Source organism: Polaromonas sp. P1_E12 (assembly GCF_056405975.1).
This window is the reverse complement of sequence record NZ_JBFUBB010000003.1, coordinates 449,123-563,224: the sequence shown is the minus strand read 5'-3', so window position 1 is coordinate 563,224 and position 114,102 is coordinate 449,123. Positions and strand designations below refer to the sequence as shown.

The 114,102-nt window shown below is 61.0% G+C and carries 107 protein-coding genes (2 of these 107 only partly in view); 70 read left to right on the top strand and 37 right to left on the bottom strand.

Features of this window, described 5'->3' with window-relative positions; all coding sequences use genetic code 11:
- A protein-coding gene (locus AC1D13_RS12505) for a heavy metal translocating P-type ATPase (protein WP_477689646.1) crosses the window boundary here: on the top strand, positions 1-844 show its 3' end. 1,403 nt of this gene lie to the left of the window's left edge; only the last 844 of its 2,247 coding nucleotides appear in the window; the start codon falls outside the window, past its left edge; its stop codon occupies positions 842-844.
- A gap of 134 nt (positions 845-978) precedes the next feature.
- Here AC1D13_RS12505 and AC1D13_RS12500 read toward each other — a convergent pair whose 3' ends face one another.
- The 7 genes from AC1D13_RS12500 to AC1D13_RS12470 form a co-directional block, all read right to left on the bottom strand.
- On the bottom strand, positions 979-2,046 hold the full coding sequence (locus tag AC1D13_RS12500; protein WP_457281158.1) for an ABC transporter substrate-binding protein: 1,068 nt from the start codon (positions 2,044-2,046) through the stop codon (positions 979-981).
- Between the two features lie 66 nt (positions 2,047-2,112).
- A complete protein-coding gene (locus AC1D13_RS12495) occupies positions 2,113-3,267 on the bottom strand; it encodes an NAD(P)/FAD-dependent oxidoreductase (protein WP_457281159.1) in 1,155 nt (384 codons plus the stop codon).
- Complete coding sequence (locus tag AC1D13_RS12490) at positions 3,267-4,649, bottom strand: FAD/NAD(P)-dependent oxidoreductase (protein ID WP_477689645.1); 1,383 nt, start codon at positions 4,647-4,649, stop codon at positions 3,267-3,269. Before AC1D13_RS12490 ends, AC1D13_RS12495 begins: the two co-directional genes overlap by 1 nt.
- Positions 4,646-4,978 (bottom strand): (2Fe-2S)-binding protein, encoded by a 333-nt coding sequence (locus tag AC1D13_RS12485; protein ID WP_457281161.1) that lies wholly within the window; start codon positions 4,976-4,978, stop codon positions 4,646-4,648. Before AC1D13_RS12485 ends, AC1D13_RS12490 begins: the two co-directional genes overlap by 4 nt.
- Positions 4,975-5,769 (bottom strand): ABC transporter permease, encoded by a 795-nt coding sequence (locus tag AC1D13_RS12480; protein ID WP_457281162.1) that lies wholly within the window; start codon positions 5,767-5,769, stop codon positions 4,975-4,977. Before AC1D13_RS12480 ends, AC1D13_RS12485 begins: the two co-directional genes overlap by 4 nt.
- Before the next feature lie 10 nt (positions 5,770-5,779).
- Entirely contained in the window at positions 5,780-6,670 is an 891-nt protein-coding gene (locus AC1D13_RS12475) for an ABC transporter permease (protein ID WP_477689644.1), read from the bottom strand.
- Positions 6,667-7,737, bottom strand: coding sequence for an ABC transporter ATP-binding protein (locus AC1D13_RS12470; RefSeq protein WP_477689643.1), 1,071 nt, complete (start codon positions 7,735-7,737; stop codon positions 6,667-6,669). The genes AC1D13_RS12475 and AC1D13_RS12470 overlap by 4 nt, the downstream gene beginning before the upstream one ends.
- A 208-nt stretch (positions 7,738-7,945) precedes the next feature.
- Here AC1D13_RS12470 and AC1D13_RS12465 point away from each other — a divergent pair, with 208 nt between their 5' ends.
- Positions 7,946-8,767 carry an IclR family transcriptional regulator gene (locus tag AC1D13_RS12465; protein WP_457281164.1) on the top strand — a complete coding sequence of 274 codons (822 nt, stop codon included), beginning with the start codon at positions 7,946-7,948 and terminating at the stop codon, positions 8,765-8,767.
- 50 nt (positions 8,768-8,817) lie between these two features.
- On the top strand, positions 8,818-9,096 hold the full coding sequence (locus AC1D13_RS12460) for a hypothetical protein (protein WP_477689642.1): 279 nt from the start codon (positions 8,818-8,820) through the stop codon (positions 9,094-9,096).
- An 11-nt stretch (positions 9,097-9,107) separates the two neighbouring features.
- On the opposite strand, the gene AC1D13_RS12455 is transcribed toward AC1D13_RS12460, so the two are convergent.
- Positions 9,108-10,022, bottom strand: a complete 915-nt coding sequence (locus tag AC1D13_RS12455) for a LysR family transcriptional regulator (RefSeq protein WP_457281166.1) — start codon at positions 10,020-10,022, stop codon at positions 9,108-9,110.
- An 81-nt stretch (positions 10,023-10,103) separates the two neighbouring features.
- On the opposite strand from AC1D13_RS12455, the gene AC1D13_RS12450 reads away from it, so the two are divergent.
- Genes AC1D13_RS12450 through amaB form a run of 3 tightly spaced genes read left to right on the top strand, consistent with a single transcriptional unit; the run spans position 10,104 to position 13,881 of the window.
- Positions 10,104-11,132, top strand: a complete 1,029-nt coding sequence (locus tag AC1D13_RS12450; RefSeq protein WP_477689641.1) for a 2-oxoadipate dioxygenase/decarboxylase family protein — start codon at positions 10,104-10,106, stop codon at positions 11,130-11,132.
- A complete protein-coding gene (locus AC1D13_RS12445; RefSeq protein WP_477689640.1) occupies positions 11,129-12,373 on the top strand; it encodes an aminotransferase-like domain-containing protein in 1,245 nt (414 codons plus the stop codon). The genes AC1D13_RS12450 and AC1D13_RS12445 overlap by 4 nt, the downstream gene beginning before the upstream one ends.
- On the top strand, positions 12,370-13,881 hold the full coding sequence (gene amaB, locus AC1D13_RS12440) for an L-piperidine-6-carboxylate dehydrogenase (RefSeq protein ID WP_477689639.1): 1,512 nt from the start codon (positions 12,370-12,372) through the stop codon (positions 13,879-13,881). The genes AC1D13_RS12445 and amaB overlap by 4 nt, the downstream gene beginning before the upstream one ends.
- A 49-nt stretch (positions 13,882-13,930) precedes the next feature.
- On the opposite strand, the gene AC1D13_RS12435 is transcribed toward amaB, so the two are convergent.
- From AC1D13_RS12435 to AC1D13_RS12370, 14 genes are all read right to left on the bottom strand, one after another.
- Positions 13,931-14,728 carry an enoyl-CoA hydratase gene (locus AC1D13_RS12435; RefSeq protein ID WP_477689638.1) on the bottom strand — a complete coding sequence of 266 codons (798 nt, stop codon included), beginning with the start codon at positions 14,726-14,728 and terminating at the stop codon, positions 13,931-13,933.
- A gap of 57 nt (positions 14,729-14,785) precedes the next feature.
- On the bottom strand, positions 14,786-15,610 hold the full coding sequence (locus AC1D13_RS12430; RefSeq protein ID WP_477689637.1) for an acyl-CoA thioesterase: 825 nt from the start codon (positions 15,608-15,610) through the stop codon (positions 14,786-14,788).
- Positions 15,611-15,638: 28 nt separating this feature from the next.
- A complete protein-coding gene (locus AC1D13_RS12425) occupies positions 15,639-16,517 on the bottom strand; it encodes an alpha/beta hydrolase family protein (protein WP_477689636.1) in 879 nt (292 codons plus the stop codon).
- A 43-nt stretch (positions 16,518-16,560) separates the two neighbouring features.
- Positions 16,561-17,418, bottom strand: coding sequence for an alpha/beta hydrolase family protein (locus tag AC1D13_RS12420; RefSeq protein WP_477689635.1), 858 nt, complete (start codon positions 17,416-17,418; stop codon positions 16,561-16,563).
- Between the two features lie 90 nt (positions 17,419-17,508).
- Entirely contained in the window at positions 17,509-18,708 is a 1,200-nt protein-coding gene (locus AC1D13_RS12415; protein WP_457281174.1) for an acetyl-CoA C-acyltransferase, read from the bottom strand.
- Between the two features lie 23 nt (positions 18,709-18,731).
- The gene (locus AC1D13_RS12410; protein WP_477689634.1) at positions 18,732-19,256 is read right to left on the bottom strand and encodes a DUF4442 domain-containing protein; all 525 of its coding nucleotides are present in this window, start codon (positions 19,254-19,256) and stop codon (positions 18,732-18,734) included.
- Positions 19,256-21,670 (bottom strand): 3-hydroxyacyl-CoA dehydrogenase/enoyl-CoA hydratase family protein, encoded by a 2,415-nt coding sequence (locus AC1D13_RS12405; protein ID WP_477689633.1) that lies wholly within the window; start codon positions 21,668-21,670, stop codon positions 19,256-19,258. The genes AC1D13_RS12410 and AC1D13_RS12405 overlap by 1 nt, the downstream gene beginning before the upstream one ends.
- A gap of 2 nt (positions 21,671-21,672) precedes the next feature.
- Positions 21,673-22,557 carry an alpha/beta hydrolase family protein gene (locus tag AC1D13_RS12400; RefSeq protein ID WP_477689632.1) on the bottom strand — a complete coding sequence of 295 codons (885 nt, stop codon included), beginning with the start codon at positions 22,555-22,557 and terminating at the stop codon, positions 21,673-21,675.
- A 24-nt stretch (positions 22,558-22,581) separates the two neighbouring features.
- Positions 22,582-23,016 carry a DUF2147 domain-containing protein gene (locus AC1D13_RS12395; protein ID WP_457281177.1) on the bottom strand — a complete coding sequence of 145 codons (435 nt, stop codon included), beginning with the start codon at positions 23,014-23,016 and terminating at the stop codon, positions 22,582-22,584.
- 31 nt (positions 23,017-23,047) lie between these two features.
- Positions 23,048-24,844 carry an acyl-CoA dehydrogenase C-terminal domain-containing protein gene (locus AC1D13_RS12390; RefSeq protein WP_457281178.1) on the bottom strand — a complete coding sequence of 599 codons (1,797 nt, stop codon included), beginning with the start codon at positions 24,842-24,844 and terminating at the stop codon, positions 23,048-23,050.
- A 16-nt stretch (positions 24,845-24,860) separates the two neighbouring features.
- Complete coding sequence (locus AC1D13_RS12385) at positions 24,861-25,580, bottom strand: TetR/AcrR family transcriptional regulator (RefSeq protein WP_457281179.1); 720 nt, start codon at positions 25,578-25,580, stop codon at positions 24,861-24,863.
- A gap of 260 nt (positions 25,581-25,840) precedes the next feature.
- Positions 25,841-26,689: a fumarylacetoacetate hydrolase family protein gene (locus tag AC1D13_RS12380; protein ID WP_457281180.1), complete on the bottom strand. Its 849-nt coding sequence runs from the start codon at positions 26,687-26,689 to the stop codon at positions 25,841-25,843.
- A 31-nt stretch (positions 26,690-26,720) separates the two neighbouring features.
- On the bottom strand, positions 26,721-27,467 hold the full coding sequence (locus AC1D13_RS12375) for an SDR family NAD(P)-dependent oxidoreductase (protein ID WP_477689631.1): 747 nt from the start codon (positions 27,465-27,467) through the stop codon (positions 26,721-26,723).
- Positions 27,464-28,198: an SDR family oxidoreductase gene (locus AC1D13_RS12370; protein WP_477689630.1), complete on the bottom strand. Its 735-nt coding sequence runs from the start codon at positions 28,196-28,198 to the stop codon at positions 27,464-27,466. The genes AC1D13_RS12375 and AC1D13_RS12370 overlap by 4 nt, the downstream gene beginning before the upstream one ends.
- 124 nt (positions 28,199-28,322) lie before the next feature.
- Here AC1D13_RS12370 and AC1D13_RS12365 point away from each other — a divergent pair, with 124 nt between their 5' ends.
- From AC1D13_RS12365 to manD, 10 genes are all read left to right on the top strand, one after another.
- Positions 28,323-29,072 (top strand): FadR/GntR family transcriptional regulator, encoded by a 750-nt coding sequence (locus tag AC1D13_RS12365; RefSeq protein WP_457281183.1) that lies wholly within the window; start codon positions 28,323-28,325, stop codon positions 29,070-29,072.
- Between the two features lie 73 nt (positions 29,073-29,145).
- Positions 29,146-30,111, top strand: a complete 966-nt coding sequence (locus AC1D13_RS12360) for a Bug family tripartite tricarboxylate transporter substrate binding protein (protein ID WP_477689629.1) — start codon at positions 29,146-29,148, stop codon at positions 30,109-30,111.
- Between the two features lie 139 nt (positions 30,112-30,250).
- The gene (locus AC1D13_RS12355) at positions 30,251-31,249 is read left to right on the top strand and encodes a sialic acid TRAP transporter substrate-binding protein SiaP (RefSeq protein WP_477666581.1); all 999 of its coding nucleotides are present in this window, start codon (positions 30,251-30,253) and stop codon (positions 31,247-31,249) included.
- A gap of 78 nt (positions 31,250-31,327) precedes the next feature.
- The gene (locus AC1D13_RS12350; RefSeq protein ID WP_477666580.1) at positions 31,328-31,903 is read left to right on the top strand and encodes a TRAP transporter small permease; all 576 of its coding nucleotides are present in this window, start codon (positions 31,328-31,330) and stop codon (positions 31,901-31,903) included.
- Positions 31,904-33,298: a TRAP transporter large permease gene (locus AC1D13_RS12345; protein WP_457281187.1), complete on the top strand. Its 1,395-nt coding sequence runs from the start codon at positions 31,904-31,906 to the stop codon at positions 33,296-33,298.
- 116 nt (positions 33,299-33,414) lie between these two features.
- Entirely contained in the window at positions 33,415-34,941 is a 1,527-nt protein-coding gene (locus AC1D13_RS12340) for a UxaA family hydrolase (protein ID WP_477666579.1), read from the top strand.
- A gap of 11 nt (positions 34,942-34,952) precedes the next feature.
- Positions 34,953-36,014: a malate/lactate/ureidoglycolate dehydrogenase gene (locus tag AC1D13_RS12335; protein ID WP_457281189.1), complete on the top strand. Its 1,062-nt coding sequence runs from the start codon at positions 34,953-34,955 to the stop codon at positions 36,012-36,014.
- A gap of 87 nt (positions 36,015-36,101) precedes the next feature.
- Positions 36,102-36,848 carry an SDR family NAD(P)-dependent oxidoreductase gene (locus AC1D13_RS12330; protein ID WP_457281190.1) on the top strand — a complete coding sequence of 249 codons (747 nt, stop codon included), beginning with the start codon at positions 36,102-36,104 and terminating at the stop codon, positions 36,846-36,848.
- A gap of 7 nt (positions 36,849-36,855) precedes the next feature.
- Positions 36,856-38,256 (top strand): mannitol dehydrogenase family protein, encoded by a 1,401-nt coding sequence (locus tag AC1D13_RS12325; RefSeq protein WP_477689628.1) that lies wholly within the window; start codon positions 36,856-36,858, stop codon positions 38,254-38,256.
- A 5-nt stretch (positions 38,257-38,261) separates the two neighbouring features.
- Complete coding sequence (gene manD, locus AC1D13_RS12320; RefSeq protein ID WP_457281192.1) at positions 38,262-39,473, top strand: D-mannonate dehydratase ManD; 1,212 nt, start codon at positions 38,262-38,264, stop codon at positions 39,471-39,473.
- A gap of 231 nt (positions 39,474-39,704) precedes the next feature.
- Here the strand turns inward: manD and slmA are convergent, their stop codons facing one another.
- From slmA to AC1D13_RS12295, 5 genes are all read right to left on the bottom strand, one after another.
- The gene (gene slmA, locus AC1D13_RS12315) at positions 39,705-40,349 is read right to left on the bottom strand and encodes a nucleoid occlusion factor SlmA (RefSeq protein WP_477666576.1); all 645 of its coding nucleotides are present in this window, start codon (positions 40,347-40,349) and stop codon (positions 39,705-39,707) included.
- Positions 40,350-40,511: 162 nt separating this feature from the next.
- Complete coding sequence (locus tag AC1D13_RS12310; protein WP_457281646.1) at positions 40,512-41,969, bottom strand: sensor histidine kinase; 1,458 nt, start codon at positions 41,967-41,969, stop codon at positions 40,512-40,514.
- Between the two features lie 107 nt (positions 41,970-42,076).
- On the bottom strand, positions 42,077-42,781 hold the full coding sequence (locus AC1D13_RS12305; RefSeq protein ID WP_457281194.1) for a response regulator: 705 nt from the start codon (positions 42,779-42,781) through the stop codon (positions 42,077-42,079).
- Between the two features lie 290 nt (positions 42,782-43,071).
- Positions 43,072-43,983, bottom strand: coding sequence for an acetylglutamate kinase (gene argB / locus AC1D13_RS12300; RefSeq protein WP_477689627.1), 912 nt, complete (start codon positions 43,981-43,983; stop codon positions 43,072-43,074).
- 107 nt (positions 43,984-44,090) lie between these two features.
- On the bottom strand, positions 44,091-45,194 hold the full coding sequence (locus AC1D13_RS12295) for an MraY family glycosyltransferase (protein ID WP_457281196.1): 1,104 nt from the start codon (positions 45,192-45,194) through the stop codon (positions 44,091-44,093).
- Positions 45,195-45,375: 181 nt separating this feature from the next.
- Here AC1D13_RS12295 and AC1D13_RS12290 point away from each other — a divergent pair, with 181 nt between their 5' ends.
- The 47 genes from AC1D13_RS12290 to wecB all read left to right on the top strand — a co-directional run bounded on the left by AC1D13_RS12290 (position 45,376) and on the right by wecB (position 93,979).
- On the top strand, positions 45,376-45,738 hold the full coding sequence (locus AC1D13_RS12290) for a MarR family EPS-associated transcriptional regulator (RefSeq protein WP_457281197.1): 363 nt from the start codon (positions 45,376-45,378) through the stop codon (positions 45,736-45,738).
- The gene (locus AC1D13_RS12285; protein ID WP_477666574.1) at positions 45,731-47,155 is read left to right on the top strand and encodes a mannose-1-phosphate guanylyltransferase/mannose-6-phosphate isomerase; all 1,425 of its coding nucleotides are present in this window, start codon (positions 45,731-45,733) and stop codon (positions 47,153-47,155) included. The genes AC1D13_RS12290 and AC1D13_RS12285 overlap by 8 nt, the downstream gene beginning before the upstream one ends.
- 3 nt (positions 47,156-47,158) lie before the next feature.
- Positions 47,159-48,244: a GDP-mannose 4,6-dehydratase gene (gene gmd, locus AC1D13_RS12280; protein ID WP_457281199.1), complete on the top strand. Its 1,086-nt coding sequence runs from the start codon at positions 47,159-47,161 to the stop codon at positions 48,242-48,244.
- A gap of 2 nt (positions 48,245-48,246) precedes the next feature.
- A complete protein-coding gene (locus AC1D13_RS12275) occupies positions 48,247-49,179 on the top strand; it encodes a GDP-L-fucose synthase family protein (protein ID WP_477689626.1) in 933 nt (310 codons plus the stop codon).
- Positions 49,176-50,342, top strand: a complete 1,167-nt coding sequence (locus AC1D13_RS12270; RefSeq protein WP_477689625.1) for a DegT/DnrJ/EryC1/StrS family aminotransferase — start codon at positions 49,176-49,178, stop codon at positions 50,340-50,342. Before AC1D13_RS12275 ends, AC1D13_RS12270 begins: the two co-directional genes overlap by 4 nt.
- Positions 50,343-50,357: 15 nt before the next feature.
- On the top strand, positions 50,358-51,032 hold the full coding sequence (locus tag AC1D13_RS12265; RefSeq protein ID WP_477689624.1) for an FkbM family methyltransferase: 675 nt from the start codon (positions 50,358-50,360) through the stop codon (positions 51,030-51,032).
- A gap of 152 nt (positions 51,033-51,184) precedes the next feature.
- The gene (rfbF, locus tag AC1D13_RS12260) at positions 51,185-51,958 is read left to right on the top strand and encodes a glucose-1-phosphate cytidylyltransferase (protein ID WP_457281204.1); all 774 of its coding nucleotides are present in this window, start codon (positions 51,185-51,187) and stop codon (positions 51,956-51,958) included.
- A complete protein-coding gene (gene rfbG / locus AC1D13_RS12255; protein ID WP_477689623.1) occupies positions 51,955-53,031 on the top strand; it encodes a CDP-glucose 4,6-dehydratase in 1,077 nt (358 codons plus the stop codon). The genes rfbF and rfbG overlap by 4 nt, the downstream gene beginning before the upstream one ends.
- A 54-nt stretch (positions 53,032-53,085) precedes the next feature.
- A complete protein-coding gene (locus tag AC1D13_RS12250) occupies positions 53,086-53,919 on the top strand; it encodes an NAD-dependent epimerase/dehydratase family protein (RefSeq protein WP_477689622.1) in 834 nt (277 codons plus the stop codon).
- A 73-nt stretch (positions 53,920-53,992) separates the two neighbouring features.
- Positions 53,993-55,315, top strand: coding sequence for a lipopolysaccharide biosynthesis protein RfbH (gene rfbH / locus AC1D13_RS12245; protein ID WP_477689621.1), 1,323 nt, complete (start codon positions 53,993-53,995; stop codon positions 55,313-55,315).
- A gap of 8 nt (positions 55,316-55,323) precedes the next feature.
- Positions 55,324-56,370 (top strand): NAD-dependent epimerase/dehydratase family protein, encoded by a 1,047-nt coding sequence (locus AC1D13_RS12240; protein WP_477689620.1) that lies wholly within the window; start codon positions 55,324-55,326, stop codon positions 56,368-56,370.
- Complete coding sequence (locus AC1D13_RS12235; protein WP_477689619.1) at positions 56,367-57,173, top strand: transketolase; 807 nt, start codon at positions 56,367-56,369, stop codon at positions 57,171-57,173. Before AC1D13_RS12240 ends, AC1D13_RS12235 begins: the two co-directional genes overlap by 4 nt.
- The gene (locus AC1D13_RS12230; protein ID WP_477689618.1) at positions 57,170-58,093 is read left to right on the top strand and encodes a transketolase family protein; all 924 of its coding nucleotides are present in this window, start codon (positions 57,170-57,172) and stop codon (positions 58,091-58,093) included. Before AC1D13_RS12235 ends, AC1D13_RS12230 begins: the two co-directional genes overlap by 4 nt.
- A 9-nt stretch (positions 58,094-58,102) precedes the next feature.
- Positions 58,103-59,905, top strand: coding sequence for an ABC transporter ATP-binding protein (locus AC1D13_RS12225; RefSeq protein ID WP_477689617.1), 1,803 nt, complete (start codon positions 58,103-58,105; stop codon positions 59,903-59,905).
- On the top strand, positions 59,902-60,462 hold the full coding sequence (rfbC, locus tag AC1D13_RS12220; protein ID WP_477689616.1) for a dTDP-4-dehydrorhamnose 3,5-epimerase: 561 nt from the start codon (positions 59,902-59,904) through the stop codon (positions 60,460-60,462). The genes AC1D13_RS12225 and rfbC (AC1D13_RS12220) overlap by 4 nt, the downstream gene beginning before the upstream one ends.
- Positions 60,459-61,685 carry a methyltransferase domain-containing protein gene (locus AC1D13_RS12215; protein WP_477689615.1) on the top strand — a complete coding sequence of 409 codons (1,227 nt, stop codon included), beginning with the start codon at positions 60,459-60,461 and terminating at the stop codon, positions 61,683-61,685. Before rfbC (AC1D13_RS12220) ends, AC1D13_RS12215 begins: the two co-directional genes overlap by 4 nt.
- 125 nt (positions 61,686-61,810) lie before the next feature.
- On the top strand, positions 61,811-62,890 hold the full coding sequence (locus tag AC1D13_RS12210) for an FkbM family methyltransferase (protein WP_457281213.1): 1,080 nt from the start codon (positions 61,811-61,813) through the stop codon (positions 62,888-62,890).
- The gene (locus AC1D13_RS12205) at positions 62,887-63,714 is read left to right on the top strand and encodes an NAD-dependent epimerase/dehydratase family protein (RefSeq protein WP_457281214.1); all 828 of its coding nucleotides are present in this window, start codon (positions 62,887-62,889) and stop codon (positions 63,712-63,714) included. The genes AC1D13_RS12210 and AC1D13_RS12205 overlap by 4 nt, the downstream gene beginning before the upstream one ends.
- Positions 63,711-64,538, top strand: coding sequence for a cephalosporin hydroxylase family protein (locus AC1D13_RS12200; RefSeq protein ID WP_457281215.1), 828 nt, complete (start codon positions 63,711-63,713; stop codon positions 64,536-64,538). The genes AC1D13_RS12205 and AC1D13_RS12200 overlap by 4 nt, the downstream gene beginning before the upstream one ends.
- A gap of 42 nt (positions 64,539-64,580) precedes the next feature.
- Positions 64,581-65,798: a TIGR00180 family glycosyltransferase gene (locus AC1D13_RS12195; RefSeq protein ID WP_477689614.1), complete on the top strand. Its 1,218-nt coding sequence runs from the start codon at positions 64,581-64,583 to the stop codon at positions 65,796-65,798.
- Positions 65,795-66,748, top strand: coding sequence for a Gfo/Idh/MocA family oxidoreductase (locus AC1D13_RS12190; protein ID WP_477689613.1), 954 nt, complete (start codon positions 65,795-65,797; stop codon positions 66,746-66,748). The genes AC1D13_RS12195 and AC1D13_RS12190 overlap by 4 nt, the downstream gene beginning before the upstream one ends.
- Positions 66,749-66,765: 17 nt before the next feature.
- Positions 66,766-67,734 (top strand): Gfo/Idh/MocA family oxidoreductase, encoded by a 969-nt coding sequence (locus tag AC1D13_RS12185; RefSeq protein WP_477689612.1) that lies wholly within the window; start codon positions 66,766-66,768, stop codon positions 67,732-67,734.
- Positions 67,735-67,738: 4 nt separating this feature from the next.
- Positions 67,739-68,302 carry a D-glycero-alpha-D-manno-heptose-1,7-bisphosphate 7-phosphatase gene (locus AC1D13_RS12180; RefSeq protein WP_457281219.1) on the top strand — a complete coding sequence of 188 codons (564 nt, stop codon included), beginning with the start codon at positions 67,739-67,741 and terminating at the stop codon, positions 68,300-68,302.
- Entirely contained in the window at positions 68,295-69,011 is a 717-nt protein-coding gene (locus AC1D13_RS12175) for a sugar phosphate nucleotidyltransferase (RefSeq protein WP_477689611.1), read from the top strand. The genes AC1D13_RS12180 and AC1D13_RS12175 overlap by 8 nt, the downstream gene beginning before the upstream one ends.
- Positions 68,978-70,396 carry a GHMP family kinase ATP-binding protein gene (locus tag AC1D13_RS12170; protein WP_477689657.1) on the top strand — a complete coding sequence of 473 codons (1,419 nt, stop codon included), beginning with the start codon at positions 68,978-68,980 and terminating at the stop codon, positions 70,394-70,396. Before AC1D13_RS12175 ends, AC1D13_RS12170 begins: the two co-directional genes overlap by 34 nt.
- Positions 70,393-72,285: an N-acetylneuraminate synthase family protein gene (locus tag AC1D13_RS12165; protein WP_477689610.1), complete on the top strand. Its 1,893-nt coding sequence runs from the start codon at positions 70,393-70,395 to the stop codon at positions 72,283-72,285. The genes AC1D13_RS12170 and AC1D13_RS12165 overlap by 4 nt, the downstream gene beginning before the upstream one ends.
- Positions 72,282-72,875, top strand: coding sequence for a D-sedoheptulose-7-phosphate isomerase (locus AC1D13_RS12160; RefSeq protein ID WP_477689609.1), 594 nt, complete (start codon positions 72,282-72,284; stop codon positions 72,873-72,875). Before AC1D13_RS12165 ends, AC1D13_RS12160 begins: the two co-directional genes overlap by 4 nt.
- On the top strand, positions 72,872-73,597 hold the full coding sequence (locus AC1D13_RS12155; RefSeq protein WP_477689608.1) for an acylneuraminate cytidylyltransferase family protein: 726 nt from the start codon (positions 72,872-72,874) through the stop codon (positions 73,595-73,597). Before AC1D13_RS12160 ends, AC1D13_RS12155 begins: the two co-directional genes overlap by 4 nt.
- Before the next feature lie 8 nt (positions 73,598-73,605).
- A complete protein-coding gene (locus tag AC1D13_RS12150) occupies positions 73,606-74,982 on the top strand; it encodes an aspartate aminotransferase family protein (protein ID WP_477666558.1) in 1,377 nt (458 codons plus the stop codon).
- Positions 74,979-75,416 carry a VOC family protein gene (locus AC1D13_RS12145; RefSeq protein WP_477689607.1) on the top strand — a complete coding sequence of 146 codons (438 nt, stop codon included), beginning with the start codon at positions 74,979-74,981 and terminating at the stop codon, positions 75,414-75,416. The genes AC1D13_RS12150 and AC1D13_RS12145 overlap by 4 nt, the downstream gene beginning before the upstream one ends.
- A gap of 7 nt (positions 75,417-75,423) precedes the next feature.
- Positions 75,424-76,392 (top strand): class I SAM-dependent methyltransferase, encoded by a 969-nt coding sequence (locus AC1D13_RS12140; RefSeq protein WP_477689606.1) that lies wholly within the window; start codon positions 75,424-75,426, stop codon positions 76,390-76,392.
- Positions 76,385-77,224 carry a sugar phosphate isomerase/epimerase family protein gene (locus AC1D13_RS12135; RefSeq protein ID WP_477689605.1) on the top strand — a complete coding sequence of 280 codons (840 nt, stop codon included), beginning with the start codon at positions 76,385-76,387 and terminating at the stop codon, positions 77,222-77,224. The genes AC1D13_RS12140 and AC1D13_RS12135 overlap by 8 nt, the downstream gene beginning before the upstream one ends.
- The gene (locus AC1D13_RS12130) at positions 77,214-77,969 is read left to right on the top strand and encodes an SDR family NAD(P)-dependent oxidoreductase (protein ID WP_477689604.1); all 756 of its coding nucleotides are present in this window, start codon (positions 77,214-77,216) and stop codon (positions 77,967-77,969) included. The genes AC1D13_RS12135 and AC1D13_RS12130 overlap by 11 nt, the downstream gene beginning before the upstream one ends.
- Positions 77,970-77,990: 21 nt before the next feature.
- Positions 77,991-78,830, top strand: a complete 840-nt coding sequence (locus AC1D13_RS12125) for an SDR family oxidoreductase (RefSeq protein WP_477689603.1) — start codon at positions 77,991-77,993, stop codon at positions 78,828-78,830.
- A gap of 120 nt (positions 78,831-78,950) precedes the next feature.
- Positions 78,951-80,063, top strand: a complete 1,113-nt coding sequence (locus AC1D13_RS12120; RefSeq protein ID WP_477689602.1) for a polysialyltransferase family glycosyltransferase — start codon at positions 78,951-78,953, stop codon at positions 80,061-80,063.
- A 17-nt stretch (positions 80,064-80,080) separates the two neighbouring features.
- A complete protein-coding gene (locus AC1D13_RS12115; protein WP_477689601.1) occupies positions 80,081-80,974 on the top strand; it encodes a methyltransferase, TIGR04325 family in 894 nt (297 codons plus the stop codon).
- 13 nt (positions 80,975-80,987) lie between these two features.
- A complete protein-coding gene (locus tag AC1D13_RS12110; protein WP_477689600.1) occupies positions 80,988-82,415 on the top strand; it encodes a lipopolysaccharide biosynthesis protein in 1,428 nt (475 codons plus the stop codon).
- On the top strand, positions 82,412-83,410 hold the full coding sequence (locus AC1D13_RS12105; protein WP_477689599.1) for a CgeB family protein: 999 nt from the start codon (positions 82,412-82,414) through the stop codon (positions 83,408-83,410). Before AC1D13_RS12110 ends, AC1D13_RS12105 begins: the two co-directional genes overlap by 4 nt.
- Entirely contained in the window at positions 83,403-84,434 is a 1,032-nt protein-coding gene (locus AC1D13_RS12100) for a glycosyltransferase family 2 protein (protein ID WP_477689598.1), read from the top strand. Before AC1D13_RS12105 ends, AC1D13_RS12100 begins: the two co-directional genes overlap by 8 nt.
- Positions 84,431-85,471, top strand: coding sequence for a glycosyltransferase family 10 domain-containing protein (locus AC1D13_RS12095; protein ID WP_477689597.1), 1,041 nt, complete (start codon positions 84,431-84,433; stop codon positions 85,469-85,471). Before AC1D13_RS12100 ends, AC1D13_RS12095 begins: the two co-directional genes overlap by 4 nt.
- A gap of 52 nt (positions 85,472-85,523) precedes the next feature.
- The gene (locus AC1D13_RS12090) at positions 85,524-86,918 is read left to right on the top strand and encodes a hypothetical protein (RefSeq protein ID WP_477689596.1); all 1,395 of its coding nucleotides are present in this window, start codon (positions 85,524-85,526) and stop codon (positions 86,916-86,918) included.
- A 66-nt stretch (positions 86,919-86,984) separates the two neighbouring features.
- Positions 86,985-88,691 (top strand): hypothetical protein, encoded by a 1,707-nt coding sequence (locus tag AC1D13_RS12085; RefSeq protein ID WP_477689595.1) that lies wholly within the window; start codon positions 86,985-86,987, stop codon positions 88,689-88,691.
- A complete protein-coding gene (locus tag AC1D13_RS12080; RefSeq protein WP_477689594.1) occupies positions 88,681-89,739 on the top strand; it encodes a glycosyltransferase in 1,059 nt (352 codons plus the stop codon). The genes AC1D13_RS12085 and AC1D13_RS12080 overlap by 11 nt, the downstream gene beginning before the upstream one ends.
- Positions 89,736-90,968, top strand: a complete 1,233-nt coding sequence (locus AC1D13_RS12075) for a glycosyltransferase family 4 protein (protein WP_477689593.1) — start codon at positions 89,736-89,738, stop codon at positions 90,966-90,968. Before AC1D13_RS12080 ends, AC1D13_RS12075 begins: the two co-directional genes overlap by 4 nt.
- A 10-nt stretch (positions 90,969-90,978) precedes the next feature.
- Positions 90,979-91,836 carry a dTDP-4-dehydrorhamnose reductase family protein gene (locus tag AC1D13_RS12070; RefSeq protein ID WP_477689592.1) on the top strand — a complete coding sequence of 286 codons (858 nt, stop codon included), beginning with the start codon at positions 90,979-90,981 and terminating at the stop codon, positions 91,834-91,836.
- A gap of 9 nt (positions 91,837-91,845) precedes the next feature.
- Positions 91,846-92,859: a polysaccharide biosynthesis protein gene (locus AC1D13_RS12065; protein ID WP_457281241.1), complete on the top strand. Its 1,014-nt coding sequence runs from the start codon at positions 91,846-91,848 to the stop codon at positions 92,857-92,859.
- The gene (gene wecB, locus AC1D13_RS12060; RefSeq protein WP_477689591.1) at positions 92,852-93,979 is read left to right on the top strand and encodes a non-hydrolyzing UDP-N-acetylglucosamine 2-epimerase; all 1,128 of its coding nucleotides are present in this window, start codon (positions 92,852-92,854) and stop codon (positions 93,977-93,979) included. Before AC1D13_RS12065 ends, wecB begins: the two co-directional genes overlap by 8 nt.
- Before the next feature lie 12 nt (positions 93,980-93,991).
- On the opposite strand, the gene rfbC (AC1D13_RS12055) is transcribed toward wecB, so the two are convergent.
- From rfbC (AC1D13_RS12055) to AC1D13_RS12040, 4 genes are all read right to left on the bottom strand, one after another.
- Positions 93,992-94,540 (bottom strand): dTDP-4-dehydrorhamnose 3,5-epimerase, encoded by a 549-nt coding sequence (gene rfbC, locus AC1D13_RS12055; RefSeq protein ID WP_477689590.1) that lies wholly within the window; start codon positions 94,538-94,540, stop codon positions 93,992-93,994.
- Positions 94,537-95,427: a dTDP-4-dehydrorhamnose reductase gene (gene rfbD, locus AC1D13_RS12050; protein ID WP_477689589.1), complete on the bottom strand. Its 891-nt coding sequence runs from the start codon at positions 95,425-95,427 to the stop codon at positions 94,537-94,539. Before rfbD ends, rfbC (AC1D13_RS12055) begins: the two co-directional genes overlap by 4 nt.
- Positions 95,428-95,431: 4 nt before the next feature.
- Positions 95,432-96,460 (bottom strand): dTDP-glucose 4,6-dehydratase, encoded by a 1,029-nt coding sequence (gene rfbB / locus AC1D13_RS12045; protein ID WP_477689588.1) that lies wholly within the window; start codon positions 96,458-96,460, stop codon positions 95,432-95,434.
- 131 nt (positions 96,461-96,591) lie between these two features.
- Positions 96,592-98,577, bottom strand: a complete 1,986-nt coding sequence (locus AC1D13_RS12040) for an SDR family oxidoreductase (RefSeq protein ID WP_457281246.1) — start codon at positions 98,575-98,577, stop codon at positions 96,592-96,594.
- 249 nt (positions 98,578-98,826) lie between these two features.
- On the opposite strand from AC1D13_RS12040, the gene AC1D13_RS12035 reads away from it, so the two are divergent.
- From AC1D13_RS12035 to AC1D13_RS12020, 4 genes are all read left to right on the top strand, one after another.
- Complete coding sequence (locus AC1D13_RS12035) at positions 98,827-99,330, top strand: phasin family protein (RefSeq protein ID WP_431098472.1); 504 nt, start codon at positions 98,827-98,829, stop codon at positions 99,328-99,330.
- Between the two features lie 238 nt (positions 99,331-99,568).
- Positions 99,569-100,840 (top strand): patatin-like phospholipase family protein, encoded by a 1,272-nt coding sequence (locus tag AC1D13_RS12030; protein ID WP_477689587.1) that lies wholly within the window; start codon positions 99,569-99,571, stop codon positions 100,838-100,840.
- 133 nt (positions 100,841-100,973) lie between these two features.
- Positions 100,974-101,633 carry a TetR/AcrR family transcriptional regulator gene (locus AC1D13_RS12025; protein ID WP_477666536.1) on the top strand — a complete coding sequence of 220 codons (660 nt, stop codon included), beginning with the start codon at positions 100,974-100,976 and terminating at the stop codon, positions 101,631-101,633.
- A gap of 59 nt (positions 101,634-101,692) precedes the next feature.
- On the top strand, positions 101,693-102,466 hold the full coding sequence (locus tag AC1D13_RS12020; protein WP_477666535.1) for a tetratricopeptide repeat protein: 774 nt from the start codon (positions 101,693-101,695) through the stop codon (positions 102,464-102,466).
- A 339-nt stretch (positions 102,467-102,805) separates the two neighbouring features.
- On the opposite strand, the gene AC1D13_RS12015 is transcribed toward AC1D13_RS12020, so the two are convergent.
- From AC1D13_RS12015 to AC1D13_RS12000, 4 genes are all read right to left on the bottom strand, one after another.
- Entirely contained in the window at positions 102,806-103,492 is a 687-nt protein-coding gene (locus AC1D13_RS12015; RefSeq protein ID WP_477689586.1) for an HAD-IB family hydrolase, read from the bottom strand.
- Positions 103,480-105,018: an ArnT family glycosyltransferase gene (locus tag AC1D13_RS12010; RefSeq protein ID WP_457281251.1), complete on the bottom strand. Its 1,539-nt coding sequence runs from the start codon at positions 105,016-105,018 to the stop codon at positions 103,480-103,482. Before AC1D13_RS12010 ends, AC1D13_RS12015 begins: the two co-directional genes overlap by 13 nt.
- Positions 105,019-105,092: 74 nt before the next feature.
- Positions 105,093-106,043 carry a lysylphosphatidylglycerol synthase transmembrane domain-containing protein gene (locus AC1D13_RS12005; RefSeq protein ID WP_477689585.1) on the bottom strand — a complete coding sequence of 317 codons (951 nt, stop codon included), beginning with the start codon at positions 106,041-106,043 and terminating at the stop codon, positions 105,093-105,095.
- Positions 106,040-106,918 carry a decaprenyl-phosphate phosphoribosyltransferase gene (locus tag AC1D13_RS12000; protein ID WP_477689584.1) on the bottom strand — a complete coding sequence of 293 codons (879 nt, stop codon included), beginning with the start codon at positions 106,916-106,918 and terminating at the stop codon, positions 106,040-106,042. The genes AC1D13_RS12005 and AC1D13_RS12000 overlap by 4 nt, the downstream gene beginning before the upstream one ends.
- Positions 106,919-107,080: 162 nt before the next feature.
- Here AC1D13_RS12000 and argE point away from each other — a divergent pair, with 162 nt between their 5' ends.
- Positions 107,081-108,235, top strand: a complete 1,155-nt coding sequence (gene argE / locus AC1D13_RS11995; protein ID WP_477689583.1) for an acetylornithine deacetylase — start codon at positions 107,081-107,083, stop codon at positions 108,233-108,235.
- A gap of 94 nt (positions 108,236-108,329) precedes the next feature.
- Here the strand turns inward: argE and AC1D13_RS11990 are convergent, their stop codons facing one another.
- Together AC1D13_RS11990 and AC1D13_RS11985 are read right to left on the bottom strand one after the other, a co-directional pair.
- Positions 108,330-109,460, bottom strand: coding sequence for an ABC transporter substrate-binding protein (locus tag AC1D13_RS11990; protein WP_457281255.1), 1,131 nt, complete (start codon positions 109,458-109,460; stop codon positions 108,330-108,332).
- Positions 109,461-109,634: 174 nt separating this feature from the next.
- Positions 109,635-110,786 (bottom strand): ABC transporter substrate-binding protein, encoded by a 1,152-nt coding sequence (locus AC1D13_RS11985; protein ID WP_457281256.1) that lies wholly within the window; start codon positions 110,784-110,786, stop codon positions 109,635-109,637.
- Positions 110,787-110,838: 52 nt separating this feature from the next.
- Between AC1D13_RS11985 and AC1D13_RS11980 the strand changes: the two genes are divergently transcribed.
- Together AC1D13_RS11980 and AC1D13_RS11975 are read left to right on the top strand one after the other, a co-directional pair.
- Complete coding sequence (locus tag AC1D13_RS11980) at positions 110,839-112,968, top strand: molybdopterin-containing oxidoreductase family protein (RefSeq protein ID WP_457281257.1); 2,130 nt, start codon at positions 110,839-110,841, stop codon at positions 112,966-112,968.
- Positions 112,969-112,974: 6 nt separating this feature from the next.
- A protein-coding gene (locus AC1D13_RS11975; RefSeq protein WP_477689582.1) for an aminopeptidase crosses the window boundary here: on the top strand, positions 112,975-114,102 show its 5' portion. Its footprint extends 12 nt past the window's final position; the window shows 1,128 of its 1,140 coding nt (coding positions 1-1,128); its start codon is at positions 112,975-112,977; the stop codon falls past the right edge of the window.

Below are 114,102 nucleotides of genomic sequence, written 5' to 3'. Positions count from 1 at the left end.
AGCGGTGGCCGCACAGCTGGCCGCCGGCATGGCCTCACGATCTGATCATCCGGTGTCCAAAGCGATTGCAGCGGGCCTGAACACCGAAGCCGCCGACGTGCAAGCCTTCAAGGCCCTGCCGGGCCGGGGCGTTGAGGGAACGGCCCAGGGCCAGCGCCTCGTGTTGGGCAATCACCGCCTTATCCATGAGCTGGGCTTGTGCGGCGTGGAGCTGGAAACTGAACTCGCCCGGCATGAACAGCAAGGCCGCACGGTGACACTGCTGGCCGACGGCACGCGCGTGCTGGCCCTGTTCGCAGTGGCCGACACCATCAAGCCAACGTCCCGGCAGGCGATTGCCGACCTGAAGGCGCTGAGCGTCACGCCCGTGATGCTGACCGGTGACAACGCCGCCACGGCGCGCGCCATCGCAAGCCAGGCCGGCATCGACGACGCCCGCGGCGACCTGCTGCCCGAGGCCAAGCTCGACGCCATTCGCGAAATGCAGCGGCACTACGGCGCCACCGGCATGACGGGCGATGGCATCAACGACGCACCGGCGCTGGCGCAGGCCGACATCGGCTTCGCCATGGGCGGCGCCGGCGCCGACACGGCCATGGAAGCGGCCGACGTGGTGATCATGAACGACAACCTGGAGCGGGTGGCCGAAACGGTGCGGCTGTCAAAACGCACGCACGCCATCCTGTGGCAGAACATCAGCCTGGCACTGGGCATCAAAGGCATCTTCCTGCTCCTGGCCGTTTTCGGCACGGCGACGATGTGGATGGCGGTGTTTGCCGACATGGGCGCCAGCCTGCTGGTGGTGGGCAATGGCTTGCGTTTGCTGCGCGGCCGGCACAATTAAATTGCTATAGATTTAGTAGCTTCTCGCGCACATCCCTATTGACCCGAGGACCTAAAAGTACAAAACCCGAAGTGACTCAGGAAGCCTGCTTCGGGTTTTTGCATGCGCCTGCGAAAGGCGCTGGCAATGGATGATCAGCGCTCGACTGTCTTGTTCCAGCGCGCATTCCAGGCTGGGCGGTTCTCGTTGATGGCATCCCAGTCCACCGTAGTCGCCGTCTTCATGTAGGTGTTCATCTGGGTCACAAGCGCGGCAGCCTTGCCACTGGCCTTGGTTTTGGGGTTGGACGGGATCTGGTCGCCAAACTCCAGCGCCGCAGCCTGCGCCTCAGGCGACAGCAGGTACTGGGCAAGCTTGTGGGCCAGCGCGGGTTCACTGTTCTTCGCAATCACGCATTCACCGACCGTCAGCACGGCCGAGCCTTCCTTGGGCTGCACATATTCCACCGGCAGGCCTTTTTCCTTGAGCACGCCGACGGCGGTGGGCGTGAGGGGGAACATCGCGGCCTCGCCGGTCTGCACCATTTCAGCCAGCTTGGCCGAGCTCGGGATGTACTCGAGCACATTGGGTCCTATGGTCGTGGGCCAGGCCTTGAAGCCGGGCTCCACGTTCTTGTCGTTGCCGCCCTGGATGCGGTTGAACAGCAGGAAGCCGTGCAGGCCGAAGGTCGACGACGACAGCGACTGGAACACCACCTTGCCCTTGTACTTCGGGTTGGCCATGTCCATCCACGAGGTGGGCGGAGCCCAGCCTTTTTCGGTGAACATCTTCTTGTTGTAGGCAATGCCGGTCATGCCGATGTTGACGCCGGCGGCCATGTCGCCCTTGAAGCGTGCCGTGGGAAACAGGTCATTAAGCGCAGGGGTGGCCTGCATCTTCTCGCACAGGCCCATGCCGATGGCGCGGTACATGATGCCGTCGTCCAGGAACATCACGTGCATCTGCGGGTTGTCCTTGTTGGCCTGCGCCTTGGCCAGGATGTCCGAGGAAGTGCCGGGCACGACCACGACCTTGACGTTGTTGGCCTTCTCGAATGCACCGAAGACGTTCTCGGTGTAGGTTTTTTCCATGGTGCCGCCGTTCATGCCGATGTACAGCGTCTTGGTCTGGGCCATGGCGTTTCCGCCGGCCAGGCCGGCGGCTGCAACGGCAAGCGACACCGCTGTAGCGCGGGCGGTCAGGAATCGTAGGGAGATGTTCATGGAAAACTCCTGGTGGCGTTGGTGAAGTGAAGGCAGTGAAATCGAGGAGGACTATGGAGAAGAGGACTAGACAACGGTGGAAGAAACAAGCCCGGCGGTTGTCGCACGCGGGTTTGCGGAAAAGCGTTCAATCGAAAAAGCGTCGATAGGCGTGGCACTCTCGCCGCTTTGCACCAGGTCGGCCAGCACCGCACCCACGCCCGGGCCCAGCTGGAAGCCGCCGCCGGCGAATCCGAATGCATGAATCAGGCCCGGTGTGGTGGCGCTCGGTCCTATGACCGGCTGGCGGTCGGGCAGGTAACCTTCGGTGCCGCTCCAGGTGCGGATGATGTGCGCGTGTTTCAGCGCCGGCAGCAGCTCGACGGTTTGCTGCATCAGGCCGGCCAGGCCGCTGCGCTGTGCGCGGGCACGCTGGTCGTCCAGCGCGTAACCCCGGCCGCCACCGATGACGCAGTTGCCGCGCGCTACCTGGCGGGCATAGACGCCGCCGCCCTCCACGCCGAGGCTGAGGTTCATGAATGCGGGTAGAGGCTCGGTCACCACCATCTCGGGATGACCGGCCTCCATGGGCACCGGCTCACCGAACTGCGCCGCGAGGGCGCCTGCCCATGCGCCCGCGCAATTGAGCAGGTGCTTGGCGCGAACCTCCAGCGCATCGCCCGAACGCAGTACAAACACCGCTCCGTCGCGCGCCACTTCATCCACGCGGGTCTGTTCGCGCACGTCGGCGCCGAGCTTGCGCGCGGCCAGTGCAAAGGCCGGCGACACGAGACGCGGGTTGGCCTGTCCGTCACCGGGGCACAGCGACGCACCTATGGCAGCTCTTCCCAGCCACGGGCAGCGTTCGCGCAAGGCACGCATGGAGAGCATTTGCAAATCCATGTCGAAGCCCAACGTGCGCTCGCGGTAGCTTTCGAGCGAGACCATGTCGGCTTCGCTGCGCGCGATCTTGAGGTGCCCCGAAGGGAGGTATTCGCCGTCGATGCCGATCAGTTCGGGCAATTGCGCCCACAAGCCCTGCGCGCGCTGCGACAGCGGCAGCTGGCTGATCGGCCGGCCCTGGCGGCGCACGCCGCCGTAGTTGACACCGCTGGAACGCGAACCGCACAGATCACGCTCGAGCAGCACGACCGACAAACCCATGCGGCGCAGGAACAGGGCCGCCGACGAGCCCATGATGCCGCCGCCCACAATCGCAACGTCGGCCGTGACGCATTCCATTACACGCCCTCCTGCTTCATCGCCTGGACGGCCATGGCCGAAAATGGCAGCGGCTTGATGGGCGACTGCCCGCGCAGCCGGCCGACACCATCTGGCTGTACAGCGCAGGCCTGCGCAAGGATTTCCGCCGCCGCCACGCCGCAGGTACGCCCCTGGCAGCGCCCCATGCCCACCCGCGTCAGCGCCTTGAGGCGGTTCATCTCGCGTGCGCCGGTGTCGGCCACGCACTGGCGCAACTCGCCCGCGGTGATTTCTTCACAGCGGCAGACCACCAGTTCATCAGGGGCGGCTGCAGCCCAACCAGCGGGAAATGGAAAGGCCCGCTCCAGTCCTTCCCGGAAGGCCGCCGTACGCGAAAGCTGGTTTTCGAGCGAGGCCGCGCGTGCCACATCGATCCTGTGTCCGGTGTCCGCGAGCAGCGCCAGCGCGGCACGCTCGCCAGCCCATTCCGCGGCATCAGCGCCCATGATGCCGGCACCATCGCCGGCCAGGTAAACACCTGCCACGCTGGAGCGGCCCATGGCGTCGCGCTCGGGCAATGCGCCGCGCTGCAGGCTGTCATAGCGAAAACGGCAGCCCAGCAAATCGGCCAGTTGCGTCTCGGGCCGCAGCGCGTAGCCAAAACCCACGCCGTCGCAGGCGATCTCGTGCGTTCGGCCGGCCTTGCGCCAGTGCATAGCCTGCACGCATTCGTCGCCTGTGGCGCGTACCAGCTCCACGCCCTGGTGCACCGCGATGCCATGCATGCGCAACCAGCCCAGGTAATAAAGGCCCTTGGCCAACAGCGCCGGCTGGCGCAGCATGGCGGGCACGGCGGCAGCCTTGCCTGCAAAACTGGCCGTATCAAGTACCGCCGCAACTTTGGCGCCGGCCCTGGCATACTGGTAAGCAATCAAATACAGCAGCGGCCCCGTGCCGGCAAACACCACGCGCGAACCAATCGCGCAGCCCTGGAATTTCAGGGCCACCTGCGCGGCGCCCAGCGTGTAGACGCCGGGCAAAGTCCAGCCTGGAAAAGGCAGGACACGGTCCGCCGCGCCGGTGGCAACAATGAGGTGGCTGTAGCGCAGCGTGCTCATCAGCCCGTGATGAAGCAAGTCGAGCTTGCCGCCTTCAGCGCTCCAGACCAGGGTGTCGGGGCGGTAATCGACCTTGTCCAGGATGCCGGCCATGGCCTCATGTACCGCGTCGGCGCGCCCGGCTTCAAAACCATAAAGAGCCTCTTTGGGCCGCGAGAAACCCGCGGGCGGCTGGCGGTAGATCTGCCCGCCCCAGCGCGGCGCTTCGTCCACCACCACGGGACGCAGGCCGTGCGCCACCAGCGCCTCGGCAGCGCGCACGCCTGCCGGGCCGGCACCCACAATCACCGCCTGCGTGCTCATACCGGTCCCTCCGCGCCAGTCACCAGCCGCATGCCTTCTTCGATGAAGGTGCTGCAGGCACGCAGGCGCCGGCCCGATTCGGTGGCAACCCAGCAGTCCTGGCAGGCGCCCATCATGCAAAAACCGGCACGCGGCTCGCCGCTGAATTCGCTGAAGCGCAACTGCGCGCTCTGCGTCAGCACCGCCGTCATCACGGTGTCGCCGGCCAGGGCCTTCAGGGCCTGCCCATTGAGCACAAAGTTCACCGGTTTGCGGTTGCCTTCGGCCAGGCGGTGAAGCAGGGCTGCAGGCTTGTGGCTCACCCCGGCAATTTCAATGGTTGATTTCATTTGTGTCCGACCAGGATCTTGTCGAGGCCGTAGATGCGGTCCAGCACCAGCATGGCCACAGCCGTGAGCGCCACCATGAGGGCCGAGACGGCCGCCATCAAGGGGTCTATCGACTCGGTCGCATACATGTACATCCGCACCGGCAAGGTCACGGTGGAGGGCGCAGTGACAAAGATCGACATGGTGACCTCATCAAAGCTGTTGATGAAAGCCAGCAGCCAGCCGCCGGTGACGCCGGGCAAGATCATCGGCAGCGTGACGCGCACAAACACCGTCGCCTGGCTTGCACCCAGCGAGAGGGCCGCCTGCTCAGCGCTGCGGTCGCTGCCTTCAACCGAAGCCAGCACCAGCCGCAGCACATAGGGCGTGATGATGACCACGTGCGCCAGCGCCAGCCAGAAGAAGCTGCCGGTCGCGCCGATCAGCGAGAAGGTGCGCAGCAAGGCCACACCCAACACCAGATGTGGAATGATCAGCGGCGAAAGAAACAGGCCATTGAGAAAATCACGGCCTGGGAAGGTATGGCGGGCAATCGCCAGCCCGGCCGGTACAGCCAGCAGCGTAGCCAGCGTCGCAGATATCGACGCCAGCCAGAGGCTGTTCTTGAAGGACTGCACAAAGTCCGAATGCGCGAACACCGCACGAAACCAGCGCAATGAAAACTCCGTGGTCGGAATGGCCAGCGTGTTGCCGGGCGTGAAGGCCACCACGCACACGATGACCAGAGGCGCCAGCATGAAGGTGATGACGAGTGCGTTGAAGAGCAGAGCGAGAGGACCGTTCCTGGACATGGCGCGCTCCTTATCCCAGCGATTTCTTGTACGAACGCTCGAGCACGCGGTTGTAGCTCAGCATGATGGCCAGGTTGGCCAGCAGCAGCGTGAGCGCAATGGCCGCGCCCAGCGGCCAGTTGAGTTCGTGCAGGTATTCGTCATACACCACCGTCGCCACCATCTTCAAACGCCGCCCGCCCAGCAGGCCGGGAATCGCGAAGGCGCTGGCGGAAAGGCCAAACACAATCAGGCTGCCAGACAGGATGCCCGGCAGCACCTGCGGAAAGATGATGCGGCGCAAGGTGGTGAAGTGCGAAGCCTGCAGCGACAGCGCCGCGTCTTCCACACCCGGGTCCAGCTTTTGCAGCGAAGTCCACACCGGGATCACCATGAAGGGCAGCATCACGTGCACCAGCGCGATGACCACGGCAGCTTCGGTATAGAGAATGCGCATCGACGGCAGGCCCACGGCGCGCATGGCCTGGTTGACCACGCCTTCGGGGCCGAGCAGCATGCTCCACCCAAACGCCCGCACCACCACCGACACCAGCAGCGGCGCCAACACCACCAGCAGCAAAATCGAACGCCAGGGGCTGCGCATGCGGCTGAGCACATAGGCTTCGGGCGCGCCGACAACGATGCAGATCAGCGTGGTGAGTGCCGAAATCCATAGCGTGCGCCAGAAGATGCCGTGGTAGTAGTCGTCCGTCAGCACGGCGGCGTAATGCGCCAGGGTGAAACTGTTCTTCACGCCGATGGCGTGGTCAAACACCTGGAAGGACAGCACCGCGGTGAGCGCCAGCGGCACCAGCAACAGGCAGGCAAACAGCGTGAAGGCCGGCGCCGACAGCAGCCACGGCGTGCGCGATGCACTGGCCCGGGCCGACGTCATCGGTGCGGCCACGGCCGTGCTGTTCATGCCGGCACCCCTTGCGCGCCTGGCAGCAGGCGCACCTGCTGGGCGGTCCAGTCCAGGCCCACGTTGGCGCCTTCTTCGGCGGGCGCCGTGCCGTCATTGGGGCAGACCACTGCGAGGCGGCCGGCTGCCGTCGACACCTGGTAGAGCCACTGGCTGCCAAGGAAGAAGCGCTCGTGCACCGTGCCGCCTATGCGGCCCTGGGCTTCAGGCACCAGGCGGATTTTTTCGGGGCGCAGGCTTAGCACCACGGCATCACCCTCTGAAACACCAGGAGCCTGGACTTCCAGCGGCACATTGCCGCCCACATGCACGGTGGCCCAGGGGCCGGTGGCCATTACGCGGCCTTCGAGCAAATTGGCCTTGCCGACAAAGCTGGAGATAAAGCGTGTCTGCGGGTGTTCATACAGGCGGTGCGGTTCGTCGATCTGCGTGACACGGCCGGCTTCCATCACCACCACGCGGTCGCTGATGGACATGGCCTCGGTCTGGTCGTGTGTGACCATCACGGTGGTGGTGCCGACCTTGCGCTGGATTTGCCGCAGCTCAAACTGCATTTCCTCGCGTAGTTTGGCGTCCAGGTTGGAGAGTGGCTCATCCAGCAGCAGCACGGGCGGCGAGATGACCAACGCACGCGCCAGGGCCACACGCTGGCGCTGGCCGCCCGACAGTTCACGCGGGTAGCGGGTTGCGTGCGCCTCCAGGTGCACCAGCGCCAGCGCGGCCTTCACGCGCTCAGCGCGCTCTTCCTTGGGCACGCGGCGCATCTCCAGGCCGAAACTGACGTTGTCGTGCACGCTCATGTGGGGGAAGAGCGCATAGCTCTGGAACACGATGCCCAGGCCGCGCGAATTGGGCTTGGCGTGGGTGATGTCGCGGCCGTCCAGCGTGACCTGACCCGACGTCACCTCACAAAAGCCCGCAATCATCTGCAAGGTGGTGGTCTTGCCGCAGCCCGAAGGACCGAGCAGCGAGACGAATTCGCCCTTTTCCACCGACAGGTTCATGTCGGCCACGGCGCGGGTAGCGCCGTAAGACTTGTTCACATTCGCCAGGGTCAAAAAAGACATGGGGAGCACCTCTGCAACAAAGGGAATGACCAGCGCCGCACAGACAAACGACGTGCAAAACGATGACACCCTGATGACTTCATGCTATGGCATCCTATAAAAAATCGTCAATAGGTTATTCCGTATAGAGATATCTTTATTTGATTTATTCCGTTTAATGGAATTTATATACACTTAATGCCATACTGATTCCGCCAAAGGAGACGCCATGAAAGATGAAGACAATAGCTCCAGCAGCGTGCAGCGCGCCTTTTCCATCATCCGGGCACTGGCGGCCACGCAGGCCAAGGGTGGGCGCATCACACACATCGCCAAAGCCACGGGTCTCACGCAGGCCACCACGCACCGCATCCTGCAAAGCCTGGTGGCCGAGCGTGTGGTGGAGCAGGAAACAGGCTCAAAGCTGTATCGCCTGAGCATTGATTTTTTTGCACTGGCCGCGCAGGCAGGTAACACCATGGACCTGCGCAGCCTGTGCCGGCCTTCAATGCTGCGGCTGTGCGCCAGCCTGGGTGACACCATCTTTTTGCTGGTGCGCAGCGGCTTTGACGCCGTCTGCCTGGACCGCAGCGAAGGCCCGTTTCCCATCCGCTCTTTCACCGGCGACATCGGCGGTCGCGTGGCGCTGGGCATGGGCCAGGGCGGTCTGGCCATCCTGGCTTTCTTGCCCGAGACAGAGCGTGAAGAAGTGATCCGCTACAACCTGCCGCGTGTGCGCGAGTTCGGTGTGTACGACGAGGTGTATCTGCGCACCGAGATTGAGCGCGTGCGCGAGCTTGGCTACGCCGGGCGCAACACCAACCTGCTCGACGGCATGGCCGGCGTCGGTGTGCCGGTGCTGGACCGCGAAGGCCGCGCCGTCGCCGCGCTCAGCGTGGGCACGATCTCGTCACGCCTGAGCCCCGATCGCCTGCCCACGGTGGTGGAGCTGCTCAAGCGCGAAGCCACGGCCATCAGCGCGCAAATCAATCCGTTTGACAGCACGCTGCGGCGGCCGGCGCAGAGCCTGGCTCCAGCGGACAGCACCTGAGACACTCACACAACGACAATTTTTCTGCCAGGCTTAAAAGAAGGAGCCCCATGGACAACGAACTCGCCAAGAAGCAACGCGCGGGCTTTTCGGTCAAAGAGCGCGCCATTGCAAAACTGGGAATCGCAGCGATTTCGTTTTGCCTGGCCTGGGTGGAATGGCTCACGCCTTCCGTTCCGCCCTTTACCGGCAAGTGGGCCTGGACAAAGATCTGGGCCTTCGAAGTGATGGGGCCGCGCGGAATTATCGGCATCTGGATGGCACTGGGGACGCTCATGCTGGCTCTGGGCCTTGTACAGCTATGGAACTCAGGAAAAAGCGTCGACTGAGGCACGCGGGATCAAGGCAAAGAAATCGCCTGCTCGCGCAACCAGCCGCGCAGCTGCACCAACGGCCGCCAACTGGTTTTCTGTGAAGGCCAGACCAGGTAGTAGGCAAAGTCAGAGCTCAGCGAAAGATCAAAGGGCACAGCCAGCGTGCCGTCGGCGATGTCGTCGGCCACCAGAAAGCGCGGCAGCACCGCCAGCCCCAGCCCGGCCTTCACTGCCTGCGCGATCATGGAAAAGAGTTCGTATTTGGGGCCCGTGCCTGCGCCTTGCGCGTCGTCAATGCCGGCCAGCTGGAACCAGTCGCGCCAGGCATGCGGGCGCGTGCTCTGGTGGATGAGGGTGAACTTCAGAACATCGGCGGGGCGGCGCAGTTGCCGCTTTTTCATGAGCGCCGGGCTGCACACCACCACGCTGTCTTCACCCATCAGGTATTCAGACTCGGTACCGGGCCAGTCGGGCCGGCCGTAATGGATGGCAGCGTCCAGCCCCGTCAGTGAAAAATCAAAAGGCTGCAGGCGCGTGGCCAGGTTCAGCGTCACATGCGGGTGCGCTTTCAAAAAAGACGGCATGCGCGGGATCAGCCACTTGGTGGCAAAGGTGGGCACCACGCCCAGCTCCAGCGTGCCGCCCTCGCCTTTGGAGGACACCAGGTCCAGCATGGCGGCCTCGAGTGAATCCAGCGCGGGGCTGACACGCGCCAGCAACGAGCGGCCGGCGTCCGTCAGTTCCAGCTGGCGAGGCAGGCGCAGGAAAAGGCTCACGTCCAGATCCTGCTCGAGGCCCAGAATCTGGTGGCTGACCGCGCTCTGGCTCACCGAGAGGTCTTGCGCCGCCAGCGTAAAGCTGCCGCGATGGGCCGCCGCTTCAAAGGCCAGCAGGGCCTGGGTGGATGGGATTTTTCGGCGCATCGCATGAATATATCTCATGGCTCCATCGAAATACATCCTTTGTGTGTGGCGCTGAAACTGCCGAAAATCCGGCTTTCACCTGCCAATTACAAGACTGATATGACCCATCTTAAGAAGCTCCTCGCCTGCTGCCTGCCAGCCGAAGCCGTCAAAAATATCCATGAACAGATGTACGTTCACCCGTCGCTACAGCAAGCCGCTTCGGGCATCGTCACCCGGGCCGAGTTGGCCCAGGCGCTGAACATGGCGCTGTTTCACGGCCTGGTGCAGCGTGTGCCGGCCGGGCAGGACTATATCGCCAGCGACGTGGTGGCGCAAAAGCGCCAGGTGGTGTTTGACCACGGCGCGCTGCGTACCGTGCGCTGGGCCAGCGGCGCCCTGCCCGCGGGCGAAGCGGCCTTCACCCGCGTGCTGCGCCCGCTGGGTTTTGAACTGCAGGGCACCTACCCGCTGCCGCGCCTGAAGATGACCGGCCGCGCCTACAGCCACCGCGATTTTCCTGAAGACATCGCGCAGTTTTTTGTGTCTGAACTGCACCCCGAGCAGTTCTCCACGCCCTTCCAGTCGGCCGTGACACGCGTGCTGTCGACCTCGCGCGATCCACTGGGCCCGCAGGACGTGGCCGACCTGGAGCAGCTCACACGCGATGGCATGCTGCCCCTGGCACAGGCACTGCGCTTGCTGCCACAGCTGCTGCAATGCTTTGACCGCCAGCACGGCGTGTTTGGCATGGACGACTATGAATTGCTGCTGGCCGAATCCGCCGAGATGGCGTGGATTGCCACCGAAGGCAATGCCTTCAACCATGCCACCGACCGTGTGAGTGACGTGGACGCGGTGGCCGAACGCCAGCGCGCGCTGGGCCGGCCCATCAAGGACAAGGTCGAGGTGTCGGCCAGCGGGCGTGTGCGGCAGACGGCCTTCCGTGCGGCCACGGTGCAGCGCGAGTTCATCACCGCGCAGGGCCGCGTCACGCGCGACGTGCCGGGATCCTTCTATGAATTCATCACACGTGATGCACTGATACCCATCGCCGCAAACGACCCCGTGCAGGCGCCGCGGCTGGACCTGGCCTTTGACGCCGGCAACGCCACCGGCATTTTCGGCATGACGGCTGCACGCGCATGAACGCTGTGCGTGCGCTGTACGCGCAGGCCAGCGGCTCAACGATACGCGCCATGCTGGCACTGGCCGGCCAGGAGGGCATGATTTCGCTGGCCGGCGGGCATCCCGATCCGGCCCTGCTGCCTGCCGACTGGCTGCGTGAATCGCTGCAGGACGTGACCGGCAAACTGCAAGGCCGCAACCTGCAGTACGGCGCTACCGAAGGCCTGCCCGAGCTGCGTGAAGCCAGCGCGGCCCTGCTCACACACCGCGGACTGGCGGCCAAGGCGAGCGAGTTGCTCATTACCACCGGTTCGCAGCAGGCCATCGATTTGCTGGCCCGCGTACTCATCGAACCGGGCGAAGGCATCGCGGTCGAGTCGTTTAACTATCCTGCGGCACTGCAGGCTTTTCGTTTTGCGGGCGCGCGGCTGATTGAAGTCCCAACCGACGCACGGGGCATGGATATCGACCGGCTCGAATCCATTCTGCAGGCCGAACGCCCGCGCGTGCTGTATGTGGTGCCCAACTTTGCCAACCCGACCGGCGCCGTGATGCCGCTGGCGCGGCGCGTGCGCCTGCTCGAACTGGCCGCGCAATACGGCGTGACCTTGATGGAAGACGACCCGTATGGTGAGTTGTGGTTTGGCGAGGCGCCGCCACCTCCGCTCGCACAACTCAACCAGCAGGCCGGCTCGCCCGCGCAGGTCGCCTACATGACCAGCTACTCCAAAGTGGTGGCCCCTGCCCTTCGCCTGGGTGTGCTGCTCGCACCGGCGGACATTCTGCGCGCGGTGGTACTGGCCAAGCAGGCGGCCGACGTGCACAGCGGTTCGCTGGAGCAACTCACGCTGGCGACCATGCTGGGCTCCTACCGCCTCGCGTCGCACCTGGCCTCGCTGCGCACAGCCTACGCGGCCAAAGGCGCCACGCTGGCCAACGCCTTGCGCGCGCATGCCGGCGGGTTGCTCGAATTCGATGCGCCGCAAGGCGGCATGTTTGTCTGGGCACGACTGCGCAGGGACTTGCCCCTGTTGCCGACAAAAGATTGGGTGGACTTCGGGCTTCGGCATCGAGTGCTGGTAGTACCAGGCGCCGCCTTCAGCATCAGCAACGCCGCACAACCCTGGTTGCGTTTGAGTTTTGCCAACCCATCACAGGCCGCGCTGCAGCAAGGCGCCGAGCGCCTGGGCCGCGGGCTGCAAAGCCTCGCCACCCACACCGCTTCCGATTTCAGGACAACCCACGAAAGGACTTCCGCATGAGTCACTCCAGCGACGTTTCATCCCTCTTTAAAACCCTAGGCGTCAACGCCGACCTCGGCAGCAAGGCGTCCGCGGCCATCGAAGTGGTCACTCCCATCGATGGCAGCCTCCTGGCGCGCGTAGCCATCCACAGCGCCAACGAAGTCGACAGCGCACTGAACGGCGCACACCAGCGTTTCATAGCCTGGCGCAATGTGCCCGCACCCAAACGCGGTGAACTGGTGCGCGCTTTTGGCGAAACCGTGCGCCGCCACAAGGCAGAGCTGGGCCGGCTGATCTCGCTGGAGACCGGCAAGATTTTGCAGGAAGGCCTGGGCGAGGTGCAGGAAGTCATCGACATCTGCGAGTTCGCCGTGGGCCTTTCGCGCCAGCTCTACGGCCTCACGATTGCCAGCGAGCGGCCCGACCACAAGCTGCTGGAAACCTGGCACCCCGTGGGCGTGGTCGGCATCATCTCGGCCTTCAACTTCCCGATGGCGGTGTTTGCCTGGAACGCCGCGCTCGCGCTGGTATGCGGCAACACGCTGGCCTGGAAGCCGTCAGAGAAAACACCGCTGTCGGCCATCGCCCTCAACGGCCTGCTGCTGCAAACGGCGAAAGACCTCGGCCTGGCCACCGAAGGACTGAGCGAGCTGCTGATCGGCGAGCGCGCCACCGGCGAGGTGCTGGTCAAGCACCCGCATGTGAAGCTGGTGAGCGCCACTGGCTCCACCGCCATGGGCAAGAACGTGGCGATTGCCTGCGCCGGCCTTTTCAAACGCTCACTGCTGGAGCTGGGCGGCAACAACGCGGCCATCGTCTGCCCGTCGGCAAATCTGGAGCTGGTGGTGCGCGGCGCAGCCTTTGCTGCCGCCGGCACTGCGGGCCAACGCTGCACAAGCCTGCGCCGCCTGATCGTTCACCGCTCGATCTACCCGGAGCTGGTCAAACGCCTGATGGCCGTCTTTGAACGCCTTCCCATCGGCAACCCGCTCAAAGACGGCACGCTGGTCGGCCCCTTGATCGATGGCCGCGCATTTGACGTCATGCAGTTGGCCCTGGGCGAAGCGAAGAAGCTGGGCGCCACGGTGCATTTCGGCGAGCGCCAACCGGGCGACGGATCAGCCCACTATGTGCGCCCCGCCATCGTGGAACTGAAGGAGCAGGCCGGCCCCATGCTGCACGAGACCTTCGCGCCGATTTTGTATGTGGTTCCCTACGACAATTTTGACGAAGCCATCGCACTGAACAACGCCGTGGCGCACGGCCTGTCGTCGGCCGTCTTCACGCAGGACTTGCGGGAAGCCGAACAGTTCACCTCAGCGCGCGGTTCCGACTGCGGCATTGCCAATGTCAATATCGGCACCAGCGGTGCGGAAATCGGTGGTGCCTTTGGTGGTGAGAAAGAAACCGGCGGTGGACGCGAATCGGGCTCCGATTCGTGGAAGGCCTATATGCGCCGCGCGACCAACACGGTCAACTACGGCAGCAGCCTGCCTTTGGCACAAGGGATCCGGTTCGATATCTAAAAGTCGCGAGTCCCCTCTCTTTCCCCCAGCGGGGGAAGGAGCGAGAAACTCAGACGGCGCTGAAATCCGGCTTGCGCTTCTCCATGAAGGCAGAGAAGGCTTCGCGCGCCGCGGGCTCACCCAGCATGCGGCCGAAACTCACGCCTTCTTCGGCCATACGCTCTGCCACGAGGGTGGCGTTGCCTTTTTTCATGAGGCGCTTGGTTTCCATCAGCGCGCTGAGCGGTTTGACGACCAGCTTTTGCGCCTGCCGCTGAGCCAGTGCATTGGCTTCGGCGGGCGGCACGATGCGGTTGATCAGGCCGATCTCCAGTGCGGTCTCGGCCATGAAAGGTTCGCCCAGCAGCAGTGCTTCGGCGGCACGTGGGTAACCCATGAGCTGCGGCACCAGAAAGCTCGACGCGGCTTCAGGGCACAGGCCCAGGTTGACGAAGGGCATGGAAAACGCAGCGTTGTCTCCGGCGTAGACCAGATCGCAGTGCAGCAGCAGCGTGGTGCCTATGCCGACCGCGGGGCCGCACACAGCGGCTATCAGCGGTTTGGGAAAGCTGCTGATGCCGCGCAGGAAACGGAAGACCGGCGAATCGGGCGTTGAAGGCGGCTTGTTCAGGAAATCGCCGATATCGTTACCGGCGGAAAAGATGGTTTCATGTCCCTGGATCACCACCACACGCACGGCTGCATCGTGGTGGGCCGACTCCAGTGCGTCGGCCATGGCGCCATACATGGCGGAGGTGATGGAATTTTTTTTGTCCACACGGTTGAGCGTGATGGTCATCACGCCCGCGTCGACGTGGCTCAGGATTTCGGGAATGCTGCCGGTGGAAATAGGGGTGGGAGTGTTCATGTGTTTTCCGTTAAGACGCAAGTGTAGGGGCCAGCCATGCATGCTGCCCCCGCGGGCCTATTCTTTGTAATAAACAACCTGCGTACTGGTAGCCAGCAGTACTCCCGCTTCGCTCCACAGCTGCGCGGTCTGGTCAAAAAAACCGTTGCGAAAGGCCTGGGCCCTGGCTTGCCCCAGCAAATAGCCTTCACCGCATTCAGCCAGTTGCCGGCCGTCGGCGTGGAAGTACGTGGTGATCGACACCGTACCGGCGGGTACACGTGTGGCACGGCGCAGCCAGACCCGCGGATAGAACACGTCGGACATGGCCGCCAGCGCCGGGAAGTCGAGCGCCCGCGGTGGATCGTCGCGCACCCACAGCTGCGTGAGGCTGCCCGTGCCGCTGCCGTCCCAAACCTGCGGAATCGCGCCGCGCACCGGCCGCATGTCGTAGCGATTCGTCCATGCGGAGGTCGAAAACCGCAGCCTGCCTGAAGCGTCGGCAAGCGTGACCGCGGGCATGGGTGTGTCGTTGGCACTCCAGGTCTCGCGGCGCGCAGCCGTAACGGCTGTGGCGGTCATCACAGCGCCTCCGGCATCGCCGTCCTGCGACAACTCCACCACCCAGTGCTGGGTGGATCGGTTGGTGCGGGCCGGCCTGGCCGTGACAGTGAATGGACCTTCGGACATGGCCGCCGCGTAGTTCACCGTCAACGCCACCGGCTCGCCCAGCAGGGCCGGGTGCAACAGGATGGCACGCAAGGCTGTGGCCGCTGTGGTTCCGCCGAAGGGCCCCACCATATTCCAGTATGCGGGGCTGCTGTGACCCAGCCAGGTGTGGGGCCTGTCGCTACCGACGGCTTCCAGCCTGAGCGCGTCGTCAAAAGAATGCGTGCTTGTCATGTCGGCAGGTGTGATGGAGCTTTCCGGTTCAAACCGGGACTTTGGCGGCACCGGTCATGCCGTCGATGATCTGCTGGGCACGGGGCCACAAGGTCTGGTTGAACTGTTCCCGGAAGAAGCCAAAATGCCCGATGCGCCTGACCTTGAGATCTGCCGGCGCGATGCGTTCAAAGCTGCGCGGTGCATTGCTGTACAGGTTGATGAGGTTTTGCGTGCCGCGCCAGGTCATCAGCTCGTCGTCGGTCATGGACAGCGCGGTCACCGGAAAACTGACCCGCCCATAACTGAGCCGTGCGCTTTCTCCCTCGGCCCCCACGCTGTAGTGCGGATCCAGGCACCACTTGCGCCACTGCAGCATCACGCCGGCTGGCAGGTCGCCAACTTTCTTTAACCTGCGCCCGGGGAAATAACCACAAAGACGCGTGGCCAAAGGCACCAGCACATACCAGAAGTACAAAATCAGGCGCCTGAGCTGCGGTGCGTTGTCGCGCCAGTACCCGCTTCCTGCCGCGATGCTGACGAGGCCATCGATCTTGTCCTGATTCTTCAGGAAACCCGGCAGCTGCGCCCCCAGGCTGTGACCCAGCAGGTAAAGCGGTGCATCCGGCAAGGCTGCCTTGGCGGCATCCACCACAGCCTCGTAATCGGCGGCCCAGTCGAGCAGGTCGGCCTTGAAACCGCGCAGGCTGCCGCTGGCGGTGTTGGGCAAGGATTCGCCCGAACCCCGGTAATCAAAAGTCATGACGCAAAAGCCCTGGGCAGAAAGCCATTGCGCAAACGGTGCGTAATAGTCTTGCCGCACCCCCATGGCGCCACCGATGACCACGCTGGCACGCGCAGGCGAAGAAGGCGCATAAACGCGAGTGGACAGTTGCGCTGTCCCTGAACTGAGGATCTGCATCTGCATCACATGCTCCTGTAAATGGATGAACTGAACTCGGGCACGCGCATCAGGCGTGAAGGTGTTGCACCAGTTGGGGCCAGAAGCTGGCACGCAGCTTGTCGCGAAAGTAGCCGAAGTGGCCTATATGCCTGACACCCAGATTTTCCGGCTCAAGGGTCATGCATTGCACCGGTTCACGTCGCGCACCGAACAAGGCCACAAACCGGTCTGACGACCACTGTGAAAAAACCTCGTCGTCGCTTGAGTTGAAGTAGGTGATGGGTGTCTGCACGCGTTCAAAACGTTCACGCTGATGGGCATCACGCGCCAGGTAGTCCGGATGGCGGCACCAGCGCGTCCATTGCCGCATCACACCTGCGGGAATGTTGCCAACCTTGCGCAGTTTTCTGCCCGGGAAATAACCGAACAACGGTACCAGCAAGGGCGCCCAGATCTGGGTGGCGGCAAACAGGCCCCAACGCGGCACGGCGTTGCGCAGGCGCGGCCAGTAACCGCTGCCGCTGGCAACCAGGACGGCACGCTGAAAGAGGTGAGTGGTTTCGGAGCTGGCAAACAATTGCCCGCCCAGGCTGTGCCCCAGGTAGTAAAGCGGGAGGTCCGGCACGCGTTGCCGCAAGAACCGGGCAGCGGCGCTCACGTCCTGCTGGCCCCAGGTATCGAAGGTGGCATCAGTGGACGCCACGCGCTCACCGCCGGAGGCAAAAGTGCCGCGGTAGTCGAGCGTCAGCACGGTAAAGCCTTGCGCGGCCAGCCAGCGGGCGAAGGGCTCGTAATGTTGCTGGGGAGTGGCCATGGCACCGGCCAGCAGTACGCCGCCGCGGGCCTCGCCTCCCGCGGGATCCGCTGCAAATACCGTCGCTGCCAGCGCCCAGGAGTCCTGGGTCAGAACCGTGATTCGCTCCATCTTCTGTCTCCAGTCAGGAAAAGCCCAGTCTGCCCCGCAGCTGCCATAACCGCTGCCGCAAGCGCGACAGCGGGGCCGCCGCCGACGGCCTTACACGCGCTCGAAAATACCCGCAGCGCCCTGACCCATGCCCACGCACATGGTCACCATGCCGTATTTGAGCTGGTGGCGATGCAGCGCATGGATCACGGTCGCGGCGCGGATCGCACCGGTCGCGCCCAACGGATGGCCGAGGGCTATCGCGCCGCCCATGCGGTTGACCTTACTGGCATCGAGCTTGAGCGTGTTGATGACGGCCAGTGATTGCGCGGCAAAGGCTTCGTTCAATTCAAACCAGTCGATGTCTTCCTGCTTGAGGCCGGCATAACGCAAGGCTGCGGGGATGGCTTCGATCGGGCCAATGCCCATGATCTCGGGCGGCACGCCTTTGGCGGCATAACTGACAAAGCGGGCGAGCGGCTTCAAGCCAAAGTCCTTGACCGCTTTTTCGCTGGCCAGCACCAGCGCACCTGCGCCGTCAGAGGTCTGCGAGCTGTTGCCGGCGGTGACTGAGCCGCGCGCGGCAAACACCGTCTTGAGTTTGGCCAGGCCTTCGAGCGAGGTGTCGGGGCGAGGGCCTTCATCCAGGCTCACCGTGCGGGTCTTGCTGATGACTTCACCGGTTTCCAGGTTGGCCGTGCGGTCGGTCACTTCAACCGGCGTGATCTCGTTGCTGAACTCGCCGGCCTGCTGCGCCTTGATGGCCTTGAGGTGCGACTCGAGCGCGAACTGGTCCTGCGCCTCGCGCGAAACTTTCCATTGCTGCGCCACCTTTTCGGCCGTGAGGCCCATGCCGTAGGCGATGCCGACGTTCTCGTCGTTCATGAACATATTGGGTGACAGCGAAGGAGAATTGCCGGACATGGGCACCATGCTCATACTCTCGGTGCCGGCGGCGATCATCACGTCGGCCTCGCCCACGCGGATGCGGTCGGCCGCCATCTGGATCGCCGAGAGGCCGGAGGCACAAAAGCGGTTGACGGTGATGCCGCCCACGCTGGTGGGCAGGCCGGCCAGCACCGCGCCTATGCGCGCCACGTTCAGGCCTTGCGGGCCTTCGGGGATGGCGCAGCCGCAGATGATGTCTTCAATTGCCTTCGGATCGAGCGAAGGCACTTGCGCCAGCGCGGCCTGCAGCGCCTTGACCAGCAGGTCGTCGGGCCGCATATTGCGGAAATAGCCGCGGCCCGAGCGCCCGATGGGCGTGCGGGTGGCGGCGACGATATAGGCTTCCTGGACTTGTTTGGCCATGATGGTTTCCTTCAATTTCTCGGTTAACTTTTCCGCGGGCCGGAGGGAATCCAGGCCCAGACAAATTCGCATTCGACCGGGTTGACGCCGGCTTCATCGGTCACGATGACCGGCACATTGACTTCACCCTTGTCGCTGGCCTGCATGGCGGCGCGCTGTTCATCGCTCAGCGTGGCCACGGCGCGCAAGGCGCCGGTGGCGCGCTTTTTAAACGCCATCTTCAGTTCCTTGGCCAGCGGGATGCAGTCGTCGCGCACATTCATGCCGACCACCATGCCGGTGGCGGTTTCCGCCAGCAGGTTCATCGCAGAGGCGTGCACGCCGCCAATGTGGTTCTGTACCTTCTTCTCATTCCTGATGCCGATCTCGACCCGGCCTGTGCCCATCTCGAGGAAGTCCAGACCGGCGGTTCCGGTAAAAGGCACAGCGCGGCGCAGCACCACGCTGCGAAACCAGCCGCGCGCAAAGGCCGGCACTTCCTCGAGCCGCTGCAGTTGCCGTGCCAGGCGGTTGGGCTTGTGGTCGCTCATGGCGGTTTGGCCGGTCATCAGTTACGAACAGGTTTGCCAGTGCTCATCATTCCCATGATTCGCTCCTGGGTTTTTGGATGCTCAAGAAGAGAGCAGAAAGCTTTGCGCTCCAGGGTCATCAAATACTCTTCCGTCACCAGCGTGCCGGCATCGACGTCCCCGCCGCAGACCACATTCGCGATCAGGCTCGCAATATGGAAGTCGTGCGCGCTGATGAAGCCGCCGTCGCGCATATTGACCAGCTGGCCCTTGATGGTGGCCAGGCCGCTGCGGCCCACCACCGGGAACTGGCGCCTGTGCGGTGCGCGGTAACCGGAGTTGAACAGTGCACGTGCTTCATTGAGTGCCACGAACAGCAGCTCGTCCTTGTTCGGCACGATCACGTCGCTGTCGAGCAAATAGCCGATCTTGCGGCTTTCAATCGCGCTGGTGCCGACCTTGGCCATCGCCGCGGCGGTGAAGCCTTCGGTCAGGAAGGGCAGGATGTCCTTGTTGGTGGAGGTGCTGGCGTTCTCCGCCGCACGGCGGGCGATGTAGGCCAGGCCACCGGCGCCAGGCACCAGGCCCACACCGACTTCGACCAGGCCGATGTAGCTTTCCATCGCGGCCACACGCTTGGCCGAATACACTGCCATTTCGCAGCCACCACCCAGCGCCAGGCCGCGAATGGCCGACACCACGGGCACGGCCGCGTAACGCAGCTTGAGCATCACGTTCTGCAGTTCGGCCTCTGCCCCTTCAATCGCCTTGGCGCCGCCCATCATGAAGGCGGGCAGCATGGCTTGCAGGTCGGCGCCGGCAGAGAACATCTCGTCATTCGACCAGATGACCATGCCCTTGTAGCTTTTCTCGGCCAGGTCCACACCCATCGCCAGACCTTCGGCCACGTCCGGGCTGATGGCGTGCATCTTGGTCTTGATGCTGGCGATCAGCACGTCGCCATCCGCACCGTCCAGCGTCCAGAGGCGGATCGCGTCGTCTTCATGCAGCGTGGTGCCTGCCGTCTCAAAAGCAGGTGCCTTGGCACCGAGCACGTCTTCGGGGAAGAACTGGCGCTCATACACCGGCAGCTTGCGGCGAGGGATGAATTTTTTGGCCGAGGCGCTCCACGAGCCTTCGGCCGTGTGCACGCCACCGGCGTCGGCCACCGGGCCCTTGAACACCCACTCGGGCAGCGGCGCCTTGGACAGCGCCTTGCCTGCATCAATGTCTTCCTGGATCCAGGTAGCGACCTGCTTCCAGCCGGCTTGCTGCCACAACTCGAAGGGGCCTTGCTTGGCGCCAAAGCCCCAGCGCATGGCGAAGTCGATGTCGCGTGCGGTTTCGGCGATGCTTTCCAGGTGCACCGCAGCATAGTGAAACTGGTCGCGCAGGATGGCCCAGAGAAAACGCGCTTCAGCGCCTTCGGCCTCGCGCAAGAGCTTGAGGCGTTCGCCCGCGGGCTTCTTCAGCATGCGGCCGACGACTTCATTGGCCTTGGCGCCGGCGGGCACGTATTCCATGCTCTCCGGGTCCAGGCGCAGGATGTCGCGGCCTTGCTTCTTGTAGAAACCGGCGCCGGTCTTCTGGCCCAGGCTTTTGGATTCGAGCAGCTTGGCCAGCACGGGCGGCGTGCCGTAGACATCGGAGAACGGGTCTTCGACCTTGCCGGGGCCCAGGTTGTCTTGCAGCGTCTTGATGACGTGGGCCATGGTGTCCAGGCCCACCACGTCGGCGGTGCGGAAGGTGCCCGAGCTCGCGCGGCCCAGCTTCTTGCCGGTGAGGTCGTCGACCACGTCATAGGTCAGACCGAAAGTTTCGGCTTCCTTGATGGTAGCCAGCATGCTGGCGATGCCCACGCGGTTGGCGATGAAGTTGGGTGTGTCGTGGGCACGGATCACGCCCTTGCCCAGCGCGCTGGTGACAAAGGCCTCCAGGTCGTCCAGCACCTTGGGTTCGGTGGTCGGCGTGTTGATCAGCTCCACCAGCGTCATGTAGCGCGGCGGGTTGAAGAAGTGAATGCCGCAAAAGCGCGGCTTGATGGACTCGGGCAGCGCCTCGCTGAGCTTGGTGATGGACAGGCCCGAGGTATTGCTGGCCACGATGGCGCCCTCGGCAATGAAGGGCGCGATCTTGTGGTACAGGTCGGTCTTCCAGTCCATGCGCTCGGCAATCGCCTCGATGATGAGGTCGCACTCCCTGAGCAGCTCCATGTTCTCTTCGTAGTTGGCTTGCTGGATCAGCGCCGCGTCTTCGGGCACACCCAGCGGCGCTGGCTTGAGCTTCTTGAGGCCTTCGACCGCCTTGATGACGATGCCGTTCTTCGGGCCGTCCTTGGCCGCGAGGTCAAACAGCACCACCGGCACCTTGACGTTGACCAGATGGGCGGCGATCTGCGCGCCCATGACACCGGCGCCGAGGACGGCGACTTTTTTGACTTGGAATCGGGACATGGTTAAGACCTGGTTGAGGGAATCTGGTTGAAAAATTCGAGCACAGCGCTCCAGTAGCGTTGTGGCTCGTCGCGCATGCCGTGGGTGTGGTCGGCGCGTTCGAGGATCAGGCGCTGGATGCGTTCAGGCCGTGGCGCAGCCTGCTGCAAGGCATCGCCGAAATGCACCGGCGTCCAGCGGTCGCCCTGGCTGTGGATCAGCAGCACGTCCACGTCGCGCATGTTGGCAAGGTGGTGTACGGGCCGCAGGCGCAGCTCGCCTTGCGGATTGATGCGCCGGCTTATGTTGAGCACTGCATGGGCAACAGGGTAGGCTTTCCAGAAATCGGGCAAGGTGGGCGCGCAAGCTTCAGCCACCACCTTGTCGTAAGGAAAATCCGCTTCGTCAATCGCACTCAGCGTGTTGATCGCGCCGAAAGACGCCGTCAGCGCATGCACCGGCAGCCCGGCAAAAGCGCCACGTGCCCAGGAGCCCACCGATATCACGTCACCGGGGTAATCGAAGTTGGTCGACGGGCTTTCACCGAAACCGTTGAAGTCGAAAGCCACCACATGAAAGCCCGCATCGAGTAGCGCCTGGGCATGGCCGTGGCGCAGCCAAAAACCCTTGCAGGCAAAACCCATGGGATGGGCGCACACCACCACACCGCGCGGTGCCAGCGGTGTACGCGCCACGATGGCCTCAAGCTGGCTGGTACTTCGGCTGGCTATCTGCACCCGTTCCCAGCCTTCTTGCGGCACGTCCGCCGGCCAACGCCAGGGTTTCATGAAGCGGCCGAAAAACGGCTTTTTGAGAAGATGGTGGCCATACCAGCGGCGCGCGGCCGGCACAGTGCTGCCACCGGCGCCGAAAGGCAGTGACCGCAAACGGGAAATGGCTTCACCCATGGCGAGTCCTCACTTTCAGCATGCTCATTGCACACGCACCCAGGTTTGGGTGCGGCCAAAAGGCCCGATGGAGCCGCGGACTTCCATCTTCTTGCCACCCTCAACGGGTGTCATCTTGAGGGAATAGCTTTTGCCGTTCTCGGGGTCGAGTATCTTGCCGCCTTCCCAAACGTCGCCATCGGGTGACTTCTTGGCGCCCCGAATGATCTCAAGGCCCAGCCGAGGCTTGTCCTTGCGGTCATCCGTGCATTCGGTGCAGATGTCGTCGGGTTTGACGCCCGGGGACAGGCGCTTTTCGACTTTTCCGCTCAACACGCCACCTGTGTCGACAATACGCACCTCGACTTTGGGGTCGCCGGTTTTTTCATCGAAACCGCGCCACAAGCCTACGGGCGTGTTCTGGGCAAGCGCGGGGATAGCGAAAAGACTGAATGCCAGGAACAACAAATTGCGTTTCATGGTGGTGTCTCCCTTGATCTGTTCAGATGGTTCAGGCCAGTGCTTCGTCTGTTTCCATGAGCGCCTTGCTGCCCGAGCGTGCGGTGCGCATCAGCGTTGCGGTTTCGGGGAACAGCTTGGCGAAGTAAAAGCGTGCGGTTTGCAGTTTGGCGACATAGAACTTGTCGGTGTTGCCGGCAGCAATTTCACGCAGCGCGGTTTGCGCCATCAATGCCCAGAAGTAGCCAAACACCAGGTGGCCGGCCACGCGCAGGTAGTCCACTGCGGCGGCGCCCACTTCGTCGGGGTTCTGGAAGCCCTTGAAGCCCAGCTCGGTGGTGAACTTGGTCATCTGGTCGGCCAGGTAAGCCAGCGGGTTGATGAACTCGGCCATCTTCTCGTTGACGCCTTCTTCGGCGATCAGCGCACCGATCACCTTGCCGAATTTCTTCAGCGTGGCGCCATTGTTGCCCAGCACCTTGCGGCCCAGCAGGTCCAGCGACTGGACGGTGTTGGTGCCTTCGTAAATCATGTTGATGCGGTTGTCGCGCACAAACTGCTCCATGCCCCACTCTTTGATGAAGCCGTGGCCGCCGAAAACCTGCATGCAGGCGTTGGTGGAGATGTGGCCGTTGTCGGTCAGGAAGGCTTTGACGATGGGCGTGAGCAGTGCAACGATTTCGCCGGAGTCCTTGCGCACTTTTTCATCGGGGTGATGCAGTTCCTTGTCGAGTAGCAGCGTGCAGTAAATCGCCAGCGCCCGGCCGCCTTCGGCATAGGCCTTGGCCGTCAACAGCATCTTGCGCACGTCGGGGTGCACGATGATCGGGTCGGCCGGTTTGTCTTTGGCTTTGACGCCGGACAGTGAACGCATCTGGATACGGTCCTTGGCGTAGGCCAGCGCATTTTGAAAGGCTACTTCGGTCAGGCCCAGCGACTGGTTGCCCACGCCCAGGCGTGCGGCATTCATCATCACGAACATCGCGGCCAGACCCTTGTTGGGCGCGCCCACCATGGTGCCGACAGCGTCTTCGAGCACCATCTGCGCGGTGGCGTTGCCGTGGATGCCCATCTTGTGCTCCAGGCCGCCACAGTAAATGCCGTTGCGCGAGCCGATGGCGCCGTCTTTGCCGATGTTGAACTTGGGCACCGCGAACAGGCTGATGCCCTTGCTGCCCTGGGGCGCATCAGGGAGGCGGGCCAGCACCAGGTGCACGATGTTGGCGGCCATGTCGTGTTCACCGGCGCTGATGAAGATCTTGTTGCCGGTCAGGCGGTAGGTGCCGTCGGGTTGCGGTTCGGCCTTGGTGCGCAACAGGCCCAGGTCGGTGCCGCAGTGCGGCTCGGTCAGGCACATGGTGCCGGTCCATTCGCCGCTGGTGAGCTTGGGCAGGTAGAGCTTTTTCTGTTCGTCGGTGCCGTGGGCATGCAGGGCTTCGTAAGCGCCGTGCGACAGGCCCGGGTACATGGTCCAGGCCTGGTTGGCCGAGTTCAGCATTTCATAGAGGCACTGGTTCAGCACAAAAGGCAGGCCCTGGCCGCCATATTCCGGGTCGCAGCTGAGCGCGGCCCAGCCACCTTCGACGTACTGCGCGTAAGCTTCCTTGAAGCCTTTGGGCGGCGTGACTTCGTGTGTCGTTTTGTCGAGCTTGCAACCCTCTTCGTCGCCGCTGATGTTCAGCGGAAAAGTCACTTCAGCGGCAAACTTTCCGGCCTCCTCGAGTACAGCGTTGATGGTCTCGACATCGACGTCCGCATGCTTTGGGATGGCCTTGAATTCATCGGTGACCTTGAGCACTTCGTGCATGACGAATTGCATGTCGCGCAGGGGCGGGCTGTACTGAGGCATGGTGGATTCCTTTTGCTTAAACTGGTTTGGAAGGGGATGCCTTGCCGGAAGCTTTCTTCGGCAAGGTGGAAAGGGGGGCGTCGCTGCCATAGCGCGCCAGGATGTTGGCAAAGCCGGTATTGGCGCGGTCCATGGAGCCCGGCGTCTTGAGGAAGCGGGCTTCGTAGTGCAGCGCCAGGATCAGGCCGTGGATCTCAAAGGCCATCTGGTGCTCGTCAGCGTCAGCATGCAGGTGACCAGCCTCTTTGGCCTGCACCACAGCGCGGTACATGGCGGCCAGCCAGGTTCGTACCGAACCCGCCAGCGCATCGCGCACCGGGCCGGGCCTGTCGTCAAATTCGACGGCGCCGCTGATGTAAAGGCAGCCCGAGTCGATTTCAAGCGAGGTGCGTTTCATCCAGTTATGAAACAGTGCCGCCAGACGAGGCAGGCCGCGCGGCTGCTGCAGCGCCGGAAAGAAGACCTCTTCTTCAAAGCGCACGTGGTATTCGCGGATAACGGAGATCTGCAGCTCTTCGCGCGAGCCGAAATGGGCGAACACGCCCGACTTGCTCATGCGCATGACCTCGGCCAGCGCGCCTATGCTCAGGCCTTCCAGCCCGATCTGCGTGGCCAGGCCCAGGGCGGCGTCCACAATGGCGGCCTTGGTCTGCTGGCCTTTTTGCTGGCTTTTGGCCACAGCGCTGCCCGTTGCCGGGGCGCGGGAGGCTTTAGCGGGAAGTTCTGTGATGGCCATGAGGTGCTACAAAATAAAACGAACGGTCGTTCTATTTTGCAACACTTTGATGACCATGCAAAGGCCATAGGCTTTTCTAGGGCATTCGGCCTAGGACCAACACGGGTAAACCCTCGGATGTTGGCTCACCCCCGTCCAAGCTCACTGCGTGTGGCTTGTTCCCCCCTCCAGGGGGTGGCGCCTGGGGCCGGCGAAGCCGGACCCTCGGCACCCACTGGTGGAATACCCCACCCTGGATACGCGGCTAGAGAGCGTGGGGGCTACTTCTTGTAGGGAACGACAGTCTGGTGCTGCTCGCCCAGGCCTTCGATGCCCAGGGAGATTTTGTCGCCCTTCTTCAGGTACACAGGCGGCTTCATGCCCAGGCCCACGCCGGGCGGGGTGCCGGTGGTGATAACGTCACCGGGCTCCAGCGTCATGAACTGGCTGACGTAGCTGACGATTTTGGCGACGCTGAAGATCATGGTCTTGGTGTTGCCCTTTTGCACGCGCTTGCCGTTCACCTCGAGCCACAGGCCCAGCTTTTGCGGGTTGGGTACTTCGTCGCGCGTGACCAGCCAGGGGCCGAGCGGGCCGAAGGTGTCGCAACCTTTGCCCTTGTCCCAGGTGCCGCCGCGCTCAATCTGGAATTCGCGCTCGCTCACGTCGTTGATGGTGCAGTAGCCGGCCACGTAGTCCAGCGCTTCCTTTTGCGACACGTAGCGGGCCGTCTTGCCGATGATCACGCCGAGCTCGACCTCCCAGTCGGTCTTGACCGAGCCTTTGGGCAGCATGATGGGGTCGTTCGGGCCCTGGATGCAGCTGGTGGCTTTCATGAACACGACCGGCTCGGCGGGAATCGGCAAGCCCGATTCGGCCGCGTGGTCGGCGTAGTTCAGGCCGATGGCGATGAACTTGGGCACGCCGGTGACGGGGCTGCCATAACGCGGCGAGCCTTTGACCAGCGGCAGCTTGTCGGCTTTGAGCTTGCGCAGTTTGGCAATCGCAGCATCGCCAAGCTGATCCGGGCCGATGTCCTTGATGACAGCGCTCAGATCGCGCAGCTTGCCGTTGGCATCAATAAGGCCGGGCTTTTCCTTGCCGGGGTTGCCATAGCGAACGAGTTTCATGGTTTTTCCTTTTGATAAATCGGATGAAAGATTAATAAGTGGAACGGCCGCCCGAGAGATCGAAAACGGCACCGGTTGAGAACGAGCAATCTTCGGTGCACAGCCAGCCGACCATGGCGGCTACCTCATCGGGCGTGCCGAAGCGGCCCATGGGGATTTTAGAAAGCATGAACTGTATGAACTCGGGCGTCATTTGCTCAAAAATCGGCGTTTTCACCGCGGCCGGTGTGATGCAGTTGACGCGCACACCTGTATCGGCGAGTTCCTTGCCCAGGGATTTTGTCAGGGCGATCACCGCGGCCTTGCTCGCGCTGTAGGCGCTGGCATTCGGGTTGCCGTCTTTGCCGGCCACCGAGGCAACATTGACGATGCGACCATAGTTGCGTGCACGCATGTGCGGCACGAGTTCACGGCAGCAGAAGAACAGGCCGTTGAGGTTGACCTGCTGCACCTGCATCCATTGCTCGGGTGGGTAGTCCCACAGCTTGACGTTGGGACCGGTGATGCCGGCCGAGTTGACAAGCGCGTCAATAGCAAGGTTGTGGGCCACAGTTTGTTTGACCGCCTCCACCACGCTGGCATGGCTGGCCACATCGACGGCTACCGTATGCACCCCGGCGCCCAGCGCGCCCCTGGCCGTGGCCAGTGCCTCGGGGTTGATGTCCCAAAGCGTCACCGTGCCGCCCGACGCCAGCACGCGCTGAGCCACCGCAAAACCCAAGCCGACCGCACCACCGGTGATGACCGCATGGCGCCCCTTCAGGTCCAGCTGGTTCATATGGTGATGCCACCGTCCACGTTGTAGGCCTGGCCGGTCACAAAAGCAGCCTCGTCGCTGGCCAGAAAGACCACCAGCGGGGCAATCTCATGCGCCTGCGCCAGGCGCCCGAGCGGCTGGCGTGCGATGAAGGCTTTGCGGGCCGCCACGGGATCTTCGTTGGCATTGATACGGTCCTGTAGCGAAGGCGTGTCTACCGTACCAGGGCAAATCGCATTGCAACGCACGCCGTCACCCACAAAGTCGGCCGCGACGCTTTTGGTGAGGCCAATCACTGCCGCCTTGGTGGTGCCATACACAAATCGGTTGGGCAGGCCTTTGATGCTGCTGCAGACGCTGGCCATGTTGACAATGCTGCCGCCCTTTTTGGCCTGCATGCCGGGCAGCACGGCCTGGATCATCCAGAACTGGGCGCGCACGTTGAGGTTGAAGGCGAACTCAAGATCGGCATCGGTGGCCTGCAGGGCTGTGCCCCCGTGGACAAAACCGGCGCAGTTAAAAAGAATGTCCATGGGCGGCAGGCCGCCTATCAGTTTCTGGATCGCCGCCTTGTCCAGCACGTCCAGGGGCAGCGCCGTGATGTTGGCCGCCCCTTTGTAGCTTTCCAGCAGCTCGGGTTTCAGGTCGGTGGCCCAGACCTGCGCGCCTTCGGCCGCCAGCGCCAGTGCGGTGGCATGGCCGATTCCCTGGCCGGCTGCGGTCACCAGCGCTTTTTTTCCTTCAAGTCTCATCTTCACTCCTACAGGGTTTTGCCGGATGTTGTCCCGGGGGTTTCATGGGATTATCAATTGGTCTTACCACTTGTCCAATTCTGGCTAACCCTTAAAGCTCCCACCTTTTCATCCTTTTCCGCCCATGCCCCTGCAAACTGTCGAACCGCAACGCCTTTACCGCCAGATCGCCGAGCAGCTGCGCACGCTGATCTCGGCCGGCGAATGGGCCGTGGGCGCACGGCTGCCCGCCGAGCGCGACCTGGCGCGACAGCTGGGCGTGAGCCGGCCCTCGGTGCGCGAAGCTCTGATCGCGATGGAGGTTGAAGGCTGGGTCGAAGTACGCACCGGCTCGGGTGTCTATGTTCTGGACCGAAGCAAGCCCGCCAGCCACGACGGTAATGGAAGTGGCCGGGCCGAGCAGATATCGCCGGACGAATGGGGACCCCTGGAATTGATACGCGCCCGCCGCGTGGTGGAAGGCGAAGTCGCCGCCATGGCCGCCACCCAGGCCAAGCGCAAACACATAGACGCGATGGACAAGGCCATCGCCAGCATGCAGTTTGACGCCGACCGCGGCGTGCTGCCGCTGGAAGGCGACCGCGCTTTTCATACCGCCGTTGTCGAGTCCTGCGGCAACGTAGTGCTGATTGAAACCATACAGCGCTTCTGGGACTCGCGTCGCGGCCCGTTGTTCGAGCGGTTGGGCGGGCATTTTGAAACCGTTGAATCGTGGCGCTCGGCGATTGCCGAGCACCAGGCCATTTTTGATGCGGTGCGCAACCGAGACGCCGATGCCGCGCGTGCGGCCATGCATGCGCACATGGACCAGTCGCACAAGCGTTTCAGCGTGAGCTGGAGTCGGACCAAAAGCCAGGAGGTACAAAAGAAATGACCCGTCACGATTTCTTTCAGCGCTCACCTCACCCCGGATTTCCCTTCCAACAAAAAGCGAAAGCGAGACAAGCATGAAGTTTCTGACACCGCGCAAATTGCTGGCAACAGCCCTTATGGCGCTCACCAGCCTCTGCGGCAACGCCTGGGCGCAGGCCTACCCGAACAAGCCTATTGAAGTGATGGTGGCCTTCCAGCCTGGCGGCGGCACCGACTCGCTGGCGCGCGCCTATGCCGAAGCCGCCAAAAAATACACCACGCAATCGCTGGTGGTCTACAACAAACCCGGCGCCAGCGGCGCCATCGGCCTGGCCGACGTGGTCAATGCCAGGCCCGACGGCTACAAGATTGCCATGCTGTTTGTGGAGGTGACCATCCTGCCGCACATGGGCATCACCAGGATCACGCAGGACGACTTCATCCCGATTGCCCGCCTGAATGCCGACCCGGCTGCCATCACCGTGAAAGCGGACTCGCCCTACAACACGATTGAAGAGTTCCTCGCCGCCGCCAAAAAGACCGGCAGCGACGTGAAGGTCGGCAACGCCGGCAACGGCTCGATCTGGCACCTGGCCGCCGCTTCGCTGGAAGAAAAAACCGGCGCGAAGTTCAACCACATCCCCTACCAGGGCGCAGGCCCCGCCGTGCTGGCCCTGCTGGGCGGTCATGTGGACGCAGTAGGCGTGAGCCCGGCTGAGGTTGCCGTGCATGTGGCGGCCGGCAAGCTGAAGATTTTGGGTGTGATGGCCGACCAGCGCGTCAAGGGTTTTGAGAGCGTGCCCACCCTCAAGGAACGCAACATCGACCTGTCCATCGGCACCTGGCGCGGCCTGGGCGTGGCCAAAGGCACACCGCCTGAAGTCGTGGAAACCATTCGGACCTTCAGCAAAAAGGCGGCCGAAGAGCCCATCATGCGCGAAGTGATGGACAAACTGAACCTTGGCTACGCCTATGCCGACGGCCCTGCCTTCAAGGCGCAAATGGTGCGCGACAACGACAACTTCAAACAACTCGTGACCAAGCTCAACCTGAAGAACTGAGCAATGAGCCTGTTCAATGTCTAAACGAGGCCTCGTTTAGACATTGAACAGGCTCTTAGACCCCAGGCTTCACGACGGTGCGCGCTGGCGCGCATCGTCGATTTCCTTTCTGCCAGCAACCACCCTTCGAGGAGACAACATGAACGCATTCAACAAAAAGAGATTCGCTATCAAAACAATAGCTGCCTGCGCTTTACTGGCGGGCACTATGGGATTTTCCGGCATCGCATCGGCGCAGACCAAGCTGAAATGGGCGCACGTCTACGAGACTTCCGAGGCCTACCACAAGTGGTCGGTCTGGGCGGCTGACGAAATCAAGAAGCGCACCAGCGGCCGCTACGAGATTCAGGTGTTCCCGGCTTCCACGCTGGGCAAGGAAAGCGACATCAACCAGGGCCTGCAGCTGGGCACCGTCGACATCATCATCTCGGGCGCATCGTTTGCGGCCCGGAGCTTTCCGCGTATCGGCGTGGCCTACTACCCCTACACCTTCCGCGACCCGGAGCACCTGCTGAAATACGCGAAGAGCGATGTCTTCAAGGAACTGACCGAAGGCTACAAACAGAAGACCGGCGTGCAAACTGTCGCGGTCACCTACTACGGCGCGCGCCACTCCACCAGCAACAAACCCTTCAAGACCTGCGAAGAGATGAAGGGCCTGAAAATGCGGGTGCCCGACGTGCCGGCCTACATGGCCCTGCCTCGCGCCTGCGGCGCCAACCCGACGCCGATCGCTTTTGCCGAGGTTTACCTGGCGCTGCAAAACGGCACGGTCGATGCACAGGAGAACCCGCTGCCCACCATCGAAGCCAAGAAGTTCTATGAGGTCCAGAAGAACATCATCCTGACCGGCCACATCCTCGATTCGCTGGTCACGCAGATCGGCCCTCACGTCTGGACCAAGCTCAGCGATGCCGACAAGAAAGTCTTCACGGATGTGATGCAGGAAGCGGCCGCCAAAGCCACGGCCGACATCCAGAAGCGGGAAGGCGAGCTGGTGGACGAGTTCAAGAAAAAAGGCATCAACCTGATCACGGTCAACAAGGACGAGTTCCGCGATCACATCGTCAAGGCCGTGGACATGGCGTCAATGGGCTACGACAAGAAGGATTGGGACCGCATCCAGGCCATCAAGTAAGTCTTGCCCATCCGGCCAAGGCTTCCCGCCCTTTCCTCCATCGGAGGGAAGGGCCTCATTACCCATTACCCCACCATCATGACTTCCATTCCCGACATTGACGCCTTGCCCAAGGTCATGGGCGACGACGGCGAGTTCCACGCCACGGATGAAGCAGTTGACCTGTCCGGCACGCCCGTTGAAGCCTGGGCGGCGCTGTTTTTCTTCTGGGCGTTGGGCCTGACGGTTTTCTACCAGTTCTTCACGCGTTATGTAATGAACGATTCCGCCGCCTGGACGGAAGAAATCGCACGCTACCTGCTGATCGCCACCGTCTTCGTCGGCGCCGCCATTGGCGTGGCCAAGAACAACCACATCCAGGTCGACTTCTTCTATCGCTTCATGCCCGCGTGGCTGGCCCGGGGCATGGCCCTGTTGACCGACGTGCTGCGCATCGCCTTCCTGGGCGCCATGGTCGTGCTGACCTGGCAAATGATGGACAAGATGGGCAACTACAAGATGACCATCATCGACCTGCCGATGAACCTGGTGTACGGCGTCTGCCTGGTGGGGTTTGCGGCCATGGCCGTGCGCTCGGTCTGGGTCATGCGCATTCACCTGCAGCGCGGCTACAGCGTGCTGGAACGCCCTGAATCCACGATGGAGGACCGCTGAATGTTGAAGGTTATTTTTCTCTTCCTGATGAGCGGCGGCCTGCCGGTGGCCATGGCCATGGCCGGGGCGTCGCTGGTCTACATCCTGTTCACCAACAGCTCGCCGCCCTTTGTGGTGGTTCACCGCATGGTCAGCGGCATCGACAGTTTTCCGCTGCTGGCCGTGCCGTTCTTCATCCTGGCCGGCAACCTGATGAACAACGCCGGCATCACCAACCGCATCTACAACTACGCGCTGGCGCTGGTCGGCTGGATGAAGGGCGGACTGGGCCACGTCAACGTCGTCGGCTCGGTGGTGTTTGCCGGCATGAGCGGCACCGCCATTGCCGATGCCGCCGGCCTCGGCACCATCGAGATCAAGGCCATGAAGGACCACGGCTACAGCACCGAGTTTGCCGTGGGCGTGACGGCGGCCTCGGCCACGCTGGGCCCCATCATTCCGCCCAGCCTGCCCTTTGTGATCTACGGCATGATGGCCAATGTCAGCGTCGGTGCGCTGTTTCTGGCGGGCATCCTCCCGGGCCTGCTGATGGCCATCCTGATGATGCTGACAGTGGCCTATTTCGCGCACAAGAACAACTGGGGCGCCGATGTCCCCTTCGCGTGGAGCCGCCTGAACAAGGCGCTGGTGGAGACCGCCGTGGTCATCGGCTGGCCGCTGCTGCTGTGGCTGCTGATCGGCAAACTGAACTTTCCGCCGCAGATCACTGTGGCCGTCGCACTGGTAGCGCTGTTTGCGGCCGACAAAGCCTTCAATTTCCAGGCCGTGTTGCCCATCATGACGCCCGTGCTGCTGATAGGCGGCATGACCACCGGCATCTTCACCCCCACGGAAGGCGCGATTGCCGCCTGCGTCTGGGCGCTGATCCTCGGGTTTGCCTGGTACCGCACGCTGACCTTCAAGAGCTTTGTGAAGGTCTGCCTTGATACGGTCGAGACCACCTCCACCGTGCTGTTCATTGTGGCCGCGGCATCGATCTTCGGCTGGATGCTCACCGCCACCGGCGTGACCACCGACATTGCCAAATGGGTGCTGGACTTCACCAAGGAGGCCTGGGTCTTCCTGCTGCTGGCCAATTTGCTGATGCTGTTTGTGGGCTGCTTCCTGGAGCCGACCGCTGCCATCACGATTCTGGTGCCTATCCTGGTGCCGATTGCCACGCAGCTGGGCGTGGACCCGATCCACTTCGGGCTGGTGATGGTGCTCAATTTGATGATCGGCCTGCTGCATCCGCCCATGGGCATGGTGTTGTTTGTGCTGGCCCGCGTGGCCAAACTTTCCGTGGAACGGACCACCATCGCCATCCTGCCCTGGCTGTTCCCGCTGCTGGGCAGCCTGATCATCATCACCTATTTCCCCAAATTGGTACTCTGGTTGCCGAAGATGTTTTATTGAAAGTGAAACAATCACCCTGAGACGCCTTCGGCGCCTCCCCCTCGAGGGGGGCTACCTGCGGCCCGGCGAAGCCGGTTCCGCGATGGCCCCCCGATAAAAGCACAGAAACTCAGACCATGACCCCGTTTATTCGCCTTCACCCCGCCGATGATGTCCTGATTGCCCGAGCCCAGCTGGTGGGCGGCACCGAGGTCGAAAACATCACCGTACGCGGCCTGATCCCGGCCGGCCACAAGATCGCCACGCGCGCGCTGGCCGTGGGCGAGCCCGTGCGGCGCTACAACCAGATCATCGGTTTTGCCAGCAAACCCATCGCGCCCGGCGAGCACGTGCATACGCACAACCTCAACATGGGCCCCGACAAGGGCGACTTTACGCGCGACTACGCATTCGGCGCCGATGTGAAACCGGCACCGGCCAGGCGCGAGGCGACTTTCATGGGTATCAAGCGGCCTGACGGACGCGTGGCCACGCGCAACTACATCGGGATTCTCTCGAGCGTCAACTGCTCGGCCACCGCCGCGCGGGCGATTTCCGACCATTTCTCGCGGCAGAACAACCCTGCAGCGCTGAAAGATTTTCCCAACGTCGACGGCGTGGTGGCGTTGACGCATGGCACCGGCTGCGGCATGGACAGCGACGGCCTGGGCCTGCAGATCCTGCAGCGTACGCTGACCGGCTACGCCACGCACCCCAACTTCGCGGGCGTGTTGGTGGTGGGCCTGGGCTGCGAGTCCAACCAGATCAATGCCTGGCTGGCCCACGGCAGCCTGCGCGAAGGTGAAACCCTGCGCGTCTTCAGCATCCAGGACACGGGTGGCACGGCCAAGACGGTGGCCAAGGGCATCGCCATGATCAAGGAGATGCTGCCGCAGGCCAATGCCGTCAAGCGCGAACCCTGCAGCGCCGCGCACATCACCATCGGCCTGCAGTGCGGCGGCTCCGACGGTTACTCGGGCATCAGCGCCAACCCGGCGCTGGGCGCGGCGGTGGACTTGCTGGTGGCCCATGGCGGCACCGCCATCCTCAGCGAAACCCCCGAGATTTACGGCGCCGAGCATTTGCTCACGCGGCGCGCCGTGCGCCCCGACATCGCCGAAAAGCTGATCTCGCGCATCAAGTGGTGGGAGCACTACACCCAGATCAACGAAGGCGAAATGAACAACAACCCGTCGCCCGGCAACAAGGCCGGCGGCCTCACGACCATCCTGGAAAAGTCGCTGGGTGCGGTGGCCAAGGGCGGCACCTCCAACCTGGAGGCTGTCTATGAATACGCCGAACCCGTGAAGGACCACGGCTTCGTCTACATGGACACGCCGGGCTACGACCCGGTCAGCGCCACGGGCCAGGTGGCCGGCGGCGCCAACATCATCTGCTTTACCACCGGCCGCGGTTCGGCTTACGGCTGCGCGCCCTCGCCTTCGCTCAAGCTCGCCACCAATTCGGCACTGTGGCAGCGGCAGGAAGAGGACATGGACATCAATTGCGGCGAGATCATCGACAGCGGCGTGACGGTGCAGGAGATGGGACAGCGCATTTTCGAGATGGTGCTGGCCACCGCATCGGGTGAACCGAGCAAGAGCGAAAAGCACGGCTACGGACAAAACGAATTTGTGCCCTGGCAAGTCGGCGCGGTGATGTAAAGGCTTTTCACATGCAAAAAGTGCTTCAAGCCCAATATCTACGGGCGCAAGCAGCTACTATTTTTATAGCGGCCGGCAGCACGGCCGCTGAAGCGGAAAAAATCGCCGCCAACCTGGTGATGGCCAACCTGAGCGGCCATGACTCGCACGGCATCGGCATGCTTCCGCGCTACGTCGATGCGGTGCTCGAAGGTGGCCTGACGCCCAACGCCCAGGTCAAAACCCTGCTCGATACCGGCTCGCTGCTCAGCCTGAACGGCCAGCGCGGTTACGGTCAGGCGATCGGCGAGCAGGCGATGGCGCTCGGCATGGCACGTGCCAAAACCCATGGCAGCTGCATCATGGCGCTGGCCGAGTCGCACCATCTGGGGCGCATCGGCCATTTCGCCGAGATGGCCGTGGCCCAGGGACTGGTGTCGCTGCACTTCGTCAACGTCATGACGCGGCCCGTGGTGGCCCCCTGGGGCGGCGCGGATGGCCGCTACGGCACCAACCCCTGCTGCATAGGCATACCACTCAAGGACAGCCCGCCCTTTGTGCTGGACTTCGCCACCAGCCGCGTGGCCCAGGGAAAAATGCGCGTGGCGCACAACCAGGGCAAATCCGTCCAGCCGGGCCTGCTGATCGACGAACACGGCCAGCCCACCACCAACCCCGGCGTGGTGGTGGTGCCGCAGCCGAACGGTTTTTTTGGCGCGCTCATGCCATTCGGCGAGCACAAGGGCTACGGCCTGGCGGTGGCATGCGAGCTGCTGGGCGGCGCGCTCACCGGCGGCGGCACCTGGCACCACCCCACAGTGAGCGTGCGTGCGGTCTACAACAGCATGCTCACGATCCTGATTGACCCGGGCAAGCTGGGCACCCAGTCGGCCCTGGAAATGGAAGCGCTGGCATTCGTCGAGTGGCTGCGCAAAAGCCCGCCGGCCGACGGTGTGGACGCTGTGCAGATTGCCGGTGAACCGGAACGCCGTGCGCGGCTTGAACGCGAACAGGGCGGCATTGAAATGGACGGCGAAACCTGGCGCGAAATCGTCGCAGCCGGCCAGAAGGTCGGTGTAAGTGTGCCGGGCTGAGCACCGAACGCTATCAAATCAGTAGCTGCTCGCGCAGTCTCTATAAGGTCTAGCGGCCAAAATGATCCTCAATTTCACCGAAAAACCATGACTCCACCGATTCAAGACCAGGTTGCGCTTGTCACTGGCGCCAACGCCGGCATGGGCCTGGCCACGGTGCGTGCCCTGCTGGCCGCCGGCTACAAAGTGGCGGCCACCGACCTCGGCACCGAACGTGTGGCCGCCGAGCTTGCCGCGTATGGTGACCGTTTGGCCTGCTTCACCATGGACGTGAGCGAGCAGGCCCAGGTGCACGCCGCTTGCGACGCCATTGAAACGCATTTTGGCCGCATCGACGTCTGCGTCAACAACGCCGGCTTCCTGCAATACGCCAACTGCGAACAGACCACGCCGGAGCTCTGGCACAAGACCCTGCGCATCAACCTCGACGGTGTCTTCTACGTCAGCCAGCGCGTGGCGCCAGGCATGAAGGCGCGTGGTTTCGGCCGCATCGTGAACGTATCGTCCTACGGTGCCAAAACCGGGGGGCTGTCGCCGCTGCCAGCCTATGCGGCCAGCAAGGGCGGCGTGATCTCGCTGACCTTCAGCTTTGCCCGCGAATATGCCGCGTTTGGTGTGACCTGCAACGCGCTGGCCCCGACATTCGTGAAGACCCAGATGCTGACCGAGCAGGTCAGTGCCGAGCGGCAAGCCGAGCTGCGCCAGAAGATACCGGTGGGCCGTTTCTGCGAGCTCGAAGAGTTCGCTCACTGCGTGCTGTTCCTGGCCCACCCGATGAGCGGCTTCATCACCGGCGAGGTGCTGGACCTCAATGGCGGCCTGCAGTTTGACTGAGCGCGCGATGCTGAACACCCGCGCTTTGCCGGAAATCGCCACGCGCGGCATCGGCGTCCCCACTTACTCACGCCGCGGCACTGTGGGCGTGGTGCACCTGGGCCTGGGTGCCTTCCACCGTGCGCACCAGGCACTGGTGTTCGATACCCTGCTGCAGCGCGGTGATGCGCGCTGGGGTGTGCTGGGTGTCGCCATGCGCAGCACTGAGCTGGCCGACGCCATGGCCGCGCAAGATGGCCTGCATGCCGTGCAGGTTGCCAGCAGCACCGGTGTGCAGTGGCAGGTCGGTGGCGCCATCTGGCAAACCTGCGTGGCCGCCCGCGAGCCGGCGCAGGTGGTGCAGGCACTGGCCGCGCCATCCACGCGCTGGGTCACGCTGACAGTCACTGAAAAAGGCTACGCCCCGGAACTGGCCCGACTGCTGCTGCAGGGCCTGACGGCGCGCCGCACAGCGGGCCTGCCCGGGTTGACGCTGGCTTCCTGCGACAACCTGGCACACAACGGCCGCAAGTTGCAGGCTTTGTGCATCGATGCCGCACAAAAGGAAAATCCGGCGCTGGCGCAATGGATCGGCACCGCCTGCGCCTTCCCGAACAGCATGGTGGACCGCATCGTGCCGGCCGCAACCGGCGAGCGCCTGGCGGCTGCCGGGCAGGCGCTCGGCGTGACCGACCAGGCTGCACTGGGCACCGAAGCATTCTGGGAATGGGTGATTGAACGCCGCTTTGCCGATCCTGCGGACGGCGACGTGCTGGCCGCTGCGGGCGTCACGGTGGTGGACGACGTGGCGCCGTTTGAAGAAGCCAAATTGCGCATGCTCAACGGCAGCCACACGGCCATGGCCTGCATGGGCGCGGTAGCGGGCTGGCCCGTCGTCAGCGACTGCATCGCCCAGCCGGCGGTGCATCGCTTCATCCACGGCCTGATGACGCAGGAGATCGGCCCGCAGCTCAGCCGCCCGGACTGGCCCGCCTACCGCGACGCGCTGCTGGCACGTTTTGCCAACCCCGAGTTGCAGCACAGGGTGCACCAGATCGCCACTGACAGCTCGCAGAAAATTCCATATCGCTGGGTACCTTCGGTGATTGATGCCCTGCGTGCGAACCAGCCCGTGGAACGGCTGGCCTTTGCGGCAGCGGCCTGGATGCGTTATCTGCGCGGCATCGACGAGCAGGGGCAGCCCTACGCCATAAACGACCCGATGGCCGAAACGCTGAAAGCTCTCGCGCTTGACCGTTCCGGTGACGCTGCAGCGACAGTGCAAGCCCTGGGTACGCTGCCGGCCATCTGGGGTGAGGCCCTGCCGCAGCAAGCGCGCTGGCTGGCCCGCATGACCCACTGGCTGGCCCAGATCAACCAGCGCGGCATGCTGGCCGCCCTGGACCAACTTCACTCCCACCCCATCTGAACACCATGAAAATCACCAACGCCCGCGTCATCGTCTGCAGCCCCGGCCGCAATTTCGTTACCCTGAAAATAGAAACCGACGAAGGCCTGACCGGCATCGGCGACGCAACGCTCAACGGGCGCGAGCTGTCTGTCGTGAGCTACCTGACCGAGCATGTCATCCCCTGCCTGATCGGACGCGATGCACACCAGATCGAGGACATCTGGCAGTACCTGTACAAGGGCGCTTACTGGCGGCGCGGCCCGGTCACCATGAGCGCGATCGCCGCAGTCGACACCGCCCTCTGGGACATCAAGGCCAAGGCCGCCAACATGCCGCTGTACCAGCTGCTGGGCGGAAAGAGCCGCACCGGTGTGATGGTCTATGGGCATGCCAATGGGAAAGACATTGCGCAGACCGTGGAAGAGGTGTTGCGCTACAAGGAGATGGGCTATCAGGCCATACGCGCGCAGAGCGGCGTGCCGGGCCTGGACAAGGTTTATGGCGTCGGCAAGGGCACGCTGTTTTACGAACCGGCTGACGCTGACCTGCCCAGCGAACACGACTGGAGCAGCGAAAAATACCTGCTGCACACCCCGAAGTTGTTCGACGCAGTGCGTACCGCCGTCGGGCCGGACATTCATTTGCTGCACGACGTGCATCACCGCCTGACGCCGATCGAGGCGGGCCGGCTGGGAAAATCACTGGAGCCCTATCACCTGTTCTGGATCGAAGACGCGACGCCGGCCGAAAACCAGGAGGCTTTTCGCCTGATCCGCCAGCACACGACCACACCGCTGGCCGTGGGCGAGATTTTCAACACCATCTGGGACTGCAAGGACCTGATTCAGAACCAGCTGATCGACTACATCCGCGCGACGGTGGTGCATGCCGGCGGCATCACCCACCTGCGGCGCATTGCCGACTTTGCGGCGATGTACCAGGTACGCACGGGCTGCCACGGCGCGACCGATTTGTCACCGGTCTGCATGGGCGCAGCGCTGCACTTCGATACATGGGTGCCCAATTTCGGCGTGCAGGAATACATGCGCCACACCGAGCAGACCGATGAGGTGTTTCCGCACAGCTATCGTTTTGACAAAGGCTTTATGCACTGCGGCGAAACGCCGGGCCATGGCGTGGAAATCGACGAGAAGCTCGCCGCGAAATACCCGTACCAGCGCGCCTACCTGCCGGTGAACCGGTTGCAGCACGACGGCACCCTCTGGAATTGGTGAACTGGCTCACCCCTGCTGGCGCTCACTTCGTGTAGCGCCCCCTCCCCTTGCAGGGGACGGCGCCTGCGGCCGGGCAAAGCCCGTTCCGCGGCCCCAACTGACATGCCCCCGGGGAGGCCAGCTAAGGACTGTTCTTTTCCAGTGGGGGCCGGGGTCCGGCTTTGCCGGCGCCAAGGCGCCCGTCCCCTGAAAGGGGAAAAGGCGCGACACGAAGTGCGCGTCCGATAGGGGTTAGCCCAATATAGTCGCGAGGCTGGCTTCGAGGTGCTCGGACGGCAGGCGCTTGAAGCCGGAGCGGGCAAAGCGCTGCAGGCGGCCGACCATGAAGGCAACGATGACCGAGGCGCGCACCTGGGCGTCGACCGTGGGAGTCGCCGCGCCGCTGGCGGCCGCAGCGTCGCGCAGGCTTTGCTTGAGGCTGGACTCGAGCTTGTCGAAGAACTGGTTCATGCGCTCTTGCAGGCGGTCGTTTTCAAACACCAGCGCATCGCCCACCATGACACGCGTCATGCCGGGGTTCTTTTCGGCAAACTGCAGGATCATGACCACCAGCTTGCGGGTACGGGCTGAATGGTCAGGTTCACGTTCACCAATCTGATTGATCAGTGTGAAGACGCTTTGCTCGATGAATTCGATCAGGCCCTCGAACATCTGCGCCTTGCTGGCGAAATGGCGGTAAAGGGCGGCTTCGCTCACATCCAGCTTGGCTGCCAGGGCCGATGTGGTGATGCGCTCGGCGCCCGGCTGCTCCAGCATGGTGGCCAGCGCCTGCAGAATCTGGACCCGGCGCTCACCCGGTTTGGGGCGCTTGCGCACCGCAGGCTCGGCTGGCGTGGCGTGCGGGCTCAGTTCGGATTCAGACGCTAAGTCGGACATAGGCGATGAAGTAGGAAATGTTTCAAAAAACCGGGAATCGTTGCAATTGATTCTCGCACAGCCAAGTGACAGTTCGTCTCTCACCATGCCCGGGTTTTCGCCCATGAGGCGAAGGCGCAACGTTCTGTTCCGTAACAGCAAGCGCTTACTGTGGTGGGCGAGCTACAAACTCAATCGAACCCGTAATCCGTACGGTCCGGCTGGGCCAGTCCCGGTGTGATCCAGCTCCAGCTGCGAATGGTGAACCCGCGCGATTTCGCTGGCAATGGCCAGGCCCAGGCCATTGCCCTCGCCCGCCGTCCCCTGCACCCGGTAAAAGCGCTGCAACGCCATGCTGCGCTCGTCCGGGGCTATGCCGGGGCCGTCGTCTTCGACTTCCAGGAAAACGCCCCAGCGCCGGTGTTCGGCGGCAGCGCCACCAGGACCCGGCTGTTTTGGCGTGTCCGGCGCTTCGAAGCCTGCCGTCGGGCCACAGCGGATCGTGACCGTGCCGCCGGGCGGTGTGTATTTGACGGCGTTGTCCACCAGATTACCCAGCAGCTCGCGCAGCAGCCACTCGTAACCACTGACCTGTGCAGGCTGGGTTTCCAGCCCCAGGTCAATGCCCTTGCGCATGGCGGCATCCAGATGCAGGGGCAGGATGGATTCGCAGAGGTCTTTCAGGTCTACCCGTTGCATGGGCTGGGCGCCGGCGGCTGACGCGTCGGCGCGCGAGAGCGCCAGCAGCTGGTTGGCCAGCTGCGACGTCCGGCGTGTGGCATTGCGCAGCTTGATGATTTTTTCGGCCGACAAGGTCACCGCCCCGTCCGAGCCTGCCGCCTGGGCCACCTTGGCCGCTTGCGCCCAGGCCTCGACCTGGGCCTGCAGCCCGGCCAGAGGCGTGCGCAGTTGGTGCGCGGCATCAGCCACAAACCGCCGCTGCCCCTCCGCCTGGTCGTTCACCAGGCCAAAAAGGCGGTTCAAGGCACTCACCAGCGGCTGCACCTCGGCCGGCGTAGCCATCGGGTCGATGGCACTCAAGTCGCGCGGGTTGCGGCGCTCCACCGCGTCCTTGAGCTCAATCAACGGCTTGAGTGCCCGCGTGACGGCCCAGTTGACGGCAAAACCAGCCGCCACAACCAGGATCAGATTGGGCAGCAGCACCTTGAACAGCACGGAGCGTACCCATTGCTGGCGCGGGTCGGATCCATCCGCCAGCTGGACGATCAGCTCACCCACCGCAGTCTTCATGCGCTGCGCGGCAATCCGGTAGGTCACGCCGTTGTATTCGATGCTGTGGAATTCCGGCTCGTGCGTGGCCGGCAGCAGTTCGGGAATCCAGGGCTCACCGGCCAGAAAGTCGCCTTCGGCATCGGCGAGGCGAAAGCCGGCAAAGCCAGGCCGGCCCTTGAGGAAATCATCCACGGCGGGGGCCATCAGCAGCACCGGCGCACTTTCCGGGGTGGCGCCCGGCGCCACAACCGAATCGGCCAGCAGGGGAATCAGCCGGAGCAGCTGCTGATCTTTTTGCAGGGCGACATCGCCGGCCGTCTGGTAGTCAAAATAAATACTCACCAGCGCAAAAGTCCCCAGCGGGAAAAGCAGCAGCAGGAGCAGCCGGCGCTGCAGGCCGGACTTCATGGCGGCAGGCACGAACGCGTTGCCGCCCGTGCGCGCAGCCAGCGTACGCAGGCGGTTTTTCAGGCGGACGGCCCAGGACTGGCCGAAAGGGTTCATGCCTGCGCTGCCTATTCAGCGCCAGCGCTGGACGGCATCCCCGGGGAAACTTCCACCAGCTCCAGCCGGTAGCCAAAGCCGCGAATGGAGCGTACGGCTATGCCGTGCGGCTCCAGCTTGCCGCGCAAACGCGAGATGTACACCTCAATGGCATTGGGCGTGATTTCCTTGTCCCACCCCGTCATGGCCTGCAGCAGCTTGTCTTTGCTGGCCGGCTTGGGCGCGTGGATCAGCAAATACTCCATCACCGTCCATTCGCGCGGTCCGAGCTCTATCAGCTGGCCGTTGGCGCGCGCCTCGCGGTTGGCCGTGTCCAGTTCCAGCGCTCCAAAACTCAGTGTGGCGCTGGTGGCGGCCTGGGAGCGGCGCAGCAGTGCGCGCAGGCGCGCCAGCAACTCGGGCAGCTCAAACGGCTTGACCATGTAGTCATCCGCCCCCAGATCCAGCCCCTGGACACGGTCCTGCAGCGCGTCGCGGGCCGTCAGGATGAGCACTGGCATGGCCATTCCGCCGCGGCGCAGGCGGCGCGTCAGTTCCAGCCCGTCAATGCGCGGCAGCCCGATGTCGATGATCGCCGCATCGAAGGTCTCACCCTGTAACACTTCCTCCGCGCGTTCGGCACTGCCGACCCAGTCGACGGCGTAGCCGGCGTCACTGAGCCCCAGCTTGATGCCGCTGGCCACCATCACGTCGTCTTCAACCAACAGGAGTCGCATAACGAATTGTCCGTTTCGTCGCCAATGCCAATTGACCCCGCCTGAGGAGTGTCAATTCAGGAAAAAACCGGTGCCGCTGCCTGTTTTGGTTTTTGGTCTTGTTTTTGGCCCGGTATCGGCTGCCAGTCTGCCAGACCGGCACTGTCGCCACCCTGACGGCAAAGGAAATGCCCATATTTGCTATATTTTTTATAGCAGCTTGCGCACACCCCTTATACCCTGGCGACCAATTTCATCAAAATAAGGGCGCCGCCCATCCGGACAGCCTTGGGCCGCCAGGAACGCCTGGATCAGTGCGAGCGGATCATGGTCCCGTAGGCCTGGTCGGTCAGGATTTCCAGCAGCATGGCATGCGGCACCCGGCCGTCGATGATGTGGACAGAATTCACGCCGCTTTTGGCCGCGTCCAGCGCGCCTTCGATTTTGGGCAGCATGCCGCCGGAAATCGTTCCGTCGGCAAACAGCTCGTCGATTTCGCGGGCGCTCAGGTCAGTCAGCAGCTCCCCGGCCTTGTTCAGCACGCCGGGGGTGTTGGTGAGCAGCACCAGTTTCTCGGCCTTCAGCACAGTGGCCAGCTTGCCCGCCACCACGTCGGCATTGATGTTGTAGCTCTCGTTTTCCTCGCCAAACCCGATCGGGCTGATCACCGGAATGAAGGCATCGTCCTGCAGCGCCTTGACCACGCTCGGGTCAATGCTGACGATGTCACCCACAAAGCCGATGTCGTGCTCCTTCGTCGGGTCATCCTTGTCGACCATCTTGAGCTTTTGCGCACGGATCAATCCGCCATCGCGGCCCGTCAGGCCCACGGCCTTGCCACCGGCCTGGTTGATCAGGCCGACGATGTCCTGCTGCACCTGGCCGGCCAGCACCCACTCCACGACTTCCATGGTCTCTTCGTCGGTGACGCGCATACCCTGGATGAAATGCCCCTTTTTGCCCAGGCGGTTCAGCGCCGCCTCGATTTGCGGGCCCCCGCCGTGCACCACCACCGGATTCATGCCGACCAGCTTGAGCAGAACCACGTCCTCCGCAAAATCTGCCTGCAGGGCCGGGTCCGTCATGGCATTGCCGCCATATTTGATGACCAGGGTCTTGCCGTGAAACTTGCGGATGTAAGGCAGCGCCTGGGCCAGGATCTCGGCCTTGTCGCGCGGGCCTACATGGGAGAGGTCTGGGTCGTTGGCGGTATTGGTGGTCATTCGCGGGGCCTTGTCAGGATGAAACAGGGAACAGGAACACAGGGAGCAGGTATTGCCGGGAAATATTGCCCGAATTGTGCCGCATCACTGCGGCCAGCGTGCCGGCCTCAGCGACGCAGCCAGCGCGGAACCTTGAAACGGATGATCGCGATATAAAAACCGACATACGTCAACACAAACAGCGCGCAAAACATCATGAGGATCGAGGTCTCACGCCAGAACAGCACTGCCGGCACCACCGTCAGCAAGGTAAAGCTCCAGAGATAAGGTGACGTCCGGTTGTTGCGCATCAACATGCGCCGCGACTCGTCATCGTGGAACACACCACGCACCAGGCGGCGGTAGATCAGCTGATGGAAATGCAGCGCATCAGCCACCCCGGGCGATCCGCCGCGCGCCAGCTTTCGGTAGATCGAAAAAACAGTCTCCCAGACCGGATAAATGATCAACAGCATCGGAAACCACGGCGAAACCATCTGGTGGCGCTGCACCAACAATATGCAGGCGAGCGCGATCACAACACCCCAGAGATAGGCGCCCCCATCCCCCGCAAAAATCAGGCCACGGGGGTAGTTCCACATGAGAAAACCCATGGTCGCACCTGCCAGGCATACAACGATGGCAGCCAGCTGACGGTCACCAAGCTGAAGCGCGACATAGGCGATTGCCAGGCAGATGAGCGACGCGACGGTACCCGCCAGGCCGTTGTAGCCATCAATGATATTGAACGCGTGCGGCAAGCCGCAGAACGCGAAAAAAGCCAAGGCAACGCCGACCCAGGGAAAAGACAGCAGCAGCATGTCGATCCCAGGCACGCCGAGCCGCGGTAACGCCAGCCCGAACAGGCTGCACGCCAGCGCTGCGGACAGCCCCGTCAGCAACAGGCGGTAACGCACCGTCAGCCGCTGCGTGAGATCTTCATAAACGCCGCCCAGCACGGCTGGCAGCAGGACCACCACCAATTGCAAGGCGGTATGCCAGGTCATGGGCACATTTACCCGGCTGGCGGTCGTTTCGGCTATCACGCCGGCAAGCAAGCCAGCCAATAAGCCCAGCAGTATCCCGATGCCGCCGACGCGCGGTATGTTTCCCGCATGGAACCGCTGCGGTTTGCTCACATCGTATCGGCTGGCATGCTCACGCGCCATGCGGATAACCAGCATGGAGGCGATTAGCGACACAGTGAAACTCAGACAAACCAGAAATACCATGGGGCCCCCGCTTTATTTGCCGCAATTATCAGCGCATACCCCCGGCCCGCCCCTTGCACTTTCCTCACAGCCCTGACAGGACCTGCCGCAACGGGTGTAAATAATCCCTCACACCGGTGTTCTACCCATGCGGCAGCAGTGGTAATATCCTGTTCACTCATTGAACAGCTGAATCATCCATTTGCTGAATTCTTCACTTCAGGAAGAAAACCACCTGCGGGTACTGCGCCTGCTGGAGGCCAATCCTCATATGAACCAGCGCGATCTCGCCAATGCGCTGGGCGTTAGCCTGGGCAAAACCAACTATTGCCTGAAAGCGCTGCTCGACAAGGGCTTCATCAAGATGCAAAGCTTCAGCCGCAGCGAAAAGAAGCTGGCTTACGCCTATTTGTTGACGCCGAACGGCATTTCCGAGAAGGCCGGCCTGACCTTGCGCTTTCTCGAACGCAAGTTGGCGGAGTACGAAAACCTCAAGGTTGAAATCGAAAACCTCAAAGTCGAAGTCACCCAGGCAAAAACCAGCACTGATCACAACCATGACTGAAACCGTCACCATCACGCCTGTCATCCTCTGCGGCGGCGCAGGCACACGGCTTTGGCCGCTGTCGCGGAAAAGCTTCCCGAAACAGTTCGTCCCGCTGATCGGCGGTAAAAGCCTGCTGCAGCTGACCCTGGAGCGGGTGGCACACGTCAACGGAGACAGCGCAACCACGCCCGATGTGATCTGCGTCGCCTCGGAAGAACACCGATTCCTCGTCAGTGAAGCCATGCAGGCAGCACGCGTCAAGGGCCGGATTGTGCTGGAACCCACCGGGCGCAACACTGCGCCTGCGATGGCGCTCGCGGCGCTGCTCGCCAAACCCGGTCAAGTCCTGCTGTTTTGCCCTTCGGATCACCATATCCCCGATGTTGGGGCCTTTTCAGCCATGGTGGGCCAGGGCCTGGCGGCGGCGCTGAGCGGTGAGATCGTGACTTTTGGCGTGGTGCCGGCTTTTCCGGCAACAGCCTACGGTTATATCCAGCAAGGCGCGGCGCGCGGCGACGGTAGCGCCAAAGTCGCGCGTTTTATTGAAAAACCCGACGCAGAAAAAGCCCAGGCACTGATATTGCAGGGTGACACGCTCTGGAACGCCGGTATCTTCCTGACGCGCGCCGACACACTGATCGCGGCCCTGGAACAACACGCGCCCGACATTCTGCAAGGCTGCCGGCTGGCTGTGTCAGCGGTCGGAGAGGACCAGCAGTTCGTGCGGCCCGACGCAGCGGCATTCGGTGCTGTGCGCGCCGAAAGTATCGACTACGCAGTGCTCGAGCGCCACGGCGCTGTCGCTGTCGTGCCATTTGCGGGAGCCTGGAGTGACGTCGGCAGCTGGAATGCCGTCGCCGGGCTCACGGCGCCGGACGACGACGGCAATCGCATCGACGGCAACGGCATGGCGCTGCACAGCAAACGCACCTATATTCACGCGCCGCATCGCACCGTGGTGACACTTGGCACCGAGGACCTTCTGGTGATTGACACGCCCGACGCGTTGCTTGTCGCCGCGAGCAGCCACGTGGAGCAGGTCAAGAGCGTGGTTTCCCAGCTCGAAACGCGCCAAAGCCCGGAAGCGAGTCTGCACCGCAAGGTAGCGAGGCCCTGGGGCTGGTATGACAGCATTGACCGCGGCGCCCGATTCCAGGTCAAACGCATCATGGTCAAGCCCGGCGCGTCGTTGAGTCTGCAAAAACACCATCACCGGGCCGAACACTGGATCGTGGTTTCCGGCACCGCACTGGTCACCAAAGGCGAGGCCACCTTTCTCCTCACCGAAAACCAGTCCACTTACATTCCGATCGGCGAAACTCACCGCCTGGAAAATCCAGGAAAAACCGATCTGGAAATGATCGAAGTCCAGTCCGGCAGCTACCTGGGCGAGGACGATATCGTGCGATTTACCGACAACTATGGCAGGGCATAAACAATGAAAACAGCACTCATCACCGGCATCACCGGCCAGGACGGTTCCTACCTGGCGGAGTTTCTGCTGAACAAGGGCTATATCGTGCACGGCATCAAACGCCGCACGTCGCTCTTCAATACGGATCGAATCGACCATTTGTTCCAGGACCCGCACGAAGCCAACCAGCGCTTTGTGCTGCACCACGGCGACATGACCGACTCGTCGAGCCTGACCCGCATCATCCAGCAAACCCAGCCGGACGAAATCTACAACCTGGCCGCGCAAAGCCATGTCGCCGTGAGTTTTGAAGAGCCGGAGTACACAGCCAACAGCGATGGCCTGGGCGCCTTGCGCGTCCTCGAAGCAATGCGCATTCTCGGACTTGAGAAGACCACCCGCTTCTACCAGGCTTCGACTTCCGAACTCTATGGCTTGGTGCAGGAAATCCCGCAAAAAGAAACTACGCCGTTCTACCCCCGCAGCCCCTATGCGGTTGCCAAGCTCTACGCCTACTGGATCACAATCAACTACCGGGAAGCCTACGGCATCTATGCCTGCAACGGCATCCTGTTCAACCACGAAAGCCCGGTCCGCGGCGAAACCTTTGTGACGCGCAAGATCACGCGCGCACTCGCCCGCATCAAGCTGGGCATCCAGGACTGCCTCTATCTGGGCAACATGGATGCCAAACGGGACTGGGGCCACGCCAAGGACTATGTCGAAATGCAATGGCTCATGCTTCAGCAGGACAAACCCGAAGACTTCGTGATTGCCACCGGTGTGCAATACAGCGTGCGTGATTTCGTCGAGGCGACTGCCCGGGAATACGGCATGCAGATCCGCTGGGAAGGCCACGACGAGAACGAGAAAGGCTATGACGCTGCCACCGGCAAATGCATCGTGTCGGTCGATCCGCGTTACTTCCGTCCGACCGAGGTTGAAACGCTGCTCGGTGATGCGACCAAGGCACGCGAAAAACTCGGCTGGGTTCCGAAAATCAGCTTCGCAGAACTGGTCGCCGAAATGGCCAAAGTCGACATGACACAGGCCGAGTTCGATTTGCAGGTCAAGGCGCACGGCCACAAGGCCTTGCGCAACCAGGGCTAAACGTGGCCAAACCCCGTGTTTTCCTGACCGGCGGCGGCGGCATGGTCGGCCGCAATATCCTCGAGCACCCGCTCGCGGGCAACTGGGATTTTGTCGCGCCTGGCAGTCGGGAACTGAACCTGGCCGACTTCGAGGCGACGCGCCGCTTCGTCGCAGATGTCCGGCCCGATGCTGTAATTCACTGCGCCGGACTGGTCGGCGGCATTCAGGCGAATATCGCGCACCCTGTCGATTTTCTCGTGGTGAACGTAGACCTCGGTCGCAATGTGATCATGGCGGCGCGCGAGGCCGGCGTTACCAGGCTGCTGAACCTCGCGAGCTCCTGCATGTACCCACGCGAAGCGCAGAACCCGCTCGGCGAGGAATTGATTCTGCGCGGCGAACTAGAGCCGACCAACGAGGGCTATGCGATCGCCAAGATCTTCGCGACCCGGCTGTGCGAATACATCACCCGCGAAACACCGGTCAACCAGTACAAGACGCTGATTCCGTGCAACCTGTACGGCCGGCACGACAAATTCGACCCGAAGCACTCCCACCTGATCCCTGCGATCATCCACAAGGTCCATCAGGCCAAGGCTGGCGGCCTGCCGAGCGTCGAGATATGGGGTGACGGCACGGCACGCCGCGAGTTCATGTATGCAGGTGATCTGGCCGACGCCGTGCTGCATGCGCTGTCCGATTTCGACAAGCTACCGGGGCTGCTCAATGTCGGCCTCGGCCACGACCACAGCATCAACGACTACTACCGTGCTGCCGCCGAAGTCGTTGGCTGGAGCGGCGAGTTTGTACATGACACAAGCAAGCCGGTCGGCATGAAACAAAAACTTGTCGACATTGAGAGGCAGCGCGCCTGGGGTTGGCGAGCGTCGACGTTGTTGAATCAAGGCATTGAAAAAACTTATCAATTTTATTTGCAGGATAGCCAAGCATGAGCCACAAATACCCTCTCGCCACCGCCACCTGGGACCAGGCTGAATACGCTGCACTGCAAGAGGTCATCACCTCGGGCATGTTCACCATGGGACCCAAGGTGTTCGAATTCGAAAAACAATTCGCAAGCTACCTCGGTGTCAAGCATTGCGTGATGGTGAATTCCGGTTCGTCGGCCAACCTGTTAATGGTCGCGGCGCTTTTCTATTCCAAGAATGACGCGATTGCTCTCAAACCGGGCGACGAAGTGATCGTGCCCGCCGTATCCTGGAGCACAACCTATTACCCGCTATACCAGTACGGCCTGAAGATCAAATTCGTCGATATCGATCTCGAAACCTTGAACTACGACCTCGATGCACTGGAAAAAGCCGTCACCGGTAACACCCGCCTGATCATGGCCGTCAACCTGCTCGGCAACCCGAACAACTTCGCGCGCATCAAATCCATCATCGGCGACAAGAAGATCACGCTGATCGAAGACAACTGCGAGTCGCTCGGCGCAACCTTCGAAGGCAAGCAAGCCGGCACTTTCGGCCTGATGGGCAGTTACAGCTCATTCTTTTCACATCACATCTCGACGATGGAAGGTGGCCTGATCAGCACCGATGACGAGGAGTTGCACCACATTTTGCTGTCGTTGCGCGCGCACGGCTGGACCCGCAATCTCCCGAAGTTCAACCATGTCTGCGGCGAAAAAAGCGACGATCCGTTCAAAGAGTCGTTTCGCTTCGTCCTGCCCGGCTACAACGTACGGCCACTCGAAATGTCGGGTGCACTCGGCATCGAGCAGGTCAAAAAATTGCCAATGCTCGTTGCCGAACGACGTAAAAACGCAGCATTGCTGCAATCGGTTATGCGCGACCACCCTACCGTGCTGATCCAGAAGGAGATTGGCAATAGCAGCTGGTTCGGTTTCAGCCTCGTGATCCGGCCTGGTGTCGACCTCACACGCGAAGCACTGGTCGCCAAGCTTAACGACCTTGGGTTCGAAGTACGACCTATCGTTGCAGGCAATTTCGCCAAGAATGAAGTCGTCAAATATTTCGACTCGGAAGTCTTCGGTGAGCTGAAGAACGCCGAGCATATCGACAGTAACGGCCTGTTTGTTGGCAACCATCACTACTCGATTGCCGACGCAGTCACAACGCTCAAAAACCTCTAACGCATGAGAACACCAATGTCATTGGTTTCCAAAATCAAAACCCGTCTGGGGCTGATGTACCGTCGCCACATCAAACGGGAACCATTCTTGATTGAAGTTGAACGTTGGTTCAGCGACCGGGGGGATGAGACCTTGCGCCTGAACTACGCACTGAATGCGCAAAGTGTCGTTTTCGATATTGGAGGATACCTGGGCGATTTCGCCGCCGAAATCCACAAACGCTACGGCTGCACCGTCTATATTTTTGAGCCTGTTGCGGAGTTTCATCAGCAGTGCGTAGCACGCTTTCTGGGTAATCCCAAAATCGTCTGTTTGAACTATGGACTGTCTTCCAGCGACGGATTCTTCAATATTGGCTTGGCCGACAATGCGTCAAGCTTCGATTCACCGCATGCGACCGGCGCCGTTCAGCGGGTGGAAGTCAGGTCGGTGGTCAATTGCATCAAAGAACTGGAAATTGCGCAGATCGATTTGATGAAGATCAATATCGAGGGCGGCGAGTTTGATGTGATTCCTGCGTTGATCGCCTCCGAAGACATTCGTCGGATTCGCCACCTGCAGGTCCAGTTCCACAATTTCATAGACAAAGCGGTGTCCCGTCGTGAGCTCATCCGCAACGATCTGGCAAAAACCCACGACGAAGCCTGGAACTACGAGTTCGTCTGGGAAAGCTGGAGCCGAAAGGATTGAACTTTGTGTGATCTTCAAATCTTGTGCCACTCAGAGTGGCCGTCCGTGCAAGCCGGAGACCCTTCGCACGGTCCGGCTGTCTTGATCGCTTTTTTCGCAAACGACGTCACTTCCAAGATGGCGCCTTTGGATAACCGAACCCAAGGAAAAACATGAAAGCAGTCATTCTTGCCGGCGGCCTAGGAACGCGCATTTCCGAGGAAACATCTTCGCGGCCGAAACCCATGATCGAGATCGGCGGCAAACCCATCCTCTGGCACATCCTGAAGATTTATTCCGCCCATGGCGTGAACGATTTCGTGATCTGCTGCGGTTACAAAGGCTACATGATCAAGGAGTACTTCGCGAATTACTTCCTGCACATGTCCGACGTCACCTTCGACATGAGCAAGAACAGCATGGAAGTGCATCAGCGCAGTGCCGAACCCTGGCGCGTTACCCTGATCGACACCGGCGAAGACACCATGACCGGCGGCCGGCTCGGCCGGGTCGCATCGTATGTCAAGGACGAAGAAGCCTTCTGCTTCACCTACGGCGACGGTGTCGGCGATGTCGACATCACCGCGCTGCTCGCGTTTCATAAGGAGCAAGGCGTCAAGGCGACCCTGACCGCAACCCTGCCGCCAGGACGGTTCGGCGCGCTTGACTTCGAGGGCGACAAGGTGCGCAGCTTCAAGGAAAAGCCCAAGGGCGACGGTGGCATGATTAACGGCGGCTTTTTTGTGCTGTCGCCAGCCGTTCTCGACTATCTCGACGGCGACAATTGCACCTGGGAGCGGCAGCCGCTCGAGTCGCTTGCTGACGAAGGGCAACTTGCAGCGTTCCAGCATGGCGGCTTCTGGCAGCCAATGGACACCCTTCGCGACAAGAATTACCTTGAGGAACTCTGGGCCTCAGGCAAGGCTCCCTGGAAGGTGTGGAAATGACGCCCGAATTCTGGCGCGGCAAGCGTGTCTTTCTGACCGGTCATACCGGCTTCAAGGGGAGCTGGCTGTCCTTGTGGCTACAGCGCCTGGGCGCCGAAGTCACTGGCTATTCACTGGCGCCGCCGACCGAGCCAAGCCTGTTTGAGGCGGCTCGCGTTGCCGACGGCATGACATCGTTGCACGGTGACGTGCGCGACCTCGTCGCGCTACGCGAGGCAATGCGTCTGGCCGCCCCGCAGATCGTGATCCACATGGCGGCACAGTCGCTGGTGCGTCACTCGTACGTTGAACCCGTCGAAACCTACGCTGTCAATGTGATGGGAACCGTGAATCTGCTTGAAGCCGTGCGCCACACGCCTGGCGTCAAGGCCGTCGTCAACATAACGACCGACAAATGCTACGAGAACAGGGAATGGCTCTGGGGCTACCGTGAGAACGAGCCGATGGGTGGGCATGACCCCTATAGCAACAGCAAGGGTTGCGCTGAACTTGTCAGCGCGTCCTATCGGGCATCGTTCTTCAGCGCGCAGACCCATGCCCAGCATGGCGTTGCGCTGGCCACAGCGCGCGCCGGCAATGTCATTGGCGGCGGTGACTGGGCCAAGGATCGCCTGATTCCCGACATTCTTGCTGCGTTCGAACAGGGCCGGGTCGTCGATATCCGCAACCCGAACGCCATACGTCCGTGGCAGCACGTGCTTGAACCGCTGCGCGGCTACCTAACGCTCGCCGAACGTCTTTACGACAACGGTCCCGCCTGCGCCGAGGCCTGGAATTTTGGCCCGAAAGATGAAGACGCGCGGCCGGTCGGCGTGATCGTAAGCTGCATGGCCGAACTCTGGGGTGGCAACGCACGTTGGAAGATTGACGCAACCGAGCAGCCTCACGAAGCCAATTATCTCAAGCTCGACATTTCCAAAGCAGTCGGTCGGCTGAGCTGGCGTCCATTGCTCAATCTCGAGACGGCCCTGCACATGATTGTCGTCTGGGCCCGGCGGCGCGGTGAAGGCGCGGACATCCGCGAAACCACTCTGGCGCAAATCGACCACTATCAAACAATGATCCGGCACTGATCGAACGATGCGAAATCTCAAAACCAACATGCGATGTCAGGAAGCGCAAATCCGATGATTTTTATCCTGGGAGCCCGGGGTCGCCTTGGCCACGCTATACACGCCTCGCAAGACCCGGCCCGCGTCGAAGCGCCCGATCATTCGATTTACTCGGAGTGGTGGCGCGACGACGGCGCTGACGAGGCCGCGCGCTTTTTCGAAAGCCGGCACGCCGCCGAAGACAGCGTGGTCTACGTTGCCACAGGCATCATTGATCCTGGTCGCCCACATGACGAGCACGAACGCATCAATTTTTCACTGGCGAAAAATGTGGTTCAGGGTGCAACACGAACCGGGGCGCGAGTCATTACCTTCGGTACGGTCATGGAAAAAGTGGTCGACGACAAAGGGCTTAATCCCTACTATTGGAGTAAAACGAAACTAGGTCGTTTTGTCGAGGAATTTTGCGCGACGAGCCGGTTCGGCTTGCACATACGCCTGCATACCTTGTTTGGGGGGCGGGCGCCGGACCCCTTCATGTTTCTCGGTCAAATCCTGCAGGCTATCGACAGGAACGCCGAATTCAGGATGACGCCCGGCATGCAGTTACGGGAGTACCATCATATTGATGACGAAGTTGCGGCAATCTTCCGGCTCGCAGATTCGCACGCCAGCGGCTCGGTCGAGCTAAGCCATGGCATGCCGGTCATGCTGAAAAACCTGGCCACCTACATTTTTGAGGCGCAAGATCGTCTCGATCTGCTGAAAATCGGCGCCTTGCCCGGACCAGTCAACGACAACTATGAATTTTTGTTCGAGCGTACGCCGGCGCTGGACGGCCTGAATTTCCGCGACACGCTACCAGCGGTTGCAGATTACCTCGCGCAAGTCAAAGAAAGTGCTCGCTGACGTCGGCTCGATTGACCCGCGAACGTTGATCAGCCCCGCTTTATACAACATCAGAATCGGCAGATTTCAAGTTATGCAAAACGCCAAAACCCAAGCCCTTCGCGAGCAAATCTCTGCGCTGGTAGAACAGTACGCCGCAGTCGCATTGGCTCCCGAACCCTTCTTGCCCGGTGTGAGCGTGGTGCCGCCGTCCGGCAAATTACTCGATGCCGCTGAACTCAAGAACATGGTTGAAGCGTCTCTCGACGGCTGGCTAACGACCGGACGCTTCAACGCCGAATTTGAGAAGAAGCTCGCTGCGTTCATTGGCGTCAAGCACCTCATCACGGTCAACTCGGGCTCGTCGGCGAACCTCGTAGCATTCAGCACCTTGACCTCGCCGAAACTCGGCGAGCGTGCAATCAAGCGTGGCGATGAAGTCATTGGCGTGGCCGCGGGTTTTCCGACTACCGTTAATCCGATCATCCAGTTCGGTGCGATCCCGGTTTTCGTTGATGTCGACCGCCTCACGCACAACATTGATGCGGGCAAGATTGAAGCGGCGATTGGCCCCAAGACCAAAGCGATCATGCTGGCACATTCGCTCGGCAACGCATTCAATCTTGACGTCGTGACTGCGCTTTGCAAAAAGCACAACCTGTGGCTCGTTGAAGACTGCTGCGATGCACTCGGTACCACCTACCGTGGCCAGATGGTCGGCACCTTCGGCGACATTGCCACGTTGAGCTTTTACCCGGCCCACCACATCACAATGGGCGAAGGCGGCGCGGTCTTCACCAACAATGACGAACTCAAAGTCATCGCCGAAAGCTTCCGCGATTGGGGCCGCGACTGCTATTGCCCGCCCGGCAAGGACAACACCTGCGGTAAACGTTTCTGCTGGAAGCTCGGTGAACTGCCCGAAGGTTACGACCATAAATACACCTACAGCCACCTCGGCTACAACCTCAAGATCACCGATATGCAGGCGGCCTGCGGTTTGGCGCAACTCGACAAGGCTCCGCAGTTCATCCAGGCGCGCAAGGACAACTTCGCGTTTCTCAAGGAGCGCCTGAAGGCCTGCGAGGAATTCGTCAACCTGCCCGAGCCGACTGAGCACTCTGATCCGTCATGGTTTGGCTTCCCGATCACGCTGAAAGAAAATTGCCCGGTCACCCGGCTCGATCTGCTGACCTACCTCGACCAGAACAAGGTCGGCACGCGGCTGCTGTTCGCCGGCAACCTGACGCGCCAGCCCTACATGAGCGGCTGCAACTACCGCATCAGTGGTGATCTGACCAACACCGACAACGTGATGAACAACACCTTCTGGATCGGTGTGCAGCCCTCGCTGACACCGGCGATGCTTGAATTCGCCGCACGCAAGATTGAGACATATCTCGGTGTGAATTTCTAAAAACCATCATGCAAGCTGCCTTTCCTGCCGATGATCTGGATCTGGTGTTGTCTCTGACACCGGAGTTCTGGTCACGCTTTGGCGGGGCCAGGCTGTTCATGACAGGTGGCACCGGTTTCATCGGCAGCTGGCTGCTGCAGTCGCTGCAGCGGGCGAACGACACGCTCGGCAGCCGTCTTGAACTCATTGTGCTGAGCCGAGATCCCGAACGCGCACAGAAAGAGTCACCGCACATGTTCAATCGCCGCGACACCCGGCTGGTCGCGGGGAGCATGCTCGATTTCACCGTACCGGCCGGCAAGCTTGACCTGATGGTTCACGCAGCCGCTGATGTCGGCGATCCGCACCGGGCGGCCGACCCGCTGGCGGTATTTGATTCGATCATGCAGGGAACGCGGCGCGCGCTCGACCTCGCCGATGCAAGCGGTGCATCGCGCTTTTTGTTGACGTCCAGCGGCGCGATTTATGGTGCCCAACCTGCTTCAATCGAACGAATGCCAGAGACCTATGCATGCGCGCCCGATCTGCTGCAACCGGCTGCTGCGTACGGCAACGGTAAACGCGCGGCCGAATGGCTCGCGTGCACCTATGCCGCGCAGTTCGGGCTTGGTGCCTGCATCGCACGCATTTATGCGCTGATCGGCCCAGGCCTGCCGCTGAACGGGCCATTCGCAGCCGGGAATTTCATCCGCGACGCGCTCGCTGGACGGCCCATTGAAGTCAGGGGTGACGGCCGGCCTCTGCGATCATTTTTGTACATGGCGGACCTCTGCGTCTGGCTATTACGCATTCTCGGCACCGGCAAGCCGGGCCAAGCCTATAACGTGGGCTCGGAAAGTGCGATAAGTATCGCCGAGCTCGCGCAGCATATCGTTCGAGCCTCGGGGGCCGGGCTTGAAGTGAAGATCGAAGCACCGCCTGCCGCCGAACCGGCGCCACGCTACCTGCCCGACACGCGCAAGGCGCGGGAAGAACTCGGTCTTGCGGAAATCACGGGGCTTGACGCGGCGCTGCGCAAAACATTCAACTGGAGTCGTTCATCGATCACATCATGAACAAATTCAACGCCACCCGCATCCGCAAAACTGTCCTTGATATGGCCTATTCGGGCGCGACTGTGCATATCGGCTGCGCATTTTCGATCGTCGAACTGCTCGCCGTGCTTTACCGGAGTCATCTCAGGTTTGATCCCGCGAATCCTGAGTCGCCCGATCGGGACTACATGGTGCTCAGCAAAGGCCACGGCGTGATGGCGCAGTATGCCTGCCTGCACGAAATCGGCTGGCTTGACGATAACGACATCAGCCAGTACTTCAAGGACGGCAGCCGGCTTAAGGGATTGGCCGACGCACATGTTCCCGGCGTCGAAGCAACGGCCGGCTCTTTGGGGCACGGGCTTTCGGTAGCAACAGGTCTGGCCATGGGTGCAAAGCTCAGCCAGACAGACCAAATCTGCTATGCGCTGGTCGGGGATGGCGAGCTCAACGAAGGCGCGATCTGGGAAGCAGCGCTGTTCGCCACGCATTTCAAGCTCGACAATCTCGTCGTGATCGTTGACAAAAACGGCTTTCAGGCAATGGGGCCGACCGACGAGGTCATTGCACTCGGCAACATCGAGGAGAAATTCCGGGCCTTCGGTTTCGACGCAGTCACCATTGACGGCCATGATGAAGCCGCTATTGACGCGGCCTACCGCGACGCGCGCGCCGGCCGCAACGGAAAGCCGAAAGCAATCGTCGCGACCAGCATCAAGGGCAAGGGCGTCTCGTTCATGGAGCACAACAACATCTGGCACTACACACGGCTGACCGCCGAGACCCACGCGGCTGCGATCGCCGAACTCAGAGGCACAGCATGAGAAACGCATTCTCCGACGCGCTGGTCGCTGCAGCGCTGGCCGACCCCAAAGTGCTGCTTCTCACGGGCGATCATGGCTATGCCCTGTTCGACGCTTTTCGCAAGGCCAGGCCGAACCAATACATCAATTGCGGCATTGCTGAGCAAAATATGGTGGGGGTGGCGGCGGGTCTGGCTAAAGCCGGTTTCAAACCCATCGTTTATGGCCTCGCGGCATTTGTACCGATGCGTGTGCTTGAGCAGATCAAGATCGATGTCTGCTACGAAAACCTGCCTGTGATCCTGATAGGTGATGGCGCCGGGCTCGTTTACAGCCATCTCGGCAGCAGCCACCAGTGCACCGAGGACATCGCCTGCACGCGCGCGGTACCGGCGTTGACCGTGTTGTCACCAGCTGACCGTTTCGAAATGACCGCGGCCATGCAGCTCGCACTGCGGCTCGAATCGCCGGTCTACATGCGCGTCGGCAAAAGTGATCGTGGCGACGTGCACGATGGTCCAGTCAAACTGAAAGCTGGCGACATGCTACCGGTGAGTCCGAGAGGGAAACGCATCGCCCTGCTCGCAACCGGGTCCATGGTGAAGACCGCACTCGATCTCATCAAACAAGGCCTCGACGCCGAAGCCTGGAGCGTACCGTCGATCAAACCGCTGGATCGCGAGTGCCTGCACTCGATTATCGACAGGGTCGATGCCATCGTGACCCTGGAGGAACATTCGGTCATGGGCGGACTAGGTGCCTGCATCACCGAAGAAGTTACCGCCTACCGGGCGCTGCCGGTCTTCCGCATTGGCATCAAGGACCGCTTCTCATCGTTCTGCGGCACCTGGGATTACCTGCTGCATGAGCATGGGCTCGACTTGCCGAGCGTGCGACAAAGCGTCGAGACCTTTCTCGCTGGCAAGCCGTCCAAACACTGAGTTATGGCCTTGAAGCAGGAACTCCCACAACTGTTGCGTCGGCTCTGGCTGCATTTGAGCCTGCGCCGTCGGCGCCAGTTCGCGGGTTTGCTGGCCCTGACGCTGGTCAGTGCGTTCGCCGAGGTGATGAGTTTGGGCGCCGTACTGCCTTTTCTCGCGGTGCTGACCGCACCGGAACGGCTGTTGGCCTACCCACTCGTTACGCAGGTCGCGCAGGCATGGGGTATCGCTTCAGCACAAGGATTAATCCTGCCGCTGACGATTATTTTTGCGGCAGCAGCGCTTCTGGCCGGGGCCTTGCGCATGTTGCTACTCTGGGCTGGCATGCGCCTGGGTTTGACCAGCGGTTCCGATCTCAGCACCGAACTCTATCGGCGCACCCTCTACCAGCCCTATCAGGTACATGTCTCACGCAACAGCAGTGAGGTCATCGCCGGCATCACGCAAAAGGTCAACAGCATAGCTTTCGGCGTGCTGCAGCCGGTACTTGTGCTGCTGAGCTCCGTCATCCTGCTCGCGTCCGTTGTTGCCGTTCTTGTCGCCATCGACCCATTTGCCGCGATCGTCGCTGCGCTGGGCTTCGGCGCTAGCTACACGATCATTGCCGCCATAACCAGAAGCAGGCTCCGGCACAACAGTGAGCTGGTGGCACGCGAACAGACGCAGGTCGTCAAGGCGCTGCAAGAAGGTCTCGGTGGCATCCGCGATGTGCTGTTAGACAATGCGCAGCCGCTGTATTGCGAGATCTACCGCAAGGCCGATCATCCGCTGCGCCGCGCCCAAAGCGACAGCCAATTCATCAATATCAGCCCGCGCTACGCGATGGAAGCGGTCGGCATGGTGCTGATCGCTGCGCTGGCTTATGCACTCAGCCAGCAAAACGGCGGCGTTGCGGGCGCATTACCGGTGCTCGGCGCACTCGCGCTCGGCGCGCAGCGCCTGCTCCCGGCCTTGCAACAAAGTTTCGGGGCCTGGGCCACGATCGTGAGCTGTCAGGCCTCGCTCGCCGAAACGCTGGCGCTGCTCGATCAGCCGCTCCCACCCGAAGCATTCCAACCACCGGCTGCACCGCTGGATTTCAAAAACCATATTCATTTTGACCAGGTGCGCTTTCGCTATTCGGACACAACGCCGTGGGTGCTTGATGGTCTCGATCTGACAATCACCAAGGGAACCCGCGTCGGTTTTGTCGGCAGCACGGGTAGCGGTAAAAGTACAACACTCGACCTCATGATGGGCTTGTTGCTGCCAACCGAGGGACAACTGCTGGTGGATGGCAAGCCGGTTCGCGGCGACCATCTGCGTGCTTGGCAGCGCACCATCGCCCATGTACCGCAGAGCATCTATCTGGCCGACACCAGTCTCGCTGAAAACATCGCCTTTGGCGTGCCAAGGCAGCTGATCGATATGTCGCGCGTCCGCGAAGCCGCGCAACAGGCACAGATTGCCGAGTTCATCGAGAGCCGTACCGGCGGCTACAACGCGCATGTCGGTGAACGCGGCATCCAGTTATCGGGCGGTCAACGCCAGCGCATCGGCATCGCGCGAGCCCTCTACAAGAGGGCCAGTGTGCTGATATTCGACGAAGCGACAAGTGCCCTCGACAACGCGACCGAGCAATCGGTCATGACGGCGATTGATGGACTGGATCGCGGCCTCACGATCCTTCTTATCGCACACCGCCTGACGACCGTCATGAATTGTGACGTCATCATTGAACTAGAACACGGAAAAGTCGCTGCGCAAGGCAGCTACGACGAGCTGCTGACACACAGCGCGAGCTTCCGACAACTCGCGCAGGCTTCTCCATGAGCACGATGACCATCCACAATACCACCCTGCCTGATGTGCTGGTGGTTGAAACCACGCGATTCTCGGACCTGCGGGGCGCCTTCAGCCGCCTCTTCTGCGAGCGTGAGCTTGCCGGGGTGACCGGAGAGCGCCGCATCTTGCAGATCAATCACTCGCGCACACAGTCAAAAGGTGCGATTCGCGGTTTGCATTACCAGCGCCCGCCACACGCCGAAATGAAGCTCATACGCTGCATCCGGGGCAAGGTGTGGGATGTCGCGGTCGATCTAAGGCAAGGCTCACCGACCTTTTTACACTGGCATGCCGAAGAACTTACACCTGAAAATGGCCGCATGCTGGTCGTTCCCGAGGGCTGCGCACACGGTTTTCAGGTGCTCGAAGAAAACAGCGAAATGTTGTATCTGCATACCGCCTTTTACAAACCTGAGGCCGAAGGCGGCCTTGCCTATAACGACCCAAAACTGGCTATCACTTGGCCCCTTCCCGCGACCGATGTCTCGGAAGGTGATCGTGGCCGCCAGCACATTAATCACGATTTCACAGGACTTGCCGCATGAACTGCCGCCATTGCAACACTCCCCTGCAGCATGTATTTCTCGATTTGGGGTTTGCGCCGCCCTCCAATGCATATCTGACCAAGGCGCAGCTCACGCAGCCCGAGGTTCACCTCCCGCTGAAACTGTTTGTCTGTGACCACTGCTGGCTGGTGCAAACCGAGGACTTCACGCAAGCCGACGAGCTGTTCCGCTATGACTATGCGTACTACTCGTCGACCTCGATCAGTTGGCTCGATCACGCCGCACGCTACACCACAGCGATCACCAAACGCTTCGGACTCGGTTCCGAGAGTTTCGTGATCGAAGTTGCCTCCAATGACGGTTATCTGCTTCGCAACTTTCTACCGCCCGGAATCCCCTGCCTCGGCATCGAACCCACAGAAGGTACGGCCAAAGCCGCAGAGAATCTCGGCATTCCGGTACTACGCGAGTTTTTCGGTGATGCGTTGGCCAAACGCCTGACAGCTGAGGGCAAGCAGGCCGATCTCATCATCGGTAACAACGTCTATGCGCACGTACCGGATATCAACGACTTCACACGTGGCCTCAAGTCGGTACTCAAGCCTACTGGCGTGATCACGCTCGAATTCCCGCACCTTATGCAACTGATCGAGCACAACCAGTTCGATACGGTTTACCACGAGCATTTCTCTTACCTGTCGCTGCAAAGCGTCAGCCGTATCTTCGACCAGGCCGGCCTGCGTGTGTGGGACGTTGAGGAACTCAGCACCCATGGTGGCAGCCTGCGCGTCTACGGTTGCCACCGCGAGGACACACGCGAAAGCACCGGCGCGGTCGCGCGTATTCTCGAAGACGAACAGCGCCACGGTCTCCGTGACTTGAACACATATCTGAATTTTCAGCCGAAGGCCGACCGGGTCAAAAACAAGTTACTTACCTTTCTGATCGAGCAAAAGAACGCCGGCAAAAAGGTCGCGGCCTACGGCGCGGCTGCCAAGGGAAATACCCTGTTGAACTATGCGGGTGTCAGGCCAGACCTGCTGGCATATGTTTGCGACGCCGCTCCATCCAAGCAGGGCAAATACCTGCCTGGCAATCACATTCCAATCCTCCCACCATCGGCAATGGCCGAACACCGCCCGGACGTGGTGGTGATCCTGCCGTGGAATATCGCTGCCGAAGTCATGCAACAGCAAGCCCACGTGCGAACTTGGGGCGGCAATTTTGTGGTTGCGGTTCCCGAACTGAAAATCATGGCGTGAATTAAGCATGCTTCAACCGTTCGATCCAGTTCGCAATTCACACTGAAAATTAGTACCTTAATGCGTGCGTAGCGCGTCAACACCAATTCGGCTTTTGCCAAAATCTTTCGTCTCTGGAGAAAACAATGTCAAACGACCCTCGTGACCTAAACGGTCAAAAATTGCAACGAGCACTTTCGACGCTTGGACGCGATGCCTTGTTGCGCAGACGTCTGATTGACTGGTTGAAGGAAGCAGAAAAAACCTTCGCCTATCAAGGTTCGGTTCGCGATGACATTACGGGCCCGATTATCGATGCGCTTCACACCGAAGACGACCGATATGAAAAGACACTGCAGGATGGAACACGCTTTGAGTTTCTCTACCGAACAAAAATTGCGAGGGATTTCATGCTTTCGGAGCGGGAAAATCCTACTCATGTCTGGGAACCTCAAACGACAAGATTACTGCAACACCTGTCCGCCCACAGTGACGGCGATGTTCTGATCGGTGGCGCATATTTTGGCGATCATGCCATTTTATTGGCTCGCCAACTGCAGAAAGAAGACCGTCAGGTTCATTGTTTTGAGCCCAGTCCCGAACAATCAGGAATGCTCGCAAGAAATGTTGCGCTAAATGATCTGAACAACTTGGTCATTAATCGCAAGGGACTGTGGGATGTCAGCAGCCAGCGGCTTCGTCTTGAAGGCTTCGACTCGTTCGCCAATTCGGTCGTTGCGGACACTGCCGAAGATAGTTTTGAAACGGTACGAATTGACGACTATTGCGCCGCAATGCAACGCCGACTCGGCGTCATCATGCTCGATATTGAGGGCGCGGAGTTTCGTGCGCTGCTAGGAGCTGAAAAAACACTCCTGAATAACCACCCAAGCATCGTTTTTGAAGTTCACCGGGACTATGTGGACTGGTCAAACGGCTTACTAAATGCACCAGTTTGTAAATTGTTGAGCGCAGCGGGCTATCAGCTTTTTGCGGTGCGCGATTTCCACAATAACCACGAAGTCGGGGAGCTTTGTATCGAACTCATTCCGGCCGAGGCCGTTTACCTCGAGGGCCCACCGCATGGCTTCAACATGCTGGCCGTAGCAAATACGCAACTCATATCTGGCCCCCTTTTCAAGCAGGTAAAGAACGTGAGCCCCAAGTTACTCCGTCATAAATCACCTGAACTACATCATCCCTTGGATGGGTTTCCTGGCGAATGAAATTCACAGTGTTTGGTGGCGCCGGGTTTGTCGGCCGTCACTTGGTCACTCATCTGCGTGAGCGCGGTTACGAAGTAACCGCGCCGGTGCGCGGCGCGCTAGTCCATAGCGAGGAGAACCTCGGCCACGTGATTTATGCGATCGGCCTGACAGCCAACTTTCGCAGTCGGCCACATGACACCGTCGAAGCGCATGTTGGTTTACTCTCAACATTGCTCCAGTCGAGCCGCTTCGATTCGTGGCTATACCTCTCAAGCACTCGGGTCTACGCGGGCTTGGCGCCAACTTACAGCGCGAAAGAAGATGCGAAAATCTCGATCGCACCTTCGGCCGACAGCCTGTATGACCTCAGTAAGCTTCTCGGTGAAGCCCTGTGTCTGACGCAGGCTTCGCCGGCCGTGCGGGTGGCAAGGCTATCCAATGTCTATGGCCCTGGGCAAGGTAAAGCTACATTCCTGGCGTCGGTGATCCGTGAACTGCGCGAGACCAATAGCGTCACGATCCATGAAAGTCCGACCTCCTGCAAAGATTACGTCGACATCGACGATGTCGTACCGTTGCTCGAAAATATCGCGATTAGCGGCCGGCAGCGCCTCTACAACGTAGCTAGCGGGCAATCCGTATGTCACGCCGAACTGGCACGCGAGCTGGCGGCGCTGACGGGCGCACATATCTCCTTCGCACCAGGCGCGCCCGAGCGCATTTTCCCGACCGTCGACATAGCGGCGGTAACTACCGAGTTCCACTACCTGCCCATGAAGCTGAAAGATCGGCTCTCAGGCTTGTTGTCCACCTATCCCATCCAACACGGAGTACCACAGTGAGCGCCACACCCAACGATCCAATCGCGGCTTTCGAAGCTGAGAAATTCAGCACCATCGCCAGCTATCCCGCCAACAAATCATGGCAATCACTGTCGTCGCAATGGATGGCGGAAGCTTTCCGCGGCCGCTATATGTATAACTTTTCATGGCAGGGCCGACCCATTATCCAGACCCCGGTCGATATGGTCGCGACGCAAGAACTGATCTGGCAGGTCAAGCCGGATCTGATTATCGAAACAGGCATCGCGCATGGCGGCTCATTGCTCATGAGCGCCGCAATGCTGGCGTTGATCGATTACTGCGAAGCCGTCGAAAGCGGCTCCACGCTCGACCCGAAAGCCACATCGCGCCACGTGCTCGGACTCGACATCGATATCCGCAAGCACAATCGCGATGCAATAGAAGCACACCCGATGGCGCACCGCATCCAGATGCTCGAGGGCTCATCGACCGATGAAAAAATCATCGAACAGGTGCACGCGATCGCGAAAAAGCACCGAAAAGTCATGGTATTTCTCGATTCAAACCATACGCACGAGCACGTATTGGCAGAACTCGAAGCCTACGCACCTTTGACAAGTGCGGGCAGTTATTGCTGCGTGTTCGACACGATTGTCGAGGATCTGCCGAACGATATGTTCCCTGATCGCCCCTGGGCACATGGCAACAACCCGAAGACTGCGGTATGGGAATACCTCAAGCGACTGAAAGAACAAGGCCGGCAAGCCGTCGATGGTGGAAAGCTCGTATTTGAAATCGACAAGTCCATCGAGAACAAATTGCTTTTGACGGTGGCTCCAGACGGCTATCTCAAGCGCATCTGATGCCTTTTTTCGGAGAAATTCGTTTCCAGACGTTTGAAAACCATGGCCAATCCCACTCTCGATAGCTGGTTTGCCCACTCGCTGCGAAAAAGCGCTAACGAAGAAAACCCTTCTTTTGCCACGCTTTCACTGCTGACAGTGGTCATACCTTGCTATGCAAGACAGGATTTCCTGTTGCGACAGTGTGTGTATTGGCACGGCAGTGGTGCGAGCGTGGTGATCGTCGACGGCTCACCGCAACCACTGGATGGCATCTCGCGGCAGACGCTGGATGGCCTTAGCGATGTAATTTATCTACATGCTGCAATCAGCATGTCTGACCGTCTGAAAATGGCGGCCAAACATATCCGCACGCCGTACGCGACCTTGCTCGGGGACGACGAATTTTTTCTGTTCAGCGGACTTTGCAGCGCAATTCTTGCACTTGAACGCGACGCTTCACTGAGCGCCTGCATAGCGCAGTCGCTGGCGTTTCATACCATGCAGGACGGGACTGCCTGCAGTTACGGCCACGGTTACCCGCATTGGCGTTACACGGTCCGACAGGACGAGATTGAACAGCGGCTGCAGACTGCAATGTCGGACTATACGGCCGCGACCTGCTACGCCGTCTTGCGCGCGCCAGTCTGGTGCAAATCCTGGGGGCAGCTTGAAAACTGGTCGTCACCCTATGTGAGCGAGATGCAGCAAGGAATCACTACCTATATCTGGGGAAAACTCTCGACGGTCGACGAGGTGTACTGGATGCGCTCCAGCGAAAACCGGTCTATCACGAGCACAGACTTCAATCGCGGTCTGTCGTTTCGCGACTGGTGGTCGTCTGCTCAATTTGAGACGGAGCACGAGCGGTTTTTCGCGATACTCACCCGTGAGCTCAAAAGCGCCATTACCGTTGACGACGCGCGCGCGCGTGCCGTAGTGCGCGAGGCGGTCGAGACATTTATCAGGCATCTCGATGATCTCGACCGTGATGCCAGGCAGGCGCTGACAGGTCCAGGCGCGGTATTGAATACCTTCCGCAAGAGCACCGCTGCTATCGCCAAACGGCTGCTGCCGCGCAGATGGCTGGAGTACCTCAAGTCAGCCATGTTCGGTGCTGTCCCGGCACCGACGCCCGGCAACTATGGCCAATTGCAAGATCTACAAAAACTTACTCCTCCCGTTGAATTTCTGATTGACGACCGATTGATCGCCGAACTGTCGGCCATGGAGAATTTGATCAGCGGTTTCTACCGGGCAAGAAAAGGGCACGTAGCATGACCCACAGCGTCCTCATCTCCGGTGCAGGCCAACTCGGCTCGCGCTACCTGCAAGGCCTTGTGAACTGTGCCAGCCCGCTTTGCATTCACGTTCAAGACGTCGATCCGGTGTCGCTCGCGAGAGCGCAACAACGCTGGGACGAGGTCGAGAAAGCGAACAGAGCCCATGAGATCCAGTTGCACACCTCCCTCGCAACGGTGCCGGCAGCAATCGATGTCGCGATTGTTGCAACTACCGCACGCTGGCGACCTGAGGTGGTGCGAGAAATTGCCGCGCGAACGACGGTAGGCGCCTGGATCCTCGAAAAGGTGCTGGCACAGAGTGAGACAGGGCTCGACGAGATTGAGCATCACGTTGGCCACGCCAGAGTCTGGGTGAACACGCCGCGAAGAATGCTCGACTGGCATCAACAAATCAAAGCGCAGCTGACATCCGGCAAACCAATGCATCTGAAGGTCAGTGGAGGCGCATGGGGCCTGGCCTGCAACTCGATCCACTTTCTGGACATGTTCGCCTGGTGGACCGGTGAAACGCCCACAACATTTGATACCAGTGAACTCGCACCTGGCTGGATCGAATCCAAGCGCCCCGGCAACTGGGAGGTCATGGGCACGCTTAAAGTCGACTTCTCGGGCGGATCAACTGCGGCCCTGGAAGCCGGCGACGGAGATGTCTTCTACCGCTTTGAACTCGATGACGGCATACACCGCTGGGCGATCGACGAAGCGGCCGGCACCGCAAAACGTTCTGACGGACTCGATCTGCCGGGACGCCTGCCCTTCCAGAGCGAAGTAAGCGGCGCACTCATCGAGTCGATTCTTGTCAGCAACGATTGTGCATTGCCGACTTTGGAGCAGTCGCTCGAAATTCATCGTCCTTACATTCGAGCGCTGCTCGATCATTGGCGCGTCAACGTCGATGTCGAAGCCGACGCTGTCCCCATCACCTGAAGCCGAGGAACATAGACATGAACATCTGGTTGATCGGCGCGGGGCCGCATGCCCGCGAATACGCCAAGGTCCTGCAGCATCTGGGCCTGGACTTCGAGGTGATCGGGCGTGGCGAATCGTCCGCGCAGGCCTTTGAGGCCGCCACCGGCCACTCTGTACGACGTGGCGGCTTGGTACAGGCGCTCGCTGAGTCAGGAGCGCCTGCACGGGCGATCGTGGCAGCGAGTTTCGAGGAGCTTGCGCCGGTTGCGCTCCAATTACTGGAGGCCGGCACCCGGCGCATCCTGCTTGAAAAGCCCGGTGGCCTGAATCTGGCTGAACTCGGCGCGGTCGCGGCGGCGGCCGAGCAGCGTCAGGCCCATGTGCTGATCGCTTACAGTCGGCGTTTCTATGCTTCGACCCAACAAGCGCGGCAAATGATTGAGGAAGACGGCGGCGCACTCAGTTGCAGCTTCGAATTTACCGAGTGGGCTCACACGATCGTACCGATGCCCCTACCCGATTCAGTCAAGCAGTCCTGGGTCATCGCCAACTCGTCGCACGTGCCCGACCTTGCGTTCCATCTCTGCGGCTTCCCGAAGGACTGGAAAAGCTGGCGTGCCGGCGCGCTTGACTGGCATTCGGCTGCCGCGCGGTTTTGCGGCGCCGGCGTAACCGAACGCGGTGTGCTATTTAGCTATCACGCTGACTGGGAAGCTCCTGGCCGCTGGGCAGTAGAAGTGCTGACCCGCAAGCGCAGGCTTATCTTCAAACCAATGGAACAGTTACAGGTCACCCACCTGGCATCAGTCAAAGTCGAACCCGTCGTCATCGATGATGTGATCGACAAAGAGTTCAAGCCGGGATTGCATGCTGAGACCCGCGCTTTCATTGAAGGCGACGACACGCTGTTCTGCACGATCGCCGAGCAGCTTGAACACGGCGCTATCTACAGCGAGATGGCCGGTTACACAGCGACGCCCGAGACAGGCAGCAAGGCGGCCTGAAAAGATGACCTCGCAACTGATCGTTTTCGACAGGGACGGAACCCTGATAAGGCATGTGCCTTATCTCTGCGATCCGGCGCAGGTGGTCTTGTTGCCGGGCGTGCGCGAGGGCTTGACGCGGCTACGGGCCGCCGGTCACCTATTGTTTTTGCACACCAATCAGTCGGGGGTCGGTCGCGGCTATTTCCCGTTTGAGATGGCGGTTCGCTGCAACAACGAAATGCTGCGTCAGCTCGACCTCGGTCCGGCGCCGTTCGAAGAGATTTGCATCTGCCCGGAAGTGCCCGAGGTGCCCGCACTGTATCGCAAGCCATCACCCAGGTTCGGCCTCGAACTGCTCTCGAGATATTCGAAACAAGCCACCGATATCTGCTATATCGGCGACAACCTGAGCGATCTCATGACGGCCGCCAACCTCAGCTGCCGCGGCATTGGCGTAAACACCGGCGTGCACAACCTGCACCAGGAGCTCGCGGCTCGTTCGCTTGAGGCACATTTCGAGGTATGCGACAACTTCGGCGAGGCCGTTGACATGCTGTTGGCCTGGAGCAGTGAACATCATGGCTGAACCTCGCCTGCTGGTGCTCGCAGGTGGCTTCGGCACGCGCCTGCGCAGTGCCGTCTCGGACGTCCCCAAACCGCTGGCACCGGTCGCAGGCGAGCCCTATCTCGGCTACCTGGTCGACAGCTGGATCGCCCAAGGGGTACGTTCGATGACATTTCTGCTGCATCACCAATCCGAACTGATCGAAGAATTCGTTGGCGGGCTTGCGCATACCGGTCGGCTCCATGGCTGCGAAGTCGACTTCCTGGTGGAACCCGAACCGCTGGGAACGGGTGGTGCCGTGGCCTACGCAGTACGGCAACATGCCCTCGCGGGTTCCTTCCTCGTCAGCAACGCCGATACCTGGCTCGGTAGCGGTATCAGCGCGGTATTTGCGGCCGAATCGCCTTCGATGGCCGTAATTTGCGTAGAAAATACGGAACGCTATGGCAGCGTACGGACGTCGGCCAATAAAATAGCCCTTTTTGAGGAAAAGCAAAGCAGCCGCGGTAAGGGCCTGATTAATGCGGGTCTGTACCATTTCGATGCGGACCTGTTTAGGCATTGGGATGGCAAGCCCTTTTCCCTGGAGCGGGATGTCTTCCCGGATTTGGCGGCCGACAACCGGCTGACAGCTGTTTCACTGAATACCGACTTTATCGATATCGGCGTGCCGGAAGACTATTTCCGGTTTTGCCGATGGATAGCGTCAAACAAGGCGGGAACCCTGTGAGCTTCGAATTATTCTTGATTTCAGAAAATGCGTCGTTGCGCGATGCATTGACGCAACTCGAAGCCAACCACCATGGCATCGTGCTGACGACCAATGCCGAAGGCATGGCGACCGGATTGGCGACCGACGGGGACGTGCGTCGCAAGCTGCTTGAAGGCGCGCAACTCGAGGACGCCATCAAGTCCTGCGCCAACCCTGACTTCGTCTGGGCCGACAAGGCAAGTTCGCGCGAACTGCTGCTCAAACAGCTCGACCACCATATCAAAGTCATACCGCTGCTCGACGAAAACCGGCGCCTGGCCGGAATCGTAAGCCGCGACCACATGCCGCGTCAGATCGAAGAGCCTGTCTATGCGCGGGCGCGCTCGCCGGTGCGGATCAGCTTTGGCGGTGGCGGTTCAGACCTCACGCATTTCTTCGCCGGTGAAGGCGGAGCCGTGATCAACACAACGATCTCGCTCTACAGCCACGCCACTTTGCGCAAGCGCGACGACACGCGCATCGAGATCCATTCACGCGACCTCGGTGAATCGCTGCATGCCAACGACCTGCAGCACGCGCTGTCACAAAAGGGCCGTTTCGGGCTGATCCTGGCATTGATCAAGGCAGTACACCCAGACTTTGGTTTTGAGCTCTACCTGCATTCCGATTTCCCGATGAATTCCGGGCTAGGTGGCTCGGCCGTACTCGCGGCAGCCGTGCTTGGCTGCTTCAATCAGTTCCGCCAGGACCGCTGGGACTCGCACGAAATCGCGGAACTTGCATTTCAGGCCGAACGGCTCTATCTGGGTATTGCGGGGGGCTGGCAGGACCAGTATGCGACGGTGTTCGGCGGCTTCAATTTCATGGAATTCCGGATGGACCAGAACATCGTTCACCCGCTGCGGATACCGGCCGATGTCCAGCTCGAACTCGAGGAAAGCCTGGTACTTTGCGATACCGGTTCACCACACGACTCCGGCGACATCCATCAGGACCAGCGCCAACAAATGCAGCAGGATGACATCAGGCAGAAAGTGCAGACCAATGTCGAGCTCACCTACCGCATTCGTAATCATCTACTACGCGGCAGGCTGCTTCAGTTCGGCCAGGCATTGCATGAGTCGTGGCTGCTCAAGCGCCAATTCAGCAGCAAGATATCGAACGACCGGCTCGACCATATCTATGAGGATGCGCGCGCGCACGGGGCGCTTGGCGGCAAGCTGCTTGGCGCCGGCGGCGGCGGGTTCTTTCTTTTTTATGTCACACCGTTCCGTAAACACGAGCTCATTGGAAAACTCGAAAGCCTGGGCCTGAATGTGCGCCCATTCCGCTTCGAGCAGGAAGGGCTGCGCGCCTGGTCCGCGCGCGAAGGCAAGAATCAACCCCACCCGGAAAAAACATGAGCATCAGCATCGCCAATTTTGAGGTCGGAGCCGGCAGGGCATTTGTGATCGCCGAGATCGGGAACAACCACAACGGCAGCTTTGAGCGTGCCAAGCAGATGGTCGACCTGGCCGTCGAGATGGGCGCGGACTGCGCCAAGTTCCAATTGCGCAAACTCGACGAGGTCTATCGCCAGCGCACCCTGCGCAAGGACGGCGAGGACCTCGGCACCGAATACGTGCTCGACCTGCTGCGCCGCTTCGAACTCTCAATTGAACAGCACCGCGAACTCGCAGCCTATTGCGGGAGCAAGGGCATTCTCTACCTCTGCACGCCATGGGATCAACACAGCGTCGACGTGCTCGAGCAGTTGCACGTGCCGGCCTACAAGGTCGCCTCGGCCGATCTGACCAACCTGCCGCTGCTCGAGAAGCTCTGCGCAACCGGCAAACCGCTGATCCTGTCTACCGGCATGAGCCTGCGCGAGGAAGTTCAGGTTACCGTCGACTTCCTCAACAAGCGCAACGCTTCGTTTGTGCTGCTGCACTGCAACAGTACCTATCCGGCGCCGCTGCATGACATCCACCTGCGCTGGATGGAAAAACTCAAACTGATCCATCCGCTGGTTGGTTATTCAGGCCATGAGCGAGGTATCGCCGTCACCCTGGCCGCGACCGGCCTCGGCGCCTGCGTGATCGAACGCCACTTCACGCTGGACCGCGGCATGGAAGGCCCCGACCACGCGGCCAGCCTCGAGCATGCGGAATTCAAGCGCCTGATCGAGGGTATCCGCGAGATCGAGCAGGCGCTCGGTGACGGCCGTGAGCGCCGCATCTCACAAGGCGAGATGATCAACCGCGAGAACCTCGGAAAAAGCCTGGTCGCCGCGAAAGCCCTCAAGAAGGGCTCGATCGTCCGGCCTGAGGATGTGCAGGTGCGCAGCCCTGGCCAGGGCCTGTCGCCGCAGCACTACGAAAAACTGCTGGGCCGCACCTTGCAGCACGATATGGCGGCAGAGGACTTCTTCTATCCGTCGGACCTCAAGGACGAACGGATCGAGCCGCGGCCCTACCGCTTCAAGCGCCCTTGGGGGGTGCCTGTCCGTTACCACGACTTCGGTGAATACAACTCGCGCATCAAACCCGATCTGTTCGAATTTCACCTGTCGTATTCGGACATGGAGCTCAAGCTGGACGATTTCCTGAGTGGCACTTATCCCTGTGATTTTGTGGTCCATGCGCCCGAGCTGTTCGCCAACAGCCGGCTCATGGATCTGGCCTCGCCCGACGAAGACTACCGCCGCCAGTCGATCGCTGAAACCCAGCGCGTCATCAATATCACGCGCGGCCTCAAACGCTTCTTTCCGAAGACCATCCGACCGCCGATCGTCGCGAATATCGGCGGCTTCACGATGGACGCGCCGCTGCCGCCCGACGTCATCACGGCCTATTACGAACGCTTCGCAAAAAGCCTCGGCGAACTCGACATGGAAGGCGTCGAACTGATCCCGCAGACCATGGCGCCGTTCCCCTGGCATTTCGGCGGTCAGCGCTTCCAGAACATCTTCGTCCGCATCGAGGAAATCGTCGACTGGTGCCAACGCCTGAACCTGCGCATGTGTTTCGACATCTCGCACACGCGCCTGACCTGCAACCATTTCGGCATCGACTTCTATGACTTCGCCGAAAAGATCGCGCCGATCTCGGCGCACCTGCATCTCGGCGACGCCCAGGGCCTCAACGGCGAGGGCCTGCAGATCGGCGAAGGCGACATCGACTTCACGCGACTCGGCAGAATCCTGGAAAAAGGCTGCCCGACCGCTTCGTTCATCCCCGAGATCTGGCAGGGCCACAAGAACGGCGGCGAAGGTTTCTGGATCGCGCTCGAAAAGCTGGAAGGTACCCTGTGAGCTTAGAGCAGATCAAGACACAGATCGAAGCGTCCATCGCGGTCAAGCAAGCGCTGCTGGCTGATGGCGCGTTGCTGCAGCAGATCGAAAAACTCGCGAAGGCTTGCCTGACTTCGCTGAAGGCCGGCGGCAAGATCATTTTTGCAGGCAACGGCGGCAGTTTTGCCGATGCACAGCATCTGTCAGCGGAGTTCACTTCGCGTTTCCTGTTCGACCGCGCGCCGCTCGCGTCGGTGGTACTGGCGGCCAACAATTCGGCGATCAGCGCGATTGGCAACGACTACGGCTATGAGTTCGTGTTCGCACGTGAGCTCGAGGCACTGGCGAAACCGGAGGATGTCTTCATTGCGATCTCGACTAGCGGCAATAGTGCCAATATCCTGATGGCCGTCCAGGCCGCCCGCGAGCGCGGCGTGAGCACATTCGCCTGGACCGGTGCGAGCGGTGGCAAGCTCAATGAAGCTTGCGAATGCCTGCGCATTCCATCGAATGAAACCGCGCGCATCCAGGAGTGCCACATTCTGGTCGGGCATATTCTGTGCGGTCTGGTCGAGGCCTGGTATTTTCCAAAGGGAGCCGAAAAGAAATGACAAAAATCGTGGCGCTGATTCCGGCGCGAGCGGGCTCCAAGGGAGTCCCCCACAAAAATATCAAACTCCTTGGCGGCCACGCGCTGCTGGCCTGGTCGATCGCCGCCTGCCTGCGGTCGACGACCATCGACCGCGTCATCGTTTCGACCGATTCGGCCGAATACGCGGCATTGTCGCGGGAACTCGGCGCCGAAGCGCCGTTCCTGCGCCCGGAAGCGATCTCGGGCGACCGTTCGACCGACTACGACTTCATTGTCCACGCGCTCGACTGGCTGGCAGCCGAAAGCGGCGAACCCGAATACATCGTGCATATCAGGCCAACCACGCCACTGCGCGACCCGCAGTTGATCGACGATGCGGTGAAAGCTTTCATCGCAGCGCCGCAAGCCACCGCGCTGCGATCGGTACACGAGATGTCCGAGTCGGCCTACAAAACCTTTGAGGTGGCGGAGGGAGGGGAGCTCAAGCGGCTTGGTGCGGACAATACCGAGCTCGACGCGGCAAACAATGCGCGCCAGCAATTCCCGAGCACCTACCAAGCCAACGGCTATGTCGATGTGCTGTCGAGCGCGTTTATACGGAAGTCGGGCCTGATGCATGGCAACCATGTGCTGCCCTTCGTCACGCCATCGGTGGTCGAGGTCGACACACTCGACGATTTCGAGCACCTGGAATTCCAGATCACCCGGATGCCGGGTGTTGCACAAAAACTTTTCAACTGAAGGCAACCATGGCCGCTCATTCCTTTTCCCGCCTGCCCCAATCCGTTCCACCGGTCTCGACCGCCAACCGCCTGATCCAGACCGCGATCCCGACGCCGGGCACGCGCGAAGTGCTCGAACGGCTTGAGGCCTGCGAATCGCGTTCCATGCACGGACAGTTGCCCCTGGTCTGGGATCGGGCCGAGGACTACAGCATCTACGATGCGGCCGGCAACCGCTGGATCGACTTCACCTCGACCATTTTTGTCGCGAACGTTGGACATTCAAATCCGCGCGTGACCGCCGCCATGAAAGAAACGCTGGACCGCCCGCTCTACGGCTGCTATGCCTATGCGAACGAGAACCGCGCACGGTACCTCGAAAAACTGGTCGCGTTCGCCGGTGCGCCGTTCGAAAAGGCTTTCCTGCTTTCGGCCGGCACCGAAGCGACCGAAGGCGCGCTCAAGCTCATGCGCATGAACGGCCAGAAGGAAGGCAAACGACGCCGCGGCGTGATCTGCATCGAAGGCAACTGGCATGGCCGCACGATGGGCGCGCAAATGCTCAGCAGTAATCTGGCCCAGCGCGAATGGATAGGCTACCAGGATGCCGACATTCATCACATCCCGTTCCCCTATCCATGGGCCCTGGCCGGGCGCACGCCGGAAGCGTTTCTGGACGAAAGCCTGGCCAGGCTCGAGAAGGCCGGCATCGACATTGCGCAAGACGTTTGCGGCTTCATGCTCGAAACCTTCCAGGGATGGGGCGCAGTGTTCTACCCGCCAGAATATGTGCAGGCCATCGAGCGCGTCTGCCGCAAGCACGGCATCCTGCTGACCTTTGACGAAATGCAAGCCGGCTTTGGCCGCACCGGCAAGGCCTTCGGCTTCCAGCACTACGGCGTGACGCCCGACCTGATCTGCTGCGGCAAGGGCATGGGCGGAGGCGTACCGCTGTCCGGCGTGATCGGCCGCGCCGCGATCATGGACCTGCCCGATGTCGGCAACATGAGCAGCACGCACTCGGCCAACCCCCTGGTCTGCGCCGCTGGCCTGGCCGTCATCGAGGAAATGGAAGATCGCAATCTTGTCGCCGAGACCGCGCGCAAGGGCGAGCTGCTGTTTGCCGCACTGCACAAACTGCAGGCGCGTTTTCCCGACCGCATCTCGCACCTGCTGGGTCGAGGCCTGATCGCGGCGGTGCTGTTCAAACACCCCAAGACCGGTGCGGCCGACGGCCCGTTCACGAGCCAGGTCGCCGAACTCTGCATGCAGAAGGGGTTACTGGTCGTGCATACCGGGCGTGAATCGATCAAGATCGGCCCTCCCCTGACGATCACCGACGAAGCCCTGCTCGAAGGTGTGGATGTGCTCGGCGAGGCTATCGCCGAGATCGCGGCCAAATGATCACGCAGATTCGCCATACCGGCCTGGTCGTCGCCGACCTCGATGCGGCGCTGCGCTTCTGGCGGGACCTGCTGGGGTTCACCGTGGCACGGCAGATGGACGAGTCCGGGCCGCACATCGACGCAATGATGGGCCTGAAAAACGTGCGCCTGACAACGTCGAAACTTACCGCACCTGAAGGCGGCATGATCGAGTTGCTTTATTTCCATTCGCACCCAGACAGGCCAGCCTGGACCGGAACACCCTATTCCACCGGCTTTACGCATGTTGCAATGACCGTGAAAGATATCGACGTCCTCTGCAAAAAACTCGCAGGTGCGGGCGTCATTTTTTTTGCACCACCACAGCATTCCCCAGACGGCAAGGTCAAGGTCACCTACTGCCGGGGGCCCGAAGGCGTATTGCTGGAACTGGTCGAAATATTGCAGGAATGATTCCACAATGATCTTCACCCAACACTCTCACCAAGCCAGTTGCCCGCTCTGCAGGCAGGCAACCGCCGGCGTGCTATCGACTACTTTGCGACGAGGCACAGGTATCGTTTTTTATTGTGAGCCCTGCCGACACGGTTTTCTTTCGGAGAATCAGGCACCGGACGCCAAAGCCTACTACGCAGAGAATTACCGCCAGGAGTATTCGCACAATGCCGAAGCCGCGGCGACCAACGCGCGCGAGATTTTCGACGTTTACAAAAATTACCAGCATGATCGGCTCAAGGCCATCGGGCCATACCTGTCGGCCGAAACCCGCCTGCTGGAAGTCGGCGCCTCATCGGGGCAGTTCCTGGTCAATGTCAAGGATCGCGTGGCGCTCGTCAACGCGATTGAGCTCGACAAAGCCTGCTGTGACTTCATGTCATCGGAGCTGGATATAGAGGCGGACTCAGAATTTCTGCGCGAGTCCCGCTTTGCGGACCAGCGATACGATGTGGTCTGTGCATTCCAGGTGCTCGAACACGTTGAGGATCCCGTTGTGTTTCTGCGCGACCTGCAACAGTCGACCCAAAAAGGTGCGACGCTGTTTATTGAAGTGCCCAACCTCAACGACCCGTTATTGTCGGTCTGGAATGTCAAGGCATACCAGAAGTTCTTCTACCATTCGGCGCATCTGCACTACTTCACCGGAGACTCGCTCAGGAAAACCGCTCAGCTCGCGGGTTTCGATAACGCGCAGATCGATATCTCGTTCACTCAGGACTACAACCTGCTGAATCACCTGAACTGGATCATGAATAACGGACCGCAGGCGACTTGCAATGTTGGCCTCAGCGAAATCGACCTCGCCGGCGCAGACCCCGACATGTCGACCTGGCTCACCGCAAAAATGAAAGTACTCAACGAAGAATACGTCGCGCGACTCGTGAAGAACAAGGCAACTGCCAACATGATGATGGTGATCAAAAATGTCTGAGCGTATCGGTTTCATGCAGGGACGGCTGTCGCCGCTCGTCAACGGCCGCATCCAGGCTTTTCCATGGGACTGCTGGCAGGCCGAATTTCCCACGGCCGCGGCTCATGGCTTTGGCCTCATGGAGTGGACGCTCGATCAGGACCTGCTCTACAGCAACCCGTTGCTGACCGAGGCTGGCCGCTCGGAGATCACGGCGCTGCGCGCGCGGTATGGCGTGCGCATCGGTTCGCTGACCGGTGACTGCTTCATGCAGAGTCCATTCTGGAAGGCCGATACGGCGCAAGCCGAGCAGTTGCAAGAGGATTTTCGGGCCGTGGCCAAGGCTTGTTCCGCGGTGGGCATCGTCATGATGGTCCTGCCATTGGTCGACAACGGCAGCCTGGCGACACGCGCACAGGAAGACCATCTGGTCTCCGTGCTGCAGGTTCACGCCCCGCTGCTGGCCGAGCTGGGCGTTCAGGTCGTCTTTGAGTCGGATTTTGGACCATCCGAACTCGCGCGTTTCATCGAACGGCTGGATCCTGCACTTTTCGGGGTGAACTACGACATCGGCAACAGCGCTGGGCTCGGCATGCGGCCTGCCGACGAAATTGCGGCCTACGGCCATCGCATCGTCAACGTGCATATCAAGGATCGCGTGCTCGGTGGTACCACGGTGCCGCTTGGCACAGGCAGTGCTGATTTCGAAACTGTTTTCTCGGCACTCGCAAAGGCTGGCTACCAAGGCAATTACATCCTGCAAACCGCCCGGGCGCATGACGGCGACCATGCTGGCGCACTTTGCCGCTACCGCGACATGGCTGTCAACTGGATAGCACGCCATGGAGCTTGAACTCGCCGGCAAAACAGCCCTGGTCACCGGCTCCTCACGCGGAATCGGCCGGGCCATTGCCGTGGCGCTGCAAGCCGAGGGCTGCAGGGTCGCGATAAACGGGCGTGACGCTGATGCCTTGAAAGTGGCCGCTACGACCCTGCAATCCGCAGCGGCTGTCACGGGCGATGTCACCGACGCAGGCCAGGCACGACAGGTTGTCGACGAAGCGACTCGGGCACTCGGCAGGCTCGATATTCTGGTTTGCAATGTCGGTAGCGGCCGTTCGGTGGCACCGGGCCTGGAGACTCCCGAGGAATGGCAACGCGTGTTCGCGCTAAACCTCTGGAGCGTCACCCATACGGTCGAGGCGGCGCGTACCGCGCTCGCCGCTTCGCGCGGCGCGGTGATCTGCATCTCGTCGATCTGCGGACTCGAGGTCATCCCGGGCGCACCAGTTACCTATTCGGCCGCCAAAGCCGCACTGCACGCCTACGTGCGCGGCATCGCCCGACCACTCGGCGCCCAGGGTGTACGCATCAACGCCATAGCACCCGGCAACATTCTGTTTGACGGCTCAGTGTGGGACAGGAAGCTGGCAGCCGACGCAAATGCCGTGCAGTCAATGCTGGCCGCCAACGTCGCACTGGCGCGCCTCGGTACGCCGCAGGACATCGGTCAACTGGCGGTGTACCTCGCCTCACCACGCTCGGGTTTTGCAACCGGTGCAGTCTGGACACTCGACGGCGGCCAGGTCCGCGGATAGCGGCAACTCGAAGGAACACCCATGACTACCGCATTCAAAAAGTTCGATCTCACGGGAAAAACCGCGCTGATCACGGGTGCCGCAGGCCTGCTCGGTCGGGAGCACGCAGCAGCGTTGCTCGAAAGCGGCGCAGTTGTGGTGCTTACCGACATCGGTGACGGCGCACTCGCTTCGGCCAAAGAACTCCTGGCCCGCTCCTCGGATGAAAGCCGCATCCACACCGCGATCCTCGACGTTTCGAACCCGGGAGCGGTCGCCGCGCTATCCGCGCGGCTTGCGGCTGCCGGACAACGGATAGACATTTTGGTCAACAACGCGGCGATTGACCCCAAGGTTACGGCCGGCGCCGGCATGGTCGAAAGCTCTCGTCTCGAGAACTTTCCGATCGATCAATGGAATCTGCAAATCGCGGTCGGGCTGACCGGCGCATTCCTCTGCAGCCAGGTCTTCGGCACTGCGATGGCCGCCGACGGCAAGGGCGGCGTAATCCTGAACATCGCATCAGACCTTTCGGTATTCTCGCCGGACCAGCGCCTGTATCGCAAACCGGGACTGCCCGAGCATCTGCAGCCCGTCAAACCGGTTACCTACTCCGTCATCAAGGCTGGACTGATCGGCTTGACGCGTTATCTCGCAACCTACTGGCCAGAACAGGGCGTGCGCGCCAATGCAATTTCTCCGGGCGGTGTGTTCAACGGTCAGGGCGAAGAGTTCGTGACCCGGCTCAGCGCATTGATCCCTTTGGGCCGAATGGCGGCTGGCGACGAGTACCGTGCCGCAGTGCAGTTCCTCTGTTCGGACGCCTCTTCATATATGAATGGCCAAAATATCGTGATGGACGGAGGAAGGTCAGTCTGGTAACGGCGTCCCGCGAGCCGTTCAGCGCAGCGATGGCATCAGCCACCAAACACCCATCACCACTCTCACCGGCTTTGCACACGTATGGTTTATTTTTCAATCGACAATGACCATCACACCAACTTGGCGCTGTCGATCATGGAAGAGAATCGGCTTTCCAGGTCCGGCGTGACGTTCATTTCACACCGGTCACCCCGCAACCAGGTGGCAGGGTCGCTAGGCTTCGCTGTCGAGCCGGTGGATGTTCATCCGCTATGTTCCGGCCTCAGCTTCAAGAATCCCATAAGTTATTTGAAGGCCTATATTCATCAGGTCCGACTAAAGCACCGCTTTCAGTTCCGGCCGGGAGATTTGCTTGTTATCACAACGGAATATGAAATCAACAATGCATTTCTAGCCGCGCAGATGCGGCATGCTGGCGGACAGGTTTATCTCTACGACGAGGGCATTGGGTTCTATTTCAACAACAGCAGCTTCCACGACCGACATCTTTCGTGGACCGACCGGTTATTCCTGGTCCTTTACAACTTTGCCTTCAAAGCGTTGGGTATACCGGCCTATGCCAAAAAAGGATTCGAAGGCCGGATGTATGTCCGGATACGCGAGAAATACCTCAATGCTCTCTATTCGAGAATGCGCCTGCCTATCGATCGGCCCGTGGAGATCCGCGGTTATCGGCATTTTTTGGTGTCTGAACAGGCGTTTTTACCAAAGAACGATCAGGTTGCGATCTTCTTCGCCAACAACCTCGATGCTTTCGGCCTGAAAGCCGAGGAGCTTGCAATCTCCGCAGAGGCCCTGCGCGTGTTGGCCGCAGGTTTTTCGGAGGTTCACCTGAAAATTCACCCGGGAGATTGGGCCGCTCAAAACGAGGTGTGCAATTTCTATACTGCGCTGGCTGCTCAGCATTCCAATATTCATCTCATCGATAACGCGATCTCCAGCAACACGGCCATGGAGCAAATAAGGCCTGGGGTTGTCGTTGGAACCATGGGCGCGGCGATGTTCGATGCTTTCTTTTTCGGCTGTCAGCCGATTTTCCTATTTCATCTGCTGCCATCCGTCAGAGAATTCGGCGTCTGCAACTTCACCTTGGAAGGCTTGGGCTACCGCTACATCGCGAATCTGCGGGAAATTGACCCGGGATACAAGTCCGGTGTGAACATTTCCTCGTTACTCTACGACGGCCCGCAGACCTGGAATTCGAACGTGGAAACGCCGGCTTCGCAGACTTAGCCAGTCATGAGACACCCATGCTCAAACATCTGATCAAACAAATCCTGCCGCCCATTCTTTTCGTATTAGCGCGCGGAGCCTTGCAGCGGCTGAAGCCGGAACGACCGATTTATGACGGCCTCTACCGGGATGCAGCGGAGCTACAGCCGTCAAATGACAATCCATTCGAGCACCCGAACTGGATTTCTTATGTTTCCGAAAGGGCTCACTCCCGCGTCGACGGTGTCAGTCACCAAGACATGAACGAGATGTGCCTTTCGCTGATCGCATCGATCGCGCCCGCCGGTGATCACGCAGCCCCAGGCCGCATTGTCGATTTCGGTGGCGGCGTGGGTATGTATTGGCCGGCCCTGAAAACGCAGAATAAAGCGGGCAGGCAGCTTGATTTCACGGTCGTCGACAGCTCCGCCAACTGCGCACTCGGAACCAGGTTGTTCGGCGCAGATGGCGTGTCTTTTTCAACTGATTTTGAATCGCTGTTGACGCACAGCGCCAAGATAGGCGTACTTAACGTTTCAAGTACGCTCCAGTATTGTCTAGATTACGAAGCAACGCTGGCACTGCTGTGTCGCAGCCAGGCCAGGTTCATCATCGTATCCCGCCATCCGGCCCCCGGGGGCAATCACCCTGTGGCCTACACCATGCAAAACGTCACGACCGTCAAAGGTTTTTGCGGGCGGATCCCGGTTGTATTGCTCAGCGTCGAACGGCTGGCTCAACTGATGCGCGGCCAGGGCTATGAGATGATTGCGGACTACTACAGTAACGCCGATTCCGGCAAATACTGGAAGAACGGCAGGAAGGCGATTCCAGAAGAATTCTCCCAAATTGTCGATCACGCCCTGGTTTTTCAGAAGCAACCGGGGCCACCTGCCGGCGATGCGTCCGCGACTTCCGTCGTTGCTCCATGACCGGGAATAGAACGTGCTAGTAATCATCTTCGGGCGTGCCGCCCAATTCATCCTGCTCCTTTTGGTCATGCGGGTGGCTACGACTTATTTGCCACCTAGCGAAATGGGCCGTCTCTCGCTGATCACCGCCGCCACAGCCTTTTTTGCGCTTTTCCTCGTCAACCCGATTGGTATGTTCATCAATCGGCGCTTTCACGCCTGGGACGAAATCGGCCGCGCCAAACACTACCTCAAGCTGCACTGGATCTATCTTCTTGGTGTCTGCCTGTTCGCGGCGCTGACGCTCGGCGTACTCAACAAAATCCACGCCTTCGGCTTCCAGTTCAATACCGTGTGGTTGCTGGTGCTGGTCTGTGGCTCGCTGTTGTTCAACACGATCAACCAGACCGCAATCCCATCGCTGAATCTGCTGGAGTTGCGTGGGCGTTTTATCGTCCTCACGCTGGCAACGATCGGCGTCGGCCTGGCGAGCGCCTATGCGCTGGTCGAATACTTCTCGCCGACTGCTGAATACTGGCTGCTCGGCCTGCTGATCGGCCAAACGGTGTTCGCGGTCATCGGCGTCAAGCTGTTTTTCGACAAGCTCAGGCCGGAGCAGCCCGCAGACAAGCTGTCGCGCTCGCACCTCAAGCTGCTGTTCGACTTCGCCTGGCCGGTTGCAATCTCGGTCGGGTTTAATTGGCTGCAGACGCAAGGCTACCGCTTTTTCGTCGCCGACTCGCTAGGTTTGGCCGCACTTGGCCTGTTTGTCGCAGGCTACGGAATCAGCGCAGGGCTGATGGCGGCGTTCGAATCGGTGCTGACAACCTACTTCCAGCCGCGTTTCTACAAGCGGGTCAGCACCAGCACGATCGAGGAACAGTCCGCCGCCTGGAATAAATATGCTGGCGCGATCCTGCCCTCGCTGATGCTTGTAACGTTTTTATTGATCAGTCTGGCGCCGGAGCTGACGCGGTTCATGGTGGGCCCGGCATACCAATCGGCATCGCAGTTCGTGATCTGGGGCGTGCTGGCAGAAGGCGCGCGGGTTGTTGCCGGCGTCTACAGCATGTCGGCCCACGCCAAGATGAAGACCCGCCTGCTGCTGTTGCCGAACCTGCTCGGCGCGGTCATCTGCATCGTGCTGATCAAGTTCCTGGCACCCGGCATGGGTGCGCATGGCGTCGGTCTGGCCCGCTCGCTGGCCGGCGTCGGCATGTTGGTCGCGATGCATTACATGATGATCGTCGCGCTCGACATGCGTCTGCCATTACGTATGCTGGCCAAAGGCACTGCAATGGGCGCTGGCTTGATGCTGATCGCGATGGCCGGCCGGTGGGCCATGAACAGCCCAGGCATCATTGCAGCGGGCGTGCTGATCGTTGTCACCGGGCTGGCCTTTCTGCCGATGTTCTACTGGCTGCTCTATCCCTATTTGCCAAGGCACGACAAAGTTTCATGAAAATCCTCCTTGTTTGCATGTCGTATGACTATGGCGACCCGACGCGCGGTCATTCGTACGAGTACTACAATTTCTACCAGAGCCTGCTGGCGCTCGGACACGAGGTCGTGTTGTTTGACTACATGACCGAGATTCAGCACCTGGGCAAGCCAGCCATGAACCGCAAGCTGCTCGAGGTCACGGCGGCGTCCAGGCCTGACTTCGCGATGTTCTCGCTTTACACCGATCAGTTCGAGTCGGACACGATCAAGGCGATGAAACAGCTCACACGCACACTGTGCTTTTTTCACGACGACACCTGGCGCGTCGAATTTTCCCGCTACTGGGCGCCACAGTTCGATTTTTTCACAACACCCGACGTATACGGTGAGCGGAAATACCGGGCATTGGGTCTGGAAAATGTGATCTATTTCCCGTTCGGCTGCAACAACAGCATTTACCGGAAAGCGTCTGTCGAAAAAAAATACGACGTGTCGTTTGTAGGTGCCTGGCACCCCTATCGCGAATGGCTCATCAATCGGCTGCGCAGAGCGGGGTTCAATGTCAAAGTTGCCGGGTACCGCTGGCCAGGCGGCATCGTGTCGCACGAGGAGATGGTCCAGCTGTTCAATGAAAGCCGCATCAACCTGAATATGTCGAACTCGACCTCCTGGGACGCGCGTTACCTGCTGTCGTCCCCGCGCGGTCTGGTCAATCGCATCCGCTCGCCGAAGTCCGTCGAACAGATCAAGGCCCGTCATTTCGAGATTAACGGCACTGGCGGGTTTCAGCTGTCGTACTACGTTGAGGGACTGGAACGGCACTACGGTATAGGCACAGAGATTGCCATCTACCTGGACCCCGACGACCTTCAGCAAAAGGTTGCGCTTTATCTTGCAGAGACTGCACTGCGAGAAAGCATCGCCGATGCCGGTTATGCCCGGACTCTTGCGGAGCACACCTTCGGCCACCGCTTTCGGCACGCGTTCGCCAGGATGGGACTCATCGATGCCTGACAATACACTGCCACTGGTCTGCATCTGCATCCCGACTTATAACGCGGAAAAAACCGTCGCAGCCACTTTGCATTCGGTACTAAACCAGAGTTACGGGAATCTCAAAATTCACGTGGTCGACAATCACTCGACCGACAGCACGATCGCAGTTGTCGAAGGATTTTCTGACAGCCGCATCTCGCTCTACCGCAACGCGGTCAATATCGGTGGCGAAGGCAACTTCAATCGTTGCATCGAACTGGCCATGGGAAAATACACGGCGATCTACCATGCGGATGATATTTACGAACCAGATATGGTCGCATCACAGGTCGCATTTCTCGAGGCGCATCCACAAGCCGGAGCAGCGTTTACGCAAGCACTGCTGATCGATGAGGACAACCGTCCCATCGGTGCGATCCGGCAGCCACCCGAACTGGCGGCCATGGGTCCGTTGCATCATTTCCCTGAGGTATTCAAGGCCATTCTCCAGCACTCCAATTTCCTGATCTGTCCCAGCGTGATGGCGCGCACCAGCGTTTATCAACAAAACATCAAGCGCTGGCGCGGAGAACTGTTCGGCCCGAGCGGCGACCTTGACGTCTGGCTCAGGATGCTGCAGCTTGGGCCCGTCGGAATACTCCCGGGCGCGACCATGCGATACCGGATCAGCAGCAGCCAGTGGTCAGCGAATGTGCGCCTTGATACGCGCCGTGCGGCTTTTTTTACCGTGATGGACTACTATCTCGCGCAACCCGACGTGCGCAAACTGGTTACCACCGAGGATATGGTCAACTACGGACGCCTCGAACGTCGCGACCAGGTCATGCGCGCCGCCAACGCCCTGCTGCGCGATGAACCGCAACTGGTTCGGGAACTTTTGCCCAACGTATTTTCGCCGGACGCCCTAAAGGCAGCACTGCAGACCAAACGGGGGCTTGGCGTTTTTCTGCTGGGCCTGTACCTGAAGGTAATGCTCGGCTTGCGGCTCGATGGCCTGGCCAAGATCTCGCTGGTTCATCTCAAGAGGATAAGCAAGAAGTGATTCCCGCCCCTGTGTCCGACGAAATTTACATCGACACACCGCCTGCCTATCGGCAGGACCGGATGTTCGACTTGTCGAATCTCGCGCTCAATCGCGACGGGACATTGGTGCCCTACGCGCGCGTGCGCGAAGCGCACGCCAGTGCCGGCAGAACCGTACGCACCGCCGACTACCTGATGTCCTCGCCGGCAAACAACAACCCCAAGGACTACTACTCGCTCGGCGTCCTCGACAACTTCAAGATGCTGGCTGCACGTCCTGATGTACACCTTCGAGCCTTTTTGGTGCTTGAGCCACCCGTCGTCGACCCGAGCATCTACAAGGCCTTACCGGAACTGACCGCAGCATTCGAGCGGGTCTATGTCCACAACGTGAGTGGTGACGGCTATTCGCTCGCAGGTGTTAACAGCTCGCGGTTGCGCCAACTCTATTGGCCGCAGCCTCGCGAGGATGTTATGGAACCCTACTGGTCTCGGCGTGACCGTCTCAATCGCATCGTGGTGATCAACGGAAACCATGTGCCACGCAAAGTACCGAACGAGCTCTACAGCCGCCGCATCGAGGCGATGACCGAACTGGCGGAATCTGGCGTTGTCGATCTTTATGGTCGCGGTTGGGCCAAATTAAAGGCTCGTACGTCCCTCTGGTGGCCCTATATAAGCCGGCGCAAAACGCTGCTGTCGATTTACAGAGGCTCGTGCGAATCGAAATACGAGGTACTGAGTCAATACAACTTCTGCCTCTGTCTCGAAAACATGGCGATGCAGGGCTACGTAACCGAGAAAATTTTCGACTGCTTCTATGCGGGAACGATTCCCCTGTATTTGGGCGCTCCCGATATCAAGCAGTTGATCCCCAAAGAAGCCTATATCGATTGCCGTGAATTTTCATCATGGCAGGACGCCTACCAGGCGGCTGCGGCAATGTCACCCGAAGCGATCCAGCAGATGCGCGAACACGGCCAGCATTTTGTTCGCAGCGAGCAGGGCCGGCGATACACCGATTCATTGCTAAAAATAGTCGGAGACGCGTCATGAAAACCCCGTGCTCTGCCGAATCCGATTCGCAGCGCGCTCAAGGCCGGCCAAGATGATCAGAAATCCATTTTTTGAGCTTCCATGGGGCAAAGATTCTCAGGTATTACTGATTTTTCTCACGGTATTTTCGTGGTCGCTCTTTCCGGTGATGTTGAAGCAGTTCAACATCACACTGTTCCAGGCCGGTTTCGCGGCCTGTTTGCTCGTGATCTGTCTGTTCGTCGCTCTCACAGCACAGCGCAACCAATTGACGCTGACGCCTCTGCATAAACTCATGCTGATTTTCTGGGCGGGCTATCTATGCATGCTATTGATCGCTTCTGTCCATGCGACATCGAGAACCAGCATCGTGCAGTGGTGCATCCTGTTCACCAAGTTCCTGTTTTTCCTGTTTCTGCTTTTCCACATCAATCGAAAATTTGTCTACGCAAGCCTGCGCATCTATGCGAACCTGATGGTCGCGACGGTTGTTTTTTCGCTTGCCGCCATAGCGGCGGTGTTGCTCGGCATCCATCCCTTCAGCACGATGGAAGTCGGAGGACGTGCGGCGGACGTTTTCTTCGGTGCCTACTACATCACCAACACGCCCATATGCCCGCCCACGCCGGTGTTCCGCATTCAGGGACTCAGCGAGGAACCCGGAACCTACGCGTTCGCACTAATGCCCGCGATGTTCTGGTTCCTCATCGTGGAGAAGGCTTATCTTCGGTCCACCGTTATCGTGCTCGGATTGATGCTTAGCATGTCCCTGGGTGCCGGGCTTTTTCTCTGCATGGTACTAGCGCTGATTTTCCTTCTGATGGTCATCAAAAGGTCTGTTGGCGATCATAAGTTGGTGATCTTCCTGGCGGGTGCAATAGGCGCCATTGCCCTGATGTACAGCCTGGCCGGCGCCTGCACCAAACAGTATCTTGAGAACTTGAGCGACAAATCCGCCATGGCACTGGTCGAAGGATGCATGAAAGAGCATTCGTCTGACCGTGAGACCTGCGTACACCGGGTTGCCCATGCCCTGAGCACCACACCAACCGGTAAGTCGTTGTCACTTCATGACCGAAAAGAGGGGCTGCGTATCGTCATCGATTACTTGAAGGAGCATCCGATCGGAACTGGCACCGCGCTCGGCATGCAAACCGTGCAGAACTCGATTGCTGTAGGTTATGCGGTCGCGACACTGGAATCCGGCGTCGCCGGTGGAATCTTTTACATCGGCCTTTTTGCGACGATGGGCTGGCTTGCCCTGCGAACCATCGTCAGGGCGGACAACAAATCATTTGATGGACACGTCAACGTGGCGGTGTCGTTAAGCATCGGCGCCGTTCTCGTAATGGGCGCCCAGCGGATTCAGCCCGACCTGAGCTTCTGGCATATGTGGCTCTACGCAATATGGTTTCACCTCCTGCAGCCAACAGCATCGGGCGCCAGCACCGACTCACGAGCTCTTTGAAAATCAACATCCGCAGAGCACAAATTTGTGACCTGCGATCTTTAAATATTCCATGCCACGACAAACATGATTCCGCGACTCCTGAAAATTATTGATATGCCATCGGAGGAAAACCTGTGGGCCAGGAGCTTCATGATCGCGGGCGTCGGCATCTGGCTCATATTTTTCACGCTGGGACTGTCTGGCTACGTTGGCGCGAAAGATTCTTATCTGCTTTTTTCGGCCGCGACCGGAGCCATGCTGATCACCGGATGCCGTCAGAAACACAGTTACGGCTATTTGTTCCTGACGGTATTTCTGTGGCTCGGGCTCTGGTTCAAACTGACGATTCATACCATTTTCAATTACCCGTATGTCGAGCCCATCGGATTGTTCGAGGGTGCGCCCGCAGCGTGGGACGAAGTACTGCTGGTGGCAAGCGTGGCAAGCTTGGGTGTCATTGCGGGCGGCATAGCCTATGCAGCCCTGGCAGGACGTGTCAGCCCCATACGTGATGAAAAGAAACTCGTTGTGCCTTCATGGTACGAACCAAATCGGAAATGGCTATGGCTTGCGCTGGCGCTCGCGACGGCAGGGGTGCTGGTTGTCAATCTGGCATACGGAATACATAGAATCGGCCTTGCACCAAAAGCATCCCTGATGTGGCCGCTGAACTCGGTAGTAGCCTGGCTGCTCAACATCGGCCTGGCTACTTTCGTTGCCCTTTTTGCCTGGTGGGACATCACGCTCGGGAAGAATCCCGCCTTGGCAGCTTATGGCATTTTGATTGAGGCTTTTCTCTCGAGCACGTCGATCCTGAGCCGGGCGGCCTATATCTTTCACGCCGTTCCACAACTTTTCGTTTTACACCAATTCAGGCACAAGCTGGCGGGCTGGTCGCGCCTGAAAACAGTCATGCTCGCCGCTTCCTTTTGCGCGCTGCTGGTGGTATCCATATCGGCCGTCACGACATTCCGGAACTACTTCTACCAGACCGGCCTGTATACAAGCACGGCCTACCACGAGGCCTACTACCGTTGGGAAATTGTCAGCGGCCAACTCGGCACGCTGGAGGATCAACTCAAAATCGCCCCCCCGGAAAAGCGTCCGCCAATCATTGAATTGATGCGAAAACTGAATATCGAGAAAATACAGCTGGAAGCGATCATGGCCGCCGAAAAGAAGAAATGGGCGGAAGCCATGGGCACGGATTCGGCGCAATCCCGGCTGTTACTCAATGAGTTTGGCTATCAGCTGACCGATGGTTTTTCGGCGCGCCTCTTGCAACTAAGCGTTGACAGATGGATAGGCCTGGAGGGCCTGATGGCCGTTCAGGCCTATCCAGGCAAGGACCCGGCGCTCTTGCGTCGCGGTTTTCTGGAGAAGCCGGCGATAGGAAAACCCGATATCTACCAAAGCATCTCGAAGTCTGTGTACCTCAAGTCCGACGGTACAAAATTCAGATTTGCAAGCCTGCCTGGCGGGCCGGCCTTCCTCTATTACAGCAATTCGCTCTGGATCGTCGCATTCGGAATGGTTATTTTTACGTTCCTGGTGCTGCTTGTCGAGCTTTTGATACGAACCTTGACCCGCAACCCCATTCTCTGTTCGCTTTACGGCGTCGTGATGGCGAGCACCGCTGTTCAATTCGGCGTGGCTCCGCAGCAAAGCATTCCTTATTTTCTGGTTCTCGGCTGCGGTATCCTGCTGGTATGGACGGTCCATACGCAAGGTTTTGCGTTCGCTCTGTACAAGTTGAAACTGGCAAAAGCCCCGCCACCACGTGACAACTAAAACGGCAACAACCCTTTTTGTCCACGCCACCAATGTGCATTCCGGCGGAGGGCAGTCGTTGCTGCGCGCACTGCTTGAGGCTCTGCCGGCTGGTCGTGACGCCACCGCATTGCTCGATAGCCGCATGCCGGTGCCGAAGACATACCTCCCGCTTTTGAAAGTCATTACTGTTGCGCCGACCGTGTGGCATCGCTTCAGGGCTGAATGGTGGCTTTCCAGATCCGTGAGACCAGCGGACCTCGTGCTGTGCTTCGGCAATTTGCCGCCGCTCTTCAAGCTGAAGGGACGCGCCGTGGTGTTCGTGCAGAACCGTTATCTCGTCGACCCGGTGACGCTCGCCAGCTTCCCTCTCAGGACACGCCTGCGGCTGTTGATCGAAAGGGCATGGTTCGCCCAAAAGGCCCAAAACGCGCAAGCCTTCGTCGTGCAAACTCCTTCAATGCGCGACCTGCTCAATGCCTCGGGTCTGGCAAAGGGCAAACCGGTTTCGGTACTGCCCTTTGTGAGCACCAGCGCCGGCTATGAGAGAAACAGCACCCCGAAGGCATGCGATAGCGCATGCGGCTTCATCTATGTAGCTTCAGGTGAGCCTCACAAAAATCACAAGCGGCTCATGGAAGCCTGGAGCTTGTTGGCGAACGACGGTATGCATCCTTCGCTTTGGCTGACCGTCGACCCGAAGGCCCACCCTGAACTCTGCGCATGGATCGATGAAAAGAAGGCCCGTTACAGTCTGAATGTTGAAAACCTCGGCGCGAGGCCACACGACGAAATCCTGCGCCTTTACGCCCAGGCGAAGGTGCTGGTTTATCCCTCACTGTTCGAGTCGTTTGGCCTGCCACTGATCGAAGCGCGCCAGGCGGGCCTGGCAATCCTGGCATCTGAACTCGACTACGTACGCGACGTGGTCGACCCCGAACAGGTGTTCGACCCCCATTCACCAGTCTCCATTGCCAGAGCAGTGAAGCGCTTTCTCGGCCAAAACGAGCAGCCCCTTCCCCTCATGAACGCCGGCGAATTCCTCGCCCATGTTTTCCCCGAAGAGTGACCCAATTGCGTATCCTGATCGTCAGCCAGTATTTCTGGCCAGAAAGCTTTCGCATCAACGATGTCGCGAAAACGCTCGTTGAAAAAGGCTTCGAGGTCGACGTATTGACCGGCAAGCCCAACTATCCCGAAGGCTCGGTTTTTCCCGGCTACCGGGCCTGGGGCTGCCAGCGTGAATCATGGGCCGGCATCTCGATATACCGGGTACCCCTTGCGCCGCGCCGGAAAAAAGGCGCGCTGAACCTGGTCTTCAACTATTTGTCGTTTGTCGCCTCGGGCACACTTTTCGGTGCGTGGAAGCTGCGCGGCAAACGCTACGACGTCATTTTTGCCTACGGTACTTCGCCGATCCTCCAGGCGATCCCGGCGTTGTTCCTCGGTTGGCTGAAAAACCGCAAGGTTGCCGTCTGGGTCCAGGATCTCTGGCCGGAAAGCCTGGAGGCCACGGGTTATGTGCGTAATCCGCGTGCACTGGCGTTGGTGGGGTCCGTGGTCAAAAGTATCTACGCACGCACCGACCTGCTTCTGGTGCAATCGCAGGCATTTGTGCCCAAGGTTCGCGAACTGGCCGGCGACACACCCATCGCCTACTACCCGAATTCGGTTGACCCGCTATTTGCCGCGCCCGGCGACGCACCAGCGCCCCCGATACCGGTTATGGACAGCGGCGCGTTTTGCGTCGTATTCGCCGGCAATATCGGCGCCGGCCAGGCCGTCGAGGCCATTGTCGAGGCCGCTACCCTGCTCCGCGAGCGTCCGGATGTCCAGTTTGTGGTCGTCGGCCAGGGCAGCCGCCAGGCCTGGATGGCCGAAGAAGCTGCGGCGCGCGGGCTCACCAACCTGCACCTGCCCGGCCGTTTCCCGGTCGAATTGATGCCCGGCCTCATGCAAAAGGCCTCAGCGCTACTCGTAACCCTGGCCGATCAACCGATTTTCGCGGCGACCATTCCCAACAAGATCCAGGCCTATATGGCCGCCGGACGACCGATAATTGCCTGTTTGAACGGGGAAGGTGCCCGCGTCGTCGAGGAAGCTGGGGCTGGCCTTTCGGTTCCGGCCGAGAATGCGCCGGCTCTGGCCGCCGCGGTGATCCGGCTGGCTGAGATGGGCGCACCAGAACGCGCCACACTTGGCGCCAACGGCCAACGGTATTTCAAAGAGCATTTCGACCATGACATGCTGACACATCAGCTCATGGACCATTTCCGCGCACTTGCGGAATCTTCTTGAGGTTTTTTCGATGAGAGTTCTTGTATTGGGCGCCAGCGGCATGATCGGCAGCGCCATGATCCGCGTCTTGAGCCAGAAAAAGGATTGGCAGGTCTTCGGCAGCATGCGAAATGCCGCGGCGCTGCGCTTTTTTGAGCCCGCCATCGCCGAGCGCATGCTGACCTTTGTCGACATCAACAACCGCGACAGCGTCATCCGCGCATTTGCCCACGCCCGACCTGACGTGGTCGTCAACTGTATCGGCCTGACCAAGCACCATACCGAAGCTGATGATCCGTTGCTCGCGATTCCCATCAACGCGTTGCTGCCACACCAGCTCGCCGGGCTATGCCTGGCGGCGTCGGCACGTTTGATCCATATCAGCACCGACTGCGTCTTCTCGGGTGCCAAGGGACACTACATTGAAGCCGACGCGGCCGATGCAAAAGATGTCTACGGCAAATCCAAGCTCCTGGGCGAGGTGCTGGGCCAGGGCGCGATCACTTTGCGCACCTCGACAATAGGCCACGAATTGCAAAGCGCTTACGGGTTGCTGGAATGGTTCCTTGCCCAACAGGGTTCCTGCACAGGCTTCAACAAGGCCATTTTTTCGGGTCTGCCGAATGTCGTGTTCGCCGAAATCGTCCGCGACATCGTGATTCCACGGCCCGAGCTGACCGGCCTGTACCACGTTGGCGCCTCCCCGATCGGCAAATACGACCTGCTCAAGCTGATCGCCGCAGCCTACGGCAAGGCCATTGATATTCAGATGGACAATACGTTTACGATGGACCGATCGCTCGATTCCAGCCGTTTCCGCGAAGCGACAGGCTACACCGCACCGGCCTGGCCCGAGCTTATCGACATCATGCATTCCTCCAAACTGTAAGAATCAGCCATGTTTGACAACAAAATACTGATGATCACCGGCGGCACCGGCTCGTTCGGCAACGCCGTCCTCAAACGCTTTCTCTCAACCGAAGTGCGCGAAATCCGCATTTTCAGCCGCGATGAAAAAAAGCAGGAAGAGATGCGGATCGCGCTGAACAATGACAAGCTCAAGTTTTACATCGGTGACATCCGCGACTACGACAGCATTCACCAGGCGATGAAGGGTGTTGACTACGTGTTTCACGCGGCAGCACTCAAGCAGGTCCCGTCCTGCGAGTTCTATCCGATGGAGGCGGTGCGTACCAATGTACTGGGCGCGGAGAACGTCATGAACGCAGCGATCGCCCACAACGTCAAGCGCGTCGTCGTCCTGAGCACCGACAAGGCGGTCTATCCGATCAATGCCATGGGCGTATCCAAAGCGATGATGGAAAAACTCATGGTCGCCAAGGCACGCATGCAAAACGATGGCGAGACCGTGCTTTGCGCCACGCGTTATGGCAACGTCATGGCGTCGCGCGGCTCGGTGATCCCGTTGTTCGTCTCGCAGCTCAAGAGCGGCGCGCCGCTGACCGTGACCGACGCCAGCATGACCCGCTTCCTGATGTCGCTCGACGATTCGGTCGACCTGGTGCTGCACGCGTTCGAGCACGGCCAGCAGGGCGACATCTTTGTGCAGAAGGCGCCGGCCTCGACCGTCGCCGACCTTGCGCAAGCGCTCAAGGACATTTTTGGCGGCAACGACCAACCCACCAAGATCATTGGCACGCGCCATGGTGAAAAGCTCTACGAAACGCTGGTTTCGCGCGAGGAAATGGCCCGGATCGACGACATGGGCGCGTACTACCGCATTCCCGCAGACAACCGCGATCTCAATTACGCCAAGTATTTCAGCGACGGTGAGGAACGGATCTCGCAACTGGACGACTACACATCGCACAACACCGAGCGGCTCAATGTCGCCCAGGTCAAGGCGCTTTTGGGAAAACTGGATTTTATTGAGGAGGCACTTCGTGTTTAAAGTGATGACGGTAGTCGGGACCCGGCCCGAATTGATCAAAATGAGCCGCGTGATTGCGGCGCTCGACAAGCACACCCAGCACATTCTTGTGCACACGGGCCAGAATTTCGACTACGAACTGAACCAGATTTTTTTCGAAGACCTGCAGATTCGCAAGCCCGACCACTTTCTCAATGCAGTCGGCGAAAATGCGGCCCAGACCATCGGCCAGATAATCATGAAGGCCGATGAGGTGTTCCAGGCCGAGAAGCCCGACGCCGTCCTGCTCTACGGCGACACCAACTCATGCCTGGCAGTGATCGCGGCCAAACGGCGGAAAATCCCGGTGTTCCACATGGAAGCAGGCAACCGCTGCTTCGACCAGCGCGTTCCCGAAGAACTCAACCGCAAGGTGCTCGACCACCTGTCGGACATCAACATGGTCCTGACGGAACATGCACGGCGCTACCTCATCGCCGAAGGCGTGCGGCCCGAAACCATCATCAAGACCGGCTCGCACATGCGTGAGGTCGTCGACCACTACCGCCCGCAAATCGACAAGTCCGACATCATTTCGCGCCTGTCCCTCAAGCCCAATGAATTTTTCCTGGTCAGCGCGCATCGCGAGGAAAACGTTGACTCGCCCGACGCGCTGAAGGACCTGCTCGAGACCTTGACCGAGCTTGTCAAAAAGTATGGCTTCCCGGTGATCGTTTCCACCCATCCACGCACGCGAAAACGGCTGGAGGAGGCTGGTTACGAAGGTCTGGACAAGCGCATCGTGTTCGGCAAGCCGCTCGGGTTTTTCGACTACATGAAACTGCAGGTCGAAGCCAAATGCGTGCTGTCCGACAGCGGCACGATCACGGAAGAAACTTCGCTGCTCAACCTCTGCTCCATCACCCTGCGCAATGCCCACGAGCGCCCGGAAGGAATGGATGTCGGCACCCTCATCATGAGCGGCCTCAAGAAGAACCGCGTGATAGACGCCATCGAGATCGTGACGTCGCAATATGACCGCAACCGGCGCCCGGTGCTACCCATCTCCGACTACGAAAACCCGTTCGTCTCGACGCAGATCGTGCGTGTCGTGACGAGCTACATCGACTACATCAACCGGGTCGTCTGGTCGAAGAAATAATACGCGTGGCGGCTATGGCGGCAGCTCCGCCTGCGCCATAGTCACGCCGTCGCAATCCCTGGCTGAAAGCAGAGGCACAGCGCCCGCCAGGGGCCAGGCAATCGCCAGATCCGGGTCGTCCCAACGGATGCAGCGTTCATGTTCAGCGGCGTAATAGTCGGTGGTCTTGTACAGCACGTCGGCAAATTCGCTAAGCACCAAAAAGCCGTGCGCAAAGCCCGGCGGCACCCAAAGCTGCCGATGCTCCTGGGCCGACAGCTCGAACGCGACCGAACGCATGAAATTCGGCGAGGAGCGCCGGACATCGACCGCCACATCCCAGATGCGGCCGCTGACCACCCTCACGAGCTTGCCTTGGGGTTGCCTGAGCTGGTAATGCAGGCCGCGCAGCACATGGCGAACCGAGCGCGAATGGTTGTCCTGTACAAAACCGCCGTCAAGCCCGGTTGCCCGCTCAAAATCGCGCCTGTTGAAGCTTTCGAGAAACAGGCCCCGCGCGTCAACATGAACTTCAGGCTGAATCAGCAGCACTTCGGGCAGGGCCGTCGGGGTGACCTTCATGAGAGCTCCTCAACCATTTTGGCGACACCCGTTTGCCAACCGGGAATGTCGACTCCGAAAGTCCGCCGCAGCTTCGAAGTATCAAGCCGTGAGTTCAATGGGCGGCGGGCTGCCTGCGCGTAGGCGGTTGACGCCACGGGCTGGACCGCATCGATGGGCACACTGGGCAACAGGCCGGTTTTTTGTGCCTGCTCGACGACAAAACACGCATAGCCATGCCAGGAAGTTTCACCGGCGGCAGCCGCGTGATAAAGCCCGGCCAATCGCTCATCCGCGAAAACGCGCGTCAACGCCAATACAGTCAGGTCGGCCAGCCAGGCCGCTGCGGTGGGCGCACCGAACTGGTCGTTGACCACCGCCAGCCGGCCGTCCCTGCGCAACTTGTGCAGGATTTTCTTTGCAAAGTTTTCACCATGCGCCGCATAAAGCCAGCTTGTGCGGAAGATCAGGTGCCGCGCGCAATTTTTTGCCACCAACTGGTCGCCGAGCAGCTTGCCGCGGCCATAGGCGTTCAGCGGCTGGGCGGGGTCGGCCTCGATCCACGGCCGCGTTCCCCCGCTGCCATCAAAGACATAGTCGCTTGAATAGTGCACAAACCAGGCACCGGTCTCGTCACACGACCGCGCCAGCACGGCCGGTGCACCGGCATTGATCGCGTTGGCAATATCAGGCTGGCCCTCGGCCGCATCAACGTCGGTGAAAGCCGCCGCATTGACGACGATATCGGGCCTGGCACTGAGTACGGCATCCCGGATACCGGCGCTGTCGGCAAGGTCGCCGCCAGGCCGGCTCCGATCGGGTGCAATCACCTCGCCCAACGCGGCCAGGCTGCGCACGAGCTCCGCGCCCAATTGCCCGCTCTTGCCGAACAGCAATATCTTCAGCATCGGCTCACCCGGTATGGCCGCGCTCACGCACCGCTTGCAGCCAACCTGGGTTGTCCAGGTACCAGCGCACGGTGTGGCGCAGGCCGGCTTCGAAGCTCTGGTCAGCATGCCAGCCCAGCTCATGGCGAATCTTGCTCGAATCGATGGCGTAACGGGCATCATGGCCGCGGCGATCGGCTACGTGGGCGATCAGGCCGGCATAGCCGGCCGGCACCGGTCGCAATTCATCGAGCAGGCGGCAGATCGTGCGCACGACGTCCAGATTGGTTTTTTCTCCCTGGCAACCGATGTTGTAGGTCTCACCGGGCCGGCCGGCCTCCAGCACCATGCGGATCGCCTTGCAATGGTCCTTGACATACAGCCAGTCGCGCACCTGCAGGCCATCACCGTAGACCGGCAGGGGCCGCCCTTCGAGCGCTGCAACAATCATGTGGGGGATCAGTTTTTCCGGAAACTGGTAGGGCCCATAGTTGTTGGCGCAGTTGGTGGTAAGCACCGGCAGGCCATAGGTGCGATGGCTGGCACGCACCAGGTGGTCGGCGGCCGCCTTGCTTGCGGCATAAGGGCTGTTGGGCTCATAGCGGTCAACTTCACGGAAAGCCGCCGCCGCCGACGTCAGCGAGCCATAGACTTCATCCGTCGACACCTGCAAAAACCGAAAGTTCGCGCCGCTTGATCCCTCCAGCTCCGACCAGTAGGCACGCGCGGCCTCCAGCAGGCGGAAAGTGCCTACGATATTGGTCTGGACGAACTCTTCGGCCGCGTCGATGGAGCGGTCGACATGCGACTCCGCCGCGAAGTTGATGATGGCGCGCGGCCGGTGCAGCGCGAGCAGGCCGGCCACCCACCGGCTGTCGGCGATATCGCCGTGCGCAAAGACATGGCGGCTGTCACCCTCAAGCCCGCGAAGGTTGTAGCGGTTGCCCGCGTAGGTGAGCTTGTCGATATTGAGGATCGGCTCATCGTGCAACGCGAGCCAGTCCAGAATGAAGTTGGCTCCGATAAAACCGGCTCCGCCAGTGACCAGAATCATGGATAGCCTTTGTTGACGGCGCACGTGCGGCAACGGCGCCTGGAAACGAATTATCCCCCAGCCGTGGCCGCCGCCCAACGAAAAACGGGCCTGGAAAACCAGGCCCGTTTGGCTTCAAGCCTGAAACATGCTCAGAAATGAATCCCGCGCATCATCTGCTGCATCGCCACCGCTTCGGCCGACAGCGTCGGTTTAGCGCTCTTGTCGCCCTTGGCAGCCGATGAGTCGGGGAACATACGGAAGCTGGTGTTCATGGCGATCTGGGCGATGCGTGGCACCAGCGCATGCATGAGCTGACCGGTGATGCCCAGGCGGGTGGCCACGCGAACCGGCTTGAAGATGCAGGCCTGCGCAATCATGTCGGCGGCCTCTTCAGGGGAGAGCGTGGGCACGTTGTTGTACAGGTTGGTCGGCGCAATCATCGGCGTGCGAACCAGCGGCATGTTGATGGTGGTAAAGCTGATGCCGACGTCGGCAAATTCACTGGATGCGCAGCGGGTCCAGGCGTCCAGCGCGGCCTTGGAAGCTACATAGGCCGAAAAACGCGGCGCATTGGTCAGCACGCCGATGGAGCTGATGTTGACCACATGGCCCTTGCGCTTGGCCGCCATGCCGGGCAACAGCCCCATGGTCACGCGCAGGCAGCCAAAGTAATTGAGCTGCATGGTGCGCTCGTAATCGTGAAAACGGTCGTAGCTGGCCTCAATGGCGCGGCGGATGGAGCGGCCCGCGTTGTTGATGAGGAAGTCCACGCCGCCATGGTTGGCGATCAGTTCCTTGATGAAACGGTCGCAATCCACCATGTCGGCGATGTCGGCCGGGTAAGCCACGAAGTTATAGCCCTTGGCCTTGGCTTCCTTGCAGGCTTCGTCGAGCTTGTCCTGGTCGCGCCCGCAGATGATGGTGATGGCACCCGCATCGGCAAACTTGTGCGCCGCCGCCAGACCGATGCCGGATGAACCACCGGTGACCAGCACCACCTTGCCATTGACGGTGCCGCGCAGCGACCGGTCGATATGCAGGTCTGGATCCAGGTGGCGTTCCCAGTAATCCCAGAGGCGCCAGGCGTAGTCTTTCAGGTTGGGACATTCGATGTTCGAACCCTTGAGCGCAGCCATGGTGTCGCGGCAGTCAAAGCGGGTCGGGTAGTTGACAAACGTCAGCATGTCTTCCGGCAGGCCCAGGTCGGCCAGCACCGCATTGCGTACGCGGCGCACCGGCGCAAGTGCCATCAGGCTCTTTTTGACGCCGCGCGGAATGAAGCCCAGCAGGGCGGCATTCACGAACAGGTTCATCTTGGGCGCATGGGCCGCGCGGCTGAAGATGTCCAGCACATCACCGACGCGGTAACCCACCGGGTCCACCAGGTGAAAGCATTTTTTGGCAATGCCGGTTTTGTGGCTGAGGTGGTCCAGCGCATCGACAACAAAGTCGACCGGAACGATATTGACCCGCCCGCCTTCCAGCCCCACCGCCGGCATCCAGGGCGGCAGCAGCTGCCGCATGCGCTGGATCAGCTTGAAGAAGTAATAAGGCCCGTCGATCTTGTCCATTTCGCCGGTGGTGCTGTCGCCGACCACCATGGCGGGGCGAAACACCGTCCACGGAACCTTGCATTCCTTGCGCACGATTTTTTCGCTCTCGTGCTTGGTCATGAAATACGGGTGTTCGTAGTTTTCGGCCTCTTCGAACATGTCCTCGCGGAACACGCCTTCATAGAGGCCGGCAGCGGCGATGGAGCTCACATGGTGAAAGTGGCCGGCGTCAATCGCCTTGGCAAACTCCACCGTGTTGCGGGTGCCGTCAATGTTGACGGCCACCTGGCTTTCCTCGTCGGCGCTCAGGTCATACACGGCGGCGAGATGGTAAAAATGCCCGATCTCGCCCTTGAGTTTTTTGATGTCTTCACTGCTGACACCGAGCTTTTTGCTGGTCAGGTCGCCGTGCACGGCCACCGCACGGGCAGCAGGCACGCCCCAATACTCGCGCAGCGCCGCCACTTTGCCGGCGCTTTCCTTGCGGATCAGGAAATGAACGGTCGTTCCTTTTCGTTCCAGAAGTTTTTTTACCAGGCGCTTGCCAATGAAGCCTGTGGCCCCTGTAACGAAATAATGCATTTTGTGTTTCCTCCGCTGAACGGCCAAGTCAAAAAGTGATTCTTGCTTAAACGGCAGGACTCTCTATTCAGCAGAAACCCGCGCTCAGCCTGACTACACGTGCTTTTCCGTAGAGCCGCATGCCTAGAACCTGTTCACGGTTCTAGAACGCCGCACCTAAACGCCGCCGCGAGGAGGGCTTATATTTTCCCCATGCGTGCGGCATACTGCCCGCGAAGTTCCATAACCACAAACTGTCTGGAGTAAACCATGGTCAAGAAACTGCAAAAAATGAGCGCTGACAAGAAGTCCGGCCCACAGCTGTCCGGTGCTGTCAAGGAATCCGCCCAGCAAATCTGGCTGGCCGGCCTCGGCGCATTCTCGAAAGCGCAGGAAGAAGGCGGCAAAGTGTTTGAGACCCTGGTCAAGGAAGGCCTGTCCATCCAGCGCAAGACCCAGGCCGTGGCTGAAGGCAAAATTTCTGAAGCCACCAACAAGATGGCCAGCATGGCCACCGACATCCAGTCCAAGGCCGGCCACCAGTGGGACAAGCTGGAAAATATCTTTGAAGACCGCGTAGCCAAGGCCCTGAACAAACTCGGCGTACCTTCCGCCAAAGACGTGGACGCCCTGATCGCACGCATTGACGAGCTCAACCGCAATGTGCAAAAAATGGGCGGCAAGCCAGCAGCCAAAACCGCAGCGGCAAAACCCGCAGCAAAAAAGGCGGCCCGCCCCGCGGCCAAACGCCCAGCCGCACGCAAATCGGCTTAAGCACGGCGGCCTCACAAGAAAAGGGACATGCCGTCCCTTTTTTTACGCCTGCGCGCAATCACCCAGCGCCCTGACTTTGCTGCAAAGCAGCAAATAGTTCCAGGGCCGCCGTCTACACTTTCCAGCCATGACCCAAGCGAAGCCCGCAAAAAATAAACGCCCTGCAAAACCGCGCATCGCCCTTGCGTTGTCGGGCGGTGGTCATCTAGCTGCTACGCAGCCAGCCGACCCGGCAAAGATGACGAAACGGTGCGCCGCCCGGCCGCGCATTGCTTTGGCACTCTCTGGCGGCGGCCCGTTGGGCGCCATCTACGAAATCGGTGCGCTGTGCGCGCTCGACGAATCCCTGCAGGGGCTTTCATTCACCGAACTGGACCACTATGTCGGCGTGTCAGCCGGCGGTTTTATCGCGGCGGGCCTTGCCAACGGCATGACGCCGCGCGAACTGTGTGCCGCCTTCATTGAAAACGGCGACCAGGCGTCGGAGGTGTTTGACCCGGCCTGGCTCATGGTGCCGGCCTATGGCGAATTTTTGCGGCGCGGCATCATGCTGCCCGGCCTGCTGGCGTCGGCGGCCTGGCGCGCCACCTTCGGGCGCAAGTCGCTGGTCAATGCGCTGGAGGCGCTGGGCCCGGCCTTGCCCACCGGCGTTTTCTCCAATGACGAAATCGACACGCGCCTGACCGCATTGTTTTCCAAACCCGGCCGCACCAACGACTTTCGCCAGCTCCGCACACGGCTGACACTGGTCGCGACGAATCTTGACAGCGGGGACGCCGCGCCCTTCGGCCGCCCCGGCTGGGATCACGTGCCCATTTCCAAAGCCGTGCAGGCCAGCTCGGCCCTGCCGGGCCTGTTTCCGCCGGTGGAGATCGACAGCCACTACTACGTGGACGGCGCGCTGAAAAAGACCATGCACGCCGGCGTGGCACTGGACGACGGCGTTGACCTGATGTTTTGCCTGAACCCGCTGGTGCCCTTCAACGCCACCCGCGCACCCGCACTGGCCATGAACCAGCGCGTCATGCGCCGCGGCCTGCCGGCTGAAAAGCAGGCCATTCCGCGCATCGTGCACGGCGGCCTGCCCGCCGTGATGAGCCAGACCTTCCGCTCGATGATCCACTCGCGGCTGGAGCTCGGCATGAAGCACTACGCGCACGCCTATCCCGGCACTGACATCGTGCTGATGGAACCCGACGCCCGCGACACCGAGATGTTCCTGGCCAATACCTTCAGTTACCGGCAGCGCCGCGAGCTGGCCGAACACGCCTACCAGAACACCCGTCAAATGCTGCGCTCGCGCAAGACCACGCTGTCTGCCACGCTGGCGCGGCACGGCGTGTCGCTGAACCTGGACGTTCTGGAAGACCCCAGGCGCCACCTGGTGGCTGAAAGACCTGCCGCCACCCGTGTGGGCCGCGCCATTGCCTCGCTCGAAGATGTGATGGAAGATTTGAGCCACGCGCTGCGGCCCGCTGCACGCAAGCTGCCCGCGTCAGCCGGGGCTTAACCCAAAGGTTTGCCAAAGGTGCATGCCATGCCGTTCACCCTGTTGCAAACCGCCGTGCGGATTGATGGACTTCCCTAGTGTCGCCCGGGGAAACGCTGGGTTAGAGTAAAGAACAACACGAGGTAGACAACTTATGGCGAAAAAAGCGCCGCGCCGTACAGCAGAGCGGATCCTGGAGGTCACCCTGGACCTGTTCAACCGCTTTGGCGAGCCCAATGTGTCGACCACGCTGATCTCCGCCGAGCTCAGCATCAGCCCAGGCAACCTGTACTACCACTACCCCGCCAAAGACGAGCTCATCAACTCGCTGTTTGACCGCTACGAAAAATCCCTGAGCGAGCTGCTCAATGCCAGCGACGGCGTTCGCGACGTGGAAGACGCCTGGTTTTTCATGCATACGCTGTTCGAGCTGATCTGGCAGTACCGCTTTTTGTACCGCGACCTCAATGACCTGCTGAGCAAGAACCGCCGCCTCGAAACCCACTTCCAGTGGGTGCTCAAAAACAAGACCCGCGCCGTGAAAGCCCTGCTGGACGGCATGAGCCGCTCAGGCGCCGTGACGATTGATTCGCGCGAGGTCGAGGCCACGGCCACCAGCATGGTGGTGGTGCTCACTTACTGGCTGAGCTTTGAGTACGTGCGCGACCCACGCAACGCGCTGGAACCTGCCAACGCACAGGCCGCCCTGCTGCGCGGTGCGCACCACGTGCTCAACCTGCTGATTCCCTATCTTGAGCAAGGCCAGCGCGCGCATCTGCAGGCGCTGGTCGGGGCTTACAGCAACCCGGCTTGAATTCCGTCAAACTGCCGTCATTCATAACACCAACAATTTTTACCAAGGAGACAACACACATGGCCAAATGGACTGCCTTTCCCCACGCCGGCGACTACACATTTGATGCTGCCAGCCTGAAGAAGAGCTGGGCCCGACTGCACCAGGGCGACTGTGAGCCCCTGCCCAAGGATGCCGATGTATTGCAGGCCTGGGTGCTGTTTCATAACGGCGACTTCCAGAAAGCGGCTGAAGCCGGCGCCAAGGCCGGCGGCGACGGCATCACCGTGGCCAACAAGGCCACCAGCATGTACGCCACCTACCTGGAAACCAAGGAAAAAGCCAAGCTGGACATGTTCATGGAAGTGGCCGCACGCGCCGAAGCCCAGCAAAAAGCTGACCCGAAGAACGCCAACGCGTGGTACTGGCAGGCCTACGCGCTGGGCCGCTACAGCCAGGGCATCAGCGTGGCCAAGGCGCTGGCCCAAGGCCTCGGGACCAAGGTGAAGAATTCGCTGGAGCAAGCCATCAAGCTGTCGCCCAAGCACGCAGACGCGCACATTGCACTGGCGGCCTTCCATGCCGAGGTGATCGACAAGGTGGGCTCGCTGATCGGCGGCATGACCTATGGCGCCAAAAAAGACATCGGCCTGGCGCTCTACAAGGACGCGCTCAAGCTGCACCCGGGCTCGGCCATCGGCATGATCGAATACGCCAATGGCCTGGTCATGCTGGAAGGCGACAAGAGAATGAAGGAAGCCACCAAGCTGTACGAGCAGGCCGCAGCCAGCAAACCGCTGGACGCCACTGAACGGCTGGACGTGGAGATGGCCAAGGCCGAACTCGAAGACTGAGCCGGCAGCGAAGCCTTACTCAACACTCCCGGCAGGGCTCGCGCGTCGCAAGGCGCACGGGCCCTGCCTGTTTTTTGCTATGGTTTTGATAGCTACTTGCGCAAGTCAATATTGGGCTGGAGGCCAAATTGATGCTCAAAAACAGGTCGAAGTGGCCTTCAAACTGGTGCTTTGGAGCCGGTTTTGGCGATTTTCAGCATCGCAAAGCAGGTTTTGAGGCATCTTTTGAGTGCCAAACAGGGCTGAAAGGCATAGGGGTCTTGCGCAAGCAGCTATCAAAACCATAGCGCCCACGTGGGCCGGCCTGCGTCAGGCGCCGGGCCAGACCGGCTCAAGCCCTCACACCGGCCGTGCCGCATCCACCCAAGGCTTGCCCCGGTACCACGCATGCCGGGCCAGCCGCAGCATGGGCTTGTCGCCGGAGGTATCGCCGTAGGCATACAGGGTGACGCCGTCCAGCGCTGTTTCCCCATAGCGCGCCAGCGCCCAGGCCTGCAGTCGCAGCACCTTCTGCTCGCCATGGCAGTTGGGGGTGCTCATGCGACCAGTGAGGCGGCCGGTGAGATGCCCGTCCTCACCCTCGCCCACCACTTCCATTTCCGTGCAGAGCAGCGCGTCAAACCCCAGCTGCCGCGCCACCACGGGCAGGTAGATGTCGGGCGACGCGCTGACCATGACGCAGCAATGCCCGGCCTCGCGGTGCCAGGCCAGGCGTGCCATGGCGTCCTCACGCAGCTGGCCGGGAAAATCGTGGGCCAGCCAGCGGGCCGTCCAGCCCTCCATCTCGGCCAGGCTGCGGCCGGCCAGCGTGGCCTGCATCAGCCGGCCCTTGGCGACGTGGTTGGGCACCAGGCGCAGCGCATAACCGGCCAGCCAGGGGAAACAGCGGAGCAAGGCCCCCAGGAACCGCGGCCAGCCCAGGCCGCGCGCCAGGAAAGGCATGAAGGTGTCGCGCCGGGTCAGCGTGCCGTCGAAGTCAAAGGCGGCAACGACAGGGCCGGCCCCGGCAGCGATCACCTCGTGCATCGCACCTGCCCGCAGTAGCGCACGCAGAACGGGCAGCCCGTCATCGGCAGCCACGAAGGGATGTTGAAGTAGCGCTTGAAAATCGTGCCCAGCACACCTTCGCGGTAGGCCTGGTATTTAAAGCCCATGCCTTCAACCGCGTAGAAGGGCACGCCGTCCTGCTCGAAGCTGAGCACACGCACCGACTCGAAGTAAGGCGCAAACTCTTCCAGTTTCGGCTTGTCGGCAACGATGACACGCACCGTCTTGCCCTGGTAGAGCGAAAAGTCGACCAGCATGTCGTCCTGGCGCGCATGGAACTTGCCGACGCCGAACACCGGCATGTATTCGCGGCGTTCGAAACCGAAAATCGACGCGGGCGTATAGGCCTCGCCCATCAGCACCACGCCGGGCACGGTGACCTGCTGCAGCATTTCGGCGGTCTTGTAGCTGCGGATGATCTGCGGATAAAGCTTGGTCGTTTTCCAGGTATCCAGCGACGTCATGTACAGTCCGGCCACCGCCAGCACATGCAGGCCGGCAAACACGGCCAGCCCCTTGGCGCAGGCCTTGAGCCTGTCAGCCGGCAAGGCAAACGCCAAAAAGGCGAAGCCAAAAGGGTAAAACGACAGCACCCAATGCAGGCCAATCACCTTCTTGCCTGACAGCAGCGCAAAAAACAGCAGCGGCACCACCACCAGGCAGGCCAGCAGGCGCTGGTTCCGTGCGGCGGCCATCAGCGCATCACGGTAGCGCACAGCCATCCACACCGCCACGGGCGTGATCAGGTAGACCATCATGCCGATGTAAGTCAGCGGCTTGCGCCATTCGAACACCGCGTCTTCATTGCGGTTGTAGACGTTGAACATGATGTTCGACCAGCCGTGCGACATGTTGTAGGTGATGTTGATCGCCGGGCCGGGCAAGGCACACAGCACCAGCAGCGCAAAACCCGCGAGCCGCTCACGCCGGTACAACACGAAGTAAACGAAGTAGGTGAAGCCAAGCACCACCGAGAAATACTTCGACAGGAAGGCACAGCCCAGGAAAAGGCCCGACAGGGCGTAGAGGCCGTAAGCGGCGCGGTCCAGCTGCGCCCGTCGCTCGGCGCGCATCAGCGCGGCCACCGACAGTGCCGACCAGAAAATCAGCGGTGTGTCGGTGGTGATCAGGACGTTAAGCCAGTTCAGCGGCGCCAGCCAGAAAAACAGCACGGCCCAGGCAGCGCGCACCTTGCCCGCCGGCTTGAGGGCCCACCAAAGCGCCCCGCCCAGAGCCAGCGGCAGCAGCACGATGGGCAAGCGTATGGACCAGAGGCTGTCGCCCAGCGTGGCGCGCATCAGCGCAATCAGCCAGCCCACCATGGGCGGGTGGTCTGAATAACCCCACGCGGGGTACACCCCCCACCAATAGAAAAAGGCCTCGTCACCGGTGACGGGAAAGGTGACGGCGATCCAGAAACGCAGCAGCAGTGACAGAAGGCCGGCGGCCAGCAGCCAGCGGCTTAGCGAAACGGGGAAAGCGGCGGTGTCTTGGTTCTGGGGCATGAAAACTAGGGGAACGGGTAGGTCTGGCGGCTTTGCATGGTGCGGGGAAGGCCAGGAAAGAAGGCCCGCAGGGGCTAGCGAAAACTGATTTCCTTGCGGATGGCCGCACTATAAAGCAAGGCCACCACGCCAATGGCGACGGCCAGCCACAGGGTCAACAGCCGCACCAGCACCGTGATGGAAAGGGCTGCAGCCGGTGTGGCGCCCTGTGCCACCAGCAGGCCGGTCAGCACGGCTTCGGTGCCGCCCAGGCCCGCCGGCAGGGCAGACAACGCACCGGCCACCATGGCGGTCGCGTAAAACCCGGTGGCTGTCAGCAGGCCGAGGGGGACATTCATCTCGCGGCATACCAGCCAGACCGCGACACCCTGGGCAGCCCAGGCCGCGAACGTCAGGCCAAACCAGAGCAGCGGACGCACCGCCAGGCACAACCAGGCTTCCTGCAGCCAGGCAAAGCGCAGGAACAGCCGTGCGCGGTGCTTGAACAGCAGGCCCAGCACCAACGCCAGCAGCAGGGCTGCGGCAGCCAGCAGCCCGGCCAGCCAGGCGGGTGATGCCGGCATCGCGCCATGGTTCAGGCCCCACCACACGGCGGGCAAACACAGCAGCAACAGGCACAGCAAATCGGCCAGCCGCTCGGCGCCGAAGATGGCCAGGCTTTGCGCGGTGCCTAGCGGGCGCTGGGCCAGCATCAGGCCGCGCACCGCTTCACCCACATTGCCCGGCGTGGGCGTGAAGGCATAACCGGCCAGGTAGAGCCTCAACCCCTGCAGCCAGCCGAAATGGCGCCCGAAGTGGGCCATCCAGAGCCGCCAACGGAGGCCTCGCAGCAAATAGTTGAGCAGGCAAAGGCCTGCTGCCTGGGCGCCCGTCCACGACCACAGCAACGCGAGCGAGGCCCTGGGGCTGTCACCCCAGATCAGCAGCGCGGCCGCATAAGCCGTGGCTACCACGCCGAGCACCAGCAACAGCTGCTTGAACGGCAAGGTACCGCGCGCGGGCGGCGGAGCGCCCTCGGGAATCACAGGCGGCGGCTCAGGAAGATGGCCAGCCAGATCGCGCCGGCCGCCAGGATCCACGGGTCCCGCAGCATGTCACGCGCCACGTCTTCGCCGCGGCCGCGGTGCACCTGGTAGGTGTAGCGCAGCATGCCGAAAATGACCACCGGCACGGTGTAGAGCAGGCGCTCGCCATGCTGCAGCTGCGCCTCGGGGCTGGTGGCAAACAGGCTGTAGGTGGTGAGCGTGGCTGTCATGGTCGCGGCCATAAAGGTGTCGAGCAGGGCCGCCGGGTAGTGCGCCAGCACGGCGCGCTGGCTGGCTTCTTCATGAAAAGTTTCGGCCTTGCGTTTGGAAAAACCGAGGAACAGGGCCACAAAAATGCCGGTGAGCAGCAGCCAGCGCGAAGGCGGAATCCCCACCGCCACGGTGCCGGCAAGCAGGCGCAGCATGAAGCCCGAGGCAATGATGGACACATCGACCACCGGCACCTGCTTGAGCCGCCACGAATACGCCAGGTTCAGCACCGTGTACAGGCCCAGCAGCACCAGCAGCGTGCGGTTGCCCGCGGCCAGCAGCAGGCCCGCCATCAGCAACAGGACCGCCAGCACCAGCGCCACCGGGGCAGCCACTGCGCCGCTGGCCAGCGGCCGGTGGCGCTTGGTGGGGTGCAGGGCGTCGCTCGCGCGGTCATGCCAGTCGTTGATGATGTAGACCATGCTTGAGAGGCAGCAGAACGCCGCAAAGGCGTAGAAGACGCGCAGGTCCAGCGCGGTGTCCTGCCAGTTCTGGCTGAACACCAGGCCGGCAAACACAAAGGCGTTTTTGAGCCACTGGTGCGGCCGCATGAGCCGTATCAGCGCAAGCGGGGAAGAGGACGAAGAAGGGGACAAGGAAGACATCAGGATGGGCAAAAACGCCCCGGAGGAAAGCGACGTTGAAGCATACCTGACAGGACCGGCTCCAGATATCCGGGAATGCGGCCAAAATAGGCGATGGATTCCGCGCCTTCCTCCTCCATCTTCCCGGGCCCCACCTTGATCCCATCCCCTTCGCTTCCTCCCGTGTCCCCCCGCGCCCTGCAACTGGTCCAGACCCTGGTCCGCATGAACACGGTCAGCGACAACAGCAACCTGGCGCTGATTCATTTCGTGCGCGACGAGCTGCAAAAGCTCGGCGTTGCCAGCCGCATCACCACCAATGCAGACAAAACCAAGGCCAACCTGTTTGCCACGCTGGGCGAAGGCAAACCGGCCGGCATCATCCTGTCAGGCCACACCGACACGGTGCCCTGGGACAACCAGGACTGGACGCTGGACCCGCTGTCGGCCACGGTCAGCGATGGCAGGCTGTATGGCCGTGGCAGCTGCGACATGAAGGGCTTTATTGGCCTGGCACTGGCCCACGCCGGAGATTTTTTGAACAGCCAGGCGCCTTTTGCGGTGCACCTGGCGCTGAGCTACGACGAGGAAGTCGGCTGCATGGGCGTGAAGGAACTGATTGCCGACATGAAGGACGCGGGCATCAAGCCGCTCGCCTGCATCGTGGGCGAACCGACGAGCATGGTGCCGGCCACCGCGCACAAGGGCGTGTACCGCTACAAATGCTGCGTGCGCGGCAAGGAGGCGCACTCCTCGCTCACGCCGCAATCCGTCAACGCCATCGAGATGGCGGCGCGTGTCGTCGGCAAGCTGCGCGACATGGCCGACGGCTTTGAAGCGAACGAGCCGCGCTATGAAGGCTTCGATGTGCCCTTCAGCACCGCCAGCGTCGGCCAGTTCCACGGCGGCATTGCCGACAACGTGGTGCCGCGCGACGCGGAGTTCCGCTACGAATTCCGCAACCTGCCTACGGCGGATGCAGTTCTAATGCAAAAAGAGCTTGTAGCCTATGCGGAACTTGCGCAACCAGCTATGAAAAAGATAGCGCCCGACGCCGGTTTCAGCTTTGAGACGATTTGTGAAGTACCGGCCTTTCTCGGCTCCGCCGGCGATGCGGTGACCCAACTGGCGCAGCGCCTGGCCGGCACACGAGAGACCACGCTGGTCGCTTTCGGCACCGAAGCAGGCCTGTTCAAAAACGCCGGCATTCCCACGGTAGTGTGCGGGCCCGGCAGCATCAACCAGGCGCATCAGCCCGACGAGTTTGTGAGCCTGGAGCAGCTCGCGCGCTGCCAGGCGTTCATGGAAGGCTTGGCGAACACCGGCGAGCTTCGCTAGAGGCGGGCTTTCGCGCAGGCCATCGCGGAACCGGCTTTGCCGGGCCGCAGGTGGCGCCCCCTTAGGGGGAGGCGGCCGCAGGCCGCTTCGGGGGTTACGTCCGTATTCGGCCGTCGCCCGTCAGCATCGACAGCTCCACGAAGTGGGACGCCACATGGTCGGTCGGCGAGAACGTCACGGAAAACCCGCCGAGCGACTGGGTGCCGATGGCTTCCAGGCCGGAAATCAGCGAATCACGGCTCATCTTGGGGCCGCCGCGCTTGAGGCCGTCCACCAGAATCCTGGCAGCCACATAGCCTTCCATGCTGGAGAAATTGACCTTCGCGTCCTTGCCGGCCGCCTTCACCGCATCGGTAAACTCGCGCACAATCGGCCGCGCTCCGTTGTAGGGCGAAGGCATGACCTGCGACACCACCACGCCTGCGCCTTCCTTGCCCAGCTCGTCGGCCAGCGCCTGCGTGCCGACAAACGACACGTTGTAGAACGTGCCGCCGTAGCCGGCCTTGCGGGCTTCGCGGATGAAAGCTGCGCAGGCCTTGTAAGCACCGATCTGCACCACCGCATCGGGGCCCGCGGCCACCAGCGTGGTGACGGCCTTGGCCACGTCCACCGTGTTGCGCTCGACCGTCGCCTGCGCCACCGGCTTCAGGTTCTGAGCACCCAGAGCCAGCGTGACGCCGTCCAGCCCGGCCTTGCCGTAGGCATCGTTCTGGTAGAACACGGCGATTTTCTTCAGCCCCAGGGCAGTCAGCTGTTTGACGATAAGGCCGGTTTCGTCGTTGTAGGACGCGCGCACATGGAAGACATTTTTGTTGAAAGGTTCACGCAAAGCCATGGCACCGGTGAACGGCGCGATGAACGGAACCTTGTCCTTGATGGCCAGCGGCAGAGCAGCGATGCTGGTGGGGGTGCCGATGTAGCCAAACAATGCAAACACCTCATCCTCGATCAGCTTGCGGGTGTTTTCGGCGCAGCGAGCAGGTTCATAGCCGTCGTCGAGGTTGCGGATTTCAATCAGGCGCTTGTTGACGCCGCCCTGTTCGTTGACCTGGTCGAAGTACACCTTCGCGCCCTGGTAGAACTGGATGCCCAACTGCGCAGCCGGGCCGGTGAAAGGCGCTGACTGGCCCAGGATGATCTTGTCGGTCTGGGCATGCGCGATGTTGAAACCCGCGAGCACGGAAGCGCCGGCAGCGGTGGAAAAGGTTCTGCGAGTAATGTTCATGACGCTATCTTCGCAACAAAAATTTACAAACGGTTTGATTTGTAAAAACTAAGTTACAAATACGTGAGATAGGTCACTACTTTAGCGGAAGCCAGCAACGCAACAGCCGGTAATTTGTCACCTTTTGCATCATCCAACCCACAACACTCGCCAATTTCCGCTATCTCACTCTTCCTATTCCCGCACCCGTCCGGTGGCATCGATCAGGCTGAGTTCCACCAGTTTGGAGCCCACGCGGTCCCCGTCAAAGTGCACCCGAAAACCGCCCAGGTTCAACTCCTGCATGGTGTCCAGTGCCTTGCGCAGTTTGACGCGGGTCGGGTCCTTTCCGGCCTTGCGCAGGGCTTCGACATACGTCCAGGCAGCGATGTAGCCTTCGAGCATGTACACATTGGGTTTGCCCAGTTTGGCCGCTGTAGCGTCGGCCTGCAGTTCACGGACCAGGACGCTCTTGGCGTTGTCCGACTTGGGTGTGACGCGCACCACCACCACACCGGCACCGGCCGCACCCAGCTGCTCGGCCAACAGGCTTTCGCCAGTGCTGGAAAAGCCGTAGATGGGCCCGCGAAATCCCTTGGCGCGCAAATCGCGTATCGCGCTGGCGGCGCCGGCAGCGTCGCTGATGACCAGTACGGATTCAGGCTTCTTGCCCAGAATCTGTTCAACGCTCGCGGCCACACTGCCGCCCGAGAGGGCCGACTTGGCCACCAGGTTGGCGCCCAGCCCGCCCATGGTGCGCTCGGCTGAATCCAGTGCCGCCAGCGATTCGGCATCCTTGCCGTGCAGTATGGCCAGCTTGCGCATGCCCAGGGTTTCGGCGTGCCGCGTGATCATGGCAGCTTCTTCCGAATAACCGGGCCGGACCGAATACACGTTGGGATAGAGCGAGCCGCGCAGTTCGTCGGCGCCGGCCATGGGGGCGAACAGCAAAATGTCGGTGTCTTTCAGCAGCGGGTTGACGGCCGTGACCTGCGGCGAGCCGTAGTAGCCGAAGAGCGAAAACACCTTCTGGTCCAGCAGCTTGCGGGTGTTGGCCGCGGCGGTATCGGGGTTGCCCGCATCGTCCAGCGTCGTCAGTTCGATCTTGCGGCCGTTGACGCCACCGCCGGCATTGACGTGGTCGAAGTAAAGGCGCGCGCCCTGGGCAAACGGCACAGCCAGTGTGCTGCCGGGCCCCGTCATGGCCAGTGACTGCCCCAGCGTTACAGCGGTTTTGCTGATGCCGTCCTCGGCATACACCCACGGCGCCATCAGGGCGACCAGTGCCGCTACCATGGTGATCCTGACCAGCGCGCGGAATGACTGCATTCCTGTTTTTGTTGTCATGTTGTCTCCTCATCCCCGGGGGCCGGTATGGCTGTCAATATAAAGTTGAACCATGAGCAATACCATCAGCATCTCCCCTAGGACCGAGGTCAAACCTGACACCGGGCTGAAGCCTGCGGCCGTACAGGTGCTGGGTGCCTGCCCGCACGACTGCCCCGACACCTGCTCGCTGCTGACCACAGTGGAGGACGGCGTGGCCATCCGCGTGCAGGGCAACCCGGACCATCCGCATACCGGCGGCGTGCTGTGCAACAAGGTGTCGCGTTACACCGAACGCACCTACCATCCGGAGCGCCTGCTGAGCCCGCTCAAGCGCAGCGGCCCGAAAGGCAGCGGACAGTTCGAGCCGGTGAGCTGGGAAGCGGCGCTGGCCGACATTGCGGCCCGCCTCAAGCCCATCGCCGCACGCAATCCCGAAGCGATCGTTCCTTACAGCTATGCCGGCACCATGGGCCAGGTGCAGGGCGAAAGCATGGCGGGCCGGTTTTTCAACCAGCTCGGTGCGTCATTCCTGGACCGCACCATCTGCTCATCAGCCGGCGGCGAGGCCCTGACGCAAACACTGGGCGGCAAGGTCGGCATGCGGGTGGAGTTTTTTGCCGAATCGAAGCTCATCATCATCTGGGGCAGCAACTCCATCGGCAGCAACCTGCACTTCTGGCGTTACGCACAACAAGCCAAGCGCGACGGCGCAAAACTTGTCTGCATCGATCCGCGAAAAAGCGAAACCGCCGAGAAATGCCATGAGCACATCTCGCTGCTGCCGGGTACCGACGCCGCGCTGGCGCTGGCCCTGATGCACGAGCTGATCACCCACGACTGGCTCGACCACGACTACATCGCGCAGCACACACTGGGCTGGCAAAGCCCGGATGGCGGGTTGCGCGAACGCGCGCTGCAGTGGCCGCCTGAACGGGCGGCCGCGGTCTGCGGCGTGCCGGCGGAACAGATCCGCTCGCTGGCGCGCGATTATGGCGAATGCTTTGTCAAAAAACAGCCCGCAGCGATCCGCCTGAACTACGGCATGCAGCGCGTTCACGGCGGCGGCAATGCGGCGCGTGCCATTGCCTGCCTGCCCGCGCTGACGGGCGCGTGGCGGCATCGCGCCGGTGGCGTGCTGCTCAGCAGCTCGGGGCTCTTTCCCGTCGACAAAGCCGCCCTGCAGCGGCCCGACCTGCTGCAGGGCCGCCAGCCGCGCACCATCAACATGAGCACCATCGGCAACGCCTTGCTCGAAGCTGCATCGCCTCAATTTGGCCCGAAGATCGAGGCGCTGATCGTCTACAACAGCAACCCGGTGGCAGTGGCGCCGGAATCCGGAAAAGTGGTTCGGGGCTTCGCGCGTGAAGACCTCTTCACTGTCGTGCTTGAGCACTTCCAGACCGACACGGCCGACTACGCCGACTACATCCTGCCGGCCACCACACAGCTGGAGCATTGGGATATGCATGCCTCCTATGGCCACACCGACGTGCTGCTGAATCGCCCCGCTATCGCGCCCATGGGCCAGGCCAAACCCAATACGCAGATCTTTCGCGAGCTGGCCGCCCACATGGGCTTTACCGACCCCTGCTTTGCCGACAACGATGAGCAGCTGTGCCGCGCCACGTTTGGCGACAAGGTGGACTTTGGGCAATTGCTGGACACGGGCTTTGCCACGCTGGCGCTGCCCGATGCGCCGTTTGCCACCGGCAACTTCCCCACCGCCTCCGGGCGCTGCGAGTTCTTCAGTGCGCGCCTCGCGGCCACCGGCGCCGACGGCCTGCCCGGCCACGTGCCCAATTACGAAGCAGCCAACACATCCGACCAGTTCCCGCTGGCCATGATCTCACCGCCCGCGCGCAACTTCCTCAACTCCACCTTCGTCAACGTGAAAAGCCTGCGCGATATGGAAACCGAACCGGTGCTGGAGATTCATGCGGACGATGCCGCTGCACGCGGCATCACCACGGGCGCGGTCGTCAAGGTGTTCAACCAGCGCGGCGAGTACCGGGTCAAGGCTGAAGTCTCCACGCGGGCACGCCCCGGCGTGGTCAACGGCCTGGGCATCTGGTGGCGCAAGCTGGGCCTGGACGGCACCAACGTGAACCAGCTCACCAGCCAGCACCTGACCGACATGGGCCGCGGCCCCGTCTTTTACGATTGCCTGGTGCAGGTGCAGCGCGACGCTGAAACAGCCTGAGGCACGGTGAGCCGAACGCGCGCCAAGACACTGACCGGCCTGGCTGCTGCGCTGGCCGCAGCCGCGTTATGCCTCACGGGGTGTGCTGACCTGGGTTACTACTGGCAGTCCGTCAGCGGCCACATGCAGATGCTCAACGCCGCCCGGCCGGTGGACGACTGGCTCGGCGAAGCGCAAACATCGGCCTCATTAAAAAGCCGGCTGGAACTGTCGCAGCGCATCCGCAGCTTTGCGGTGACCGAGCTGAAACTGCCGGACAACGCCAGCTACCGCCGCTATGCCGACCTGCGCCGCAGCGCCGTGGTCTGGAACGTGGTGGCGGCGCCGGCGTTTTCACTCACGCTCAAAACCTGGTGCTTCCCGGTCACAGGTTGTGTCGGCTACCGCGGCTACTTCAACGAGGCCGACGCGCGCGCCGAAGCGGCGCGGCTCAAGGCCGAAGGCCTGGAAGCCAGCGTTTACGGCGTGCCCGCGTATTCCACACTGGGCTGGATGAACTGGGCCGGCGGCGACCCCTTGCTCAACACCTTCATCGGCTACCCTGAGGGGGAACTCGCCCGGCTGATCTTTCATGAACTGTCCCATCAGGTGGTGTATGCGCCGGGTGACATGATGTTCAATGAATCGTTTGCCACTGCCGTCGAGCGCCTGGGCAGCGAGCGCTGGCTGGCCACGCAAGCCGGTGACGACGCACGCAAGGCCTACGCCGTATTTGACGGCCGGCGCCGGCAGTTCCGCGCGCTGGCACTGGCCACGCGCCGCGAATTTGCCGCAATTTATGATCAAAAAGATGCCGCAGCCCAATCAGAACCTGCGCAAATAGCTAGCAAAATGATAGCGCACCAGCGCTTTCGCGACGCCTATGCTGAACTCAAGGCATCATGGGGCGGCTTTGCCGGCTACGACCAGTGGGTGGCGAACGCCAACAATGCCTCGTTTGGCGCACAGGCCGCGTACGACGAACTGGTACCGGGCTTTGAAGCGCTGTTCGAACGCGAGGGCCGCGACTGGCAACGGTTTTATGATGCGGTCAAAAAGCTGTCCCGGCTACCCAAGGACGAACGGCGCAAGGCACTTGAACACAACATGGTGAACCTTGCGCAGGCACACAGTCACCAACGCAAGGCCGGACAG

Bases quoted from the DNA above. Each gene is read 5' to 3' on its own strand.
- AC1D13_RS12295 (WP_457281196.1), bottom strand. From the start codon at position 45,194: ATGGTATTTCTGGTTTGTCTGAGTTTCACTGTGTCGCTAATCGCCTCC.
- AC1D13_RS12425 (WP_477689636.1), bottom strand. From the start codon at position 16,517: ATGCAGATGCAGATCCTCAGTTCAGGGACAGCGCAACTGTCCACTCGC.
- AC1D13_RS12330 (WP_457281190.1), top strand. From the start codon at position 36,102: ATGACTCCACCGATTCAAGACCAGGTTGCGCTTGTCACTGGCGCCAAC.
- argB (WP_477689627.1), bottom strand. From the start codon at position 43,983: ATGACCACCAATACCGCCAACGACCCAGACCTCTCCCATGTAGGCCCG.
- AC1D13_RS12395 (WP_457281177.1), bottom strand. From the start codon at position 23,016: ATGAAACGCAATTTGTTGTTCCTGGCATTCAGTCTTTTCGCTATCCCC.
- AC1D13_RS11985 (WP_457281256.1), bottom strand. From the start codon at position 110,786: ATGACAACAAAAACAGGAATGCAGTCATTCCGCGCGCTGGTCAGGATC.
- AC1D13_RS12410 (WP_477689634.1), bottom strand. From the start codon at position 19,256: ATGACCGGCCAAACCGCCATGAGCGACCACAAGCCCAACCGCCTGGCA.
- AC1D13_RS12165 (WP_477689610.1), top strand. From the start codon at position 70,393: ATGAGCATCAGCATCGCCAATTTTGAGGTCGGAGCCGGCAGGGCATTT.
- AC1D13_RS12185 (WP_477689612.1), top strand. From the start codon at position 66,766: ATGAACATCTGGTTGATCGGCGCGGGGCCGCATGCCCGCGAATACGCC.
- rfbC (WP_477689616.1), top strand. From the start codon at position 59,902: ATGAGCACGATGACCATCCACAATACCACCCTGCCTGATGTGCTGGTG.
- AC1D13_RS12435 (WP_477689638.1), bottom strand. From the start codon at position 14,728: ATGAACACTCCCACCCCTATTTCCACCGGCAGCATTCCCGAAATCCTG.
- AC1D13_RS12125 (WP_477689603.1), top strand. From the start codon at position 77,991: ATGACTACCGCATTCAAAAAGTTCGATCTCACGGGAAAAACCGCGCTG.
- AC1D13_RS12015 (WP_477689586.1), bottom strand. From the start codon at position 103,492: ATGCACGAGGTGATCGCTGCCGGGGCCGGCCCTGTCGTTGCCGCCTTT.
- rfbG (WP_477689623.1), top strand. From the start codon at position 51,955: ATGACGCCCGAATTCTGGCGCGGCAAGCGTGTCTTTCTGACCGGTCAT.
- AC1D13_RS12450 (WP_477689641.1), top strand. From the start codon at position 10,104: ATGACCCATCTTAAGAAGCTCCTCGCCTGCTGCCTGCCAGCCGAAGCC.
- AC1D13_RS12365 (WP_457281183.1), top strand. From the start codon at position 28,323: ATGCCCCTGCAAACTGTCGAACCGCAACGCCTTTACCGCCAGATCGCC.
- AC1D13_RS12310 (WP_457281646.1), bottom strand. From the start codon at position 41,969: ATGAAGTCCGGCCTGCAGCGCCGGCTGCTCCTGCTGCTGCTTTTCCCG.
- AC1D13_RS12385 (WP_457281179.1), bottom strand. From the start codon at position 25,580: ATGGCCATCACAGAACTTCCCGCTAAAGCCTCCCGCGCCCCGGCAACG.
- AC1D13_RS12140 (WP_477689606.1), top strand. From the start codon at position 75,424: ATGATCTTCACCCAACACTCTCACCAAGCCAGTTGCCCGCTCTGCAGG.
- AC1D13_RS12000 (WP_477689584.1), bottom strand. From the start codon at position 106,918: ATGTCTTCCTTGTCCCCTTCTTCGTCCTCTTCCCCGCTTGCGCTGATA.
- AC1D13_RS12285 (WP_477666574.1), top strand. From the start codon at position 45,731: ATGACTGAAACCGTCACCATCACGCCTGTCATCCTCTGCGGCGGCGCA.
- AC1D13_RS12335 (WP_457281189.1), top strand. From the start codon at position 34,953: ATGCAAAAAGTGCTTCAAGCCCAATATCTACGGGCGCAAGCAGCTACT.
- AC1D13_RS12455 (WP_457281166.1), bottom strand. From the start codon at position 10,022: ATGAGATATATTCATGCGATGCGCCGAAAAATCCCATCCACCCAGGCC.
- AC1D13_RS12235 (WP_477689619.1), top strand. From the start codon at position 56,367: ATGAACAAATTCAACGCCACCCGCATCCGCAAAACTGTCCTTGATATG.
- AC1D13_RS11990 (WP_457281255.1), bottom strand. From the start codon at position 109,460: ATGAACATTACTCGCAGAACCTTTTCCACCGCTGCCGGCGCTTCCGTG.
- AC1D13_RS12020 (WP_477666535.1), top strand. From the start codon at position 101,693: ATGGCCAAATGGACTGCCTTTCCCCACGCCGGCGACTACACATTTGAT.
- gmd (WP_457281199.1), top strand. From the start codon at position 47,159: ATGAAAACAGCACTCATCACCGGCATCACCGGCCAGGACGGTTCCTAC.
- rfbF (WP_457281204.1), top strand. From the start codon at position 51,185: ATGAAAGCAGTCATTCTTGCCGGCGGCCTAGGAACGCGCATTTCCGAG.
- AC1D13_RS12135 (WP_477689605.1), top strand. From the start codon at position 76,385: ATGTCTGAGCGTATCGGTTTCATGCAGGGACGGCTGTCGCCGCTCGTC.
- AC1D13_RS12430 (WP_477689637.1), bottom strand. From the start codon at position 15,610: ATGACAAGCACGCATTCTTTTGACGACGCGCTCAGGCTGGAAGCCGTC.
- AC1D13_RS12465 (WP_457281164.1), top strand. From the start codon at position 7,946: ATGAAAGATGAAGACAATAGCTCCAGCAGCGTGCAGCGCGCCTTTTCC.
- AC1D13_RS12205 (WP_457281214.1), top strand. From the start codon at position 62,887: ATGAAATTCACAGTGTTTGGTGGCGCCGGGTTTGTCGGCCGTCACTTG.
- AC1D13_RS12040 (WP_457281246.1), bottom strand. From the start codon at position 98,577: ATGCATTATTTCGTTACAGGGGCCACAGGCTTCATTGGCAAGCGCCTG.
- rfbB (WP_477689588.1), bottom strand. From the start codon at position 96,460: ATGATTCTGGTCACTGGCGGAGCCGGTTTTATCGGAGCCAACTTCATT.
- rfbC (WP_477689590.1), bottom strand. From the start codon at position 94,540: ATGAAGGTCACCCCGACGGCCCTGCCCGAAGTGCTGCTGATTCAGCCT.
- rfbH (WP_477689621.1), top strand. From the start codon at position 53,993: ATGCAAAACGCCAAAACCCAAGCCCTTCGCGAGCAAATCTCTGCGCTG.
- AC1D13_RS12485 (WP_457281161.1), bottom strand. From the start codon at position 4,978: ATGAAATCAACCATTGAAATTGCCGGGGTGAGCCACAAGCCTGCAGCC.
- AC1D13_RS12345 (WP_457281187.1), top strand. From the start codon at position 31,904: ATGTTGAAGGTTATTTTTCTCTTCCTGATGAGCGGCGGCCTGCCGGTG.
- AC1D13_RS12100 (WP_477689598.1), top strand. From the start codon at position 83,403: ATGCCTGACAATACACTGCCACTGGTCTGCATCTGCATCCCGACTTAT.
- slmA (WP_477666576.1), bottom strand. From the start codon at position 40,349: ATGTCCGACTTAGCGTCTGAATCCGAACTGAGCCCGCACGCCACGCCA.
- AC1D13_RS12175 (WP_477689611.1), top strand. From the start codon at position 68,295: ATGGCTGAACCTCGCCTGCTGGTGCTCGCAGGTGGCTTCGGCACGCGC.
- AC1D13_RS12270 (WP_477689625.1), top strand. From the start codon at position 49,176: ATGAGCCACAAATACCCTCTCGCCACCGCCACCTGGGACCAGGCTGAA.
- AC1D13_RS12355 (WP_477666581.1), top strand. From the start codon at position 30,251: ATGAACGCATTCAACAAAAAGAGATTCGCTATCAAAACAATAGCTGCC.
- AC1D13_RS12240 (WP_477689620.1), top strand. From the start codon at position 55,324: ATGCAAGCTGCCTTTCCTGCCGATGATCTGGATCTGGTGTTGTCTCTG.
- AC1D13_RS12210 (WP_457281213.1), top strand. From the start codon at position 61,811: ATGTCAAACGACCCTCGTGACCTAAACGGTCAAAAATTGCAACGAGCA.
- AC1D13_RS12030 (WP_477689587.1), top strand. From the start codon at position 99,569: ATGACGAAACGGTGCGCCGCCCGGCCGCGCATTGCTTTGGCACTCTCT.
- AC1D13_RS12035 (WP_431098472.1), top strand. From the start codon at position 98,827: ATGGTCAAGAAACTGCAAAAAATGAGCGCTGACAAGAAGTCCGGCCCA.
- manD (WP_457281192.1), top strand. From the start codon at position 38,262: ATGAAAATCACCAACGCCCGCGTCATCGTCTGCAGCCCCGGCCGCAAT.
- AC1D13_RS12010 (WP_457281251.1), bottom strand. From the start codon at position 105,018: ATGCCCCAGAACCAAGACACCGCCGCTTTCCCCGTTTCGCTAAGCCGC.
- AC1D13_RS12480 (WP_457281162.1), bottom strand. From the start codon at position 5,769: ATGTCCAGGAACGGTCCTCTCGCTCTGCTCTTCAACGCACTCGTCATC.
- AC1D13_RS12195 (WP_477689614.1), top strand. From the start codon at position 64,581: ATGGCCAATCCCACTCTCGATAGCTGGTTTGCCCACTCGCTGCGAAAA.
- AC1D13_RS12475 (WP_477689644.1), bottom strand. From the start codon at position 6,670: ATGAACAGCACGGCCGTGGCCGCACCGATGACGTCGGCCCGGGCCAGT.
- AC1D13_RS12265 (WP_477689624.1), top strand. From the start codon at position 50,358: ATGTCATTGGTTTCCAAAATCAAAACCCGTCTGGGGCTGATGTACCGT.
- AC1D13_RS11980 (WP_457281257.1), top strand. From the start codon at position 110,839: ATGAGCAATACCATCAGCATCTCCCCTAGGACCGAGGTCAAACCTGAC.
- AC1D13_RS12065 (WP_457281241.1), top strand. From the start codon at position 91,846: ATGTTTGACAACAAAATACTGATGATCACCGGCGGCACCGGCTCGTTC.
- AC1D13_RS12145 (WP_477689607.1), top strand. From the start codon at position 74,979: ATGATCACGCAGATTCGCCATACCGGCCTGGTCGTCGCCGACCTCGAT.
- AC1D13_RS12070 (WP_477689592.1), top strand. From the start codon at position 90,979: ATGAGAGTTCTTGTATTGGGCGCCAGCGGCATGATCGGCAGCGCCATG.
- AC1D13_RS12390 (WP_457281178.1), bottom strand. From the start codon at position 24,844: ATGCCTCAGTACAGCCCGCCCCTGCGCGACATGCAATTCGTCATGCAC.
- AC1D13_RS12375 (WP_477689631.1), bottom strand. From the start codon at position 27,467: ATGAACCAGCTGGACCTGAAGGGGCGCCATGCGGTCATCACCGGTGGT.
- AC1D13_RS12420 (WP_477689635.1), bottom strand. From the start codon at position 17,418: ATGGAGCGAATCACGGTTCTGACCCAGGACTCCTGGGCGCTGGCAGCG.
- AC1D13_RS12230 (WP_477689618.1), top strand. From the start codon at position 57,170: ATGAGAAACGCATTCTCCGACGCGCTGGTCGCTGCAGCGCTGGCCGAC.
- AC1D13_RS12180 (WP_457281219.1), top strand. From the start codon at position 67,739: ATGACCTCGCAACTGATCGTTTTCGACAGGGACGGAACCCTGATAAGG.
- AC1D13_RS12380 (WP_457281180.1), bottom strand. From the start codon at position 26,689: ATGAAACTCGTTCGCTATGGCAACCCCGGCAAGGAAAAGCCCGGCCTT.
- AC1D13_RS12105 (WP_477689599.1), top strand. From the start codon at position 82,412: ATGAAAATCCTCCTTGTTTGCATGTCGTATGACTATGGCGACCCGACG.
- AC1D13_RS12090 (WP_477689596.1), top strand. From the start codon at position 85,524: ATGATCAGAAATCCATTTTTTGAGCTTCCATGGGGCAAAGATTCTCAG.
- AC1D13_RS12445 (WP_477689640.1), top strand. From the start codon at position 11,129: ATGAACGCTGTGCGTGCGCTGTACGCGCAGGCCAGCGGCTCAACGATA.
- AC1D13_RS12340 (WP_477666579.1), top strand. From the start codon at position 33,415: ATGACCCCGTTTATTCGCCTTCACCCCGCCGATGATGTCCTGATTGCC.
- AC1D13_RS12155 (WP_477689608.1), top strand. From the start codon at position 72,872: ATGACAAAAATCGTGGCGCTGATTCCGGCGCGAGCGGGCTCCAAGGGA.
- AC1D13_RS12170 (WP_477689657.1), top strand. From the start codon at position 68,978: ATGGATAGCGTCAAACAAGGCGGGAACCCTGTGAGCTTCGAATTATTC.
- AC1D13_RS12085 (WP_477689595.1), top strand. From the start codon at position 86,985: ATGATTCCGCGACTCCTGAAAATTATTGATATGCCATCGGAGGAAAAC.
- AC1D13_RS12400 (WP_477689632.1), bottom strand. From the start codon at position 22,557: ATGGGTGAAGCCATTTCCCGTTTGCGGTCACTGCCTTTCGGCGCCGGT.
- AC1D13_RS12360 (WP_477689629.1), top strand. From the start codon at position 29,146: ATGAAGTTTCTGACACCGCGCAAATTGCTGGCAACAGCCCTTATGGCG.
- AC1D13_RS12115 (WP_477689601.1), top strand. From the start codon at position 80,081: ATGCTCAAACATCTGATCAAACAAATCCTGCCGCCCATTCTTTTCGTA.
- AC1D13_RS12025 (WP_477666536.1), top strand. From the start codon at position 100,974: ATGGCGAAAAAAGCGCCGCGCCGTACAGCAGAGCGGATCCTGGAGGTC.
- AC1D13_RS12150 (WP_477666558.1), top strand. From the start codon at position 73,606: ATGGCCGCTCATTCCTTTTCCCGCCTGCCCCAATCCGTTCCACCGGTC.
- AC1D13_RS12305 (WP_457281194.1), bottom strand. From the start codon at position 42,781: ATGCGACTCCTGTTGGTTGAAGACGACGTGATGGTGGCCAGCGGCATC.
- AC1D13_RS12325 (WP_477689628.1), top strand. From the start codon at position 36,856: ATGCTGAACACCCGCGCTTTGCCGGAAATCGCCACGCGCGGCATCGGC.
- AC1D13_RS12460 (WP_477689642.1), top strand. From the start codon at position 8,818: ATGGACAACGAACTCGCCAAGAAGCAACGCGCGGGCTTTTCGGTCAAA.
- rfbD (WP_477689589.1), bottom strand. From the start codon at position 95,427: ATGCTGAAGATATTGCTGTTCGGCAAGAGCGGGCAATTGGGCGCGGAG.
- amaB (WP_477689639.1), top strand. From the start codon at position 12,370: ATGAGTCACTCCAGCGACGTTTCATCCCTCTTTAAAACCCTAGGCGTC.
- AC1D13_RS12350 (WP_477666580.1), top strand. From the start codon at position 31,328: ATGACTTCCATTCCCGACATTGACGCCTTGCCCAAGGTCATGGGCGAC.
- AC1D13_RS12130 (WP_477689604.1), top strand. From the start codon at position 77,214: ATGGAGCTTGAACTCGCCGGCAAAACAGCCCTGGTCACCGGCTCCTCA.
- AC1D13_RS12500 (WP_457281158.1), bottom strand. From the start codon at position 2,046: ATGAACATCTCCCTACGATTCCTGACCGCCCGCGCTACAGCGGTGTCG.
- AC1D13_RS12250 (WP_477689622.1), top strand. From the start codon at position 53,086: ATGATTTTTATCCTGGGAGCCCGGGGTCGCCTTGGCCACGCTATACAC.
- AC1D13_RS12215 (WP_477689615.1), top strand. From the start codon at position 60,459: ATGAACTGCCGCCATTGCAACACTCCCCTGCAGCATGTATTTCTCGAT.
- AC1D13_RS12370 (WP_477689630.1), bottom strand. From the start codon at position 28,198: ATGAGACTTGAAGGAAAAAAAGCGCTGGTGACCGCAGCCGGCCAGGGA.
- AC1D13_RS12405 (WP_477689633.1), bottom strand. From the start codon at position 21,670: ATGTCCCGATTCCAAGTCAAAAAAGTCGCCGTCCTCGGCGCCGGTGTC.
- AC1D13_RS12470 (WP_477689643.1), bottom strand. From the start codon at position 7,737: ATGTCTTTTTTGACCCTGGCGAATGTGAACAAGTCTTACGGCGCTACC.
- AC1D13_RS12490 (WP_477689645.1), bottom strand. From the start codon at position 4,649: ATGAGCACGCAGGCGGTGATTGTGGGTGCCGGCCCGGCAGGCGTGCGC.
- AC1D13_RS12190 (WP_477689613.1), top strand. From the start codon at position 65,795: ATGACCCACAGCGTCCTCATCTCCGGTGCAGGCCAACTCGGCTCGCGC.
- AC1D13_RS12495 (WP_457281159.1), bottom strand. From the start codon at position 3,267: ATGGAATGCGTCACGGCCGACGTTGCGATTGTGGGCGGCGGCATCATG.
- AC1D13_RS12415 (WP_457281174.1), bottom strand. From the start codon at position 18,708: ATGGCCAAACAAGTCCAGGAAGCCTATATCGTCGCCGCCACCCGCACG.